Consider the following 103,711-nt stretch of genomic DNA (forward strand, 5'->3'; position numbering starts at 1 on the left):
TGCGCACTTTGTCTTTGGGATCCGTGGAGGCCGGCCGCCAGGAATTCACTTGGGATGGCAAGGACGACCAAGGCAAAGCGGTGCCTAACGGAATCTACACCTTTTCGGTGGAGGCCACGAACACGTCTGGGGAATCCATGGCCGCGCAGCCTTTGGTCAGGGGTGAGGTTTTCGGACTCGTCATGGAACAAGGGGTCAATTACGTGGTCTTGGAACACAGTGGAGGACTCCGCGTGCCGGTCAGCTTCATCACCACCATAGAAACAGCGCCGAATTCCGGGGAAACGACCCCAGAGGCGGCCACGTAAAACATGGGGGACAATTCCGTCGCTTTTTCGACGAAATCAACCATTGATTCATAAGGAGGTCTATCATGGGAATCAGTCAAGCCATGAATATCGGCGTCAGCGGGCTCAACGCCAGCGCCACTGCCTTGACGGTAGTGAGCGACAACATCGCCAACGTGAACACCACGGCCTTCAAGAGCAACAGCGTGCGCTTTGGGGATTTGGTGGCCGGGTACTACTCCACCCTGTCCCAGGACTCGGACCGTGAAGGGTCGGGCACGGCCATCATGGGCATCGTCACGGAATTTGCGCAGGGTCCTCTTATCAGCACCACGCGCTGGTCGGATGTAGCCATCAACGGCGAGGGGTTTTTCAGCGTTCAGGTACCGGGAACGACCAATGTGTATTACACGCGGGACGGCAGTTTTCACATGGACAAAGACGGGTATCTGGTCAATGAATTGGGCTATCGCGTGCTCAACCGGGACGGCAACGCCATCAAGGTAGACAATCCCAGCGACCCACGGTTCAGCAACTACTACGTGGATAGCAACGGGCAAATCTGGGGCACGCCCACCGACCCCGCTCAGGCTGTCATTTATGCAGCCAACGCCAATCAATCACCCAAGGCTTATGGAAGCGTTTATATTAAGGATCCCGTTAACAGCGACATCACCATCACGCTGAACGACGGAACGGAACTGGTCCTCACCGTTGGAGAGGACGAAACATTTCATGTGCAATTCAACACCGATACGGACGGCGACGGTGAGATGGACGCCTTTCAGGGTGCGATTAATCTTTCGGAATTTTCCTTGACCGAAACCGATTTGGACGGGGACGGCACACCGGACCTTGACGGCATCAGTCCCGATGCCGAACCAGGTTATTACACTATCACGGAAGTAGAGTCGACCCTTGCCAGCGGCGACTCCTGGTCCGAAGATAATTGGATGGCCACCTCCAACGACCCTCAGCCCGTCCTTGACGCGCAACTGCGCGTGTCCACCTTCGCCAACAACAACGGGCTGATCCGCCAAGGCAATAACCTCTTCACCCAAGGACCCGAGTCCAAGTTTCCCATTCACGGTACGGCCAACGACGGGATTCGCGGCAACATTTTCAGTTCCACCATTGAAGGATCAAACGTGGACATCGCCAAGGAAATGGTGAACATGATCACCTATCAGGCCAGTTACAACGCCAATTCCAAAACTATCACCACCTCCGCCGAACTCTTGAACACCGCCGTCAACATGGTGCGTTAGTCAATGGGGTCACATCTTGATTTATGCCATAATAGTCCCGATCACACGTGCTCGGACAGGTTGCCATGAACCTGTCCGAGAAGGCTTTTTTGTGTGGGATTTCTTGAGAACGCCAACAGGAAGCCCCCGATCGGGCGGCGTAGGCGCCGCCTAGGTCCATCTCTAGCCCTCGCCCCTCCAACCAAGCGCCTTGTATGCCAGGTGCCGCGGCCAAAGCACACCCGTTCGCAGAAAATAAGCCGCCACGCCTAAGGTGTTCCGTGGCAGGGTTCTCAAGGGACGCCAAAAGCGGGGCCTGTCGAAGACGCTTCCATCAGATCGTCAAAATTCCGACATTTGTGAGCAAGTTGCGGCGCGAATCGTAGGCGCCGCAGGGATTTAGGGCCTCGGGGTTCTTTGTACGTTCTGGCGTGCTGCTTGCTAGAGAAGGGAGTGTCGCAGCTTGGAGGCTGTACAGTCAAGGACTGCGTGCTTTAGGGTTTAAAAGATGAACAGCCAGTGAGAGGTCGCCGAATGGACATTGCAACCCTTGTGGGGATCGTCTCCGCCTTCGCTTTGGTTCTCTCCGCCATCATTATGGGCGGGGGATTGGGCATGTTCATTAACATTCCATCGATGCTGATCGTCGTGGGCGGCACCATTGGAGCAACTATGGTCAACTATCCGCTGCGGGACGTGCTCAGTGTCATCAAAGTGGTCAAGAATGTCTTTTTTACCAAGGTTTGGAGCACGCAGGAAGTGGTGGACCGCTTCGTGGAATTTGCCAACAAGTCCCGTCGTGAAGGCATTTTAGCCCTCGAATCGGAAGTTCCGAGCCTTACAGATCCCTTTCTGGTCAAAGGTTTGCAGCTCACTATTGACGGTATGGAGCCCGAGGCCATTCGGGACATTTTAGAAACGGAGATCGAGTATTTGGAAGAGCGGCACAAGTCGGGGGCAGAAATTTTGACGACCATGGCCACTTTCTTTCCGGCCATGGGCATGATCGGGACCCTCATCGGTCTTGTGCAAATGCTTAGGACCATGAGTGATCCAAGCACCATCGGGCCTTCCATGGCCGTGGCTCTGTTGACGACGTTCTACGGCGCTGTGGCCGCCAACTTGGTGTGTCTTCCTATGGCAGGAAAGCTCAAGAAGCGAAGCCAAGAGGAAGCCCTGGTGAAAGAGATGATCATCAGTGGCATTGTCAGTGTGGCCAATGGGGAAAACCCCAGAGTGATCGAACAAAAACTGCACTCTTTTGTGCCTCCCTCTGCGCGAAAGAGTCGTTTTGAGTGATGAGCCGATACCAAGGAGTGAACACCATGGCGTCTAAGAAAAAGGAAGCCGAACAGAAAAATCGGTCGACGGAATCCTCTCCAAAGAAGAAATCGCCTCTCATCAAGATTCTTGTTTTGGTCGTAGGGCTCGGTGTCTTGGGCGGGGCTGGGTTTTTCGCCTATACGAAATTTTTCGCCAAGGGTGACGCACCGGAGGTAGCTCACGCAAAGCCGGCACTCATGAAACCGGTGGTGAAGGATATGGAGACGTTTTTAGTCAATTTAGCGGATCCGGGCGGAGAACGCTACCTCAAAGTGACCATGCAGCTGAGCCTCAACAATGAAGCCGTATCCCGAGAAATCGACACCCGCATCGGGGAACTTCGCGACACCATTTTGATGCTTCTCTCAAGCAAGGAATACGATGATATTTCCAGTCTTTCTGGAAAACTCGCCCTGAAAAGGACCTTGATAAACAATCTGAACCGCATCCTCCAGCAAGGCACGGTGCAGGACATTTACTTTACCGAGTTTCTGGTGCAGTAGCGGCGGAACGGGGCCATGGAGCAAATCCTAACTCAAGACGAAGTGGATGCCCTGCTCAAGGGGCTGAGCGATGGCGAGATCGAGGCGGAAACGGCGGCGGTGCCGGACGACGATCAGAGCGGCATACGGCCGTACGATCTCACGAGTCAGGACCGCATCATTCGCGGCCGCATGCCGACCCTGGAAATCATCAACGACCGGTTCGCGCGCGCCCATCGGATTACGCTTTCCGGAGCCCTGCGCAAGGTGGTAGATATAACGGTAACCCAAAAGGAGATGATTAAATTTGGAGATTTCACGCGAACCCTTCCTGTGCCCACCAGCCTTCATGTGCTCAAGATGGAACCCTTTCGTGGGCATGTGCTACTCGTTGTGGAAAGTCGGCTAATTTTCAATTTGGTGGATTGCTTTTTCGGCGGTTCGGGCCGCAGCAGCTTCAAAATTGAAGGGCGCGATTTCACGTCCATTGAAAATCGCGTCATCAACAAAGTGGTCCGCATGGCCCTCAAGGATTTGGAACAGGCATGGAATCCGGTAACACCGGTGTCTTTTAAGTTTGTGCGTTCAGAGGTCAACCCTCAGTTCGCCACCATCGTGCCGCCCACCGAACTGGTGATTGTGGTCCACTACGAACTGGAAATGGACACGCTCATGGGTAAGATCATCTTGTGCTTGCCCTATTCGACCATCGAACCCATTCGATCCCAGCTGTCGGCCAGCTATCAAAGCGATCAGCTGGAGGTGGACTATTCCTGGACGCGGCGCTTCATTCGAAGGCTTCGAGAAATCCCTGTGCAGCTCTGCGTGCATCTGGGGTGCACGGAAATCAAAGGACAAGACCTTTTACGATTGGAAAAAGGCGACATCATTATTTTGGACCAGGATGTCAACCACCCTTTGACGGTCAGCGTGGAAAAAGTGCCAAAATACAAAGCCTATGCCGGCGTGCACAAGGGCAATCACGCCGTGAAAATCGTCGATTTCGTCACGTCAACGTACGAGTAATGGTTCGAACAAGGGAGTGCTCTAATGGCCGAGACCAACGTCGTCAAAGAATCTCCTCAGCTGGATCCCATGGACGCTCCACGGGTGTCCGCGCCGTCTGCGGGGGCGAGAGACCCCGAGGACGTGGGAAACGGAGAGGCCGCTCTCAAAAAAGACATTCGAGATCTGGAATTCATTCTGGACCTGCCCTTGGAAGTTTCCGTGGAATTGGGTCGAGCGAAAATGCTCATTCATGACCTTCTGCAACTGGGGCAAGGGTCCGTGGTGGAATTGAACAAGTTTGCCGGAGAACCCTTGGAAATTCTGGTCAACAACCGATTGGTGGCCCGGGGGGAAGCGGTGGTCGTCAACGAAAAGTTCGGCGTGCGCATAACGGACATTGTCAGCCCCATGGAGCGGGTCAAACAGCTTGGGTAATTCCATGGACTTTCCACTCCAGATCCTGAAAACCGTCGGGGCCCTCGTCCTGGTTCTCGGTCTGCTCTGGGGCGCCACTTTTGCCCTACGGCGCTGGGGACGCCCCCTTCTCAAGGGATCGGGCAAAGGATGGATTCACATTCTGGAACGCCGATACCTGGGGCCGAAACATTCCCTGGTTCTTGTGCGCATCGCAGACGAAACCCTCCTTCTTGGCATGTCCCCTCACGGACTCAATTACCTCACCACCATAGGTTTTGAAAACTCGCCGCACGAAGGCGACGTGACGACCAAGGACGACAACCCATGAGGCACAGGAAAGCTTTCTTGATGCTATTTCTTGTTGCCATCGTCTGGATGGCGACCGTTGGGTGTCCTCAGTGGGCCTGGAGTGCCGATTTTACCCTGCCGGCTTTTCGGCTGCATTGGGATGAGCCTTCGGCGCCGGACCAAGTTTCCAATGTGCTCAAGATCGTCTTTGCGCTCACCGTGGTCTCCATTGCACCATCCATTCTCCTCTTGATGACGTGTTTTACGCGCCTTGCGGTGGTCTTGTCCTTTTTGCGGACGGCTTTGGGCACGCAGCAGGCTCCGCCAAATCAAGTCATTGTGGGTCTGGCGCTTTTCTTGACCTTTTCTATCATGTGGCCCGTGTGGCAGGAAATTCATCGGGAAGCCGTGATCCCTTTGCAAAATCAGGCCATCGACGGAGACACCTTTGTGCAAAGGGCCGTCGCCCCTCTTAAAGCCTTCATGATGAAACAAACACGCCTCAAGGACTTAAAACTCTTCGTGTCCTTGACCCAACAAGAAAAACCCCAAGACCCAAATGATGTGCCCCTGGCGGCGGTGGTGCCCGCCTTCGTCATCAGCGAACTGAAAACGGCCTTTCAGATTGGCTTTTTGCTTTACATTCCTTTCCTGGTTTTAGACTTGGTGGTGGCCAGCGTCCTTCTTTCCATGGGCATGATGATGCTTCCTCCGGTCATGATTTCCCTGCCCTTTAAACTCATGCTGTTTGTGTTGGTGGACGGCTGGAATCTTTTGATCGGTTCCTTGGTCAAAAGTTTTTACTGAAGGACTTGTGCCCATGACTCAAGAATTCGTCATCGGTCTCGCTCGCCAAGCCTTGGAAACCATGTTGTTGGTGAGTTTGCCCGTTTTGCTTACCAGTCTGGTGGTGGGTGTTGTCATCAGTTTGTTCCAGGCCGTCACGCAGATTCAAGAGATGACCCTGACGTTTGTGCCCAAAATCGTCATCACCTTTCTGTCCCTGCTCGTTTTCGGGGCGTGGATGACCGGCCGCATGCTGTCCTTCACCCGCATGCTTTTGGAAAATATACCCTATTGGATTCGATAAAAGGCAAAAAACATCGAGACAGGCCCATGAAGCTTTATGATTTCTCTTTCCATTAACCTCTTGCAGATTCGCATTTTCCTGAGTGTTCTCCTGCGCTTCAGTCTGGTCTTGTTTCTTCTGCCCGTCTTTCGCACACATCAAGTGCCCACATCGGTCAAGGCCTGGTCCGTGTGGGCTCTGTCCCTGATGGCCACGCCCTTCATCGCTCCTTTTGTGCCTCCGCTTCCTTTAGAACCTCTGGCGCTTGTTGGTATGATCTTCAGCGAACTCATCTATGCCACCTTCTTTGCCCTTTCCATGAACATCATCTTCGGCGCTTATCACATGGCGGGACAAGTCATGTCCTTTCAAATGGGGTTGGGCGTGGCGGAGGTGATCGACCCGCAAACGGGGATCCGAGACGTCCTGCTCAGTCAGTGGCTGCAGATTCTGGCCACGCTCTTTTTCTTCGCCATCGATGGGCATCTGGTGGTCGTTCGCACCTTTATGGAAAGCTTTCGGGCCGTGCCCGTGGGAAGTTTTCTTCCCACCCCCAACATTCTTCAGTCCGTGCTACTTCTCTCAGGTCGCCTTTTTGTCATTGCCTTGAAAATCGCCGCCCCTATCATGGCCGCCCAGCTTGTGCTGCAAGCCGGCTTCGCCGTGGTGACCAAATTTTCACCCCAGATTCACATCCTTATGGTGAGCTTTCCCATCACTATAGGGGTTGGCATTCTCTTTGCCCTCCTTTCCCTTTCGGAATGGGCCGGCTTCACGGCAAACACCCTGACCGAACTGCTCAAGTTCTTTCGCGCCGTGGGGCTGCCCTGAAAACGTCGATGTATTGACATCGAGCGCGTCAAAACTCCTCCCTGTCCTCATGGCGAGGCAAAGGCATGGCAGGAGCCCAAGAAAGAACGGAAAAGCCCACGGGAAAGCGCCTGGCGGAAGCCCGGCGCAAGGGCAACGTGCCGAAAAGCCAGGAACTGACGGCCCTAACGGTGCTCGGTGCGGGAAGCCTAATGGCCTTTTTGCAAGTCAAAGCCTTGCCGGAGCATTTTCGAGGACTGTTGGGCAGGCTGTGGGAGCATGGGCTTTGGGGATCGAGCGACTTGAGCGCGAACGGTTCCTTGGTGGCCTGGATTTTTTTCACGTTTTTTCGCATGACGGGTCCCGTGTTCTTTTCGGTGCTGGTTGCGTCGGTGGCCGTGCATTTTGTCCAATTCAAGGGTTTTTTGTTTGCACCCGAAGCCCTGAAACCCAAACTTTCCAAACTGAATCCTCTAAACGGCTTCAAGCGATTTTTTCAGCTGCGCATGGTGGTCGAAACCGCCAAGTCGTTTTTCAAGATTCTTGTGGTGGGCAGTATGCTCTACTCGGTCATGGGGAGCGAGCAACTCTCATTCGGCGCCCTGGTGCACGTGGATCCCGTGGACATGGGGCGCGAGACAGGGCGAATTCTTTCCCGGTTCTTGTGGAAAGCCGGCGCGTTTCTTGGGGTCCTGGCGCTGTTGGATTTCTTGTATCAGCGTTGGCAGTACACCAAGGACCTCATGATGACCAAGCAGGAGGTCAAAGAAGAGTTCAAACAGGCCGAAGGAAACCCGCAAATCAAGTCTCGCATTCGATCCATTCAAAGAACCCTGGCGCGGCAACGCATGATGTCCATGGTGCCCACGGCCACAGTGGTGGTCACCAACCCGACCCACTACGCCGTTGCCCTTTTTTATCAGGAAGGACTGCAAGCTCCAAAGGTCGTCGCCAAGGGTATGAATCTTATTGCCCATACCATCGTTCGCCTTGCCCGTGAACACGGCGTTCCGGTGGTTCAGAATCCGCCTCTGGCACGCGCCTTGTATCACCAAGTGAAGCTGGATCAGGTCATTCCGGAAACCCTGTACCGGGCTGTGGCCAAAGTTCTGGCGTATGTCTATCAGCAGCGTCGCCCCACATCATAGGATGGAAGAAGGATGCCCAACACCACGTCGTCCGCCCTATCCCGTGTGCGATGGAATTTAAAAACTTTCAGTGATGCCGATGCCATTTTAGGCATTGGGGTTACGGCCGTTTTGGCGGTCATGCTTTTGCCCGTGCCCAGCCGTGTTCTCGATGTCCTCTTGGCCACCAACATCTCCTTTGGCATTCTGATCTTGCTCACCACCATTTACACAGCACGCCCCCTGGATTTCGGCATCTTTCCCTCGCTGCTGCTCATCACCACCTTGTTTCGCCTGGCTCTCAACGTGGCCAGCACCCGCCTTATTCTTCTCAAAGGCGACCAAGGAACCGACGCGGCCGGCCACATCATTCAAGCCTTTGGGCAGTTCGTGGTCGGAGGCAACTACGTCATCGGGCTCGTCATCTTTGTCATTCTGGTCATCGTGAATTTCATCGTGATCACCAAAGGCACGGAGCGCATTTCGGAGGTCGCAGCTCGATTTACTCTGGATGCCATGCCTGGAAAGCAGATGAGCATCGACGCGGATCTCAATGCGGGGCTCATTGACGAAAAGAAAGCGCGAGAACGGCGCCTGGAAATCATGAGGGAAGCGGACTTTTACGGAAGCATGGACGGCGCCAGTAAGTTTGTTCGCGGCGATGCCTTGGCCGGTATTTTGATTACCTTGATCAACATTCTCGGCGGGTTTGCCATCGGCGTGGTGCAGCGCGACCTGGAACTGGCGGAGGCGCTCAAGATTTATACCCTTCTGACCGTGGGTGACGGGCTGGTGTCCCAGATCCCTGCCTTGATCATTTCCACGGCAGCGGGCGTGCTGGTGAGTCGCGCCGAATTGGATCAGGGCATGGGTGAAGCCTTTAAGAGTCAGCTGGCTATGAGTCCCAAACCTCTCGGAATCACCGGAGCCATGCTGTGCGCCTTGGCCTTGGTCCCCGGTTTTCCTTTTGTGCCTTTGGTCCTCGTGGGTGGAGGTCTTTTGGGTTTGTCCTATCAAAAGGCACAACAGCGCCAGGCCAAAGCCCGCCAGGCCCAGCAGGTGGAAGCGGAAAAGAAAAAGGAGGACAAGACCGCCTCGGCCCTGCCACCCCCTCTTGACCTTCTGGAACTGGAGGTGGGCTACGGACTGATTCCTCTGGTGGACGGTGAACACCCATCCGACCTTCTCGGCCGCATTCGCTCCATTCGTCAGCAACTGGCCCTAGAATACGGGATCGTGGTGCCGTCTCTGCATGTGCGGGACAATCTGCAGCTCAAACCTTCCGAATACCGCCTTTTGCTCAAAGGAAACCCCATCGCTCGCGCCGAACTCATGTTGGGCCATCATCTGGCGTTACCTACATCCGACCGTCAGCTATCCGTGGACGGCATTCCAACCAAAGACCCAGCCTTTGGCCTGCCGGCCCTTTGGGTGCCTGATCGAAACAAGGAAGAGGCGGTGCGCGCAGGCTACACGCTCGTCGACCTTTCCACCGTGGTGGCCACCCATTTGACGGAACTGTTCAAGAAACACGCCCATGAGTTTCTCACCCGTCAAACCGTGCAAAAGCTCCTGGACATGCTGGCCCAGTCCCAGCCCAAGCTCGTTGAGGAATTGACCCCCAATCCCCTGCCCCTGGGCGTGATTCAGAAAGTGCTTCAGAACCTGGTTCGGGAAAGAGTCTCCATTCGCGACCTGCAGACCATCTGTGAAACCCTTGCCGACCATGGGCCGATGACCAAGGATCCCGACATTCTCACCGAATACGTGCGCCAGGCTTTGGCTCGCACCATCACTCGACCTTATGAAAAAGAGGACGGAAAACTCTATGTCCTGACCGTGCATCCACAACTGGAAGAAAAGCTAGCGCAGAGCGTGCAAAAAACCGAGCACGGATCCTATCTGGCCATCGACCCTGAACTGCTAAACAAGATCATTCAGTCTACCACCACGGAAGTGCAACGGATCGCCAATGCCGGCCATCACCCCGTAATTCTGACCTCTCCCATGGTGCGCCGACACCTCAAGAAGATTTTGGAACGCTTCTTGCCTGAAGTGGTGGTGATCAGCCACAGCGAATTGAGCAATCTGTCGGAGATTCAGTCCATCGGCATGATTCGAGGCGCCCATGCAGGTTAAAACCTTTGTTGCTCCAACCATGCAAGAGGCCTTGGATCTGGTCCGCAAAGATCTGGGATCCGATGCCATCCTTTTGGGTAACCGAAAGGTCAAGGATACGGACGGCAAGCCGTGTATCGAGATCACCGCTGCCGTGGATCGGGCCAGCCCGGGAACGGACAAGGAACCGCCCCTTTTGAGAGAACACACCGCGGCACACCCTCAAGACCCCGTTCTGCAAGAACAGTTGGAAGACATTCGGGCACTGCTATCCCTGCTCCTTTCGGGCAAGGACACCTTTATGCGCCTTCAAAGCCATGAGGCGGTCGCCGAACTCTTTCAGCACCTTCTGATTCGAGGACTTAACGAAAAAACCGCCTTTGCCATCCTTCAAAACATTCTTTCCCGCTTTGCCAACGAGACGCCTTCCAAAAGTCAACTTTTGGACGCTTTCTCCCGTCAGGTTGCTGACAGAGTGCGTGTCGTGGATCCCTTTGCCGGGGTGGAGGAAGGGCTTCAGGGCGCGACCATGTATGTTTTTCTCGGACCCACGGGCGTCGGCAAAACCACGACGTTGGCCAAGGTGGCGGCGTATCTCAAGGTGAAGCGCAAGCTCTCCATCGGGCTCATTTCCTTGGACACGTACCGCATTGGGGCCTTGGATCAGCTGAAGACCTATGCGGACATCCTGGATGTACCCCTCAAGGTAGCTCACACCCGCCTGGATTTGGTTTCGGCCCGAGAGGCTCTGAAGGAAAACCCGGTGGTGCTCGTGGACACCACCGGACGCAATTACCTCAATGGTCGCGCCATAGAGCATCTTCAGGGCATTTTTCGTGATCTGGAGGGCCTGTATCCTTTTTTGGTCTTGAGTGCCACCGCCAAGGATGAGGACGTGCGGCACGTGATGCAGCGGTTTCGGCCGTTGGCTCCGCAGAGTCTCATTTTCACCAAGATTGATGAAACATTAACTCCGGGAACCATTGTTAACCCGCTGCTGCGTTTTCCGTACCCCGTGTCCTACTTGGGTGTGGGCCAAAGAGTTCCCGAGGACTTGGTGAGAGCAACGCACGAGCGCATGGTGGGTTTCTTTTTTCCGCGCGGCCAGTGGAAAAGTTGAGGAGAAAGGGAGGTTATGGATCAAGCTCTTGGACTTCGCAAGAAAACCTCATCTCGTGATCCATGGAACGACACTCGCCCTTTGAATGCCCCGTTTGAGAAGACCGTGGTGCGAACCCTTTCGGTGAGCAGCGGCAAAGGGGGTGTGGGCAAGAGCAATGTGGTGGTGAACCTGGCTGTGGCTTTGGATCGGTTGGGCCGGCGCGTGATGATTTTGGACGCCGATTTGGGTTTGGCCAACGTGGACGTCCTCTTGGGACTCACCCCCACCTACAACATCAGCCATGTCTTGGACGGCACGCATCGCCTGGACGACGTGCTCGTCTCGGGCCCCGGAAACATTCGCATCATGCCAGCCAGCTCTGGCGTGCAGCACCTCACTCAGCTCACGCAGGAACAGAAAATTCTTTTCGTGGATCTTCTCGACGATCTGGAAACCGATGTGGACATTCTTCTCATCGATACCGGCGCGGGCATTGCAGATACGGTGCTATATTTCAATATGGCGGCTCAAGAAAAAATCGTGGTGGTGACTCCCGAGCCCACGTCTCTCACGGACGCCTATGCCTTTATCAAGGTCATGTTCACGCGGCATGGCGAACGCTCCTTTCGCATCCTCACCAACGCCGTGGCAGACGAAAAGGAAGGTCGTGCCGTCTTTCGTAAGCTCAGCCGCGTCGCCGATCATTTTCTTGACGGAATCTCCTTGGACTACCTGGGGTGGATTCCTCGGGATCCCAGTGTCCCCGAGGCGGTACGACAACAGAAAGCGCTCTTGGAGGTTTTTCCCGGAGCTCCCGCATCTCGCGCCTTCATGGATATTGCGGGGCGCCTTAACCGCGAAGCCCCAACAATGCCCAAGGGAACCATACAATTCTTTTGGAAGCGACTTTTGAAGGTGTAAGAGCCGGAGATTATCATGACTCCTATTTCCTCACCGATCCCCTCACCGCACGCCGAGCGGGCCGACGGCGTGCCGCAAGGATGTGCCTGTCGAGACGAGGCCATGATCCGATACTACCCCCTCGTGCGCCACATGGCCTATCGCCTGGCGGCTCGGCTTCCAAGCACCATCAGCATAGACGATCTGTGCGCTGCAGGCGTGATCGGCCTCATGGACGCCATAGAGAAATATGACCCCAACCATTCCGTCTCCTTTGATAATTACGCCAAGATTCGCATCCGCGGGGCCATGTTGGACGAAATTCGTGCCATGGACTGGATTCCGCGATCGCTGCGCCAGAAGGCCTCGGGGCTGGAAAAAGTGTGCGCCGCTCTGGAAAAAAAACTGGGCCGCTTTCCGGAAGATGAAGAAATCGCCAAGGAAATTGGTCTGGACCTTGAGGCGTACTTTGAGCTGCTGGACAGCCTGAAGGGGATCTCCTTCATTCCCGAGGATCTCAACGAGTACATTCAGGAAAACCGAGAAGCGGCCCATCTGGCCACAGACCCTGACGAAATTTTTCGGCGCGTTCACAAAAGCGAACTGCAGCGCCTTCTGGCCCAGTGCATTGAAACCCTGAGCGAAAAGGAAAAACTGGTTCTCTCCCTGTATTACTTTGAGGATCTGACGATGAAAGAAGTGGGCGCCATCATGGGGTACACAGAATCGCGTATTTCACAGATTCATACCAAAGCGGTGCTCAAGCTGCGCCTGCGGCTGGCCAAATATCTCAGTACGGACGATCTCCCTGACGGGGTCTTTTCTCTGAGGAAGCACGAAACCGAATCCAATAGTCGACGCAGGACAAAGAAAAAATAGCAAAGGAGTCCTTCATGGGGGACGTGCACGCAAGACCCTCGCCCGCACCTAAAACAAAAAGCCGCTCCACAGGGCAAGATAACGTCTTTTTGGTGCAAGACACCAACATCGATTTGGCCACTCTCTTTTCCAATATCGACAAGAAACCGGCCGAGCAGGAAGAGTCTACCCCCTCCCCGAGCTTTTCCAGCCCTAAGGTTCAGCCCCCTGAGGCAAATGAGGTCTCGGCGCCCGTTGAAGAAAAAGCTGCCCCAAACAAGGCTCTGCGGAAGCGCGTGGCCGTCATTGGAACCCTAATGAGCCTTGGCATCATGGCGGCCGGCGCCGCGCTCGTCCCCAGAATCCTTGAGCAGGCGCCGCCACAACCTGTTCCGAAAAACTCGGCGGTGGTGCGGCAGGCCATTGCCGTACCAAAGGCCGTCGAACACCTTGAGGTCTTTTTCATGGCCCAATCCAAAGAAAAGGCAGAGCTCCTGTGCATGAACCTGGCCGTGCACGCCAACCGGCCCAACGCCGAAGCCATCTTGTCCGAACTGGGGGTGGCTGTGCGGGACGCCGTATACAACTTTCTGTCGCAGCAGCGCCCGGAAAAGAACGTCCGACGCTTCTGGTCCCCCATCGTGGAAAAAAAACTTCTTGCGGAATTGCAGCAGCGGTTTCCTCAGGCAGGTATAGTTACCGTGGAATTGGAAGACATTCAGCGAATCTAAACTCTTCGACCATTCAAGGCATGGTTTATGTGGACTTGGCTGCAACACAGCGACTGGAACACCCTTGTGCAGCTGCTCTTGGACGCGATCCTTTTGTTCGTGGTTTTGAATCTGCTGCGGCATCGACGGCCCCAAAGCCCTCGATCATCTTTGCCACACGGTCAGGTGATCGAATCCTTTGAACGCATTCTTGCCGAAACCAAAACCTTGAGCGAGGAATTCGATCGAAACCTTCGAGAGCGCGGTCGGTTGATTCAAAACGTACTGGAAGCCTTAGACGCTAAGCTGTCGGAGGCTCGAGCCATTCTGAAAAAGCTCAGTGAGCTCGAAGGCGCCGTCCCTCCGTCGGCTTCCACCCCCAAACCCGATTCGTCCTCCAAGACTGGGATAGAAAAGATTCTTCAGCTTGCCAAAGCAGGCCAGTCCCCGCAAGAGATTGCAGCCCGCGTCCATCGCCCCCTTGGCGAAGTGGAACTAATTCTCGGTCTTCACAAACTGCAACAAAAAAATTCCCATTAACTGCCCATCGCACGTCAAAAACCTCGAAAGCGGGGCAAAGCCCAAAGCCCCAACCGGCAAATGCGACCCTCTGGGCGCATTGAGAGCATTGTGCCGAACGGCACTTCTTTAGCTGGGTTCGAAAAAGCCCAGGCCAAAGCCGTTCCCAAGCCGCTGCCTATCCTCACCCACCAAGACGCACTCGAAAGCTGCGGTGAAAACCGCAAGACTTTGTCTTACGCAAGGCCGTCCCCTACATCGGCCGCTGCCCGCATGACCGCAAACTTTTTCGATCCACGACGACGATCGCGGACCAAAAAGCGCACCGACTTGGCACCTGGGTTGCTAATTCCGTTCCGTGAAAGGAGGATAAAGCCCATGCGACTCAGTCCCTACACATCGGTTCTTGGAGCGATTCAGCAGGAAAAACGCATGGAGGTCATCGCCAATAATTTGGCAAACGGGGCCACACCAGGCTATCGCAGGGTGGGGACGAAATTTACAAATTTTATGGAACTTGAAACCTACATGCACACAACTCAAGGACCCGTGCGTCGCACGGGTAATCCCTTGGACGTGGCCATCAACGGTCAAGGCTATTTTCGTATCCAAACGGATCGAGGGGAACGCTACACACGCGCCGGAAATTTCACGATTGACGCCCAAGGCCGTTTGGTCACTCCGGAAGGTTGGCCCGTTCTAGGCCAAGGTGGCATCATTCAGCTGGAAAGTTCGAATGTGCGTATCGACTCCTCGGGTCAAGTCTTTGACGGGGACAATGCAGTGGACACCCTGGACGTGGTGGACTTCGGGGCGAATGTGCGCCTGGTGCACGATGAACGGAATCTGCTCATGCCCTCGGATCCCAATGCCTTTCCCATGCCGGCGCAGAACTACACGCTAGAACAGGGGGCCTTGGAAGGGGCAAATTTTTCCGCCGTCCAGGAAATGACATCCATGATTGAGACCTTGCGCATTTTTGAAGCATGTCAAAAGGTCATGAAGATTTCTCACGATCAAGACCAACAATTGATCAACCAGTTGGCCAAATCCTAAAGGAGGAAAACTGAGCCATGATGCGAAGTCTCTGGACGGCCGCAACGGGCATGGACGCGCAGCAACTGAACATGGACGTGGTGGCTCATAATCTGGCCAACGCCAACACCACGGCCTTTAAGAAGAGCCGCGCAAACTTTGAGGACCTCATGTACCAGAACGTGATTCCTCCCGGTGCGGAAACGGGAGCCGCCGGAACAATCCCAACCGGCATTCAAATTGGCATGGGCGTCAAGACCGCCTCGGTTCAAAAGATCTTCACCCAGGGAAATTTTACCGAAACGGGAAATCAGTTGGACCTGGCCATTGAGGGCAAGGGGTTCTTTAAGGTGCTTCGAGGGGCGGAAGAGGTCTATACGCGGGCTGGCACCTTCAAGCTGGATGCGGAGGGTTACCTGGTGGATGCGGAAGGAAACCGACTGCAACCGGAGGTGAGCATTCCTCGTGAGGCGGTGACCGTCAACATAGATCCTCAGGGAACTCTCAGCGCCTTTGATCAAAACGGCACACTGCTCGCCTCGGCCAATCTCACCCTGTATGACTTCCCCAACCCGGCAGGATTGCTGAGTCTGGGAAAAAACTATTTTGCGCCTTCAGATGCGTCGGGGGAAGCCGTGGAAGGGCAGCCGGGCACGGAAGGCTATGGCACCTTGCTTCAAGGTTTTCTGGAAAGCGCCAACATCAATGTGGTGGAAGAAATGGTGAACATGATCGCCGGCCAAAGAGCCTACGAAGCCAATTCCAAAGTCATTCGCACGGCGGATGAAATGCTTCGCATCGCCAACAGCGTGGCCTCCTAGGGGGCGTAAGATGAAACGGTGGGTGGCATGAGAGATGGAGGCGCCATGAAAGGTTTCGTGTTGGCCCTTGTGCTCTTTGGAAGTCTCTTCGGCGGATTCACGGCGGAGAGCATGGCGGAACAGGCCGCTTCGAGCATGTCTTCAACCCCGGAGCCTTCGGTCATCCAGGTCCGCTCCATTGTGGAAACCTCCGAGGAAACCCTTACGCTGTACGATCTTTTGGACAATGCCCACGCCTTGCCCCCTTTATGGATTCAAAAATTTCAGAGCATTTCTTTGGGACCAAGCCCCTCGTTGGGCTCGGAAAAGGCGGTGCGGACCGACCACCTGGCCCCATATCTCAAGAAAGTGCTCACATCTTTGGGTGTCCAAACGGACACGGTTTACTTCTCCATTCCCGAAAGGATCGTGTTGCGCAGAAAAGCAGCCGTTCTGGAAGCCGAATTCATCGAGAACCTTTACCGCGCCTACATTGACGACCATGCGCCGTGGAACGCTTCAGAGATGGAAATTCGCGACATCGTCATTTCGGGTCTAGCCTCGATTCCCGATGGGCATGTGACCCATGAGATCGAAGCGCCACAGAATACGTCCTTTGTTGGCGTTGTGCCTGTGACCATGCACTTCTTCGTGGACGGGCAAAAGGTTCGGAGTCTCCGCGTGGCCGGAAAAGTTCTCGTGCGCCGCACGGTCCTTCATGCGAGTCAGAATTTACGCCGTCATACAATCCTTGAACCGGAACACGTGGAATTGCGGGAGATCACGGTAAGCGAACCGGGAAAAATCTACGCGACCCGCTTGGAGGATGTGGTGGGCAAGAGGGTTGTTCGCCCTGTACGCGCTGGGCAACCTCTCGAGATGGCATTTTTGGCTAAGCCCTTGTGTGTCACTTCCGGAAAACCCGTCACGATTCTCTACCAAGAAGGTCCCTTGAAACTTTCCGCCAGAGGAGAATCCAAGGACAATGGAGCTCAAGGGGATTGGATTCGTGTGGTGAACCTAGCTTCAAAAAAGATCCTGAAGGTGCAAGTGCTGGATGAAGACACCGTCCTTTTGAAACCGTGATCCACCAAGGTCCTTATGAAAGCACAGCGAGAAGAACTATGAAACCAAGACGTCATAGACGCCCGACAAAGTGGGCCATGCTGGGCTTGTGGGCTTGGCTGTGGATCGGAACCGTGGGAATGTGGGGATGCGCCACTCAGCACACCACCGCGGGCCGTGCGCTGGAAGCATCGCCCCCATCGGCGCTTTCCTCTCCCGCCCCGCAACAAGAATGGGGGTTCCCTTCCACGGACCCCTCGCAGCCCAAGCCTGTGCCCACAGGATCCTTGTGGAGCGCCCGTCAGGAATCGTTGTTTCGAGACATCAAGGCCCATCGTGTAGGGGATATTGTGACCATTATGGTCAGCGAACAGTCCAAAGCTTCTAAACAGGCCTCCACGTCAACGAGTCGGCGAAGCGCATGGAACGGGGCAGGGAATTTTATGGGACTGAGCACGCCTTCCAAGACGATCCTAGAGCCGGTGAACAAAACCGGGTATGGGCTGAGCTTTGACAGCGCCTTTACCGGAAAAGGCAGCACAACAAAGGCGGATTCCATGACGGCGTACATGACGGCCACGGTCACGGAAATTCTTCCCAACGGCAATCTTGTCATTCGCGGATCCCGATGGACCAAGGTCAACGACGAACTGCAACAGATCGTGCTCGAAGGGGTGGTGCGCCCCATGGACATCACGCGAGACAACACGGTGCTGTCACAAAACATTGCCGAAGCCAAAATCTTTTTTGTGGGAAAAGGACCCGTAAGCCGTCATCAAAAGCCCAGTCTATTTGGTCAGCTTCTGGACCTGATCTTGCCTTTTTAACCAGGAGGCCTTTTTCGTGATGAAAAGATGGTGCGGGGTTGCAGTCATTCTGGGATGCCTGCTTGTGAGCCTCGTTGACAACGTTCACGGCGTACGGATCAAGGACGTGGCTCGATTCATGGGGGTTCGTTCCAATGCCCTGGTGGGCTACGGACTGGTCATCGGTTTGAACGGCACGGGAGATAACAACAAAACCCAGTTCACCACCAGCACGCTGGCCAATTTTCTCGATCGCATGGGCATTCACGTGGACCCAAACAGTGTCCAGGTCAAGAACGTGGCGGCCGTCATGGTGACGGCCAAACTTCCCCCTTTTGCCCGCATCGGAACCAAGCTTGATGTCCAGGTGTCCTCCATTGGCGATGCCAAGAGCCTGGAAGGGGGCACCCTGCTCATGACCACCCTGCAAGGTCCCGACGGCCGGGTGTACGCCGTGGCCCAGGGCCCGGTTTCCACAGGCGGATTTTCCACGTCTGGAGCCAGCGGCAGTTCGGTGCAAAAAAACCATCCCACCGTAGGTTTGATCTCTCAAGGAGCCATAGTAGAACGGGAATTCCCGGTAAGCCTTGACGACTTGGACCGACTGGATCTGGTTTTGAACACACCGGATTTTTCCACGGCGGATCAGACAGCGCGCGCCATCAACCTGGCGTTGGGTGGACCCTACGCTCGCGCCGTGGACGGGGCCACCATTCAAGTCGCCGTCCCGGCATCTTATCGATCGGACGTGGTGGGTCTCATCTCCCAGGTGGAAGCTTTGGAGGTCAATCCCGATACCGCCGCCAAAGTCGTTATCAACGAACGCACGGGCACCATCGTGCTTGGTGAACATGTGCGCATCTCGCCGGTGGCCGTCGCCCATGGCAACCTTACCGTGCAGATCAGCGAGCAGCCCACCGTTTCTCAGCCCTTGCCCTTCAGTCAGGGCCAAACCGTGGTCACGCCCCAGTCCACCGTGCAGGTTCAAGAAGGCAAGGGGTCCATCAACGTGGTGGGCGGCGGGACCACCATCGGGGAAGTCATCAAAGGTTTGAACGCCATCGGGGCTACACCGCGCGATATCATCACCATTCTTCAGGCCATCAAAGCCGCAGGAGCCCTTCATGCCGAACTCGAAATCATCTAGAAAAAATAAATCCGGCGGAGATGAAGGACCTGCCGCCGAAGGTTGGCTCACAACTTACTGTGACCTTTGTACGCTGCTGCTGACCTTTTTCGTCCTGCTTCTCAGCATGTCCGTTTTGGACAACATACGCCAAAAACAAGCCCTCAATTCCCTCGTGGGCGCCTTTGGTTTCCTGCCCGGAGGACGCACGGCCATCGGTAAACCCACAGGCATGGACATTAGTGAGTTTGAAGCCCCAATGGAAACCAAAGCCCTCGACTTCGACGTGTTACGAGAAGTGACTATGAAAAACGAACTGGACAAGGAAGTCGAAATCATCAAGAAGGACGAGACCCTCACCATCGTCCTTCATCAAAAAATCCTCTTTGAACCCGGCTCCTTCGATCTCAAACCCGCAGCCCGCACTTATCTGTCGCAGCTCGTGCCCTATCTTGCCAAGGATTCTCGGGAAATCGAAATCGGCGGACATACAGACCGCTTCGAAAAAATTGAGGATCCCAGCTGGGAAAAGTCATCCTGGATGATTTCCACAAAGCGGGCCATGGCCGTTTATCGCTTCCTGTTGTCGCAAGGATTGGAGCCCAAACGCGTCAGTGCCCACGGGTTCAGTTACGAAAAACCCTTGGTGGACGGCATTCAATACCCCCATCTTCGACATCGGAACTCAAGAGTGGAAATCGTTCTAACCTACAGCCGTCATCTGCCGGCAAGCCTGCTTCACGAAGACCCCACACCCAGTCCCTATTTCAATTACAAGAACTTCTTCTTCCGGTTGTTCCCTATGCCGGAAAAGAGTTCACAACCCCAGAACAGACCACCTACGGTTGCCACGCAGAAAACCAAAGAGCGCGGGTAAAAAGGGGCGATGAGCATGGCGAAAAAAAAGAAAAAAACGGAAGACGAGGGAGGCGGTGCCACGTGGATGGTGACCTTTTCGGATCTGTCCACCCTGCTTCTCACCTTCTTCGTTCTGCTTCTGAGCATGTCGTCTTTAAATGAGAAAGCCATTCGAAGCACCTTTCAAAATTTCGACAAAACCAGCGGGATTCTCTTTTTCAAAGAAATGCAAAAAATCCGTAAGAGTCCCGACATGGTCATCCAAGACCTCATCAAGAGCCTTAAAAGCGTCTACATTGCAGATGTCCGGCGACTCGACGAGGTATCCAAAACACCATGGAAAAAAGATTTTAAACTGGTCGTCTCGTCCGGAAATGCCTTGTTGGTGAAGAAAAGGTGGAATCCTGGGGACTTTTCGTTCATCTTTGGGGATCAGCTGCTTTTCGAAAGCGGCAGTGCCGAACTGAAACCCAGTGCCTATCCCATCCTCGACAAATTTGCTCGTTTTCTGAACGAAGCGTCGTACACGGCGTACGTGGACGGCCACACCGACAATGTCCCCATAAACAGTCCAGAATTTTCGTCCAACGAGGAGCTGGCCCTGGCCCGAGGCTACGCGGTGCTGAACTATCTGAGCACTCATGGACAGGTCCCCTCCACCAAATTGGCTTTGGCCGGCTATGGTGAGACCCAGCCCTTGGCGGGCAATGACACCCCGGAAGGGCGCCAATTGAACCGTCGCGTGGAAATCATTTTTGAAAAAATCAAGTGAAGGAGCGTCCATGACATCGATCCGGTCCATCGACGAAACACAGCCCAGCGCGGCGCATGAAAGCTTCAACAAGCAAAAGGAAAGGCTTCAGCAGGCCTGCATGGATTTTGAGAGCCTGCTCACCGCGCAACTGGTCAAGTCCATGCGCGCTTCGGTATTTCGAGATGAAGAACCGGATCACGCCATGGGAATCTACGAATCCATGCTGGACGAAGGGCTGGCGCGGGTGTGGAGTCACCAGAAATCCCTTGGAATCGCTCAGTGGTTGTATCAGTCCCTGGAACCCCTTGTGCCAACTAATGATAAATAGCCTCGAGCTCACCAAATTTACTGAAGGCTTTTAATGATTATGCCGATAAATGGGAATGAGACGGTCCGCAATCGAGGGGGCCAAAGCCCCCTGTGGAGGCAGATTCATGACACCAAGCGCGAAAGGTCAACCGCTGAGTCCCGAAACGGTAAGGGACGCGGCGCAACGTCTGCTTGAACTGGTGCAGCAGGAAACGCAGATTCTGGCTCAAAAGGACTACAGCGCTTTGTGGGAGCTATTTCCTGAAAAAGAGAGGCTAGCTCACCGCCTCGTGGACGCCCTTCGCCTTCAGAGCCGGGAAGCCCAGACGTCTGGTCACGCCGTGGAAGCCGCAACCAATGATCACTCGGTGCGGGATACGCTTCGGCGCATCGAAGCCATTAACGAAGCCAACGGCCGCTATATGGCGGAACTGCTTACGATCCACCAGGAACTCCTTTCCCTGCTGGTACCTCAGACCTACGACCATGGGGCGCACAAAGCCCTTCCCGCCATCAAGGGATGTGGCCTCGAGACGGAGGCATAGACATGGCCGGATTGAACGCCGCCCTGGAAATCGCTAAGAACGCCCTCTTCAACGCACAGGTGCAGATTCAAACCACGTCCCATAATGTGGCCAATGCCGAAAACCCTGCCTATGCCCGCCAGAAAGCGCCAACAGTGACGCAGGGGGCCATTCTGGGACGTGCAGGGTGGATCGGGGCGGGAGCGCGGCTGGATCGCATCGTGCAGCAAAGAGATTTCTTTCTGGAGGGACGGTACCTAAGCGCCTCCTCGCAAAGCGCTTATTACGAAACCCTGAAGCGCATGGCGAGCGCCGTGGAAACTTACCTTTCCGACGATGGAGAGACCGGCATCAACGCCGCCTTGAACGAGTTCTGGAACGCCTGGAACGCTCTGGCCCAAAACCCTGAAGGCTCCGCCGAAAAGGCTTTGGTTTTCGAATGCGGAGAAAACCTTTGCAGCAACCTTCATCAAAAAGCGTCTCAGATTCAACAAAGCCAAAAAAGCCTCCTGACAGAACTACAGGACAACCTGAGCGCCATCAACGAGCTGCTTGAAAAGATTCGAAATTTGAATCATCAGATTCAGCGTTCGGAAACCCCCACGTTCATGGCCAACGACCTTAGAGACCAACGCTTTCAGGTCTTGCAGGAACTTTCCACCTACCTGCATTTCACCACGGCGGAGGCTTCCGGAGGCATGCTGAACCTTTTCCTGGAAGACGGAACGCCTCTGGTTCTTTTTCAGGAGTATGCGGCGAAACTCACCTGGACGGGTGACGCGTCATCTTTTGAGGTGACCGTCCAGGATTCGGGCAAGGTGGTCGTCCGATTCAACGCCGCCGACAATGAGGTGCAAGACGGTTTGCAGGGATCCACCGGAGCCCTGGTCGCGGCCATGGGCGATGTGGATTCCTGGAAGGACGCTCTGGATCAATTCGCCGCCGCTCTCGTCACAAGCTTTCGGGATCTTTACGATGATATCCTTGGAACGCCCACATCCTATTTTTTTGATCCCGCCTACACCACGGCAGCTACGATTCAATTGACGGACGATCCGCTGCCGTCGCCATCCAACGCGCTGGCGCGCTCGGTTCTCTTGCTGCAAACCCAAAGCCTGGACGACCTCGACGGTTTGAGCCTCTCCGAGCATCTCAGCCAGCTCAGCCAGGACGTGGGACTGACCGTGACTACGGCGTCTTCGCAAAGCGTCCTCTACGATGCCATGACCCAGCAGTTGGATGCCCAACGGCAAAACATCTCCGGCGTTTCCCTGGACGAGGAAATGGTGGAACTTATCAAACACCAACAGCTCTACCAAGCGGCCGCAAAGATCGTTCAACAAACCGCGGAAATGATTCAAACGGCTATTCAAATGGTTTGATGAAAGGCAAAGGCCATGCGCGTGACCCTGCCCTTGATGTATGGCACAACAACTCGAGACATCCTGAACAAACAGGATAGAATCAGCCGCCTCGGCCGAGACATTGCCAGCGGTGTCCGCCTCCATAACCCGCATGATGACCCAGCAGCATGGGCTCAATCCCTGGATTTGCAGCAGACCCTTCAGCGCATGGAAAGGTACCAAAACAACCTGAACTTTGCGGCCAACATGCTTTCCGTGGCCGACAGCGGACTGAACCACATGCATGACCTTTTAGTCCGAGCCACGGAAATCGGCATGGCCGCCAACACGCCCAATTCCGCAGAAGAAAAAGAGGCCTTCGTGGAAGAGCTGGATCAGATTCTTCAGGAGCTGGCCGAAACCGTTTCGGCCACCGCGAACGGTCAAAGCGTTTTTGCGGGAAAGCCTGTCTGGAACGAGACTGGTGGGCAGTGGGAGTGGGAAGCGGCACGGCCTGACGAAGACCCTCTTCAGGTGGCTCTGGACGATGCAGGCCAAACCATGACGGTTTCCACAGATCTTTCCGAACTCATTCCCAAGGCTATGAACACCATCGAAGCCTTGAAAACCCATATCGATCATGAGGACGCCGCGGGCATGCGCGCGGCCTTGCAGGATCTGAGCGACGCCATGGAACAGCTTCGAGGCTTTTCCTCCACGGTGGGGACTCGCCTGACAAGCATCCAACGCCGCCAGGACACCCTCGCCATCCTCACCGCGCACCGCCAAGAACATCTCTCTGAACTTCGGGACACCGATCTTCTCGACGCCATCAGTTCCCTTCAGACCCACCAGATCGCCCTGGAAGCTGCGCTCAAGTCCTCCCTCGTGCTCAAGGACCTGAGCCTCGTACGCTACCTTTAATCGCGGGGTCACATCTTGATTTATGCCCATGATCCTACATTGCTGGTCTGAGAAACTGCCGGCGGCTTGTCCGAGAAGGTGTCTCGGACATCCACCCTACACCCAGAGGTCAACCGCCCGGTATGATGACCCCGCAGTGACCGAACCAGCCCCAAGCGTGGGATTTGGTTAGCAAAAGGGGGTGCGAGATGGAAGAAGCAGATGTCGCTGCCAGACGAAGTGCAGCGGTTTAAAAGGATCTTTACCCGTCGGTATGTGCACCGGGTGAAAATTTCGCCTGCCCTGATGCCCCTTATCTCGTGCCTGCCTTTTGGGCACGCCCATCGATACCGAGGCGCCGCATAGAGGCAGTCCCCCGTGCCTGCCCTTATGGCCCCCGCGCCTGCCGTAATCATGGGCAGCCACACGGGCTGTCCCTACTTGGTCGGGCTGACAAGCCAAGACCAGCGTGATCACAATAACCAAATTTTGGTCTTGATTCCCAGGGGCCATCACACACGTAAAAGCAAAAACCCAAACGGCCATTAAACTATGGACAACTGCGTCGACAGGCCTGACCTTTTGGTCCGTTCTTGAAATCGAAAAATCACCCTGAAGGGGTTTGCTTTAAGTCTCGCCGCTCCCTGAGCCGCCTCGCCATGGCGACGGGAACTTTAAACATAAACCCTCGAACCCCCTTGATCGGGGATTCGAGGGTTAATGGTCGACAGATCACTCTGATGTCAATATGTTGACAATGTCATGGGGCCGGGATTCGTCAAACTCATGACGATCTCGGCTCGTGCCTCATATGATTTCGTCGAGCATGCGGGCAGCCACTTTTTGAGGGTCCACGGTGTAAGTGCCATCCTGAATTTGTCGGCGCAGGGCTTCGAGCTTATCCAGGTGCAGATCGTCACGGTCCATGCGGACTCGACTTCGAGTCATTTCCAGGGCTTCTTGAGAAAACGCCACGCGGTCTTCGACGGTTTCGGTTTCGGCGGTCTTGGATTCAGGAGTGGGCTGCGCTTCGGGCCGCACCGTACGGTTTTCTAAAACCTGGTTCATATGGGCCATGTAGGTGGCTACTTTTTTGACATCCATTGCTCCATCCTTCACGGGGTTAAGGGCAAAGAGTTTACGGAGGTGAGCGGGCCTATTCTGACATGGGGGAAATGTCGAAAGGCCCTTCATAGGCTTGTTTTTTCAGGACCTGGCTGGTCACGCGATCACGAATCAGGCGCCGCCTTGCTTCTTCCGAGATGGTGACCTTTTCCTCGGCAGGCCTTTCAGTCTTTTCCCCACCGGCAAAGGTAGCAGCCAGTCGAGACTTCTGCAACTGACGGGTATAAGTTCGAAGCACGCTCTGCACGTGATAGTCGGTGACCTTCATGACCTGCTTCCTCCTTCGTTTTTCTATATCGGAAGGTTTTGCCCAAAGCTTGAGAAAAAATTGCCGCCGGCCATCGCCATGGGTGGCAAGACACCCACAGTAGGTATTAAGATTTTCGGAACATGGCATGGTCTATGCTCTTGTGGTGGTTGATTGCACAGGGATGGGTCAGGCCCATCAACACTCCCAGGAGGTTGGTTCAAAGCCATGACGTCCGCGATGACACAGCCCAGGGCCACGACTTATTGTCCCAAGTGCGCTCACTTTGCCATGACGTGGGATCCTCGCACCCCCTACGCCTGTCGCGCCTGGGGTATTCGAACGCGGGAACATCCAAGTTTGGCCGTGTGTGCGTCATCGGGATACCCCTGTCAGCTTTTTCGAGAAAAATCAAGGACCGGCGCCCTTTCTTAAGGGGCGAATTAAATCTTTACCACGCGATGATGGAGTCGACCATGCCCGCTATGACTGGTTCTGAAGGCAACGGATCAGCCCCGCAACGCATCGAAGCCTTGCGGGAACAGGTTCAGCGCATTCGAAGCCAGAAAAACGATCTCATGAAGGAGATCGTCGATCTTCAGCATCAAAACCAGCACATGTCGGAGATGTTCAAACGCTCTCTGCTCCTTTTCATATCCATGCTCAAGCCACTAGTGGACATCAAGACCGCGGAAGCTCTTGATACGCTCAAGGAACGACTCGTCTCCAACCCAGACTGGAACTCCCTTGAGCGCGACATTCAACAGATCAAGACACGGTCGCTGCGCGAAGCGTGCGAAGCCGTTCATTCAGGGGATGGCGGAGGATCTCATACCCCGGTGATCAACGCCACGCCCACGACACCTCCTCTGCCGGACTTTCTCACGGCGCACCGCTTGGTCTTGGACTCCCTGCGCGGCGATTTTGGGGATGCTTATCGGAAAAAGTGGGAAACCGTCTCCGGTTTCTTGGACGGATGTCAATCCTTTACGGATCTACTTGCGGGAAGCCGTCAATTGGCGGATCTTGCGCGACATTTTCACGAATCCTTCATGGTGGAAAGGTCGCGCGTCGCCAGGTTCTTTTCCGAAATCGGACAAGATCTGGTTGAAATGGAAACCATGCTGCACGTCACGGTGCGCCACAGCCGGGAAGCCAGAGAAGCCAACGAGGCGTTCACCACCACTCTGGACGGGCAGATGCAGGAAATGCGGGATTCGGTCACCTTAACGCGAACACTGGAAGAACTCAAAAGCGTCGTGGAATTGAAGCTGGCAACCATTAAGAAGTTTCTCAAGGAAAAGCGAGAACAAGACGAAGCGCTGCACCGGGAAGCAGGGCAAAATACGGAGGCCATGCAACAGGCTCTCAAGAAAATGAAACACGAAGTCTCCACGATGCAGGAACGAACTCGCATGCTGGAACAGCAAGTCCTTCGGGATCCTTTGACGGGCATTCACAACCGCAGGGCTTTCGACACACGCTTTGAAGAAGAGTTCCACCGGTTTCAGCGCTACGGGCAGGTCTTTTCTCTGTTGGTGATCGATGTGGATCGTTTCAAGCACGTCAACGATGTCTATGGGCACACCACCGGAGACCAATGCCTCAAGGAGATCACGAGGCGGATGGCCGGGACTTTGAGAAAATCGGACTTTCTTGCTCGTTACGGTGGCGAAGAATTTGTTGTACTTCTCCCGGGAATTCCCAAGGAAAGGGCGTTGAATGTTGCAGAAAAACTGAGGAGCTGCGTGGAAAAAACTCGGTTTCTTTACCAAGGAAAGCGGATTCCTCTGACCATCAGCGTCGGAGTGGCCCAAACGCAGCCAAACGATGACGCACCCCAACGCCTCTTTGAACGCGCCGATGCGGCCCTGTACGCCGCAAAAAAGCAAGGGCGAAACCGGGTGGTCATGACCGACGGCACTTCCGACGGACAGGCTCCCTGAGATCAAGGCCCCTGGACCTAGCAAATGCGGGCTTCGCCCATGGCAACCACGGGGCGTCTTACGGGCGCGCCGCCCGGCGTTCAAGCGGCCCTGACAGACTCCGTGAACGGTAACATAACCCGCAGGAGCGAGCCGCATAGGGTGGTTACTTTATCGCACCTTGCGGCGCTCCTATCGGTGAAAACAAATGGGTACGCCACATAATCTTGCGAAACGGCGCACGATGCGCCTTGCGTGGCGCTCCTACACGTGAAACAAATCGGCACAAACAACGTTTCAGAGGAGCACTTACGCTGCGGAACTCCATCGTGTGCTGAAGCACTTTTGCAAGCGTAGAACCCCTCGGCGCCCAACGCCGCTTGAGGAAGCGGCCCATGAGCCGAGGCCTCTAGAAGCCAAATTCGGCGAGAAGGGCGTCCACGTCGCTTTGGGAGTGGAGCGCATCTTCCAATTTTTCGTGTGCGGGGCCGTAGAGTTCTTCTTTGCCCTTTTGTGTTTTGTCCACCTTCACGCCAAACTTGGTTATGAGCTGCACCAGTTTGGCTTCCAAGTCCTCCAAAAGGGCTATGATCTTCATGATGATTTGGCCCGTTAGATCCTGGTAGTCTTGGGCGGTTAAGATGCGGATCAAGTCCTCATGGCTTTTTTGCGTGGACTGCAACAGTTCACGCACCAGGTTCACCGCCTCATTCAATTTCTTTTGAGCATTTTCGCCGAGGGGCTGGAGCCCTGTGAGCATCTCTTGGATGGTTTTCAGCCGCCCTTGATCCTGTTCGTTTCTTTTTTGCAAGGATTCCACGTGGTCCAGGGTCGTGTTGGCCGCCGATTCCGTAAGCTTGATGATGTGTTCCAGCCGATTGCCAGAATCGGGAATCTTTTCTTCCACCATTTCTCGAAGGGACGGATCCATGGTGCGCACAAAGTCCCGAAGCGAATTGTGAAGCGCTCGTGCGATGCCCCCGATTTCCTTATACAGACCGGGATGGCGGTTTTCGGAAAGGGTAATCAATATTTGTTCCGCCATCTCAATATCCCCCTCGGTCAGAGCCTGCATGAAGTCCTTAATGCTTTCGAGGAGGGTCCCAACGGCTTCATTATGCTCGGGTACCTTAAGGCGCAGGTCCTCCAGGCTGTCTGTCGGATTGAGCATCCTCTGGATCCGGTGCAAGACTTCGGGCGTCAGGGTCAACTGGATATGGGCCACAGGCACCGATCCCCCGCTGGATTCCAGGGTGATGGATCCCTGTAAGCGTTGGCAGAAGTCTTCGATGGCACCGAGACCCGGATCCATCTGCTGTGAATCCTGGGCCGTTTCACAAGAGGGGACTCCCACCAACTTGTCGATGATGGCCGCCTCGTCGAGTTCCGCCTCGCCGCCTTCTTCCACGTCTTCGCAAGTGGCGTCCGTAGCCGTCTCAGAGGCCTTGGCGTTTTCCAGGATGGAAACCACCTCTGCAGGATCGATGTCCACGGCTTCGGCGCGGTAAGCGTGGCGCACCTGTTCCCTCAAGGCGTTCAGGGCAAACTGAAACACCGCCGCCGCTTCCTCGGTGGCTTCGCCGTTGCCGCACAGCCTTGCTTCCAGATGTGTTTCCAAGACCTCACCGGCTTTGGCCAGCCCTTCCATACCCAACATGGCCGCCGTGCTGCTGAGAGTCTTCAAGGCCTCAGCACAGCGGTTCCATGGAGGAGTGGGCTCTGTAGTTTCTGTGATGATGCTGACCGCATCTTCCATGAGCTGCAGCAGATCACGCCACTCTTCTTTGCCGATCATCATATCCATGCTGTCCACCTTCTTCGTAACCGCTGACAATGCCCTTCACATCCAAGATCAAGGCCACTTTACCATCTCCAAGAATGGCCCCGCCGGAAAGCCCTCGCACATGCCGCAGTCCCGCCCCGAGACTTTTGATGACCACCTCTTGACGTCCGATGATCTCATCCGCCAACAGGCAATATGACTTCTGGTCTTCACTGACCACAAGAATCAAGCCCTCCCAGGGGTTGCGAAACCTCGGCTCCACGCCCAGCATGTCGTGAAGCCGAATGAGTGGCATGAGCTGATGGCGCACCTTGATCATTTCCCCGGATCCGTGCACGGTCATGTAGGATTCTCGAGACGGCCTCAGGGATTCCCGCAAGGCGACCGTGGGAACCACATAACGCTCCGGTCCTACGCTAATCACCATGCCGTCGATGATGGCCATGGTAAGAGGCAGTTTCAGTTCAAAGCGGGTACCCTGACCCTGCACACTGCTTACTTCCAGTTTGCCCCGCAGGTCTTCGACGCTGCGGCGCACCACATCCATGCCCACGCCTCGGCCGGACACATCCGTAATTTCGTCTTTGGTGGAAAAACCCGGATGAAAGATCAGCTCAAACAGGGCCCGTTCTTCCAAGTTGTCGTCCGGTCCAATGAGGCCGCGTTCCACGGCTTTGGCGCGGATCTTGGCTGCGTTCAACCCTCGGCCGTCATCGCGCAGTTCAATGATAATATTGCCGCCCTTTTGCTCGGCACTGAGGTAAATGGTACCACAGGGGTCCTTGCCCATGGCCTTTCGTTCTTCCGGCGTTTCCAGACCGTGGTCGATGGCGTTGCGGATCATGTGAACCAGCGGTTCATAGATCTCTTCCACCATGTTGCGATCTATTTCCGTGTCTTCCCCGTGCATTTCCAAGCGCACATCCTTTCCGGACTTTTTGGACAGATCCCGCACCAGGCGAATGAGCTTTTGAAAGGTGCTTTTGATGGGCACCATGCGCAGGGACATGGAAATGCGCTGCAGTTCCGCCGTGATACGCCTCAGTTGCACGGAATCCTTCTGAAACTTCTGGTCCTTGATGGACTGCACCTCCGGGTTTTGCAGCACCATGGATTGGGCGATAACCAATTCGCCCACCATGTCCACCAAGTTATCCAGTTTGGCCGTGTCCACGCGAACCGAAGCGGTGCTCTCTTTGAAATGGCGCTGTTCTCGAAGGGCCGTGGCCACCTCCTGAGGGCTCAGGTTTCCTTCGTCCACGAGCACCTCGCCGATTTTCATGCCCCTTTCCTTGGCCGCTTCCGCAGCCTTTTCGACCTCCACAGGTTCCACAAGGCCTTTTTGGACGAGAATCTCCCCCACTTTGGGAGGTTCCGCAGACCTTTGGCTCCCCACGGGCTGCTGCGGATCGAAGTTTCTCAGGCTCTTGAGAAAGCTCGCCACAAGTTCGGAAGACAGCGACGCTTCGCTGTCCCCCAGAGCTGCTTCCAGTTCCTTGAGCAGCACCTTAAGTATGTCCACGGCACGCAACACCACATCGATGACCGCGTCGGTCACCTCGATGGCCCCCGAGCGCGCCTCATCCAAAATATTTTCCACTTCGTGGCTCAATTGATGGATGGCCTGCAGATTGAGAAAACCGGCCACGCCTTTGATACTGTGAAAGGGGCGAAACACGGCGTTAATGGCTTCTTTGTCGGAAGGGTCCGCCTCCAAGGACATGATGTTGAGCTCGATGGAAGCGAGATGTTCCTTCGCTTCTTCAATAAAATCCTTGATAAGCTCCGCGTCCTCCAGTGGAACGTGTTCCTTTGGCGGTGTGTGTTCGCCAACCTCGTCGGAATCATTCTCGAGGGCCGCGGTGCCTAGCGAGGCGTCGGCTGGAGGTTCTTCCGCCGCCGTGTTGTTTTCGGTGGAAAAGTCCGGACCATTGCCTGTAAAATTCTTCAGAGCGGCCTGAATCTTGTGCCAATCCGACTCGGGGTCCGCCGATTCCTCGAGGATGATGCCTCGAAAGAGCCGTTTGACCATCTCAAGGTCGTGTTTCCAGACCTGTGGCGTGTCCTCATGGTTCTCAATGGTTTCAATCACATTGAGACATTCTCCAATGCCCATCAAGTCATCCGGTCCCGCCACGACGCCGTCCGCAAGGCGCCGCACCAAGGTCTTTAGGGTTTCCGAAGACGCACTTTCCACGGTCATCGTCGGCACCTCGGTTAGTTTTGAGGAAGAATTTTTGCCAGTTTTTCCGCCATGACGGCTGCCGTGAACGGTTTGACGATGTAGTTGCTCACTTTAGCCTTCACGGCTTCCACCACGTTTTCCTTCTGCGCTTCCGCCGTGACCATGAGAAAGGGTAGGTCTTTGGTCTTTTCATTCGCTCGAACCCACTTGAGCAGTTCAAGGCCGTTCATCTTAGGCATGTTCCAGTCGGAGACGATGAGATCGATCTCTTGGGATTCGAGAATCTTGACCGCTGCCGCACCGTTTTCTGCCTCAACAATGTCTTTAAAATCCAGCTCCCGAAGAATATTTTTGACGATGCGACGCATGGTGGCGAAGTCATCCACAACCAAAACTTTCATATCCTTGTAAGCCACGACCAAACTCCTTTATTCCGTCCATGAACATTTGCGCGTTTCCGAGGCACGGCCCAGGGCACACGCTTTCAAGGGTTCATACTGGCCCGCCGCTCGCGCCGCGGCTCCACATGGCCCTCTGCGTCAGATTTCTAAGAAGCCGCGCTCTGAGCCAATGCCCCTCTGTCTTCCAAAGCCTTAAAGATGGCCACGGGGATGGCGTCCAGAGGCACCACCGTTTCCGCGGCCCCCAGTCGAATGGCTTCCTTGGGCATGCCGAACACCACGCAGCTCGATTCGTCCTGAGCGATGGTTCGGGCACCGCTTTGGCGCATTTGCAAAAGGCCTTTGGCGCCGTCACGCCCCATGCCCGTCATGATGACGCCCACGGCATTGGCCCCGGCATAACGGGCCACAGAATGGAAAAGCACATCCACTGACGGCCTCTGATGACAGACCATAGGGCCGTCTTTCACTTCCACATAATAGCGCGCCCCGCTTCTTTTGAGCACCATGTGTTCATTGCCCGGGGCAATAAGCGCCAAGCCGGGGCGGACTGAATCCCCGTTCTGCGCTTCCTTGACTTGAATAGCACAACACCCATCAAGACGCTTGGCAAAAGCCGTGGTGAACTTGGGCGGCATGTGCTGCACAATGACGATGCCAGGGCTGTTGGGTGGCATTTCCATGAGCACGGCTTTCAAGGCTTCCGTGCCGCCCGTGGATGCGCCCATGGCGATGACCTTATGCGTGGTCTGGGAGAGCGCCACGGCACCGGGGCGAACCCGACGTGTCTCTTCATCCCGACGTTCCTGCCGGCGCCTGGCCACATAGCTTCGAGCCCTGGCCGCCGCCCGAATTTTCTCCACAAGCTGCACGCTCATGTCCCCGACCGAATAGGACCCTCCGGGCTTGGCCAAGACCTCCACCGCTCCACTTTCCAAAGCTTCCAGGGCCATTTCGCTGTTCTTGGGGGTCAGGGAACTGACAATGATGGTCGGCGTCGGATGGTATTTCATCAGTTTTCGTAAAAAGGTTAGGCCGTCCATGCGCGGCATTTCCACATCCAAGGTGATGACATCGGGACTGAGCCGCGCAATCTTATCCCGGGCCACGTAGGGGTCCGGGGCGGTGCCCACCACGTGGATGTCTGCATACTTGCTCAGTTCCTGCGTAAAAATCTTTCGAACAATGGCCGAGTCGTCAACGATCAGAACGCGTATCGGTTCCATAAAGTCCCTCATCCTTGTCTGCAGGAAGCTTGGCCCACAAAGGATCCCTCAAAAACCATGGTCAGAGCACTGCTGGGATGGGACGCTTTGCCCTGTTTTTTTTGGGCCGAGGGAAGGCCTAACCGCCAGTTCTCCGGACCAAGAAGCACCACACAGCTACCAGCCACCATGTTGGCCAATTCCTGCATGGCATCGCGCACCTCGTCATCGTTCAGGTTTTCGGAATCCACGCCCAGCATGTTGGCCGCCAGTTCCCGAGCAAACCCGTCCACAAAGCTCAGGGTCAGGCTCGTAGGAGGCCCTTGCGCCACGGGGCTCATTTCAATGGACACCTCCCAACCTTCAAAAACCTCTTCGGAAGGTTCACCCTGAAAACCCACGTCCGTAAAGTACATGGTTTCTAAGACTTCAGAAATCGCAGCCTTCATCACTTTCCGCCAGTTCCCATCCATCGTGCACCCCTAAAAGTTGGATCACCAAGGCTCGAAACTCTTCTGGCTGAAAGGGCTTGGAAAGGTAAGCCCGAGCCCCCAAAGCCATGGCCTCATTAAGCCGCTTCTCATTGCGCTCCGTTGTCACCAACACCACCGGAACATCCTGTAGATCTGCTAGGGTTCCTAGATGGCGCAGAAACTCAATGCCATCCATCACCGGCATGTGAATGTCGCTCAAAATGAGATCCACCCAATGGTCTTGTAACTGGTCCAATGCTTCCTGACCATTGCTGGCCTCGATGATTTCCCCGATGTCCAATCCACTGATTTTGAGTACTTTTTTGATCACATGCCGCATGGACTTGGAATCGTCGACGATCATGACGTTGTAAGCCATTGCCGTCCATCCTTCACCACTTATAGTTCAAATTCTCCGAGCCCCGACACTTTGAGAAGCACTCGGCCTGTACCCATTTCCAAACGCACGGTTCGATTCACGTTGCCCCCCACATGCTCGGCGGCAATCAGCACATTGTTCTTCCAAAAGATCTTGCGAAGCATCATGTAGTTGCGTTTTCCGATGTTAAAAACGCCGTCTTCATCCAAAATCTGAGCTCCCCCTACCACCTTAACAATCAAACTTCTCTTGGTGGCACCGTACTTGTAAGTTTCCTTGAAAAGCATGGGAACACCCGTATCCGCAAACATGGCCGGTTTGGACTTCGCCTTGACGGGATCGGTGCTGGATTCGGGAAGCATGTAGTGAAGCATGCCGCCCACACCCACTTTGGGGTCATAGAGGACCACCGCAATGCACGATCCCAAGGAATAGGTGATGATCACATCGTTTGGATCACGACTTACGGCCATATCTGCTACACCGACAATCACACGGTTCATGGGCTCTCTCTCAGCGTTCGCACGTTGTAACGTCACAACCCTTTAGATCTTTTTGTACACAGCAGGTTTGATGTACTTTAAAGGGTGACGCAAACCCGTTAAACTTTCTGAATGTCCAACAAAAAAATATCCCCCCTCGTGCAAATAAGCCGACATCTTTTGGATAAGACTCTCCTGGGTTTTTTTATCGAAATAAATCATCACATTGCGGCAAAAGATCACATCAAAGGGCCCGGAAAAGGGAAAGGGATCCATAAGGTTAAGCCGTCGAAAGGCAATGATCTCTTTCAACTCGTTGCACACCCGATAGCTCTTTGGCGAAGCCCCGTCCCGGATGGGTTCAAAGAAACGCTGTCGCAAGGCCGCCGGCACATTGGCCAACTTGGTTTTTTCATATATGCCCGCCATCGCGGTCTGCAAGACACGGGTGGAAATGTCGGTGGCCAAAAGCCGAAAATCCCATCGTGATCCCCCCCCCAGGAAGGCTAGCACGGTCATGGCGATGCTGTACGGCTCCTCGCCCGTCGAACACCCGGCGCTCCAGATCCGAATCCGAAAAGTGCCGTTTTTTCGGTTTCTTTCCACAATTTCCGGCAGAGCTATCTTTTCGAGAAATTCAAAGTGCTTGGGTTCTCGAAAAAAGTAGGTGAGGTTGGTGGACACGGCGTCAAAGAATTTGACGTATTCGTCACGGCCCGCTTCCGAGAGAATAAAATCCAGATATTGCCGCGGTGTGGCAATGCCCGTGGCGCGCAGCCTCTTAGCCAGTCGAGCCTCCAAGAGTGACTTCTTCCCGTCGTGCAGATGAATTCCTGCTTCCTGGTACACCAAGGTGCTGAATTTCTGGAAAAGGCTTTGAGTGAGTCGTTGCATCAGCCAGTCCTCACTTCACGATGGTCCTGTTGTGTGGCAGAATTTAAGTTTCGAAAAGCTGTTCGCGAAACACGAGTCGTGGCTTCGGAAGCTTTTTCGAATGTGCCTGCTTACCGTCCTTCAACCATCATCCGCCATACTTAAGCATCGAGGACCCAACATGTTCGCAACGTCGGTGGGTTTCCGCGAGCACGGCGTCAAGGCTTACAAGCTTCGCGGACACCCTCACGGCACTTTGTCGAAGTGCCCCTTCTCTTACTCTTAGACTCCATGAAGTCATCCCCTCGAGCAAAAACAGCGCTCTCGCGGTTTGCATCTTGAGGGAAGGTTGGGGGTCGTCCCTTTGAAAACATGGACCCGAAAATCGCCCTTGTCGGCCGAAGCGTTCTTCCAGCCCGTTATGGCCCAGGCTGCACAACACCTCGCCTTGGCGCCGGCGACCCTCACCCTAACGTTCCATCGCCCCTGTGCGCCGCTGCGACTCAACGACTCCGTCCATGACACGGCACGGCCGCGCTCTATCGCAATTCGAAAGCGCCGTGATCGTCTCGGCGTTGCCGTCATTGCATTGATCGGAATTTTGAGAGATCGACTTAAGGAAAAAATTCGAAAAAATGATCTATCGCTGGGGACGACTCGGGTGTTGATCGGTCTGTGAAGGCAAGGCAGGGGAGAAGCCCGGCATGGGCCACGGCCGTTCCACTTCGATGGTCAAACGGCGAAGCATTTCCCATGAGGCAGCCTCTTTGCGTTCTTCCACAACGCGCTGATCCAAGGCGCCAGGCCCTCCGTGGGGCTCCGTACGAAGGATCACCTCATCGTCCGTCTCCACCTTTTCGGCAAAAGACGCGGTGGGATTCAGTACCCCATGGACAGACACGCCATGGTGCCACACCCACAGGGCCTGCCCCAAGACGACAGCACTCCATACCCATCGGGGAACCCTCACACGTAATCCCCCCGGTGCCACTTGATCGATTCCACATACGCCAGCACGCGGGCTTCCTGAGCCATTTGGCGCACTGGATGATCATCTTGCAGCGTTTCCGTGCACTGCAAAATCTCTTCGGCCGCTTGACCCAGATTGGTCAGCATTTGACCCATGGCCCGAAGATCTCTGGAACCCCCCAAGCCATTGGAACACATGGCGGCAAGTCGCTCCAGGGCTTCCCCCATGGCCTGCATTGCAGGCGACGCCGTCCAGGCGTCAATGGTGGGGGCTTCCGTCACGGCAATGCCGTCACCTTTTGAAGGGCCCGCTGCCGCAACCGCTGAGCTTTGCGCGAACCCGTTCACCTCTTGATGAAGCAGATCGCCAAAGGATGCGGCAACGGTCTTACCTCCCGGTCTCTTTTGCGCCTCCCAAAGGACGCCTTCCAGTCGAGGATCGCTTTCAACTTTCATGGACGATCACCTCACAGGATTATGTCTACTTTTAACCTCGTAAGGAGCAAGTCGCGTGCCAAGGAAAAGGGCGTTGCTTGAAACGCCTCGACAGAAGACATTGTCCACGACGGTGCGCCGTCGAGAACGCACAGTGATTGAAAGAAACGGCCTCCGCTCACCCCCATGCACCTTGACTCACGCTCACAAAAATAGCCAATGGGATGGGCTCTGAAAGTTTTTCCGGTATGATATGAAAAAAATTCCCTATCTGGGAAGGAAAACTTGGGCCATCGTGCCACCTGTTTCGCGGGGCATCAGAGACACCGTGGCACCGTAGGGCCGAAGAAGCCTGGAAGCTAGGGTTAGGCCGAGGCCGAGGTGTGAAAAGATTTTATCCGCTTTGCGCACCTCGTCGGGCCATCCCGTCACAAAGGGCTCAAACAGTTCTTCCGGGCCTCGATCTTGAGGCAGCCCGCAGCCGGTGTCCTCGAAGCGGATCACCACGTGGTGTTCGGTCACCTCGGTCGATAAGATCAAAATCTTTTCCGTGGATGCTCTCATGGACAGCAGGGCGTTTTCCATAAGATGTTCCAAGGCCGGCACCAAATGCCTGCCTCGAATGCGCAGCAACGGGACCTTGGGTGCAGGCCGCATCTCCATCGTCACGTGGTGTTTGCAAAAAAGATCCGCCCGATAAATGCACTGCAGCTTTTCCAGAATGAGATTCACTTCCACTTCCGATTCATTGACTTCGATCTCGTGAATGACCATGAAATCCTTAAGCATTTCAGAAAAAAGGCGCACCTGGTCAAGGGTCCTCTGGATTCTTCCTTTTTGCGCATCGCACAAGGGCCGAAGAGCTTCCGCAAGGGGACCGGTGTGAACCAACAGGTGTGAGTCGATTTTGGCGTGATGGCGGTCCATGAGTTCCAACAGCATGGAAATGTTTTGCAGCGGACCGTTAATATTGTGAATCAAGCCGCGCAGCAGACGTCCCATGTGCGCCGGGCGGTCCAGTTCGGCCAACGCATCCACAGGACATTCGGTTCCAGCAGCAGTTTTGAGCGGCCCCATGTGCTATTCCTTGATGACCCCGTCTTTGTGGCACGGATCGGCATGGAGGGGGCCCGTATCCTTCACCCTATCCTTGGACGCCGCTTCCGAACCCCGATGTTCCTTTTCTTTTCTTTGCATGTGAAACACCAGGCGAATAATGGCCTGGCGGTCCACTTCATCGATTTCCACAAACCGAACGCCCACATGGTTGGCCTTCAGATTCGATTTTTCCGAAGAAGGCTCCACCCAACAGATTTTACCCACGGCGTAAATGGGACGAGGGTCGCCCACTTGAGGCATCAGGCACAGTTCCAGGTGGGCTCCCACGGGATGAAGGCTGAGCGTGGCAAAGGAGAGACCACCGCCACTGATGTCCACCACTTGGCCTTGATAGGCGTAGGCAGGCTTGCGGGCACCCTGGCGTTCCAAATAGCCGAGAATTCGGTCCACCTTGGATTCCAGCTTGCCCAACGATTCCAGAATGGCGGAAACGACGGGATCATCCACAATCCCCTCCCTATCTATGGCAGGCTCTTTGTGCTCGCCAAATCCAAGAAAGAAGGGAGGGCTCGAGCCCGGCGGCAGCTCGTTATACAACACGGTCAACTCAGGAATGCGTACCCGCAAGTACTCTCTGTTGTTCATGGCGTCCCCGCGAAACCTTTTTGGCAAAGCTGGAAAGAAAGGCATCCACCACGTTGGGATCAAACTGTTTGTTGCGATTGTTGACCAATTCGGCCACGGCTTTTTCTACGGGCAACGAATCTCGGTAAGCTCGCTTGGACGTCATGGCGTCAAAGGCATCCGCCACCGCCACAATCCGTGCCAGCAAAGGGATATTTTCGCCCGCCAGCCCGTCCGGGTACCCCAACCCGTCCCATCGCTCATGATGGTGGCGAATGATCGCCCTTTCTTCGGCGCCCAGCCCAAGATCCTTGATGATACTTTCTCCTATCACCGGATGCCTCTTGACCACCTCGTACTCCTCCCGCGTCAGAGCCCCCGGTTTGTTCAAGATCTCATCCGGCATGCCGATCTTGCCGATATCATGCAAGTATCCGACAGTATTAAGTATTTCAATGTACGTTTCGCCAACGCACATTTCTCGAGCCAGTTCCACCGCGATCTGCGTGACCCGCTCCGAATGCTTGCCCGTGTAAGGATCCTTGGCTTCCAAAGCGTTCACCAAAGATCGTAGAATGCCGTAAAAGTTGCTGATGAGGCTCTCATAGAGAGCCATATTTTCCACGGCAAGAGCTGCCTTTTTGACAAGGAAATCCAACAAGGCTTCCTCGTCACGGCCCGTAGACTTTTCCGGGCCTTCATGTAAGAGGACCAAGAATCCAAACAGTTCCCCTCGAATCCAAAGAGGCCAGAGGCTGCAGGATGCGTTGAGAATACCGGCCATGGAAAAGGACACGGACGATTCGGAAAAAGGCTTCGACAAGGCCCCAACACGGTTCGTCTCGTGCTTTGAACCGTTGGAACTTCCGTTCTGCGAAAGTGCCGAAAAAGCGCTGACGATGGACCTGAGCGCAGCACGAACGGGGCGCTTTTCCTGCGCCAAGAGGTGACGCAGCGTCATGTCGGAGACGGGAAGAATCTTTGGCAGATGCCCGTTGGAAAGGCCTTTGTGGGCCATGAGGACAATGCGTTGGTGATCGGGCAGGTAGATAAAAAAACCCACTCTTTTTCCAGGTACCACCGAAGCTGCCAGATCGGCGATGGCCGTGTACAGGTCGTCACTGGACCGCGTCTCATCGATCGCTCGAGAAATGTGAAACAGCTTGTCATTGAATCGTATTTTCTTTTGCAGTTCCTTGTTGACCACCTTCAGCTGTTCCTGGGCCTGGCACTCTAGTTTCAAGCTCACATTTTCAAGCAGAAGGGCTCTTTCCTTGACGACGCGTTCCATGGCCAGGGCCAAATCCTGAAGCGTAAACGGTTTGGTCAGAAAGTCCGATGCGCCAAGCCGCATGGCCCCAATGGTGGCGTCCATGGTCGGATAACCACTCATCATAATCACGGGAAGCGTTCGATCCCTTTCCTTTAAGCGCCCAAGAACATTGACGCCGTCCATGTCGGGGAGTTTGAGATCGATAAAAGCACAGTCGAACTTTTGGTGCTCAAAAGCCCGCAGAGCCTCCGAGGCTCGAGAACACACCAGCACCTTCTCGTGGCCCAACTGCAGCAAATAATCCCGCAGGATTTCGCCCAAAAGCTGGTCGTCTTCCACGATCAGAATATTCATCGAATTTCATCCACTTGGCGAAGAATATGCCTCTTGAGTCGCTCGAACTCGGCGTCATCCACAATGCGTTCTCGGCGCAATTCCTTGAGGCGCTCCAGGTCCGTAAGGACTTGGGCCATGGGATCCTTTGGTCCTTCGAGGGCATTGAGGGGCAGAGGTTGTCCGGAAACCAGGAGCATGGAAGATCGCCCCGTGAAGCCGCTGGATGCCGCGCCCTCGGCCGCATCGTCGCCGTTTTCCTCGTTCCGCCCTGCCTTTCGCGCCTCATTTTCCAAGGCCTGCAGACGCAGGTAGGCCTTTTCCAATTCCTGCAAAAGTGCCAGGCGCTCCCGAAGCATTCTCACCCTATCGATGGCGTTTCGCGTGGAAACCGCCACTTCGTCAATGCGAAAGGGTTTTTGAATGTAGTCATAAGCTCCGCTGCGAATGGCTTCTACGGCCGATTCCAAGCTGCCATACCCGGTAATGATCAGGGCCAGAATGTCGGGATAAAGCTGGCGAGCTCGTTTGAGGAGCGTCAATCCGTCGATGCCAGGCATGTTGAGGTCCGTGATGAGAATGTCGAAGCGGGAGCGTTCCAGCAGCGCTACCGCCTCTTCGCCACTGGCCGCCAAAGAAAGTTCCGTGTCCTCTTCAGCAATGGCGTCTCTGAGTACGTCACGGTACACTTCATCGTCATCGACAATCAAAATTTTGACTGGCCGTTTTTCCACGTCTCATCCTCAATGCCAACTCATTCACCCCATCGCCGTCCCACACTGGGGCCCTCACACCTTGCCGTTTAGCAAGACCCCTGTCAACTCCTCCAGCTTTTCCCTCAACCTGAGCATCTCCTCGGGGGGGATCTGCCGAATGATCTCCCCGGTGTCCTTGTCCAGAACGCGCACCACCAAGTCCCCCGTCTTATCACGGATTTCAAAACTTAACCGAATGCTGTGCTGGAGCAAATACTGCTGCACATCCTCGACCACATTCTGAACATCTTTTAAGTTAACAAGATTCATGCCGGAATTGGAAGCCTCCTCGTCCGGGCGCCGCATGGCGGACTGAGACGTTTCTTTGGAAGCTTCCACCGGGGCAATAATCGTCTGCGGCTTCCACTGCGGGTCCTCTCGAACCCACATGTCCGCCGACACCGCCGTCAATTGATTCACTTTGACGTCCATCTCTTTACCCTCCTGGCTCATTTGAGGCATCCCGCCCCGCTCTTCCATCCATGTTAGCGCCCTTAAGAAAGGACGCTAGCTGCCATGCCATGTGCCGAGCCACCTGACGGTGGTCCGCCGCCCCTGGGCCGGAGACCACGTGCCACAACAATTCCACATCGGTCGATGGAAAAGATCGACCCGTCTGCACCACTTCCCACAGGGTCACGAGTTTGTGAGCGTCCACAAGACGAACGGTGATGACCAGCACCGTGGGAAGCGCCCCCGACCCCACGTGGATTTGCTCGACGGTTCCTGTGAGCACCAATCCGCAGGCGTCCGGCATCTCCTTCAGGCCAAAGCTCGCTTCCATGCCGGGTTCTTGGGGTTCCATGATCAGAGGCGACGAAAACACGCCCTCTCGGGCCAGTACTTGCCGGTACGCGGAGGCCAGCGGCATGCCCACGCTTTCCATTCCCGCAGGGCTCTGAAACGGAAGGATGCACAGGCGCCTGTGCGCGTAAGGATCATAGGGCCGCCAGGAAATGACATCCAAAGGGGCTAGCTGGACCGGACTGGACCTTTGAAAGTCAGGTCCCGTCGCGCATCCGGCAGCGCACGCAACGAACACCAGCCCCACAAGGCTCCATGAGGCTTTCCAACGAAGACCGAAAAAGACAAAAAGCTTCATGGCACCGGTCCTTGTCGCAGGCACACCGGCAGGTGCACCGCGCATCCTCCCATTTGCGTATTGACGATTCCAATGGTTTAATCGGAAGAAAAGGGGCAACACATGAGGAATTTCTGCAGGGGAAGACCTTGAAAGCGGTCACAGGAACCATGGCTCATGAAGCAAAACGCGCCATGATCTCCAAAAGCTTCTGATAACTCAACGGCTTGGAACACACAAAGTCCACACCACGATCCTTCAAATCCTCGTCTTCATACTGCGATCCCCAACCGCTCACCAAAATGACCGGAACCTTCGGTTGATGCTTCTTAGCACAAGCTGCAACCTCCCAGCCGTTGACATCGGGCATGCCAAGGTCCGTAAGCACCAGATCAAAGGGTTGCGCCACCAACATTTCAAGGGCCCTGCGCGGATCGTGCAGCGCTGTGACAGTATGGCCCATGAGCCGAAGCATATCCCCCAGGAGTTCCAAAACCTCACGATCGTCATCCACCACGAGCAACCGCTTTCTCATGGATTGAACCGGACCGGCCTTTGGGATCGCTGGCCGACAGGCCTGGGTTCGAGCCGCCGGTAATCTAAGAGTAACGGTCGTGCCCTTGCCGGGAGCGCTTCGCACGCCCAGGTGCCCTGACCAGCGTTGGATCAAACCTGCGCACACACTGAGCCCCAAACCCGAGTTGCACGCACCTTTGGTGGTGAAAAACGGGTCAAAAATTCTCTTTTGTGTCGGCTCATCCATACCCACTCCGGTATCCGTCACTTCTAGAACAACCTGATCCTCCTCCTCATAGGAGCGAAAGCGCAAAACACCCCCGTGCGGCATGGCATCAATGGCATTGAAGACCAAATTCGTCAGCACTTCACGAAAATCGGCAGCGTTAATGGCCGCGCACGCGTTCGACGACAATTCTTTGACAATTTCCACCCGGCGCCCTTGTTTTTCCAGGGCGTTTTTCCAGCGCGGCCGAGTGAGTTCCAAAACATCGTGAACCGCCTCATGGATCAGTGTCTTTTCTTCACTCTTTGAAACGCCGCTGTCTTTTCCCGTAAAAACCTGAAGGCGCCGCACCACATGGGCGCCGTCGAGCACCGCCTTTTCGATATTCTGAAGGCGGCGCCGAACCTGAGGATCCGCCTTCGAAAGTTCCTTATGCAGCAGTTGCGTGTTGCCGAGAATAGTCATGAGAATGTTGTTAAAATCGTGCGCCACACCACCGGCCATGGTTCCCAGGGACGCCAATTTTTCCGTGCGAAGAAGCTGCTGAGAATACGCCTTTTTTTCGGTAATGTCTTCCATAATCAGAAGAAAGTTCGCGCCGTGTTCCAAGGGCGGATCCAATGATGCCAAGGTCACGCTCACGGAAAAACGCCGCCCTTGCCCGTCGACGGCCGTTGTGTCCGCTTCCCGAGCGCTCCCTGCACTTTGCGCTCTGAAAACAAGCCGCCGCAAGACTTCGCAATCCTCAAACAAGGATTCGGCCTTGGCTTCAGCAGTGCCGCTCAGCCACGAATCTAAAACATCGTTGGCCATCACGAACCGCGCCTGGGCATCCAAGACGCCGAGGCCATAAGGACTCAACCGAAACACCTCGAATAGAACCTTTCGCGCCAGGTCGGAATCCACCGGCAGGGTTCGCGGCATGGATTTTAAAGGCTTCATGTTCCGGGTGCCGCCCCTTGATGGGTCTGCAATGGGTATGTGACCTTGGGGCAGGTCCTTTTGAACGTGAGCCGACGGAGAACCACTGGCTCCAGTCTCTCCCGTGAAAAGCGACGGAACGCGCTGGTCAACCTCAAATTCTCCCATGACCCCTCACGATGCCTTTGGGTTGTTTCGCGCCCAAAATTCCCCCTTTAAACGTATCGTCCAAATGAGGGCCGAGCCTTAAGAAAAAAACCATAAAGCCAGTAGTATTTTTCACCTAACCTGAGCGATTTACGCGCAAAAAAATCCCACCTAATGGGCTAATTACATGGTATAATGAGCTTGTTTTGAAACATCACATACCTCGCAACTGTAACCCAAAAGGTGGGAGGTTCATAATGGGACGTACCACAACCGCGACAAAAAGCAAAGCAAGAATTGAAGGCGTTGAGGTGACCGACGATACGCTCACAGGCCGCGGTGGTTTGAGTCTGTTTGTTCGCTATCTTCGCAACATCAAGATTTTTCGGCAGATCGATACTTTCTTTGGCTCCATGCGTCGCAGCCGCAAGGGGCAGCCCATCACCGAGATTTTCAAGCAGCTGCTGTGTTTTTTTATGGACGGCACGAGCCGGCACCTGGTCTACTTCGATACCCTGACCAAGGACACGGGCTATGCCGCGGTCATCGAGTGTGAGCCAGGTCGCATGCTTTCCTCCCACGCCGTCAAACGGTTCTTCTGCTCTTTTTGGTGGCCGCGCATTTACTTGTTCCGCCACCTTTTGCAGCGGTTGTTCTTGTGGCGTCTTAAGCTGCAAGAGCCCGATCTGATTGTTTTGGGCATTGACACGATGGTCATGGACAACGACGAGGCCCGTGTACGCCATGGGGTCAAGCCCACCTACAAGCGTGTCAGAGGATTTCAGCCGCTGCAGATGACGTGGCAAAACCACGTGATCGATGCGGTCTTTCGTCGCGGAGATGCCCACAGCAACAACGGCAATACGGTGGAGCAGATGGTACGCCATGTGGTGGCCAGGATCCGCAAGCACTATCGAGCCGACGTGGCCATCATTGTTCGCATGGACAGCGGTTTTTTTGACCAGAAGCTCTTCGAGGCTTTTGAAGATTTGAGCATTGGCTACATCTGTGGCGGCAAGCTCTATGGGCCGATCAAGGAATTTGTGGCCCAAAGCCAGAGGAACCAGGCCGCCTGGGGCCTCTACAAGCAAGGGAGCCAGGTCTGGCAATACCTGGAGCTTGGCACAAGGTGCGGTCAGTGGAAGTCGTTTCGTCGAGCGCTGTTTTGCCGTCCGCTGTATCAAGATGCCCAGATGCTGTTGCCTTTTGCCCGGCCCGACACGGTGGTGGTCACCAACCTGGGTATGGGACAGGCCATCGATAAGGTGCTCACCAAGGCTGGACATGGTCAATGGCTTCAAGGGCAAGGGATCATCGCAGCTTACCACGGCCGGGGCAGTGAGGAGCTGGTGCATCGAGCGCTGAAGGATTTCGGCTTCGAACAGCTGCCTTTCAAGCGCTTTGCCCCCAATGCCGCCTTCTACTACACGATGCTGGTGGCCTTTTTTCTCTACGAGAGCTTCAAGCACGACGTCTGCGCACCGGTGGTCGAGCCCGTTTGCTATGCCAACACGCTGCGCCGTAGGGTGATGGACATCGCCGCCAAGATCGTGCGTCACGGCCGCCGTGTGGTGCTGAAAGTGACGGCGGCAACCTTTGAGGCCCTCCATTTCGACAGGCTTTGGCAAAAAAGCGGGGCGCCGCCCAGATATTGCTGGGGGTAAGGGAAGTCCAGCACCGAAGAAATCACCTACAAGTGGAGAGGTGTCTCCAAAATCGCGTAAATTTGACGATATACTAAACATCAGGGCTCTTTCACGAAAAAATTTCACTGTCAGTACCTGAAAGATGGCCATCGGAGTGGCAGAATCGACGCTTCGAAGGTCAAGGAAACGATCGCCGGCTCTTTCTTGCGCCAGAATCGCTCAATTTAGGTTTCATATGCCATCATAAACAGGATCTTACAATGAAAAAATGGTCACAATGTGATGACGCTTTTCATGTGTCTTGTATCGGCACACGTTTTGCCCTACACTTCGCCGTGATCGGTGGGCTTAACGGAAGAGGGCCCCTCTTTGTCTAAGACTTTGAACGCTGATGGGGAGATGACCATGCATTTCAAGACAGCCTGGGCGATTTTTATCACAAGCGTATCCGCGTTTCTCGTCTTTGGATCCCCTGGGCCCGAGGCCTCCTCGGCCGTGTCCTGCCCCGACATCGCCGTGGTTCAAGAAAGGCTCTCTAACGCTTTTCAAGGGCGAAATGTTACGGCTAAAGCCATTGAACCGTCGCCTGTTTCGGGTCTTTGCCAGGTTCATGTGAGGGTGAACGAAAAAAGTCAGATCCTTTACACGGATCCTTCCGGCCGCTATCTCATTTTGGGACAAATCCTTGACGCTCAGGAAAAGAAAAACCTGACGCGAGCCCGTCTGGAGGAATTCAATCGACTGACGGCACAGGACAAAGAGGCCTTAGACGATCTGGTGGCCTTTACACTGGGACCCGCCACAGCGCCCCACACGGTCTATTTCGTCACGGATCCTCAGTGCCCCTATTGCAAGCGAGCCGAAACCACTCTGGAAGCCATGGCCTCGGAAGGTGTACTTCAAGTGCGCTATGTGCTCTATCCCCTGCCTATGCACCCGGGAGCCCGCGAATCCTGCATCGCGCTTGTCTGTGATAAGAAAGGGCATGACGATTTCAAGAAAAACTACAAATCGGACAATCAGTGTCCGGAAGGAACGAACAAGATCGATGCCACCATGAAGTTCATGCAAGCCCATGGCATCAATGGAACGCCCACCTACATTTTTTCCGACGGCACTTTTCGTTCGGGCGTGATGGATCGTTCAGCCCTGGAAAACAAATTGAAAGCCCAATAGACCCTTTGTGTCCTTTTGACAATGAGCCCTCTCCACCACTTCAGACGAGAACGCCTCGCCATCGCCTTCGGGCTTATGACGGTCGTGGCCCTCGGGTTTTGGGTGCGGTTCGCTCCCTACGGCGCCTGGAAACAGCATCCGGAACGGTGTTTCGTGCAGGGGGATCCCCTTCCCACCACCTTTGACGCCCCCTACTACATGCGCCTGGCTCGGGATGTGGTGGAAGGCACCTATGCGCGTCAGGACCTTCAGCGCGCCGTGCCAGACGGGGTGAATCGACCTTGGCCGGCCCCGCTTCTAAGTCTGCTCACGGCAGGCATACATCAGCTCAGCGGGGTTTCCATACCCTGGATCGCTCTGGTGCTCCCGCCGATTCTGGGGGCTCTTTTGGCCCTATGCCTTTACGTACCCGCACGCGCGCTCATGGGCCCTTTGGGTGCCGTGATCGCATGCGCCGCCTTGGTTTTCTCTCCTTTCGTGGTGCACCGCACCAACCTGGGCCGTTTTGATACGGACAGTCTTAACGTGGGACTGCCCTTGCTGGCCATCGGCTGTCTTATGGCCTGGGTCCAGGCACGGCGTCGCGCGCCTCTGTGGTTCGCGGCCGCCGTGGGGTCGGTTGTGCTTCACGCTTGGTGGTGGGATCAGAGTCCTCAAACGCCGTTTCTCCTGGCCGCTATTCCCATGGGCACAGCCCTTGCCATGCGCTTTCGGTCCGGGGATCGTCAATCCTTATGGGTTGCTGTGGCCCTACTTATGGCTTGTGCCGGCGCGGTTTTTCTCCTGAAGGGAGCCACCCCATTTTGGCAGGCGGCTGAGCGGGCCTGGGGACAGCTCACGTACATGCTGGTCAAGCAAGCCCCGGCAGATTTTCCCAACATCGGCCTATCCATAAGTGAGCAGGTGCGACCGACCTTTGAGGAAGTGGGCCGCAGTGTGGCCGGCCATTCAGTGGTTTTGGGCATCGCAGCCATCGGCCTTCTTTGGCTTTTGATTCGTCAGCCAAGAGCTCTTTTCTTTTTTGCCCCCTTCCTCGTTCTGGGCTTCGGTGGCGTTTTCTTTGCGCAGCGCCTTGCCATCTTCACTGCACCTCTGGTTGGCCTTGGCCTGGGCACTCTCGTGGATCGATTGCAGCACCAACTGGGTTCTTTTCGGCTCGCCCGCGTTGCTTTTGCCGGGCCTTTGGTCGTGGGCGCTGTGATGCTCCTTCCGGCCTTTGTCAAGGTAGCGCAGACCGTGCGGTGGCCCTCGGAAAGTGCGCCGGTGGTGCAGGGCATGGTGGAAGCGTCCCGGCGCACCCCGAAAAATGCCGTGCTCTGGGCCTGGTGGGACCACGGCTACCACATTCAGTATTGGGGGCGCCGTGGCACGCTGGCCGACGGTGAAATCCACGGCGGCGACCTGGTGGTGCCTTTGGCCATTCCCCTGGTAAGCTCCGATGATAATTTTGCTGCGGATTTTATGATCTTTTTCAGCACTCGAGGCTTAGCAGGCATGCATGCCTTTTTCCAGGCCAACAACCTCAATGCGGCCCAAGGCCTTGCGGCGCTGAAAACGATGCTCTCGGCAGGGCCCGACCGGTGTGAAGCGAAGGCTCAGGAACTGGGGCTTCAGCGCATTCCTCAAGAAGACTCATGGCGTGCGTTTTTCTTTCCCGACCCGCCGCGCCCCGTGTATCTCTTCCTGGACCAGCTGCTTTTGAAAACAGCTTACTGGTGGTACTGGTTTGGCACCTGGAATCCGGCCACAAGAGACGGCGTGCATCCTGCCTATCGCCCGCTCTACCCCGTCGCCGTGTGGTCCGATGGACCAAACCGACAACCTCGCACCGCTGGGGTGCATCTTCAGCGAGGTGAGCTCCATCTGGGCGATCGCATCATCCCCTTGGGGACTCTGGGCCTCATCGGCCCGAACGGCACACGAACGCTCTTTCGTTATCGCTTTGAAGGCGGGCCGCATTTGGATGTGCATCGAGCCGCCGGCTTTGGCGTGCTCATGAAAGGGGCGCCCATTGCGGAATCCCTCTTTCACCGTCTGTTTTTTGTCAATGCCCCGCCATCCAGCGGCCGCTTTCGCCGCATTGCGCATCGCCCCTTCGTGTACCAACTTTGGGAGGTTCTTCCGGCTTCGCTCGAAGGAACACGCCCCAAGCCCAAACGGCCTTCACCCTGAAACGAAAACTCCAACGCCAGCCAGGGAAAACCACGGAAAAAACTCCTCGGTCATTCCCCGAAGACCTGGAGCTGCACCCCAAGGATTCCCTGTCCGCGTCGGCAAGGACATTTGCCGCATGCAGGCTGCCTTGAACCCTCGGCTTCCGCAAATTTCGCCCACCCCGTCGGATGCGCGCAAGCTCATTCCTGCGATGCCAACGTGGACAACATGCACGGTTTTACCAGGTGTTTTGCGGGAACGCCGCATGGCACCATCCCTTCCATTTCTCGAACCGTACGCTCGTCAAAAGCTTTTATCGCGGCGCGCGGCGCTTCTCCTTGATTTGATCTTATTTCTCCAGAAAGCGGTGCCAGGAGCCCTTGACTTTCTTGGTGACGAACCGCGTACCCAGCGCCGTTTCGTTGTTGAAAACCCCATCGCCCACGATTTGCACGCGTGCCCCCCCATCTCTGGAGATTACGCGGGCATAAAGGTGCTCATCCTCCACGAAAAGGCCCGTGACATTGCCTTCCGTTTCCGCCACGAGCACGGGATCGACAAGGGTGTTCAGGGCCGAAAGATCCACCGCATAGACCTTTCCACCTTTGTTCGCTTTGTCTTGAAGCGGGGAACACGGATCGTCGGTGTCGCTCACCGCCGTGCCGAAATAAACCCTGCCGGCGGCCGCCACGGCTTCCGCCCAGATGCGATGCCCTGAAGGAAGGGCCCAGACCCATTCGGCATCGCTTTCGGCCTTCATGCCCTGCGATGAACAGGGCAGACCCTCAGGAGTCCTGAGCGTGTCTTCGGTCCAATCCATGCGACACACGTCGTCAAAGACGTAGAACCTATATCCCGTAGGGGTGTTGGGGCTGTCGGCTCGCGCCGGGTCATCTCCCGTGCCAAACATGACCTTCACATGTGCTTCGGCAATGCTTCCGTCCGCCTTGTATCGATGCGCAAGATACACCACGGGCGCCGCATACACCGATGCCGAAACCTTAACGAAAAGGCTCACGTGAATCCGTGCCGCATCCCACGGCATTTGCCCATGATCGGGAAAGTCTACACGAATCACATGCCCATTGTTGTCCGCCACATAAGCCCGATCCACATAACCGTTGCCGTCCGTGTCCACCAACGCCGGGCTTCCACTGAGAAGACTTCCCCTGGTGGATTCCCCGAAGTCCAAGCTTACCTTTCGAATAGGCTTTCCCCGTGCCGCATCGAGCAGAAACAGCGACGGTGGCTCCAACGGTCCCGTTTGCCCTGAATTCACAAAAACGGCCCACAGGGGTGAGCCGGCATCGTTCAATCGTCCAACTCGAGCCATGGCGGGAGCCCCCCGGCTTCGAAAGAGGATGGGGTCGGTGTATTCCCAGAGAAAGGCTGGGTTGTCCGGATCCGTCACATCGAGGGCAAAAACGGATTCGCCGCCCACTCCTTGGGCCGAGACGAGCACCGTCTTAAAAGTCACCCCCGTCTGCGTCCGCACGGCCACGTCCTGCACACAGGGCGACGCATTCACCGACGGTGGCAAAATCCAAGGCTGCGGTTTGAGAAGCGAGGAAAGTCTGGATAAGGCACTCGGCGGAATGAAGGCCCAAAGTTCCGCACCGTCTCCGTAATCGTGGGCCTCAAAGTAGCCGCGATTTTCTTTCACGATTGTGCTGGGATCGTCCCCATGCCGATACCTTCCGGCATGAAAGGCGTGCACCATGCCGCCTTGGCTTCCTACGTACGCCACGGTTTTTCGCTGCGCCACCGCTTTCGATTGGCGCCACGCATCATAGGCATCCCTTTCCTCATCCACAGTCTGGGTGCCGAAATACCAAGGAGGAAGGCATGGAGGGCCAACCACGGCCGGTGTGCTATGATCGATCCCGTCCAAAGGCCACGCCCTTTTCTGGGTGGCGTTGTCAAAACCCAGGATCCTTCGAATCACAGCTTGTCGATCTTCCTGGTCATAGTGACCATCGCCGTTGAGGTCCCAGGTAAATCCCACCCCGTGAACCTTCGAGTCGTCCAGTCCCAAAAGGAGAGCCGTGGTTGTCTCTGCGGAAAAGGGTCGAAGAACCGGCGAAGAAGCCGCGCGAGCATACTCGGCGATCACGGCACAGCCTTCGCACGGAGCATGGGTGAACTCGAGGGTGTACTCTCCACTGGACCGGTTGAAGGTTCCGATGCCGTCTCCTGCCAGAATCCCGTTGCCTGTGTCTCTCAACATCAGGGGAAGTCCTGCCGATGAAACGGCCCGAAAGACCAAAGATCCGGAAAGCACGTTGGCGGCATTCACAACCCCGCTAAAATGTCGCGACGTGCCGTCGGGCACCGTTATTTTTTCCTGAACGGAAACAGCGTCAAAAAGAGCCATGAGGACCCTTCGCGCTTCGGTCTTCAGGGACCGCTCGGCCAGAGCTTGCCCCGCGTCCCAGAGGGGTTGAAACAGCGGCGTCGAAGGATGCGCCGGATCGTAGATGAGATAGGCGTGAAGGTGGCCACGAAAGGAATCGAGCCTGCCCTGAGGATCGGGAGTCATTTCGAGTCCGGAGGAATAGAGGACATTGCCCAGCACCACCGGGTCGGATCGAGAAAATTCCCCTTGATTGGACGCCGTGTAGTCCACCCGCACATCCACAATTTGTGGCGGGTCGCATCGCGTGTTCACCGTCTCCAGAATCGCCTTCCATTTCAGGGCCTGGCCCGATCGTCCCAGGCCGAGCACATCCAGATGTGCTCTTCGCGTCTTGGAACCATCCGCGTTGTCTATAATGTCGTCCCATCGATTAATGGGAATCCATGAGGTCCCGTTGTCCACGCTAATGGCATAGCGAACGTCGGCATGAGACAGTTCGCCGGAATCCAGCACGAAACCACTTTTTAACCCCTCGCAAGGCGCCCTGCGGTCTGTGACCTCAAAATCCACAGACGTTATGAAGGAATGTGTTTCCCATAGTCGAGCGCTGCTGAGGTCCTGGGAAACCACTCGGCCCGCGGCTTTGATGGTCACGGCAAACACAAGATCGTTGTGATCGGTATCGCCGCCACCGACATCATCTTCCCATCCCATCAACCGAACGCCGGGAACATCAGGGGTCGATGCCGTCACCACGTGGGAAAATTTTTTACCCGTCTGCAGCGATAAGGACACTTCCTGGTCCGGATCAAAGACAAGGCCCAGAACCTCTCGAAGTCGCTGCAGAGCTCGCTCGGAAAGCCATCCGGAAACAGGAGTACATGAGCCATCTTCCATGGCCGGCTGAGCCAATTGGAACTTTCGGCGCCCTGTGTCATCGGCAAAATCTGTGGTGCAAGGTTCCAGGCCTTCGTAGACGTCGCGATTCCACGAAGCCTTGCTGACATAGGCGTCTTCGAAGCGCCCTTTCGGGACAAGAAAAAATACGATTTCTTGCCCTTCGCCAATAATCCCAAGGCTTTTGGTCATGTCGCGAGGGGTCAAATGCCCATCACCGTCAGGAACAAAGGCCAGTCCCGTGCCGTCATCGACCACCGCCAAAGCTTCTTCCGACGTGGCAAAATCCACAGCGCTCAAAGCCGCGTCGGGAAAAGAGCGCAGGCAGCCTTCACCGTGGGGTTTGTTCAAAATGCCGTTTTGGTCCTCGTCATCAAGACAGGTCCAAATATAGGTGAAAGTTTCGTTGTCGTAAGAGGCGGGGTTCGTAAAATCGATGGCTCGCACAAAGGTTTTTCGGTCCAGGGTGCCGTCGCCTCGCACGTATCCTTTCTTTTCCGCTACGGATTTCAGGAAATATCCCAAATGATGCCCTGAGGCCTCGATGCCGACGTCGACCAACGTCACCCGCACTTCCTGATCCATGGCTGTGACAAGGCCCGAGAATGGGTCGTCCCCCGTCCCCACGCGCAGCGTGAGATGACCGCTTTGGGGGTCCAGGACCACGGATGAATCCAGCACACTGAAGTGATCCCTTTGCCACGATCCTTCGTAATGCACGGATCGAGACGGTTCGCACACGTCGGCCCCTGCAGGAAAAGACCTGAAAATCACCCAGCCCACGGTCATCGCTAAAATCAATGGCAGGAAGCAAACCCGCCTCGCGTCTTTTCCCCCATGACCCCAATCCAAGGCCGTGTTCATTTCATGGACGATTCCCTGCCCTTGGTTCATGGACTCAGCGCACGAGGGCCAAACTCTGACCCGTAGGCCTCACCGCATGGCTGTCCTTCATGTTCACATGGCTGGGCACCGTGCCCAACCCCTCCTGCGCATAGGAAAAGGCTTCCGACGGTTCGGCCGCGGCCTCCACCACCACTTCCGTTTCCTGCTGCGTTTCGGCGGGTCCAAAGCCGACGCTGCGCAGCACCAGCTGCACATTATCTCCGGACAGATCTTCAAAGGCTCCGTCTTTTCGATCTTCAGGAAGGCGCGCAAACACCTTGAATCGATGATCCCAGCCCAAATTGAGTTTCACTTCATCGTAAAGATCGCTTCGGCTGTGTTGGCCCGTATAGGGCACGGCATTGAAGAAGAGGAAATCCCAGTCGGGAAGGGAAGCACTTCCCGTGCGTTGGCGCTGCAGGTTCACGGGGTCTGTGGCAAACCATCGAGCCAGCCTTTCCTGCGCCACGGCAAGGCCCGATTCGGCGTTTCGAAACGCCGTTTCGGCCGCTCTGAGGTTGCCCGCCATGCGCATTTCCATGGCCTGATCCAGGGCGAGGCCCACGGCGAGAGCGGCCAGCGCCGCAATGATAACCAGAACTACCGTGAGCGCCATGCCTTCGCAGCGCCGAGGAATCATTGGACACCTCGTGGGATCGGTCGCCTTCATAAAAGATCAATCCTGCTCGAGGCCCCAAGAACGGCCACACGTTTGTAGGAAGACTTAGGGAGCTCGAGACTGCGCTTTGTCATTCTTTCCCAGCCCTTTCTTTTCACACCTGCGTCGTTCGGCGTGTCACAAAAGCCCATTCCCCAGGGAATATGGCTGTCTTACCCACCTTCACGAAGACCCGCATTCCCAAAGAACGCACCTCGCCACGTCAACACCATCCGCACACCCTGGCCCCAGCCTGTTTGACGACCTCTGGTCGGATAAGAGCACGCGTGAGAGACCTTTCGAAGCAACAGCGTCAACGCCGTCCATGTGTCACCTTAGACAAAGCGGCTCGTCCCGGATCGTGATGTGAGCGGAGGACCACAGGCTCTTCCTTCCAGGAAAACGTCGTGGAGAGACACCGCCCCCCTAAGAACTCATGGTTCTCCTTTTCCAAGACTTGGCTGGACCCGTAATACTTTGCCAAGGTTATCATCCTTGGACAATGACCCGCCCATTTTTCCAAGACACCTTACGGCCGATAGTAGATTTGTTCCAACATCACATGCGGAACGGAGGCATGGTCAAAGTCACACGTGGACTCAGACGGGGCCGGCATGCGCGGCTCCCTCCAGCAGACCATCACCCGCACCGTGAAAAGATTCGGCCCCGGAACGCCTCTTTGCACCTCCCATCGCCGGGAAAAAACAATCCCAGAACCCATCACCGTGGCCCGTTCCACGAACCCGGTATCGGCAATGGGTTCCGCATCGATTTTCAAAGGCCCTTCACCCGTGGCCGACAGTTGTTCCAAAAAATCCGAGGCCACATTCAAGGCCAAAGAAGCCAAACGGGCATGGGCTCTCGTGCGCACGCCAAGGGCCTGCAGGCTGAAAAAGGATACAAAAACCACAGCCGTCACCACGAGGGCCACCAGCACTTCCACCAAGGTAAACCCGCGCAACCCTCTTTGTCCGCTTCGTTCACGGAGTGGCATTGCGAATCCCAATGGTCTTGACCATATAAAAGCGGCGGTAGCCGTCGGCGGTAACCGTGGCGTTGCGATCCGCAAAGGCGTAGAGGGTCGTATCCACGTAGCCTTTAAAGAATCTTTTTGTTCGCGCCAGGAGATGACAGCGTACGGCCCGCACGCGTTCCCAATCCTTCACACCACTTCCCGGGGCCGTTTGCGGCATGGCATCGGATGAAACCCAGGCATCTACGTCGCCGTTGGGCACAGGGCTGGTGTTCACCCCAAATTCCACTTGAAAATCCTCCACATTTTCGGCAAGGGTCCGAGACCGTGAAAAAACATAGCGACCCGTCGCGTCGGGGCCGCCTTCCAACCACTGAAATTCTCCCTTTCGGTTTACCCGAAAGAATCCCGCCTTGACCGGGTGCAAGTGCGAAGTTTCGGCCCGAAAACCCGTTCCGGGAAGGCCGCACTCCGATTCGTGGAGGCAGTCCGATCCGCCGTCATCACATCGCAGACAGCACGTCATATTGCCGGGCTCGAGACCGCCGCAGTCGTGCTCCAGCATGACTTCGGTGCCGCTTAAAGTCACGGAAGTCGCTTGAAAAAGAGCGCTGTGGCGGCAATCCGTCAGGAAAACGATTTGTCCTTTTTTGAGGCCCCTCGTGTCCTTATTCTTCACCAGGCGAAGGAAATCCCGGGGAAGGTTTTGATCTTGGCTGAGACGCCCATGAAAGGCAGGGTCGATGAAACTGTATCCCAGAATATCTGTCCCTTCTTGGGTTTGTCCGTCGGGAAAAGGGTCTGAACTCTCCGTGATGTTATTGAATCCCATGAGAGGATGGGTATGGAAAAGGCTTTTCGAATCCTTGAGTGTTCTCTTGACCCCGCGAGTCCCGGTGGAAACGGCTTGAGAAGCCACGCATCGCCAATAGCCGGCCTGTTGTAGAACCTGGGCGGCGGTGTTCAGGGCGATCCGCACGTTTTGCTGCAATTCAAGTATCTGCTGCTCCTGAGCAAAAAGTCTTTGGTGCGCTGAAAAACCGGCGTAAGTGCAGGCAACCACCACCACGGTTACCGCCACGGCGACCAAAAGTTCCACAAGGCTCGTGCCCTCGCTTCGTTCTCGAAACTTCACGGCGCACTCCTAAGTTTTCCGACTTTGGGAGGTCGCCACCGGTTTGCTTCACGTCGAGAGAATCCCTCGTAGAAGCAGCAGCTGTCCTCGAAAGGAGGCTCGCTCAGCCACGCGGCTCATCGATCTTCCCACGCCGTGCCACCCGTCGGGTAATAGCGCACGTAGGCTCGGCCGCTGTTGTTGAGCACAATGGCATAGGTTCCCACCTCGGGATGTTTCGGCACATGGATGTAGACGGATCCTGTGGAGGAGGTGCCGTCGGGGTTGAAATTGATGCGGTTTCCGGAAAAGCTCACCCCGTCTTCAGGAATCGATCCCCCGTCGCGAGGTGCTCCGACGGAAGGGCCTCCAGCAGACGCCGGGACCGCCCCCAGCGTGGGGCGGTTTCCGCTCGATCCCGGAGGGTTCACAAGAGCTTGTGAGATAAGCACCCTATCTTTCCCCTCGTTCAAAGAAGGGGACGATTCCCGTGAATCCATGGACACCCACAGCACCACACTCGCCATAATGCCGTCGTCGTCCGCATCAAAGTCCAGGTAGGTGTTCTTGTTGGTTCTCACGGCTTCCAGGCGGGCCCTTTGTATGAGGGTGCGGAGTGTGGAAACGGCCGATTTTAGGCGATAGGACGCACTATGAATGTGAACGGAAATGAGGGTCAGCAGAAGAGCCATGAGGCCGAGCACGACCATGAGTTCCACCAGGGTCATGGCCCGATCCCACCGTGCCGCGCCACATCCCATGCCACCCATGGCCCCTTCTCCAGATCATTTTCCGGCAAAAACCCAATGAAACAAAGACCACCCCAAAGCCTTGGGAGTGTCAACGACCGGTGTGGTTTCGTTGTCCGAGATGTGGAGTTTGTCACCAAGATCGGAGCGCACGGCTTCAATACGGTACCGCTGCCCGTCCGGTGATGTTTTTAGGCTCAGCGTGTATTTGCCTTGGCTCGGATTTTCAAAGGAAGGAAGCCGATTCAACGTACCCGCATACCGATTGTGGTCGGCCCAAAAGGCTTCCATTTCCATGCGCGCCCGCAACAGGGCCTCCACCGCCTGCGCCTGCTCAGAACGCCTCACCGAATGGATATAGGCCGGCACGGCCACCCCCGCCAAGATGGCCAGAATCGCCACGGTGACCATGAGTTCCACCAGCGTGAAGCCTTCGTGTGGACGAAACTGCCCGCACGGCGCTTCCATGGGCCGCACCCAGAGCACGCCTTTCGTCCCGCATTTGACGATGGAACGGTGACGGCGACCTTCCCTGGCCTCCATGGTGCCCTCGGTATGGGAACAATGTCTGTTGGAGTGGATTTTTTTTATAGCACGGAAAACGGCAAACGCCAAAGCCTTTTCCCTTTCCAAGGATTGCCTCAAAATTTTTGTTTATGTTCGACACAAAATCTGCCGATAAAAGAAAAGAAGTGATGTGCTAACGCTTTGACGCTCCCCGGGACGGGGGAGGTCCGCGGTGTCTTTTCATGCGGAGCAACCTCGATCCGGTGGAGGTACCGACTCAGGCTCTGACCGTTCTAAGCTATGGGGGTACACTTATGGCGAAAAAACACTTTTTAGCCGCCTTGACCGTCTTTCTTATGTTTTGGTCTCCCGCCCAGGCCTATACTCCTTCGTGCGACCCTCCTCCCTTTGTTTCCGCCGGCGCCAATCCCATGGTCATGATGGTCATGGAAAGGGACCACAAGCTGTATTACGAAGCCTATAACGACGCGCAGGATCTGGATGGTGATGGAAAACTCGATGTGGGTTATAAACATTCCATCGATTATTATGGATATTTTGATGCATACAAGTGTTATGAATACGATAAAACAGGCCAGGATCGATTCGTTCCTACGCGTTACACGGAAGATAAATACTGTGGCGGACCCGATGAATGGAGCGGCAATTTCCTTAACTGGCTTTCCATGTCCCGCATGGATGTGTTGCGGCGTGTCCTTTATGGCGGGCACCGGTCCCGCGATGATTCCAATGAAACGGTTCTCGAAGGGGCCTACATTCCTCAAGATGCCCACAGTTGGGGCAAAGAATACGCCGGAAGCGATACTCGAGACTTGACCCCCTTTGATGCTCCTTCCGACGGGAAACGCCACTTGTTTTGTGTCACCAGCACAGAGAAAGGAGAGCCCCATATAATTCGCGTGGCTAAGAACGACACACACCGAATCTGGGATTGGGCCAGCACGGAGCGCGCCGTCTGCAGCGGCCCGAAAACTACTTGCAGCCCGGAAACTCCATCCAAATATCGGCGCGGACCTGTCGGAACCCGAAGCGACATTGAGGACTACATTGTTCGCGTGCAGGTTTGCAGCAAGGACTGGGATAAGGGGCAGGAAAGAAATTATTGCAAACTTTACCCCGGCGGTGGAACCACACCTAAGCCCGTTGGTCTTCTTCAAAAGTACGGTGAAGGCGACGGATCCAAGATGTGTTCCAAGAGCTACAAGCCATGCCAAGCCGATAAAGACTGTAAATCTAATGAGGGACTCTGTGTCTTTCGAAGCCCCCTGTACATGGGATTGTTGACAGGTTCTTACAGAAAAAACCTCAGCGGCGGAGTCCTCAGGAAAAATGTCTGGACTGTCATGGACGAAATCAACCCGGAGACCGGCATTTTTCAGAGTTCCGAAAACGTGCAGGGAAACATCATTCTTACGCTGGACCGCATGCGCCCCGTTGGATTTCAATATCATGTTAGTGATAAAGATCCAGACCTGAACTTTTCTTACAAAGCCGAAGACGGAAATGGAGGGTATTGCGGCTGGATCACTGACCGCGCCCTAGAGGAAGGTGAGTGCCGCATGTGGGGAAATCCCGTGGGAGAAATGATGTACGAGGCTCTGCGGTTCCTTGCAGGAAAAGGGGAACCGACTTCCGCCTTCGATTATGAAGAGCAGAACGATGCCGGTCTCAATCTTTCCAAGCCCGACTGGTATATCAAAAAAGGGAATGACAAGTTCTATCCTTTTGACCTCTTTCCCGAATGTTCCAAGCCCAATCTTCTCGTTTTGAGCGACATCAACCCCAGCTACGATTCCGATCAGCTTCCCGGCACTCGCTTCGGAAGCTTTTCCGATAACAAGACCCTTGAAGACCTTGATGTGGGTAAGCTCGCCGACACCATCGGAGAGCATGAAAAAATTAAAAGCGGGACATTTTTTATAGGTGACAATGGCACAACCACAAATTTTATCTGCTCTGCGAAAAGCTTGGCCAACCTCAGTTCCGCGAGGGGGTTGTGCCCTGAAGAACCCACCAAACAGGGAAGCTTTTATTCAGCGGCCGTCGCTTACTACGGCAAGGAATTCATCACGGCCAAAGAGGGCATACCCGAAGTCAACACCTATGTCGTAGCCATGTCCTCACCGATTCCCGACATTCGAGTAAAAGTGGGCAACGGTTTCGTTCACCTGGTTCCCGCAGGAAAAAGCGTCAGCGGAGACTATGACGTAAAGACCGCCTGTGCAGACAAGTGTGAATTAAAAACCGACGGGGACCGAGGCCTAACAATTGATTCTTGCCACGCCGACGCTTACTGCCCCTCCAACCAAATCGTGGATTTTTATGTCGATAACATCAACTACGACAACGAGTCCAACGTAACCTATGCAAAATTTCGAGTTAATTTCGAGGATGTTGAGCAAGGCGCCGATCACGACATGGATGCCATTGTTCTTTATGAGGTGGAACCCATCGGATCGAACAAGGTCAAAGTCACCCTGACTTCCGAATATGCTGCTGGTAGCATCGATCAAGTTCTTGGTTTTGTTATTTCCGGAACCACCGCCGACGGCTTGTATCTTCCGGTTAAAGACAAGGATGTACCCGATTCAGCTGATAATGATACTCCAGACGTCGTAGCCAACATGCCCCTTACCTGGTCCAAAACCTTTACGGTTTCCGGAAGCCCAGCACAAACGCTTAAAAATCCGCTTTGGTATGCCGCCAAATGGGGCGGCTTTGACGATATCAACGGGAACCAGATCCCCGACCTTGACATCGAATGGGACAAAGACGGCGACGGTACACCGGATAACTACTTTTTCGTCGCCAACCCCTTGGAACTTGAGAAAAAGCTTGAAAAAGCTATGCTGGACATTCTGACCAAAGCCGGGAGCGCCGGCGCCGTGGCCACGGTAACGCAAGAAGTTCTGGGCCAGGACTTGGTCCTTCGGGGGGCCTTTACGGCCTACGAAGACAACCCCAATCTCTACGCATGGAAAGGTCATCTAGAAGCGTATTGGCCTTATGAAGGTTGCCAGGATTTTACGGACAATGCCACATGCAATCAATACTCGGGTTGCGAGTGGTATTTAGGCAATTGCCGTGGAACCTTATACAGTTTTCAGAAATCCCAGAACAAAGGAAAGTTCTGTTCTGATTCGGGTTTCCTGGATGGACACTGTTGGGATGCCGGAAAGGAAATGACGCTGGATACAAACCCGCGACGTATTTTCACCATGATCAAGGGGACTATGACAGAACTTGACAGCGAACATCTTGATAATGATACTGCCAATGCGTTGGATAACACCATCGATTTTAACAATGACAACAAGACCACCATCGATGATGCGAAAGAACTGGTCCGCTGGCTCCGGGGCGAGTGGAAGGAGTCATGGACCAATGTCGCTCGAGACCGCAAAGGGTGGTGTCTTGGAGACATCGTTTATTCAACGCCTGTGGTTGTCGGCCCGCCATCCATCAGCTCAGTGGACCCCCACATCGCGGGTGACTGTTCCTGCTCCTGCAACGACGACAACTGTACCAAACGTTGTTTCTACTGCTTTCGCCAAAAGCACGCCACTCGCAAAAAAGTCGCCTATGTGGGAGCCAACGACGGGATGGTCCATGCCTTCGTCGTCGGAGTGTGGGACAACGAAACATCCACATGGGTTTATGATCCCGACGATGCCAAGGGAGCCGAGATCGGAAAGGAACTTTGGGCCTATGTGCCGAGCAATCTGCTTGCTGAAGTGAAGAACCTGGCGAAACCGGATTATGGACATCCGTCATCATGCGCCCATCGGACCATGGTGGATCTCTCTCCCATAGCCTGGGATGTCTACATTGATCATGATAACGACACAAGTCGTGAATGGCGAACCGTTCTGCTTGGGGGGGAACGAGGCGGCGGTGATGTGTACTTTGCCTTGGATGTCACCGACCCCGATGATCCCAAGGTTCTTTGGGAGTATTCGGTGTTGAGGAATCTTGTGGTGGATGCATCAACGGGCGACATGCCTTTCCTGGACAATGCCACTTACGCCCAAGTTGCCGCCATGCCCGTCTCTTGGACGGTGCCCTATGTGGGCTATTTGGAAATTCCCAACGGCGTTTGCTTCTCGGCCAAGCCTAGGGTCGAACCACTGCAATCGGGAACACCCAACCATGCTTCTTCATGCCTAGGTTCCGAAGAACTTAGCGGCTGGTATGCTTTTGTCGGAGCAACTCCGCACATCTTCAAACCAGAGGAGGATTTTCCGGCTTCCCTCGACGACAACGAAACGATGACTCTTATGAGGCCTCAACTCGTGGCCATTGATATAGAGAAAGGCGTGAACATTTTCCAGGAGCTTTGGCCCAAAATCCTCGAAAAATGGCCCAGCGAATGGCCAGAGGTCACCTTGAAACCGGGATCGAACACCATTCCCTACGCCCTGGGAGACCCGGTCGCCCTTGATCTGTGGAATGACCAAGGACAAGTCGCCAAAGACGGCAAAGTGGATTATCTGGCCTTTGGCGATCTCAACGGAAATTTTTACACGCTTAAATTCAATTTATACGCCACCAACCCGGGCGTTCAGATGACCGTCCGAAAAACAAAGACCGCGCCAACGGGTGTAAATTCGTACCGCTCCGGGCGCCAACCCGTCACCGTCATGCCCGTGGCCACTCTGGATCCCTACAAGAATCTATGGCTATATTTTGGAACAGGAAAGTTCGACAACGTGGTTGGAGGACTGGATGATCGCACAGACACTGCCCCCATGGCCTTCTACGCCATTCGTGACAATGCCACGCAACCTACAACTTTCGAGGGAGGCTTTTCTTACGGCGGATTGAATGTGTCTGCCCAGTTCCTCTGTTCTTCTTCCAACTTCAACGACAACTGCACATGGGTAAAAAGTGATGGCACTGCGGACTGCTGCGAAAGTTTATGCCTTGGGGCATGCTGGACATGCATCGAGGATTTAAAGATCCCGGGGGAACGGGTTGTGGATTCCGCCCTGGTCGCCGGAGGCGTGGTCTTCTTTACGACCTTTGTCCCCAAGGATGATCCGTGTGCGGCGGGTGGTGACGCGTACCTTTACGCTGTGGATTACATGTGCCGACCTATGAACTTCGATCCTTTCGCGAACTCAGGATTTACGCGAGATGATAACAAAACACCTGATCAATTGCAGGACGGTGAGTACACGCCCCTGGTTGTTGAGGGGAAGGGTGAAGCCTATGTCTTGAAACTGGGCGAAGGTATGCCCAGCCGCCCTGTGATGGACTCGTCGGGACAATACCTCTTCATTCAGACCAGTAACGGAGAAATTCACCGACTCCGAGTGAATATTCCGCCGCCTGTAGAAAAGAGCGGCTGGAAGCAGAGGCAATAATCAAGAAGATAAACAACGCAGCGGGAACGGACCTGCCCACTCTTTTGCACAAACATCACCACTTCCAACTGGGCAGGTCCGCCTTTTTCATCGGGAAGATCTTCTTCACGCTGTCCTTGGGCGAGGTAATAATATCCTCGAAATTTACTCATATCCCAACCCAGAACAGACCGCGCATCTAAGAAAGTTCATCGCGGCGTCAAGGTTCGGGACGCTTTGGTTTGGTTGTCGACCGGCTGATCCGCCTGATGGATATTTCGCCGCCTGTGTAATGACCTGTAATGACCCCTAGGAATCAAGACCAAAATTTGCGTTATTGTCAACGAGGTGGTCTCGGCTTGTCTGTCCACATCAAAAGCACTGAGTGGTGACTCTTCAGCCTTCGCTCCAGGCCTTGACAACCGGCTTTGGGCCTGAAGCGTGGAAGGCGGTTTTGGCGGTTGCACTGAGGAAAAGGCGTTGGGATTTAGCCTTTGTCCTTTTTCCAGTATACCAGGCCCAAAGCCGGCAAGCCCTTCGGCATGCCAAGGCCGTTGCGCTCCGGCCAATGCCTTCCCTGGGGCGGTTCCCTAAGGAAAAAGCGATAGAGCCACCGCGTTCGTCTCGGCAACTAAGCGGCGAGTTTATGACGATACTCAACCGGGCTCAGGTATCCCAACTCTTGGTGCGGCCTCTCGGTGTTGTATTCTCGGATCCAGCCCTCGATGATCGCCTTGGCCTCATCAAAGGACGAAAACAGGTTAAGCCAGATACACTCCTCTTTGAGCGTTCTCATGAACCGTTCGATCATTCCGTTTTGCTGGGGACTGTAGGGAGTGATGTATTCAGGGCGCAGACCCCAAGCACGCAGCAGTTTGACCGGCGAATGACCGCATCCTCCAAAGCCCCTTTTCGCCACCCTGGCGTTTTGTCGCCGGCTGATGCGATAACCCACAATCTCCCGGTTCCCACAGTCGATCACCGCAACCACATGACACCACCCGGAATCCGAGCAGAAAAAGTGGGTCATAATCCGTTGCCCACCGCTCATGGGGACCTTCTGCCACCGAGGGTTTCTTTTGAACACGAGGCCGCATGCCTCGACGACGTTGAGACAGGGTCCAACCATTGCGCTGCATGATTCGCTGGGTCTTTTTCTTGTTGACATTCAAGCCCATAAGCCGACAAAGCTCGAAAGTGATCCTACGATAGCCATAGCGGGGATAACGCTGGATAAGCTGATAGATGGCTTGTTCCACCTGCCGATCAACCCCCGCCGGCTTGCGCCTTCGAGGTTTGTCGTTAACCGTCGACCAACAAACTCCCACCCACTCAGCAACCTCGCCCAAACTCACTTTATGGCCCTGGGCTTCTAGCTCCGTTTTCAATCGTAAAACGAGCTCTCTTCCTCGCTGAGGATAGTCTCGGCTTTTTTTAAAACCTCGATCTGCAGCACCCGATCACCCATCTTTTCACAGTGCCACTTCAGCTCCTTCTGCTCAACCGCTTCCACGGATTTCGGATTGACCTTGAGGGCCTGCGTCCCGAAGGCAATGAAGGTATCGCTCCATTGGTGGATCTCGCTCTGTTGGACATCGTGCTCGCGAGCCACATCCACGATGGTTTGTGGCCCTTGACAATGTACCGCACGATCTCCTTTTGTCGCTCAGCGTCCATCTCTGCACTCGAACGGGCTTAACCACTCTTTCTTCTACCTCGTACCTTCTTTTGCTAACCAAATCTACAGCTTATTGCTAGTCCAGATCAGTGCGGGGTCACTATAAGGGAGAGGTACTACTATCCTCGAAATTTACTGGTGTCCCAACCAAGAGCCAGGTTAGCATCCACGAAAGTTCATCGTGGCGTCAAGGTACGGGACGCTTTGGTTTGGTTGTCGACCTGCTGAGCCGCCTGATGGATATTTCGCCGCCTGTAGAAAAGAGCGGCTGAAAGCAAAGGCAATAATCACTAAGAGAAAAAAGTCAGCGGGAACGGACCTGCCCAATCTTTTGAACTAACATCACCACCTCCGACCGGGCAGGTCCGCCTTTTTGATCGGGAAGATCTTCTTCACCCTGTCCTTGGGCGAGGTAATAATATCCTCGAAACTTTGTCATGTCCCAACCCGGAACAGGTTTGGCATCCAAGAATATTATTCTCGGTGTCAAGTTTCGGGACGCCTTGGTTTGGTTGTCGACCGGCTGATCCGCCTTCATGTAGGAAACAACACTTTCTGATGGCGTCACGTCTTGATTTTTATTCAGGTTCTTAAGAATTTTTTCGTTGGACTCCCTCTGAAGGCAGTACCAACTCAGTTGTAGGGCTCCTTCGGCCAGATTGAATACGGCTTCGCGACGCTCCACGGACTTTGTCATGCGGTGCGTGGATCCACTTTGCACCACGAGCCATACACCAAGAATGCTCAGCAAGGCAACCGCCGAAAGGGCCAACACCATGGCCATGCCCTGATCGTTTTTCAAAATTGAACCGATGGCCGGTTTGAGCTTTCCCTTTTCGACCTTGACACGCGCAGGTGCCCGATTCATGGTTATTTGTCCTTGGTTGTGTTTCGGGGATGGATGAGCACGGTATGCACCGTGTAGCGATAGCCGCATTCTTCGGGTGCCGTCCCCGCCGCTCGGTTCTCCACGGCCGGCCGGCAAGATCCCGCAAGGTTCTTGTCTTTGGTCGGGCTTCGCAAAACCACGCTCAAGCGAATCAGACGAATGCGGCGCGGCTCAAAAGGGCTTCGTTCGCATAAATTGGCACCGACACCTTCGTCGCTACAGCCTGCCTCTCCATACCAATGGCCGTCATCATCCTGATAGGCCACCTGAAGATCCACCACATTTTCCGCGATGGGAAGGAGTGCTCCCTTAGATCTTCGGTCACTTCGACGCAACACGAAGGTCTCCTTGGCTCCCGAAGGATGGCAGGCCGTTCCACTATCCACGCAATAATATATGGCAGGGGTGACCAGCGTGCCCTTTAGGCTACTGGCCAGGGTCAAAGTGGTATCGGTAACGTTATCTACCGATGCCGTCTTGTTGTCCAAGCCCGTCGCATCACTAATGATAAAGAAATCGGTTCCATTATCTGATGAAAAATCTGTCTCGTTATCTCCGTTGATGTCCATGACTTCTTGGGCGTATGAAGACGGCTGCCATGGATCTTCAAGCTCCACCTTCGTCCCCGTAATGGAGCTCACTTTAAGGCAACCGGGACATGGTGAAGCTTCAACAAGTCGATCGGCATGGATCAAGGGATCAATGAGATCCACGTCGTTGAGAAAAATCTCATCAGGCGAAGATGCACCCCCATCTCTTATAAGAAAGGCCATGTTCGGATCGGCGGCCCAACCGGCTTCCATGAGGTCCCTCTGAAGAACCCGAAGAACATCGATTGCATCTTGCATGACTTCCTTTTCCGACCGATCGCGCACATAATTTCTGTGTTGTGATGAGAAAACCCCCGTGACCGCCGCCAAAACCAAAGCCGTCACAGCCAACGCCACCATGAGCTCCACCAGAGTCATGGCCCGGCTCCAGCCCATGGCGTTACGCCGCCAATGAAAACTTTGCCGGCCGCAACGAATTTCCACACGCCCTCGACTAAGGAACCACAATCGTCTGAAGCACCACCTGACCTTGTCCACCTCTTTGCTCCGCCCACCGAACCGAAACGGTGACATTTCTCCTCCAGGCATGCGTCGGATCGGACGTCACGCTTGTCGTCCTTGTATAGAGGATGTTGTCTCTCGTCACCGTCTCCGTGCCGTTTGGATCATACGTCTTGTCGTCGACGTCTATGGCTTGCCGATAAGCCTCCAGCGCCTCATTGGCAAGAAGAAGCGCGGTGGCTTCCCTCTTGGACTTCATGTTCACATGTCGGGATGTCCAGTGGAATCCCCACAAGGACATGAGAGCAACACCTAAAACCATGAGGGACACTAGAACTTCCACCAAGGTAAAGCCCGAAGCCTCACCGCGGCTTTTCCCCATCCGTCGTCTTGTGCGCTCTCCAAACCTATTCCACATGTTCCACATGAACCCACCCCATGGCATTGATGGAAACCCTGGCCTGCGCTCCAGACGTTCCGATAAACGTCACCTCTCCACCTTCTCCGTTTGCTAAACGACCGTCACTTCTAAACGCAAGGCAGGTGTCATTATTCGAATTTTTCGGCAACGAGCTCCCGAGGCTCAAGGATACCCTTGAGGACAGCTCCACAGTTCGAAGCCGAGGCTCGTTGGGCTCTTCCAGACAGTTTCCATCGCTTGGTTCCGTTTGGTTGTCGTCGCCGTCGTCATCACGAAAGAGGCGGTAACCCCGACCATCGGGCGAGAAAATTACAGAGTGCACCGCTCCCTTTTCGTAGGCGAGGGCTTTGGCTTCCTGAATCACCGTCTCCAACCGACGGGCCGATGTGCGCACGTCTTCATAACTCGTGACGCCCGCCAATCCCCATCCCACGAACTTGAGAAGCAGCGCCACAATGGCCACCGTGACCATCAATTCCACCAAAGTGAACCCTGACCGATCGCCAAAGCCTTTCATTGCTGTGCACCCTTCACACGGACAAATCTGTTTTTTACGGCCTAGAAACCGAAATATCGAAACGGTAGCGCGCGATGTTTCCCGCGGAATCCACTCCCTCAACCGTGACTTGGAAAACGTTGGCGCTCAGGTTCGAATCGGGCCGCCATCGAAGCGTCTTCGTCGCAGTGTCCAAAATCATGCCTTCAGGTGCCTCGACGAGTCGCAGGGCCACGGCATCCTTTTCGGGATCCTCCGTCTGCAAAACTGCCACATACTCTCCGTCATCCGTCGATTCCCTGGCGATGCCGATGATCGGCGGGGCGTTCTCGACGAAGACAGACGCAGAGAGGAGCTGGCGCTTTTCGCCCTGGCCTGGGAACTCGGCAGTGGCCGTCACCCAGTCCCCATAATGAAGCGAACTTTGCAAAACTGTTCCGGTCTCTTCCTTATCTTGGCCGTTAACGTTCCAGTGAATAAGGACATCGTTCTCGTCAGGGTTTGCCCCCTCCACTGTGACGAGGACCCGAAGCGTGTCCCCCGTGACAGGACGGGAGGGATCGAATTGGATCGACACAAGCCGTGCTTCTGGCGCGCCGGCCTGTTGCCGATCATTCAAGGTGCCTGGAGTGAGGCTCGTGGCCTGCGGAGCGTTCTTGTTCGTCCGGTGCGACGACTCATCAAGGCTTGTCTTGTGTTGGGGTTCTTTGTCACCCGAAAAGGAACACGAAAATATCCATGCCAGCCCGAGAAACCCTACACCGGCTATGATCAAGCTTTTGAGCTTCCGGCCCTTCATGGATCGCCTCAATCAAAGATCCACTTGAAAACGGAAAAGGATATGGCCTCTGGATGCAGCACTTGAGGCGTCGCATCCGGTGTGGCTGCGGTGACGGAAAGTTGGATTATATCCGTGGGAGCATACGCGTAGACCTTCTTGGATGCTTTCGCCCGGAAAGTGCTTCCTCCCGCATTCTCCACCTTGACCTTGTAGCCGCTGGCCGTGAGGTGTGACGTCCCGGCCGAGCAGTCGTTTCCAAAAGAGGGCAGACAGCTGATGGTTCCGGCGTAGCGACCGTGATCGTCCCAGAAAATTTCCTGGTCCATCTTGACATTCATCAACGCCATAATGGCTTCGCTTTGCCGAGCACGATTGACGTAGTTCACGTACGCGGGCACCGCCACAGCCCCCAGAATGGCCAAAATGGCCACCGTCACCATGAGTTCCACCAGCGTAAAGCCTTCAAGCCCCTTCTTCGTGCCGGAGGCAAAGGCCAGAAACCTCGAATTCAAAAGAAGCCGGGTCATTCCATGGCGCTTATTTCGATGACTCGTCACTGCCTGCTCCTGTCATTCCGTCCCTCTTCGGGCGGACGTCCTCGGGGTGCCTCCATGCCGACGGTGGCCCAACGGAGCGCCGATCTCCTCCATCTCGTAATTCGGCACAAACCGAAAAATTCTTTAGCGAAATGCTCAAATCAAAATGACCAGAAAAAGCTCAAGGAACCGGCCCGGGTAGAGATGAGGTCACGGATCAGAAAAAACCTTTATGGACGAGCCCCCATATTCACCTCCAAAGCCGCATGACGTACGGGAGCTTTTGGCAAAGATATGGCCATGATCTGTGTCCGAAGCTGCGCCATGAGGTGCTCCAGAACCTGCCGCTTGGGATAGCCGGGGTAAAGCTCCAGGGTCTGCTGAAACGCAGCCAGGCTGTTTTCCAAATTTCCCGCCTTCTGTTCAAAAAAGCCGAGGGCGATCCACGCCTTGGCTGACATGGGGTCCATCTCCACAGCTTGGCGCGCTTTGGCCACCGCCTCTTGCACACGCCCCGCCTCAAAGGCATACCAGCCTTGTAAGAGGGGCACATCCGGATTGTACGGGCGGCACATCGCCGCCACATGAAGAAGCTTTAAACCAATCGTTTCAAAGCCCTTGAAAAAATTCTGCTTCTGCAGCCAATAGGCAAGGCCTGTGGCCATATCGGCAAATGCCGTTGGACGCCATAGATACTTCCGGTATCCCCAGCGAGCCGCCTGGGTTCGATTCCGGTCCTCGGCCAAGGCGATGCGCCGCTGCACCTCTTGGGCAACAGGGCTTGAGGGATCGAGCCCCGCGAAGATTTGTGCACCATCCCAATCGCGCATCTCATAAAGTTTACGGGCAAGCCATGCCGCAGGCTCAATATCGCCAGGATCGACCATGCCATCCCCGTCAATGTCGACTTGCCTTTCGGCCACGTCCCGAAGCAGTCGATGCATGGACGAATAGATCATGGCCGCATCGGTTCGTAGCCTCGGAAATTCGGCCATCACCTCAAGGGCTCTTTGCAATGAGCTAAAGGCTTCTCCATATTTTCCAGCTTTCCTTTGCAATTCGGCCATGATGAAAAGAAAATTGGGCAACGCCGAAGCATCAAAAGCTTTTGGCGTCATGGCTAGAAGCCTCTCGCCCTCCTCCAACGCTTTCGCCTCATCCCCAAGGTGCACGTAAGCGAGCACAATGGCCGTTGAGGCCACGATGTGCTCCTCAAAATGGTCCCTTCCTAGTTCAACGGCTCGACGTGCCGCCTCTATGGCTTCCGCATATCGACCCGATCGGTTCAAAGCATAAGCCAAATTGGCATGGGCCCGCGGGTGATGGGGTGCCTTGCGAACCGCATCCGCATTGATATTGATGGCGCTCTCCCAGTCTTCGTTTCTTATAAACGTTATCAACGTCAGCACCGAGCACACCACCGCGACGGCGCTCCACGCCATCTTCCTGCGCTCTTGGACCGTCCATCTCAGACCACATTTTGAGCAGAGTCGTCTTAGGGCTTCAAAGGCGGCAAGAATCAGCCCGACGGACGGCAGATACATGCGGTGATCAAACATCAGCTCCAAAGGGACCACCGTCGATTCAATCACGAGATTCAAGAAAAACCACAGGATTCCAAAGCCTATGAGAGGCTGCCTCGGTAATGCCCAAACCGCCCACGTTAAAAGCCCGCCGATGGTGGCAATGCTCAATGCCGTGGTGGGCGGCGTGAAAAACGAACGGGAAAGCTCCACGTCATGCTCAAGAGATAAAGCTCCTGGATGAGGAACAAGAATCGCAAAAAGGTAGCGCATGACAACCCGAGCTTCCGTCAGCACCCGTTCTTTCATGGTAAAGTGGCGTATCGCATAACCTTTAGCACAGTAGTCAAGCAGCGAATGGGCCACAAAAAACAAGATCGCCCCAATAAACAAAATCCCCAAAAGGCCCCATGGTTTCCTAAGGCCTTGCCAAAGGCGCGCGGGGAATTTCTGCCACCACTCCGGCCGGAAAAAGGCAACCTCCACCAGGGCGACAACAACCGGTAGCATGGCCGAATTTTCTTTGGACAGAAGGGCCCCCAACGAAAAAAGCGCCGCCATAGCCCACCATAGAACGGCTCTAGCTCGACGGTGATCCAACCGTAAACGCCCCTCCACATAAGCCGCCACCGCCGCCATGAAAAAGAGAGCCTGCAGGGACGCCATTCTCTGCACCAGATAGGTTACGGCACCGGTCTGCACAGGATTAAGTGCCCAAAGGGCCGCTACGGCGGCGGCAACGAAAAACTTGCCTTCGCGCTCCACAATGGCCAAACGAGGCGTGCTCATCAGGCACCAAAGCATCCACAAGCACGTAAGCCAACACAGCACATGGATAACGTTGTTCGTCACATGGTAGGCCACGACGCTTCCCTGACCCCACCAATAATCGAAGGCAAATGTGACCATGGGTAGGAAACGGAAGGTGCCAAACTGCGTTTTTTTTAATTGATTAAAGCTCTCGTGATTAAATTCCTGGACGTGGGTCACAGGGTTTCTCACGAAGGAGTGCATATCGTCTAAGACGAAAGGAGATCGATATGTATGTGAATAGGCGGTAACTATAAGGAAAAAAGAGATTAATAATACACCGAGATAACTTTTCATGCTTAATAAGGACCCAACTTTATACTTATGCTGGATCCCTGAGCTATCCTGATAATGGGTTCGCCGTGAGCACATAGGACACCCGTGAGCGAGGAGCCCAGAAAAAAGGGTCCTCGCTCAAGCATTCATTCTATTCGGCCAGTCCAAGCTCTTTGGCGAGACCGCCCTCAAACTTCCATCGCAGTTTGCCACCCTCTTCTTGGGCTACAATGTTAAACGTCTTGGGACTCAAGCCCTTTAGCGGTGCACACGTGCCGGCGGTGGCGTCGTTTACAATACCGATAGCCAGATTATTCAAGTCACTCCCTGCGGGCACAACCGTAAAGCACGTCGTATCGGCGTCCATTTGCATATCCTCAAGATCGCTATCGGTGGGAAATTTTTGCTGCACACTGTAATAGGTGCTGATGCTGGTTTCGATGGCGTGAACGCCGGGAATGACAAGGCTCGTGAGCCGCGCTTTCTTGACATACCTTTGATAAAAGGGGACGGCCACGGCGGCCAGGATACCGATAATGGCCACCACAATCATGAGTTCCACCAGGGTAAAGCCTTTGCTTTCCTTCATTTTGATCAACATGTTTTTCCTCCTTTTTGTGACCTTAGCGCTTTAGCACTTGTGGACCCGACTTCAACGGTCGAGCTCGGGTTTCTTCTCACGGCCTAATCCCCCGCCGCTCCGTGCGTCTTTCCCTCCTTTCTTCGGCATTCTTGGGGATGAACCATTCCTTATGGTCATCGGAAACCCGTGCCCCAAACTTGAGCAATCCCTGTGCCACGGCTTGGAAAAAATTTTTACGTGTGGGACATCAAGGGCTTAAGCGCACGTGGGCTCCCTCACCAGAATTGGGGGTCCCTCGAGAAGTGACAAAAATTGTCACTTGCAAGACAGAGTTTGTCACGATTCAAGAATTGGCTACGAGGTGCCGATATAGATGACGACGTGACCTTTTTGTTGAATCGTGAAGGATTTGATGTCATTAAAGAAAGGGGCAATGCGAAAGCAAAGGACACAAGGTTCGCGCTTTTCCGGGCTTGGCCTCAAAGGGCGCGCCGATTTTGGAGGGAGGCTGGATATGGTGACGAAGTCGATGCCTGCGGTTTTGTTCTTTCTGGTTTTTTTTGCCTTGGGCTCGGCGGCCGCGGCCTCGACAGACAGATCCTTGAAGCCGCCTTTGCCGAAGGAATCCGCGGCGGGCACACCTTCTGAGCTTTCAGCAGAGGCCGAAATCAGCCCCGAACAGGCCATCATGCTTCGCCGCGAAATGCTTTCGGCCGTGCAGAGTGATGCGTTTCGTTATCGGCCCCTAGGCCTTGTGGACCCTTTCGTTCCCTTCATCAAGCCGGAAACCACCGTCACCGAAACGTATCCCGAAACAGAAAAAGAACCATCACCTGTTTTCAAGGCAGGGTTCCCTCTGACCCCGTTGCAGAAAATGAGCTTGGGCGAAATCGAGCGAGGACTTAAGGCGATTCTTTGGGGGGAGATGGGATCCCGAGCCCTCATCGAAGACGCCGCCGGTAAGGGCTACATCGTGCGCGAAGGAACCCCCGTCACCCCCGACGGCCTCGTGGAACGCATTCATAAGGACGCTGTGGTCATCCGCCAATACGTGTGGAACGCCAAGAAAAAGCAGTGGGTGTCGGATTTTGTCACGGTGCAGCTCAAAAAAGAACAAGACAAGTGATGGTTCAAGGGCACGGTCATGCACCTCCCAACTTGTCCGTGAACAGCCAGGGCGGCACCCCGGGCAAGAATGGTGACCCAACCCCAAGGAGACCAGCCTCCAGGCGTGGAGGGGGTGACCGTGTGAAAGGGCCGCCATGACAAGCGCCGCGTGTTAAAAGCTTTATGGGTGGGACCACGGCGGCTTTTCGCCGCGAAGAAGGCTCACCCCAAGTAGGGCCGCTCCCACCGTGACGGCCATGTCGGCCACGTTGAAAGCCGGCCAGTGATAGGGGCCGATATAAAAATCCAGAAAATCCACCACATTTCCAAAACGCACACGGTCCACCAAATTACCCAAAGCGCCGCCGGCAATGAGGCTTAGAGCCACGCGCTTGACTCTTTCTTCGGGACGACTTTCCCGATAGAGAAAGAAAATCACGGCCAACGCCACCACCGTCAGTGCAGCGAGAACCGGCACGCGCCATGGGTTTTCGGTTCCCGCAAAGATGCTGAAGGCCACCCCGGTGTTTCGAACGTGGACCAGGTTAAAGAAACCGGGAATGATTTTTTTTTGGCTGTAGAGCGGCATGGCGTGAAGCACCCATGCCTTTGTGGCTTGATCCAGAGCCAAGATAAGCAGACCCACAGCGCCGAAAAGGAAAAATTTTCGAGCCTGGGTGCGGGATAATGTGGATGTGGAGGTTTTTTCTGTGAGCGTGGATGGCATTCGGTGTTTCCCAGAATGATGCATGGGGCAAGTCATCGTGGCCCATGACGTCTCATGGCTCTCATAGGTATCTAAACGGCGGCGTGCGCCGCCCCCACAAAAAAGGTCATGGAAGGCATGTGCGGTCTTCGCCATGGAACTTCGGGAAGGCAGATCCTCCCATTGTTTAAGGATCGCGGAAACGCAATCCCATCGGCTGCTTCAGGACTTCGGTTGCGTCAGGACCGCGGGAATGCGTTCCCTCCCAGCTGACTTCGAGGGCTGGTTTCGATTTTGCCCACATCTCTTACTGTGGGGTGTGCAGCACGTCGTGGCATCGAGCGCAGATCGTGGGGTGGTCCGCAAAGGTTCCCACGGTGTTGGAAAGCACCCAGCAGCGTTCGCATTTTTGTCCTGAAGCCGGTTCCACCAGCACTTTGCAGCCGGAAACCTCCTGGCCGTCCATGGCTTCGACCTGGCCGTCCAAGTTCTCCAGCCGCACTTCGGAAACGATAAAAACCGTTCGCAACAGTTCCGCATCCTGGGCAAAGTCGGGCTGCCACGCTTCAGGCAGGTGCAAGCGCACGCGAGCATCCAAAGAATGGCCGATGGTCTTGGCCTGACGGGCCGCTTCCAGGGCACGGCTCACATCGGCGCGTAAGCGAAGAATTCGCTCCCACCTGGCCTCCAGAGCCTCATCCACAAGGGCTTCTTCCACTTCTGGAAACGCTTCCAAATGCACAGATTCGGCGTGATGCCCGGGAAGATGGGCCCAGGCTTCTTCGGCCGTAAAAGACAAGATGGGCGCCATGAGTTTCAACAAACTCGTGAGAATGCGATACAGGGCCGTCTGGGCCGATCGGCGTTCCACGCTGTCGGGAGGCGCCGTGTAGAGGCGATCCTTGAGAATGTCCAGGTAAAAAGCGCTGAGATCCACCGTGCAGTAGTTGTGCACGGCATGGTAGACGCGATGAAATTCAAAACGGTCGTAGGCGCGCCGCACCTTGCCCACGAGCTTTTGCAGCATGTGCAGCGCGTAGCGATCCAATTCCTGCATGGCAGTCACGCTCACGCCATGCCGCGCCGGATCAAAATCATGCAAATTCCCCAGCAGGAACCTCCAGGTGTTTCGAATACGTCGGTATGTTTCGCTCAGGCGCTGCAGAATATCCTGAGAAATGCGAATATCGTCCCGATAATCTTCGGCGGAAACCCACAGGCGCAAAATTTCTGCGCCGAATTTATTGATGATTTCACCAGGGACAATCACGTTGCCCAAGGACTTGGACATCTTGTAGCCTTGGCCGTCCACCACGAACCCATGGGTCAAGACGGCCTTGTAGGGCGCTCGATCCCGCGTGCCCACCGAGGCCAAAAGTGAGGAATGAAACCAACCGCGGTGCTGGTCACTTCCTTCCAGATAAAGATCGGCGGGGGACCGAAGATACGGGCGCCGTTCTAAAACCGCCGCATGGGACACGCCGGAATCAAACCACACATCCAGAATATCCATCTCCTTGTCAAAGTCCTTGCCGCCGCAGCCCGCACACACGGCTCCATCGGGAAGAAGGTCCTCAACGCTTCTTTCAAACCAGCCGTCCGCCCCTTCCTTTTCAAAGAGGGCCGTGACCTTGTCAAAAACTTCGGGCGTAGCCAAAACCTCACCGCACTGCCGGCACGTGAAGACTGTGATGGGCACTCCCCAGGACCGCTGCCGAGAAATGCACCAGTCGGGCCGGTTTTCGATCATCTGGTAGATTCGGTCTCTGCCCCAGGACGGAACCCACTGCACCTGGTCGATGGCCTGAAGCGCCTTCTTTCGAAGATCATTGCGTTCCATGGAAATGAACCACTGCTCCGTGGCTCGAAAGATGACCGGCTTCTTGCACCGCCAACAATGGGGATAACTGTGGGATACGGTCGTTTCCAGAACCAGCGCGCCCCGTTCCTTGAGCTTGGCGTTCACGGCCGCATTGGCGTCAAAGACGAACTGTCCCCCAAAAAAGGGCACCTCGGCCGTAAAGCATCCGTCATCGTCCACGGGCGAGTACACATCGAGGCCGTAGGCCAGCGCCGTGTCATAGTCTTCTCGGCCGTGTCCCGGGGCCGTATGCACGCAGCCTGTTCCCGCATCCAGGGTCACGTGGGAGCCCAGCACCAGTCGTGACGCTCGATCCAAAAAGGGGTGCCGACACTGAAGCCCTTCCAGTTCGCGGCTGGATAATTCTCGAATCTTTTCGTAGTCTTCAATGCCAAAGGTCTTCATGCATTGTTCGACCAAGCCTTCGGCAAGAATCCATACTTCGTCGCCCACGCGCACCGCCGCATAGGTGAAATCGGGATGCAGGGCTATGGCCAGATTGGCCGGAAGGGTCCAGGGCGTGGTGGTCCAGATGATCACGTGGACGGGAATATCCCGAAAGTCTGCCAAAGCCCGTCGACTCTCGTCGCTCAAGGGAAACTTGACGTAAATGGACGGCGACTCATGGTCGTGGTATTCTACTTCCGCTTCCGCCAAAGCCGTGCGGCAGCTGCAGCACCAGTAGATGGGCTTCTTGCTTCGAACGACGCTTCCCCGTTCAAAAAACCGCCCCAGTTCTCGAGCGATGGTCGCTTCATAATCGAACGACATGGTGAGGTACGGGTTGTCCCATTCGCCCAGGACGCCAAGGCGCTTGAATTCCTGGCGTTGAATGTCGATGAACTTTTCCGCGTAGGCGCGGCAATACCGCCGAATTTCGACTTGGGTCATGGCCTTCTTTCTGGGCCCCAGCTCCTTGTCCACCTGATGCTCGATGGGAAGGCCGTGACAGTCCCAGCCGGGAACATATATGGCGTCGAAACCGCTCATCTGACGGCTTTTGACGATCATGTCTTTGAGGATCTTATTCAGCGCCGTGCCCAGGTGAATGTGGCCGTTGGCGTACGGCGGGCCGTCGTGAAGGATAAACGGGGGCCTGCCGACGGAAACCTGGCGAAGCTTACCGTATAGGTCCATGCGGTCCCATCGGGCGAGCAGTTCAGGTTCGCGCTGAGCAAGGTTCGCTTTCATGGGAAAATCGGTCTTTGGTAGATTGAGCGTCGTCTTGTAATCCATCCCCTTCTCTTCACCCCCCTTACCGCGCCTCTGTTTGCAAGGGAAGAGGCCCTTCGGTACAATGAGGCCGTTTTCTGAAATCCCGACCCGGAAGAATCTCAACTTGTAGCACAGCCCCAATCCAAGTCAAGGCTCCGTTACACCTCAAAACGGCATGACCACCCGTCCATAAAAAAGCCTCCCCCGCCTGGGGGAGGCTTTTGAATTCGCTGTGCGGCGTCTTGGGACGGCGCTCTTGAGGACACCCCTTTTAGTACATGCCGCCCATGCCGCCGCCCATACCGGCGCCCGGCATTTCCGCCTTTTCTTCCTTGGGCAGTTCCGCCACCATGCATTCCGTGGTCAGCATGAGCGAAGCGACGCTGGCCGCGTTTTGCAGCGCGGAGCGGGTCACTTTGGTGGGATCGATGACACCGGCTTCAAAAAGATCGCAGAATTCGCCGGTTTCCGCATTGAAGCCAAAAGCCCCTTCGCCGGCCTTGATCTTTTGCACGATAACGGATCCTTCTTCCCCGGCATTGTTTGCAATCTGACGGGCCGGTTCTTCCAGAGCGCGGCGCACGATGTTGACGCCCTGCTGTTCTTCGCCTTCCAGCTTGAGCTCTTCCAAGGCTTTCAGGCAGCGCAGATAGGCCACCCCACCGCCCGGGACGATGCCTTCTTCGACGGCCGCTCGAGTGGCGTTCAGAGCGTCTTCCACGCGGGCCTTCTTTTCCTTCATTTCCGTTTCGGTGGCCGCGCCGACACTGATCACGGCCACGCCGCCCACGAGCTTGGCCAGCCGTTCCTGCAGCTTTTCGCGATCGTAGTCGCTGGTGGTCTCTTCAATCTGGGTGCGAATCTGGCGCACACGGCCTTCCAGAGCCTTGCGATCCCCGGCGCCGTCGACAATGGTCGTGTTGTCTTTGTCCACACGCACCGTCTTGGCACTGCCCAGATCCTTCAGGCTCACGTTTTCCAGCTTGATGCCCTTTTCTTCACTGATGACCTGGCCGCCCGTCAAAATGGCGATGTCTTCCAGCATGGCCTTGCGCCGATCGCCAAAACCGGGCGCCTTCACGGCACAGACCTGCAGGGTGCCGCGCAGTTTGTTCACCACGAGCGTAGCCAGCGCTTCACCTTCCACATCTTCGGCAATGATCAAAAGAGGCCGACCCATCTTGGCAATCTGTTCCAAAATGGGCAAGAGATCCTTCATGTTACTGATTTTCTTTTCATGGACCAAAATAAGGGGCTCATTGAGGACCACTTCCATCTTTTCCGGGTCGGTGATAAAGTACGGGGAAATGTAGCCGCGGTCAAACTGCATGCCTTCCACCACTTCCAACGTGGTTTCCATGCCTTTGGCTTCTTCCACCGTGATGACCCCTTCCTTGCCCACTTTGTTCATGGCTTCGGCAATGATGTTGCCGATGGTCGGGTCGTTGTTGGCGGAAATGGTGCCCACCTGAGCGATTTCCTTCTGGTCCTTGGTGGGTTTGCTGATCTTTTTCAGCTCATCCACCACCACCTTGACGGCCTTTTCGATGCCGCGTTTCAGGGCCATAGGGTTGGCGCCGGCCGTCACCAGCTTGGACCCTTCAAAATAGATGGACTGCGCCAAAATGGTGGCCGTGGTGGTGCCGTCCCCGGCCACGTCGCTGGTCTTGCTGGCCACTTCCTTGACCATCTGCGCGCCCATGTTTTCGAACTTGTCGGCTAGCTCGATTTCCTTGGCCACCGTGACCCCATCCTTGGTCACCGTGGGACCGCCAAAGGCCTTTTCGATGACCACATTGCGTCCCTTGGGACCCAGGGTCACCTTGACGGCATCCGCCAGCGAATTGACACCCTTGAGCAGGGCTTCTCGAGCCTTGGTATTGTAAACGAGTTGTTTTGCCATCCGAGGAGTCCTCCTTATCTTTTGGCGTTACTTTTCAATGATGGCCAAAATGTCGTCTTCGCGCATGATGAGCAGATCTTCGCCTTCCACCTTCACATCGGTGCCGGCATACTTGCTGAAAAGCACACGGTCCCCCGCCTTCACGTCCAAGGGGCGACGGGAACCGTCTTCCATGAGCTTGCCGTTGCCGACGGCAACAACTTCACCCTGAATGGGCTTTTCCTTGGCCGTGTCGGGAATGATGATGCCACCGGCCGTCCTTTCTTCTTCCTCGATCCTCTTGATGACCACACGATCGTTGAGCGGTCGAAGCTTCATGGAACCATCTCCTTTCCTTATAGAATCAGGGTTTTTTTGAACGATCACACCGAGTCCCTATTAGCACTCATCGAAAACGAGTGCTATATAATCACGGATACCGGTCTTGGCAAGAGGAAAAATTAGGCTTGCGGGAAAAACAGGCGAACGCACATGGGAAAGGCGGCCGATGAACCCACTTCGATGTGGCCGTTGGCCTCTTCCACCAACCGGCAAACGAGGCTCAGCCCCAAACCCAAGTGGCCTTCCTTGGTGGTGAAAAGTGGCTCGAACATCTTCTTGGCCACGTCGCCGGAAACACCTGGGCCGCTATCGGCTACTTTCACCAACACGCCCGAACGGCCATCGTCTCCGGTATGGGGTCGTGCGCCGATATGTACAAGGCCTCCGTTCGGCAGGGCTTCCGCGGCGTTGGCCACCAGGTGCCAGAGGATCTGAAAGAGGTAGCGAGGCACAAGTGTCACTTTCAGGTCATCTGGAACGTCCACATGGACGTGATGCCGACCGCTCAGATGTTTGCTGATGGTCAGAGCGTCCAGGACGTGGCGCACCGTTTCACCGACGGCCACGGGTTCGGGCTTTTCCGACGCTTTGCCTTCTCGAGCAATCCATAGAAAGCGGCTCACCAGCAAGTTCAACCGGTCGATTTCTCGAACCAAAATATCCTGAAGGCGCCGCGAAGTCTCGTCTTCCTGCGGTTGTGCGGCCATCATCTGGGCCACGCCGCTGACGGCCGCCAAAGGATTTTTGATGTCATGCACGATTTCCCCGGCCATCTTACCGGCAAAAGCGAGTTGTTCCAAACGCCGCATGCGTTCTTGCAGAGCCTTGATGTGGGTCTGGTCCTGAAACACAATGATTCGGTCTTGGGCTTGGGGGGTGGTTTTCAAAGGCGAGATCGTGACCACAAAGGACCTTTTTTCTCCTGCTGCACTCTCCTGCACGATTTCCAACACATGAGAAGCCTCGAAAGAAAGCCCTTCCCGCCCTTCGATCGCATTCAAACGGCCGGTAGGCCGCCTCTTTGAAAGCTGTGGGCGCGCTGCACGGTTCGATGCCGCTTCGCGGCGTGGTCCGCTTAAAGAATTGCTTTGAGCAGGGCCATAAGATCGTTCCTGAACACGGACCTCCCCGGAGAACAATCTTTGGGCCCCAGCCTCAGACAACGGCCCATCACACGATGAATCCTCTTCGCCCCACGGGGTCGCTTCTTTGGGCTGAAAACCTTCCGGCATCTGGAGTCCCAGTGCGGGAAACACGCATTCAAGGGGTTGTCCTTCCAGAGTGCGAGCGTCCGTTTGCAAAAGGTTTAGCGCCGCTCGATTGGCATAGGTGATGATGCCGTGCGCATCCGTGGTCATGAGTCCGGCACCTAGGCTTTCCACCAATTGCCGGTAAAAGGATTCCAGACGTTCCATGTCCCGGCTCTTCTGGGCAGAAAGCCGCGCCCATTTTTGAAGTTCCGTCGCCAAATACCCACTGATAAACGCCACGAGAAAGAACGCCGCGGTCATGACCACCAAGGTATAAAAATACACTTCGCTGGAATCAGACGCCGCTGTTCGGCCCATGAATGGCAAAGGGTTCACCCATCGAAAGTACTGCAGGTCGAGTAGGGCTCCGTAGGCAATGGTTGAAGCCGCGGCCACCAGCAGGCTTCCTCGGCGTTGAAACAAGACCGCCGCCGCCATGATCACGGCCATGAAAAGGAAAGGAAAGGGACTGGTCACGCCTCCGGTGAGGTAAATAAGGAAGGTGACGGCCAGAATGTCAAAGGCAAATTGGCCCGCCGCGAAAAGTCCGTGGCGACGCACCATGGGCAGGACACAGGCGCTCAAAAGGGTGACCGAAAAAAGCACGGCCGCATAGGCGTAAAGCGGGTTCAGGACCGGTTCGGAAATGTCCTGAGACAAGCGAAGCTGAAAAAGGAAAGTCACCGCCAAAAGAAAGACGGCGGCCAGAAGCCGCAGCACAAGGTGCATGTGCACCTTGCGTTGAAAGGCAGCACCTTCTTCGGCACCCCATGGAGCGCTCGAAGCCTTCGTCATGGTGGGACTCTTTTTTCTTGAAATCACGTGCCTCGAGAAACCACGTCCGCCAACTGAAAAATGGGCATGTACATGGCCACCAAAAGCCCGCCGATGGTGACCCCCAGAAAGACGATGAGCATGGGTTCCAGAAGAGATGTCAAGGCTTCCACGGTGGCGTCCACTTCTTCATCATAGAAGTCGGCCACCTTGGACAGCATGCTGTCCAGAGCCCCCGTGGCTTCACCAACGGAAACCATGTGGACGACCATGGGAGGGAAGATGCCGCTCTCCGCAAGGGGTTCCGAAAGGGTTCGGCCTTGAGACACGGCCTGCTTGGCCTCTCGAATGGCCTTTTCGATCACAGCATTGCCGGCCGTTGCCGCCACCAGTTCCATGCTTTCCAGGATGGGTACCCCGCTTCCGAGCATGGTTCCCAAGGTGCGGGTCACACGAGCCAGAGCGACCTTCTTGATGAGAAGGCCGAAGACGGGGACCTTAAGAAAGAGGCGGTCGGTAACATCTCGTCCGCGCCGCGTTTTGCGAAAGCGCGCAAAAAGAACGCCGAGCACGACCAGGCCAAGGATCATCCAATGGAAGTAATTTTTGGCGAAATCGCTCACGTTCATGACCACCAGGGTCAAGGCAGGCAAGCTGACGCCGGCATCTCGAAAGAGGCCGGCAAAGACGGGAATGACGTAAACGAGAATGACGGCAATAACGATGACGGCAATGGCCACCACGATGGCCGGATACGTCATGGCGCCTCGAACCTTCTTCTTCAGTGAGGCGACCTTTTCCAGGTAGGCGGCAAGGCGGGTCAGGGTCACATCCAAAATGCCACCCGCTTCCCCCGCCGCCACCAGGTTCACAAAAAGTTGGTCGAAAACTTTGGGGTGCTTACGCAAGGCTTCGGAAAAGGTAGCTCCCTCTTCCACGTCCTTTTTGAGCGCACGAAGGACTTTCCGAAAAGCCTTGTTTTCCGTTTGATCCCGAAGAATTTCCAAACATTGAATGATGGGCAGACCGGCATCGATCATGGTGGAAAACTGACGCGTAAAAAGCACCAAGTCCTTTTCTTTCACCTTTTCCTGAAGAACGGGAATGTATTCCAAAAGATCTTTGGGTTTGGGCTTGAGAGCCTTAAGCGAAAGGCCCTGGCGCTCCAATAGTTGGCGGGCAATGGTGAGATTATCTGCTTCTATTTCTCCTCGCACCTTCTGCCCTTTGCGGTTGATTCCTTTGTAGATGAATTCCGGCATGTTAGACTCCCTTAATCCCTTACCGTCGCTCGAAGCACTTCTTCCACCGAAGTGATGCCTTGCTTGAGCTTGTTAATGGCGCTTTGGCGCAGTGTGAGCATGCCCAGTCGAATGGCTTCCCGCTTGATTTCCGAAGCCGAGGCTCCCACCAGCACCAGATCTCGAATCTCATCCGTCATGGGCATGACCTCATAGAGGGCGATGCGGCCCCGATACCCCGTATTGGAACAGGCCGGGCAGCCTCGACCGCGATAGCACGTAAAAGTTCCCACATCCTCTTGCCGCACTCCGAGATCCACCAGGGTTTCCAAAGGTAAGTCTTCCGCAATGCGACATTCGGGGCACACGCGGCGAGCCAGCCGCTGAGCCAATACTAGGTTGACCGCGGACGCCACCAAAAAGGGTTCGATGCCCATGTTGAGCAACCGGTTCACGGTGCTGGGAGCATCATTGGTGTGCAGCGTGCTCAACACCAAGTGCCCCGTCAGGGCCGCCTTGATGGCGGTTTCGGCCGTTTCGAAATCCCGAATCTCGCCCACCATGATGATGTCCGGGTCCTGACGCAGAAAAGAGCGCAAGGCCGCCGCAAAGGTGAGCCCAATGGCCTCATGGACCTGCACTTGATTAATGCCGGGTAGGCTGAATTCCACCGGGTCTTCTGCCGTGGAAATGTTGTGGCTGATCTTGTTCAATTCAGAAAGGGCGCTGTAAAGTGTGGTCGTTTTTCCGCTGCCCGTCGGGCCGGTGACCAAAACCATGCCGTATGGCCGGTAGATGGCCTCCCGAAACAGATCCAGCTGCTTAGGTTCAAAACCCAGTTTGGTCATGTCCAACTGCAAATTGGACTTATCCAGGAGGCGCAGCACCACCTTTTCTCCAAAAAGGGTCGGCAGCACGGAAACGCGAAATTCCATCTCGCCGCTCTTGCTCTTGAGCTTGATGCGGCCATCTTGCGGAAGCCTGCGTTCCGCGATATCCAAGCGGCTCATGATCTTGAGTCGGGAGATGATGGCGTTGCGAAGCTGGTAAGGCGGCCGCATGACTTCGTAAAGCACCCCGTCGATGCGGTAACGCACCCTCATGACCTTTTCGTAACATTCCACGTGAATATCGCTGGCCTTTTTGCGAATGGCGTCCAGGAGAATGAGATTAACCAGCTTGACCACCGGCGCTTCTCCGGCCGCATTTTCCAAATGCACCAGGTCGATTTCCGGGGACTCCTCCATCACCTCTGCGTCCGCTTCTTCGCGGATCATGCCCATGACGGCTTCGAGATTCTCTTCTGTTCCGGCCGCCTGCACCGATTCCAAGGCCTTCTTAATCAGGCTTTCCGGAGCCACATGGACTCGAATGTTCTTTTGCGTGATAAAGCGAAGGTCGTCGATGGCGAAAAGGTTGCCCGGGTCGGATACGGCCACATGCAGGGTGCTTCCAACGACCCCCAGAGGAAAGACATGGTACTTCTGCATGACCTGAGGAGAAACGATCTCCAGGGCTTGCTTGGAAGCAGTCAGGCGAGCCGGATTGACCATGGGAACACGAAACTGCTTGGCCAGAAACTCGCTCAGAATCTTTTCGTCGATCACACCCTGCCGAATGAGAATGGTTCCCAACCGATCCCCGTTGCGGCTCTGCTCTTGCAAAGCACGCTCCAGGTCCTTTGGCGCAATCAGTCCGGCATCCAGCAACAATTGGCCGATTTTGCTTCTCTTCAAGGAAGGCCGATCTAAGCCTTTTTCCTGTGTACCCATCCCCGTCATCATAGGTGCTCGGCTACCCGCTCCTCAAGCTGTTCTTCATCCACAAGTCTCTTTCAGAACATCGCCTTTTTGCCCAAAAACTTTAACCCCTTTTTTCATCGCCGCCTCGAGGCCATTTTTTCAATGGGAAAAAAGATAGAAAAACAAATTAGTTACACATCTTTTCGGGCCAGAAAACATTTTTCTTTTGATGCAAAAAACGGTGTGTATTTGGCTTGACAGCCGGAATTTCGTGAGTACTATGACGCCGATTTTTTGGGGCAAACCATAAGAAAACGCGGAGGTGATCGCCATGATTTGTCAAACGGTGAAGGCGGGTTTGGACTGCGCCTTCATGACCAAGACCGGCTGCGGGTACAATGGGGGCTCTTGCCATCAGGTGGTGGAACAGTGCGAAGGATGCCAGCGGGTCGTTGAGGTCCCGGCGGGGCGTTTCTGTGCCAGTTATCCCAATCCCCACATCAAGTGGAAGACGGGGCACTGCAACTTTGCAACCCATGTCAAGGCGCCCGTGACCTCACAGCAGGCAAAGATCAACCCCTTGAAGGCTTCCAAGCGGGCGTCCAAATCCAAGTAAGTCGCACCATCCTTCAGGATGGCACAGAGAGCCGCCCTCATGCTTACGATGCCTGAGCTTCGGCTCTCTTTTTTTATCTTCTCTCGCCTTGACGAGGCGTCCGCCTCGTTTCCCTAAAACCTCTTCCGAATGATTCCCATTGACTTGCTTCTTCCATGTCGTTATGTGAAAAACTCTTTCGGCAGCGTCCTGAAGCGTGTCCGAGAATTCATGAGAAATTCGGGCGCGGCCGCTTCGTGATTGTTGTCATGCAAAAAACAGCCTTTCATGTCCATGATTTTCTAACGTAGGGTTCAAGGAAAGGTTCGCGACGTCGTGGCAGCACAAATTCTTACCGGAAACCAAACAGCAGCCTTGGCAGCAAAATTGTGCCGAGTTCAGGTGGTCGCCGCCTATCCCATCACGCCCCAGTCCAAGATTCCCGAGGTGCTTTCCGAGTATGTGGAAAGGGGCGAGCTGCAGGCGGAATTCGTTCGCGTGGAAAGTGAACATTCCGCCATGGGGGTCTGTATTTCCGCCTCCCTCGTGGGCGCCCGCGCCTTTACCGCAACGGCCGCCAATGGACTGGCCTACATGCATGAACAGCTTCACTGGGCCGCGGGAGCGCGCGTGCCCATTGTCATGCCGGTCACCAACAGAGGACTGGGCGCCCCATGGACCATTTTGAACGACATGCAGGACAGCATCGCTCAAAGGGACACGGGCTGGATGCAGCTTTATTGCCAGAACAATCAGGAAATCCTCGACCAAATTATCCTCGGCTACAAGGTTGCGGAACGGCTCCTCGTGCCGGTGATGGTCTGTTTTGACGGATTTCGCCTCTCCCACACCATGATGCCTGTGGATGTGCCCGACCAAGAGGCCGTGGATGCCTTTCTGCCGCCTTTTACCCCACCATATCAGTTGGATCCCGAACGGCCAATCAACATCAATCCGGTGGTCATGACGGATCCCCTTCCGGGGTCTGACGGCCGCCTACACCCAGGGTACATGGGCATTCGTCGACGCCTTCAAGAGGCCTTGGAGTCGGCTGTGGACGTCATAGCGGAAGAGGGTCGAATCTTTGGGGAGCGCTTCGGCCGAAGCTACGAGCACCCCATCATTGAATACCAATTGGACGATGCCGAGATCGTTTTTGTCACCATGGGTTCTTTGGGCAGTGAGGCTTCTGAGGCCTGTGATCTTCTGCGGGAACAGGGCATCAGGGCGGGTGTGGCCAGCCTTCGTGTCTTTCGACCGTTTCCCAAGCAGGCCGTTCGGGATTCTCTTTGCCGGGCACCACGGCTGGCTGTGGTGGAAAAAGCGATCAGTTACGGCCTGGAAGGCGCTTTGGCGACGGAAATCAAGGCGGCGCTCTACGGTTTGAACGACAGGCAGCCCATCGTCGCCAATTACATCGTCGGTCTTGGAGGCAAGGACGTCAAACCGTCAGACCTTTGCGACATCGCGCGCCAGGCCTTGACGTTCGGCCGCCATGAGGACGCACCATCCCATGCCATTTGGTTTTCCAATGAAATTTAACGAACAAGGACGGATTATGCCCACCGCATTGATGGATCTTCCCGAAAAAGAATACATTCTGCCCGGCACACGAACCTGCGCCGGATGCGGCCTTCCCATCGCCTACCGCCACATCCTCAAGGCCTTGGGTCCCAAGACCATTGTGACCCTGCCGGCCTGTTGCCTCACCATTTTGCACGGCATGTACCCCAAGACGCCGGTGCTCGTGAATGCCGTCAACAACGTCTTTGGGGGGACCGCCGCTTCGGCTTCTGGACTAGCCGCCGGCCTGAAAGCTTTGGGCAAAGACGACTATGTGGTCCTGGCCATGGCTGGAGACGGGGGCACGTTCGACATGGGCATTCAAGCGCTCAGCGGCGCCGCAGAACGCCAAACCAACTTTATCTACGTCTGCTACGACAATGAAGCCTACATGAACACGGGTGTGCAGCGTTCCAGTGCCACGCCGTCCGGAGCCATCACGACGACGACTCCGGTGCGCCCCAAGGAACAGCCGAAAAAAGATTTCATTCAAATCATGGAAGCCCATCACCCGGCATACCTGGCCACCACGTGCTCGTCCTACCCCATGGACCTCTATGACAAATTTTCCAAGGCTCGCCACATTCAGGGAACGCGCTTCATTCACCTGACCGTCCCCTGCCCTGCGGGCTGGGGCTTTCCCACGCGGGAAACCATCAAAATTGGTCGACTGGCCGTCGAAACCGGCGTGATCGTCCTCTACGAAGTGGAAAACGGTGTGTTTCGCCTCACGGGAAAGAGCCTGAGTTTGGCCAAGACACGACGCAAACGCCCCGTGGAAGATTACCTTAAGAGGCAGGCGCGCTTTAAGAAAATGACGCCCGAACAGATGGAGGCGTTTCAGAAAGAGGTGGATGCGCGATGGGAAACCCTTCTCGCTCGGGCCGGTTTCTAGCAGCCCGGACGAGAACGCCCATCTTGCATCCTCCACCAGCCATCCATCATCCCCACTAAAGGGAGAAAACACAGCGACCGCGCGGTTAAAGACACCAGCCTGTGCGGGGGTGGCGGTTTTAAGCCTGCTCGGAAGGCCTCGAGCCATGAGTCCGAAAAGGCCGTGTGTGGGCGAGGCGCACGTCGCAAAAACCCACGCCGGCATCTTTTTTCCCTTTCCCTCAACACCCCCTTGACTTTCCTGCCGTCATCGATGTTTTGTAGTGAAAGAGTAGAAAATTGGTCCGATTGGAAGTGGATCATGAAATTTGTGAAAAATTGTCGTGCGGATGCCACGAAGGATGTGGCGGAAGCTCCGGTAGGTCTGCCCATGAAAAAACGACATTGTTCCAATTTGGGAGCGGAGTCTCCGGCCTTGGCCATTAAGAACTATGAAGAGGGTCACGCGGATTCAGAGGCCGACATCGCTCGGCCTGCGGCTTCTCGCCCGAATGACGGCTTCCGTTGCGACACGGAAACGCCCAGCCCGGTCTCGGTCTGCATGGAGTGCGACAACGATTCGGGCTGCGAATGGCCGGCGGTAGGGAGTCAACAAACACCGTGACAACGAAGCGATCGGCAGACAGCTTACCCCGAGTGGTGTCTTTGGCCGTGAGCCGAAAAAAGGGCACACGCAAGATCTGCGTACCAGAGGTTGTTTTGGTCGCCGAGAAAGGTATTGCTGGGGATGCCCATGCAGGTCCCGGCGATCGGCAGGTCAGTTTTCTTGCTTCGGAGAGCATTCAAAGGCTCTGCGCGCAAGGCCTACAGGTGGACTTTGGCGATTTTGCCGAAAACATAGCCACCGAGGGTGTGGACTGGCTCTCCGTGCCCATAGGGACCCGCTTTGCGCTGGGCAAGGAAGCGGTGGTCGAGGTCCGTCGCATCGGCAAGGAATGCCATGGGAAGTGCGCCATTTTCTACCAGGCGGGCAATTGCATCATGCCCCGAGAAGGGGTGTTTGCCCGCGTCATTCAAGGTGGGCGCGTTCGGGTAGGCGATGTGATTCGCCGCGTGGATGCGTGAATGCAGCTGCATTGAAGCACCCTTAATCCAAAAAAACAAAAGGGGGAGGCAAAAACCATGAAGCCTTTCGGCCCCATTTCCAGCCGCCAGCAAGCACTCAAGACGGCCGAGTTCATTTGGTCTCGGCCACAAGATCCCCTGCTGCGCTCTCTTCCCCTTGATGAGGTTCGGTTCCTCGAAGGAGGTGCCGTGGAAATTGCCGGCGAGCTGTACCCGGCCCATCGCGCGGTGAGAGCCCTTGCCGACCACATCTGGGAACATCGCCGCCTTTGGCGGGACGCCGCCAAGAGGGCCATTTTGGGGGATGAGGTTATTGACTGCGGGTGCTGAAGGTGAACCTACACGCAGGGACCGTCATGCCGATTTACCAAGGGGTTCCGGCAGACTTTTTCGGCTGTCTCTTGTCAAAGATTCTTCAGATCGATTAAGCCCGTTCGAGAAGCAGATTGGCCACGGCGACGGACGCCGGTGCTTGACCTTCACCGTGGGCCGATTTTGTGAAATGAGGCGCAGTACCCTTACTCGGCGCCGCCAAGGGCTGGTTTATCGGGGGGCTGAATAGAGGCCTTTTCGTGAAGCGGGGCCTTCGGCCGTCCCAACAGAACCGCCTCTGGCCGTCCGCAGGCGCGCCGACCAGCACGCAAGCCGGTCTTTCGGAACACGGCCGTGCGGCCGGCTTCAAACCCAACGCATGAGGATACTTCCCCAGGTAAATCCCGCCCCAAAGGCGGACATGACGAGGTAGTCGCCCTTCTCCAAAAGGTTTTTTTCGACGACGGCTTCGTACAGGCACAGGGGAATGGTGGCGCCGGTGGTGTTGGCGAAGCGATCAATGTTGATGATGACCCGATCCATGTCGAGCCCCATGCGGTTGGCGCAGGCTTCGATGATGCGCAAATTGGCCTGATGGGGAATGAAGACCTTGACGTCTTTTCCGGAAAGGCCGTTGCGTTCAAGGATTTTGACGGACACATTCGCCATCTCTGTGACGGCGAACTTAAAGACCTTTTTCCCTTCTTGGTACACATAGTGCTCTCGAGCTCTGACCGTTTCTTCACTGGCGGGACGACGGCTTCCCCCTGCTTTCATGTGCAGATGGGGTTCTCCGACGCCGTCGATCCTTTGAATAAAATCTAAAACCCCATAGCCCTCTTCATCACAGGGTTCCAGGAGCACCGCACCGGCGGCGTCGCCAAACAGGACACAGGTGTTTCGATCCGTATAATCGATGATGCTGCTCATGACATCGGCGCCGATGGCCAGGACTTTGTCGTACCGGCCCGACTCGATCATCTGCACCCCTGTCGTCATGGAAAAAATGAAGCCCGAGCAGCCCGCGGAAAGGTCAAATCCCCACGCCTTGTCTGCCCCAATGGCCCGTTGCACCAAACAGGCCGTGGAGGGAAAGAACATGTCGGGCGTGACGGTCCCTACGATGATCGCATCCACCTCGGCGGCCGAAACCCCGGCGCGATCCAAGCACTCCCGGGCAGCTCGAGCGGCCATGTAGGAACACCCTAAGCCGGGTTCCAGGATACGCCGTTCCCGAATGCCCGTTCGCGTCACGATCCATTCATCGGTGGTGTCCACCATTTTTTCCAAATCTTCGTTGGTCAGTTTCCGTTCGGGAAGAAAGCGTCCCACGGAACGGATCCGCACCCGACGTCGGCTCATGGCTCATCCTTTCACATCACGCCTTTGTAGTATCCCCCGTCGATGTGGATGGACGCTCCCGTGATGTACCCGGCGTGTTCCGACGCGAGAAAGGCCACGAGGGCCGCAAATTCTTCGGGAGTACCCAAACGACCCATGGGAATGGTGGCACGCCATCGATCGATGACCGCCTCCGGCGTGGTTCCTTCCTTTTGGGCTGTCACCACGGCCAGGCTACGCACCCTCTCGGTGAGTGTGTAGCCGGGACAGACGTTGTTCACCGTGATGTTGTAGGGGGCCAATTCGTTGGATAAGGTTTTGGCCAAGCCCACCACCCCGGATCGAATGGTGTTGGAGAGAATCAGGCCGTCAATGGGCTGTTTGACCGAAACCGAGGTCATGTTGATAATGCGGCCCCAACGCTTCTCCATCATGACCGGCACGGCTTCCCGTGTCATGACGATGGTGCTCAGGAGATTTAAGCGAAACCCGAAATGCCACAAATCCTCATCGATTTCGAGAAAGCTCTTGGCAGGCGGCCCCCCGGCATTGTTAACCAAAATATCCACGGTGCCGAAATGGTCAAGGCCCTGGCGAATAAAGTGACGAGCCTGTTCGGAAACGGTCACGTCGGCTGGAATCCCGATGACCTCGCTTCCCGTTGCCGCCGTAATCTCTTCCACCGCCTTAGGAAGTTCAGGATCGTCTAACCCGCAAATGGCCACTTTGGCCCCTTCCCGGCACAATGCCATGGCCACAGCCTTTCCCAATCCCTGACTGGCTCCAGCCACAAAAGCCACCTTGCCATTAAGCCCCAGATCCATAAGCCCTCCTTTGCTTGAACTCCACGGCTGTCTTCGGCTCACCAACACCCCGTATGCAACCGAAGCATGGCCGGAGTATAGCCGCCGATTTTCTGGTAGATGAAAAAAGGGGGCATCACTTGAAGTTCCTGCCCGCTGCCCTTGCCACATTCCATATGCACAAGCTTCGCCGGCGCGTCGTGGTGCGAATGGATGAGGGTCAGCCGCTTTGGGCGCAGTCCGGCTTGCATGGAGGCCATCACCAAATCGTCCAGCCGAGATGCCGGATAAATCACGGCCAAACGTCCTCCTTTTCGTAGAAGGTAGGATGCAGACTGCAACATATCCTGCACCGCGCCGCATATCTCGTGCCGAGCCATCGCCTTTTGGAGGTTCGGATTCATTCTTCCCGAACGAAGCCGGCGATAGGGAGGATTGGAGACCACAAGGTCAAATCCTTCCGGTGGAAAAACCTCTTGCACGTCCTTCCAGTCCATGCACAGAATACGCACGCGGTCGGCCAATCCGTTAATTTCCGCGTTTTTCACGGCCAAGGCCGCCAAATGTTTCTGAATTTCCACACCCACCCATTGCGATCCAGCCTGCCGCATCGCTAAGGCCAACAGCACCACGCCGCACCCTGTTCCCAATTCCATGATGCGATCCGTGGCCCTAACGCGGGTTAGCCCTGCCAGGAGCACCGCATCAATGGAAAACCGATAGCCCCGCCGGTCCTGGTAAAGGGACAAATTCCCCTGAAAGAGGCGGTCACAGGTGACGGCATCCCCGTCGTTCACACCTCCATCAAGGTTCACCTCTCCTCGGGCAACCAACATAGAACCAGGCATGATCACGACCTCACACCCATCTCCAGAACGGGCCGCCATGAGCGGACGCGAAAGCGGGAAGCGGCGCATCTTGGCGGTTCATGAAGACGACGCGCCGACCGTCTCTGCCGGATCCATGGAATGCATGACAAGACCGCTGAACACTTTCGGATAAAAATACGTGGCCTTGTGCGGCATAATCAAGCCGGCTCGCGCCACATCCCTAACCTGGTCCACTCGCGTTGGATTGACGAAAAAGCCCATGGCCGCCTCTCCGGCGGCAATGGCGGCCAGAGCCTCGTCGCAATCATGGCAGAAGCAAATGTTTTCCGCATCGGACAAATACGCCTCATCCAGGCCCAAAAGGCCTCGCAGCACGAGATGATCCACGATCACCACATCCAGGTCACGCAACACCTCGGGAAAGCCTCTGTTCGCGAGAAAAGACCGAGCGGCGTTCCTATCCACGTGAAGCACCCAATAGGCATCGCCGCCATGGTACACGAATCCGATGGCCGTCTCCTTCAGGGCACGGAAAGATGCCAAACGCTCCAGCCACGCTGCCCGTCCTGCATCACTCATGGGATAAGACAACACCTTAAAAAACGGTTCGCCCTCGGCGATGACCTTTGACGCCCTGCGCACCTCCAGGCGAGGCAACAACCGGTGGGTGGGCAGCACCACAAGACCGTCGTCTTCCATGGGACAAAAGTAGGTGAGCACATAATGAAAAGGCGCGGTGTGCGGAGCGTCGCGATGTTTTTCCATCATGAGGCGACGATAATTGAGGGCGGTTTCATACCGATGATGGCCGTCGGCAATGAAAATGTCCTTATCCGCCATGAGGCTTTGAAGATGCTGCACCTCTTCGGCATGCTTCATGCGATAAAGGCGGTGTAGGCAACCCCGAAAATCTTGACATTGCACCAAGGCTTCCCCGCTTTGGTGCGCTTCCAGAAGCTCCCGCACGCGCCCATCGGCATCGCTAAACAACACGAAAATGGGACTGAAATGCACGTGGCACTGCATCAAAAGGGCCAGCCGTTCGTCTTTGACCTTTTGAAACGTGCGTTCGTGAGGCCGCACGCATCCTTGCCCGAATTCTTCGAGGCGAAGCAGACCAAAGAACCCTTGACGAACCTTGCGAGCCCCCTGAAACGGGTATTCAAGGGCATAGGGGAAAAAGGCCGGCTGTGATTCGCGCACAAGGATGCCTTCCCGGCACCACTGATGAAGATATTGGGAAGCACGCGTGTGCGCGTTGTTCTGAGGTGTATCCTCATCCGTTGTCTTTCCTCGTTCGAGACGAATCATGTGATAAGGATGCATGGCATAAAAGGCATCTTGTTCCGCAGGACTGATGATGTCGTACGGGGGTGCCATCACGCGACCAAGATCCCCCACGCGGTCGAGGTTGTAACGAAGCGCGCGAAAAGGAGCTACGACGGCCATGAATACATTGCCTTTCTTGAAAGAGAAAGAGGTTCTCGGTGCCCCGCCTTTCGGTGAAACACCGTTCCAAGTAAGCAAGCTCTGACAACGCCTCCGTATCACACGAGCGCCTCGTAAGCAAGAAGGCCCTGCACACCCTCACTCTCCGGACAGCCCACGAAAATCGTAGCCAGAAAAGGGCAATCCCATAAAATCCATCACCCAGCGGGCGAGATCGAGCCAGTGCATGGAAAATTCCACCACAGCATGATCACTGGAAGCGATGACACTCTCGGACCGCGGAAAATGTTTTTCCGGAACAGGCACAGCCATCGCTTCCCCGGCGAGGCCGTGCTTCTGAAGAGATTCCCTGTATCGAGCGGCCAGTTCACCGCTTTGACTCATGGGCGCATCAAAGAGAAAGTGCACTTCCACGGGGGGAAAAGCTTGAAGGAACGAAAGAATCGCCTTCAGGGCAACCTCGGTGACTTCGGATAGGCGATAGCTTCGAGAGAGGCCCGCCACATCGCGCAAAGCGCCGTCATTGGCCAAGACCATGGGCCTTTGGAGAAAAAGGCTTTCCACCGTGATGTGCACATTATGGGCGTCCACCCACAAAGGGTAGCGACGCCACCGAGTGCCGCGCACCCTTTTGGCCAGCCGATGCAACGCACGACTTTGTGAAAACACACCTCGGCGAAGGAGATCTCGGTCGGTGCGCACCAAGGCAAAGCGATCCCCGACCCACTGCAGAGCGGCTTCGCGCGGGTAGCCTCGGTCTTGAAACCAAAGAAAGTCGCGGGCCGCCTGGTAAATTTTTTCACCAGAAGCCGCTTGCTGGCACGAAGGCATGGTCAACATCTGGTCAGAGAGGTTATTCGAGAATAGGGTAATTGACGCCAATGGCATAAATCAAGATTTGACTCCATGGCGTCAGGATGCGTGCTTGGGAAGGGAGCGCACCATGGCGGTTCAGGGTTCAAAGGGACCGGCAGGTGGCGGCCCCTTGTTTTAAGAAATGGATTTTCGACGGTCTAGCTTTTGGAAGCGGCTCTCTCTTGGGCTTTGCGCATTTCTTCCGCTCGCAATTCCTTTCGCAAAATCTTGCCCACCATGGTCTTCGGCAGCGACTCTCGAATCTCTACAGCTCTCGGCACCTTATAGGCAGCCAGCTTGGATTTGCAAAACTGAATGATTTCCTCTTCCGTCACCGTCTCCCCTGGTTTGGGAACGATAAAGGCCTTCACCGTTTCTCCCCGGTACGGGTCGGGCACGCCCACCGCCACTGCATCCAAAACCTTGGGATGCGTGTAGAGCACCTCGTCAATCTCCCGAGGATAAATGTTGTAGCCTCCGGCAATAATCATGTCCTTTTTGCGATCCACAATATAAAAGTAACCGTCCTCGTCCATCGTGGCCACGTCTCCGGTGTACAACCAACCATCGCGCAGCGTCGACGCCGTCTCTTCGGGCATGTTCCAATAGCCAAGCATCACCTGAGGGCCTTTGACGGCCAGCTCGCCGGGTTGGCCCACAGGAGCCTCGCTCACACCGTCTTCCAGGCTGATGATTCGCGCATCTGTGCTTGAAACGGGAATGCCGATGGATCCCGGTTTTCTCGTTCCGCTGATTGGATTGACATGCGTGACGGGACTTGCCTCGGAGAGCCCATAGCCTTCCACGATAATGCAGCCGGTCATGTCTTCAAATTTCTTCAGCACCTCCACCGGCATGGGCGCGGAACCCGTGATGCAGAATCGAATGGAGGACAAATCGTAGTCCTTGACCTTGGAATGATTGACCAAAGCCACGTATATGGTGGGCACGCCCGGAAACAAGGTCGGCTTGCTTTTGTGCAAAAGCTTGATAAATTCATCGACATCAAACTTGGGAACCACAATGGTGGCACAGCCACCGTACAGAGAGAAGTTCATGCAGACCGTCATGCCGAAAACGTGAAAGAAGGGCAATATGGCCACCAGCCTCTCCCGACCCCATCGAAAATCAGGGAACCACGCGGCCACTTGCAGCACATTGGCCAAAATGTTGCGATGGCTCAACATGACGCCCTTAGACACGCCCGTGGTTCCTCCGGTGTACTGCAACAGGGCCAGGTCATCCAGGGTAGCGGCGCAGGAATCCGTGAGCGGCGAATGCTTAGCTAGAAGCTGAGAAAAATTCACGATGCGGCGTCCATCGTAAGGGACGGCCATGAACAAGTTCTGTTTCTTGGCCTTGATGGGATACAGAAACCTGAAAAGGAAGGGCAAATATTCTCGAAGGCTGGTCACCACCACCGTACGAATTTTGGTAGAGGCCAAGACCTTTTCCACCTTGGGAAAGAGATGGTCCAAGACAAAGAGCACCTCGGCTCCGGAATCTTGCCACTGGTGCTCCATTTCCCTTTCCACATACATGGGATTGGTCATCACCCCCACGCCACCCACCCACAGGGTCGCGTAATAAGCGATCATAGTCTGAGGGCAGTTGGGAAGCATGATGGCCACCCGTGTCCCTTTGCCTACGCCCATGTCCTTGAGCGCCGCAGCCAGACGCAGCACCTGATCCCAAAACTGCCTGTAGCTCAACTTGGCGCCGAAGAACTCCGTGGCCGTATTTACGGCATATTTTTCCGCCGTTCGAGACACCAGGACCGGAAGCGGCCAATTGGGAAACTCGATCTCTTGAGGCACCTTGCTGTTATAATGTCTAAGCCATGGGCGATCCATGCACGTCCTCCTCCACATCCCCTTCCGTTATTCTCCGACGCACCCCTACCTTTCCCCGAGTGGCTTTCCCCTTCCCACTCACTCCAAGGCCCCGAGGACATACCTTGACAGGGCCTGGCGGCCCGTCCTCCGCCGTGAGCCCTTGCCGTTGAATTCTCAGCCCGGCGTTTGACCGCGACCCGCGCCGCACTCGCACGCCGAGCCCACTTTCACTAACACGTGCTTTTCATCTTGCGGACTTCTTCCGTAAAGGCCGGAATAAATTTAAACAGATCCTCCACAATGCCGTAATCGGCCTTGGTGAAAATGGGGGCTTCCGGATCCTTATTCACCGCCACGATGTACTTGGAAGATCCCATGCCCGCCAGGTGCTGAATCGCCCCGGAAATGCCCACGGCGATGTACAGATTCGGGTTGACCACCTTGCCCGTTTGGCCCACTTGATCGGAATGGGGCCGCCAGCCCGCATCCACGGCCGCTCGCGACGCGCCCACCGCGGCGCCCAGTTCCTTGGCCAGCTGTTCCAAAATGGCGAAGTTTTCCGCAGCCTTCATGCCCCGGCCACCCGAAACAATGATTTCCGCCTCCGTCAGTTCCACTTTGCCCGTGGTATCCAGTTCCACGCCCAGAGCTTGCGACCGAGCCTCCGGGAGATCAACGGGCACCTTTTCCACCTGAGCCTGTCGCGTGGCGTCCGCCGCCTGGCAATCCATGACATTGGGTCGGCAGGAAATCATGGGCAAAGCTCCATCGGCCCATTCGCACCAGGCCAAGCACTTGCCGGCAAAAATGGGGCGTTTGGCCTTGATAACGCCACCGTCACACACCACCTGAATGCAGTCCTGCGCCAATCCGGTCTGTAGCCTCGCCGCCAGCCGGGCGCTGAGGTCCTTGCCGTCCACCGAAGCCGGCAAGAACACCGCGGCAGGCTGCCATTGCTCGATGAGGGAGGCCACCACCGGCACGTACAGTTCCGGCACATAATTTTCCAGCGCCGCGTCGTCCGCCACAAACACCTTGTCCACGCCGTAATAGCCCAATTCCACCGCCTTTTCGCCCACGCCACATCCCACGGCAATGCCGTAAAGGGGCAGATTCAACGCATCGGCCACCTTGCGCGCTTCACTGGCTACTTCAAACGACACGCGGCGAAAATTCCCCGCACGAAACTCCGCAATGGATACCACACAGTCGGCCATTTCTTATCTCCTTACGCTCCCATGGCGTTGATCATCTCGTCTTTCGTGATCCCCTTGCCTTAAATCACCTTGGCCTCTTCATGCAGCGCCTTGACCAAAGCCGCCGCTTTGCCTTCCGTGTCCAGTCCGTCGTCAATGATACGGCCGGGCTTGCGCTCAGGAGGCATTTCCAGAGACACTATGCGAATCTTGGCGGCCTGCGCGCCACATTCGTCGGCACTCAGCCCCAGGTCGGCAAGCTTTTTCATTTCCAAAGGTTTCTTCTTGGCCTTCATGATGCCGGGAAGAGACGCATAGCGCGGGTTCCACACGGCATGAGACCCACCCATGGTCACCAAGGCGGGAAGGCTGGCCTGCAGCGTCACCTTGCCACCCTCGATGGGCCGTTCAATGGTCACGGTCGAACCGTCGGATTCCAGGGACACCGCCAAACCCAGATGGGGCCACCCCAAAAGCTCCGCCACCATGGGCCCTCTTTGCGCCAAGTCGTAATCCACGGCACGGGATCCACACAAAACAATGTCAGGCTCCAGCCCTTGCACCGCGGCCGCCAGAGCTCGAGCGACGCCCAAGCTGTCGCTGCCTTCCAGAGCCTCGTCGTCCAAGAGAACACCCTTGTCGGCGCCCATGGCCAGGGCGGTACGAACGGATTCCACCACGCGCTGCGGCCCCCAGCTGACGATGGTCACCGTGCCGCCATGCTTTTCCTTGAGGCGAAGCGCCGCTTCCACGGCAAATTCGTCATAAGGATTGATGATCCACTTGAGATCCTGTGTGACGATGGATTGCCCGTCCGGCGCGATTCGAATGACCGATTCCGTGTCCGGCGTTTGCTTGAGAAGCACCACAATGTTCACGACCTGTCCTCCTTTTCCAATGTCACGAGCTGCTTCACCCTCCACGATGTCGCCCATCATTTGGCGCGGGCGAAACGCCTAAAGCCTTCATCACCATGCCAAGCGGCCATGAGAAGCGTGCCCAAGGAAACCCTCATGGCTTATTTCGTCGAAGCGCAGAAGCATGGCCCTTTTGCACCACCCGTTTCCTCAGCGTCTTTTGCCCTCAACGTTCACCGGCCTTAGAGGCCACTGTCCCCGGTACCCATTGGAGCGCAGGCGCACGCGTTATGGCTTCTTTGGGCGCGGGCCGAGGACCCGCGCTCCAGGCACCCTCTTTCTTTATCCCCAAAAGCCCACCTTTCTCGGGAAATGCCCCCCGCGCGGAGCCCAAAAAATCCCTGAAGCACCACCGTCGCGCACCTTACACGAAGTCTTTGGCAAAAGCCAAGCAAAAAATGAATGATACTTCATTCATGTGCGCCGGCTGCTCTCTCTTCGCCATGATGGCGTTTGAGGTAAACCATCAAGACGGAAAGGGCCGCCGGCGTCATGCCGGGAAGGCGCGAGACCTGGCCCAGGTTTTCGGGACGCACAGCGATGAGTTTTTGTCGCACTTCGTTGGAAAGCCCCGGAATGCCTTCATAGGAAAAATCTTCAGGAATGCGCACCCTTTCCACATTTCGAAATTTGTTGATCTCCTTTTGTTGCCGCTGTAGGTAGCCTTCGTACTTGCACTCCACTTCCACCTGTTCTCGAACGCGCTCCGGAAGGGGTTCGAAAGGCGGCGCCAGGTGGGCCACATCGTCGTAGGTTAGTTCCGGTCGTTTGAGCAGCCGGTCTAAGGTCAAGGGTTCTTCCAGGAGCGCGCTGCCCTTGGCGGCAAGGTAGGCATTGACTTCGGCGGAAGGAAAAAGGCGGTGGCTTCGCAGCCGTTTCAGCTCTGCTTCGATGGCCCGCTTTCGCTCCACGAGTTCTTTGTAGGTGTCGCGGCTGTGCAGACCCAGCTGGTAACCCAGTTCCAGAAGCCGAAGATCCGCGTTGTCTTCTCGAAGCCACAACCTGTATTCGGCTCTTGAGGTAAACATGCGATAGGGTTCATTAGTGCCCCGGGTCACCAGGTCATCCACCATGACCCCCATATAGGCTTGGGAGCGGTCCAGGACAAAAGGAGGGCGCCCTTGGGCTCTGAGGGCCGCGTTGATCCCCGCCCACAAGCCTTGTGCCGCCGCTTCTTCATAGCCGGATGTGCCGTTGATTTGACCGGCCATGAAGAGTCCGGCCACCTTTTTGGTTTCCAGGGTGCGTTTGAGTTGGGTCGGCTGCACGAAGTCGTATTCAATGGCATAGGCCGGCCTCATGATTTCCGCTTCTTCCAGGCCGGAAATGCTTCGAACGAGGGTCAGCTGGATGTCATAGGGCAGGGAATTACCCGTACCGCTGGCATAGATTTCTTCCGTATCCAACCCCTCCGGCTCCAGAATGATCTGGTGCTCTTCCTTGTGAGGAAATTTCATGACCTTGTCTTCCAAAGACGGGCAGTAGCGGGCAGACACTCCCTTGATGGTGCCGTTGTACAACGGAGAAAGATGAATGTGGCGACGGACAATCTCATGGGTACGAGGGTGCGTGTGGCCCACGTGACAGGACACTTGCGGCAAGGCAATGCGGTCGGTAAAAAGGGAAAAGGGTCGAGGATCCGAGTCTCCGAGTTGTTCTCGAAAACGGCTGAAATCAATGGATCGCCGATGCAGCCGCGCCGGCGTACCCGTTTTCATGCGCCCCATCTGGAATCCCAGGTCTTTGAGCTGATCGGCTAGCGCGATCGACGGCAATTCCCAGGCTCGGCCGGCGGGAATGTGCGCCGTGCCAATGTGAATGAGGCCGTGAAGAAAGGTGCCGGTGGCCAGCACCACACATCGAGCGCCATAAAAGACACCCAATTGGTCCACCACGCCGACGACGGTCGACCCTTCTACCACAAGGGATTCCACTAGGGCTTGTTTGAGCTCCAGGTTGGCTGTTTTCTCAATTTCGTGCTTCATGGCCGTGCGATAGCGCACCTTGTCGTTTTGCGTGCGTGTGCCGCGAACGGCGGGACCTTTTTTGGTGTTCAGTCGTCGAAACTGAATGGCAGTGTGATCGGTCACCCTGGCCATGACGCCTCCGAGGGCGTCCACTTCCTTGACCAAATGCCCTTTGCCGATTCCCCCTACGGAGGGCGAACACGGCATGTGGGCCACGGTGTCCAAATAGAGGCTCAGAAGAAGAGTGCGGCACCCCATGCGGGCGGCGGCGATGGCGGCTTCACATCCCGCATGGCCGGCCCCGACTACAATCACATCATAGGTCAAACTCATGCTGGTCTATCCTTCCCAACTCCTATATACTTCATGCGTCCCGCAATTTGTCACGAGAAATGGAGGACCTTTTTCGGCCCATGGTCACCGGTACCAAGCCCTATCGGGACTACAACAGCTACCTGCGAAACCTTTTTCAGTGCCGAGTGCACAAGATCAGCCTGGACGCCGGACTGACCTGCCCCAATCGCGACGGTACCCTCGGAACCTCCGGCTGCATCTACTGCAATCCTCGAGGTTCGGGAACCGGCGCTTATTCCAAGGGGCTTTCCATTCAGGACCAGATTCGAGACGCCAAATCTTATCTCGCCGCACGATACAAGGCCAAGAAATTTTTGGCCTATTTTCAGTCGTTCACCAACACGTACGCCCCTCTGGAAAAGCTTCGCCAAATTTACAGTGAGGCCTTGAGCGATCCTGACGTGGTGGGCCTGAGCATCGGCACACGGCCTGATTGTGTGCCGAACGCCGTCTTAGACTATCTGCAATCCCTTTCGCAAAGGTACCTGATCTGGCTGGAATACGGTCTGCAGTCGGCTCATGACGCTACGCTGCGACGCATCCACCGGGGCCACAATGTAACTCAGTTCGTGGACGCCGTGGAAAGAACCCGGGCGCGAAACCTTCCCGTTTGCGTCCACGTCATTTTAGGACTTCCTGAAGAAACCCTGGACCAGATGATCGCCACCGCTAAGTTTCTCAGCCGTTTGGACATTCAAGGGGTCAAAATTCATGTTCTTTATGTGGTGCGCGGCACCGCATTGGAAAGGCTGTATCGGGAGGGGCACTATCGATGTCTGACGAGGGAGGAATACGTTGAAGCCTGCGCGGCCTTTTTGGCCCATTTGCCTTCCCATGTGATCGTGCAGCGGGTGACGGGAGATCCCCATCCCAAAGAGCTGGTGGCGCCGTCATGGACCCTGGAGAAACAGAAAAACCTTCAGGCTCTCCTGGCCCACATGGACCGAAAAGGTCTCTTTCAAGGAAAGTTCTGTACCCTGCCGCAGGCCACGTCTTTTCCCCTGCCGGTTTAAGGCTTCTACCGCCCGGCCCAGGCTACCTGAATTTTTGGCACCTCTTCTCACCCCTCATGGCGCCTTTAAAAAAGCCCTTCTCAAAGAAGACTTTGCAGGAGCGGCGCAAGTCGCCATACCACGCTCGGCCATCCAGCGCTCAGGAGCTCGCCTCAAAGGAACCCCTCTTGCGCTGCCCAAGGAACGGAAAGCCCCTCCACTATAAAGCTGCATTCCAGGGGCGGCCTTCGGCGTCCGCCTTGCCATGGACAGGGAGGACAGGGTGCCTGTGATGGGCCCAATACCCGTGGGCGTCTCTCCAAGACTCGTTCACACCACCCTTCTGTTCGGTTCGACTCAGCATAAGGGAAAGGACACACTCAAGAGCAATTCCTTTTCCCCTTTGCGCTGCAGGCGCACAAGGCAGCGATGGCGGTGAAGAATCATCTTGGCCAGTGGAAGATCCAGCAGACGCGACTCATCCATGCGACTGGTAAAGGGATAAAAGAAATGTTCTATATCGTCGTCAGAAACATGCAGACCGCAGGCCTGGACTTCAAAGAGCACGGCGTTGGACCCCGAGACGGATGAAATCTTGAGCGTGCCACCATCTTCAGGGCAATAGCTCAAGAAAGCTTTCAGCAGAACATGCAAGGATTTCTTCATTAGTTCCTGGTCCAGCATGAGGTGCGGAAGATCCGGTTGAAGCCGGACTTCGAGCCGCACAGCCTGGGCTTGAAGGGTGGGTGTGAGGTCCTTGAGGACTTGGGTAACCAGAGCGTTGAAATCGCACCGCACGGGAACAATCACCACCGGTTTCAAGTATTCTTGAATTCTCTTGAGAATGCTCTCCAGACGAGCCATTTCTTTCAATATGATCTGCACCTTTTGTCGATGAGGGCTATCCACGGGCAAGCGACCCAGAAGACGGCGCGCAAACCCTCCCGCCACGGCGATAGGATTGCGAATCTCATGGGCAAGGCGGGCGGAAATTTCACTGAGCGTCCGCAATTCCTCCGTTTGAATGATTTGTTGTTGCAGGGCGTGACGTTCGGTCACATCCATCAAGAAGCCGTCCACCATCTGGACTTTGCCTTCCATGTCCAGAGCGGGCAAAGCGTGGTCCAGGACATAGATGGGCTGACCGTTGCGATGCTGCACACGGTATTCTTCTCGAAATTCGAGACCTTCCCTTAGGCACTGATCCATAAGAGGCCAAATGCGGTCACGGTCCTCAAGCCAGACCTTTTCCTTCCAGAACCTGGGTCTTTCCAAGATTTCCGCCTGGGACATACCCAAGAGGTCTTCCACAAAGCGGTTGACGAAAACCATGGTGCCGTCCTTGTCGAGACGGTACACCACCAACGGAACCCGTTCCACCAAGGTGCGGTATTTTTCTTCCGATTCTCGAAGTTCTCGCGTGCGCGCCTGAACCTTTTCTTCCAGTGTGGCCGCATACAATTTGATCTGTTCCCGAGACATTTCCAGAGACCCTAGCATTTCATCCAGCGCATCGGCCAGGGTACCCAGTTCTCCAGATGGTCGCATATCCAAGGGCCGGGCAGCACGGCCCATGGCGATTTCTCGAGCAAAGGCAATCATGCGGTCGATGGGTCGAGTAAAGAAAAGGGCAATGACATAGATGGCTCCCACCGAAAGAATCATGCCGACCAAGCCCAGCCCAAGCATCCAGCGGCGGTAGCGGACTGTAAGGGCCACGGCGTCGGAGCGGTCCACGCCCACTTCCACCAACGTGGCCGGTTCTCCTCGATAGTTGGGCACGGCATGAATGAGGAAAGCGTAAGGACGATTCCCCACCTTAAGGTGAATATATTGGGGAACGGCAGAGCGAAACACGGAGGCGTAGATACTTGGAGGCCGGTCAAAGGTCTCGGCCAACGTCGATCCCACCACCTGGAGCGCTTTGCCCTCAGGGCGCCCTTCATGCAGGGATAGAATGCTCACATCCGCATCCCCGTGAAGGCGCATGGGCTCCAGGATCTTTTCACCGAGCGAAAACCCCACCTCCAAAAGCCCAACCAGCTGCTCTTGCCAATAGACGGGCACAACCCCGCGAATACCATACCCCGTCGCCCCCCATTCCAACCCATAGACTTCCCGCTCATCCCTGAGGACATCCTGAATCTGCTTTCGCTGCAACCAGAGTTCATCGCCGAATTGATAGAGCCGATGCAAGCGAAGGAACGAGCGCCCCGGAGGCACTTCAAAGTGAAACTGGTAAATGCCGTAATGGCGCCGCATGAATTCATAGGCGGGATAGCACAACTGAAGCAGCCGCATGCGGTCTCGGTCGGCCAAGGCTTTGGCGATTTCCGGGTTTCGAGCAAAGCCGGAAGCCAAGGACACAGCCCACTGGCCCCGCAGTTCCAGGGTGTGCAGAAAGGTGTTGTAGAAGCTTTCAAGCCGTTGGTGTTCTTGGCGCTGAATGAGGGTGTTTTGGCTCAAAATGGCGAGCCAAACCAGGGAGCAGGTCCCGAAAAAAGCGAGGACGATAAAGGGCACGATGAGCCGATAACGCAGAGGCAAGCTTCTCAAGCGTTCCAAAGCCCAGAATCCTCTGTTCGTGTTCCCGAAGTCGACCGTTTTCCAATCACATTCTTTTCTGGGTCGTGCCAAGGCATCGGCGCAGGGCGCAAGTCCGTGCGGGCACGAAACGCCCCGCTCGCCTCCCTTGTGCCGACGCCTTTGAACAGGCTCAGAGAGTCTTTTCAGAATCCTTCCTGGATTCCATAAAGGCACAGGCTTGAGCGAGCCGCCTGATGACCGCCTCCTTACCTAAAATATCCATAATTTCAAAAAGCCCTGGGCTCGCCGTCACTCCCGTCAGAGCCACGCGCACGGGCTGAGCGATTTTTCCCAGCTTGACGCCCATTTCTTCGGCTAATTCTCTGAAAATCTTCTCCACGGACTCTTCGGTAAAACGATCCAGAACCTGCAGGCGTTCCATCAAAAGCCGTAAAGGCCGAATCATGTCTGGGGTGAGAAATTTTCGCGCCGCTTGGTCGTCGTAGGTCACATGATCCACCAGGTAAAAACGTAGCCCTTCGGCCAATTCCTTGAGGGTGCGCGATCGCGGTTGCAGGGTTGCCGCAGCCCGTTCGAGAAACGTGGCGTCTTTTTCTGGCAAGGACATCTCTCGAAGAAACGGCTGGATCAAGCTTTGAAGCTCTTCTGGGCTTTTCTTCCGAAGGTAATGAGCGTTCAGCCACAGAAGCTTTTCCATGTCGAAAACACTCGCCGATGAGCCCACATGGTCCAGCTCGAATTTTTCGACCAGTTCCTCTCGGCTGAAAATTTCCTGATCCCCATAGGACCACCCAAGGCGCACCAGGTAGTTGACCAGGGCTTCCGGCAAGAACCCCATTTCTTTGTAAGCCATGACTGAGGTGGCACCGTGGCGCTTGGAAAGGCGCGTGCGATCCTGGCCGAGGATCATCGGCACATGGGCAAATCGAGGCAACGGGGCGCCCAGAGCCTGGTAGAGCAGAATCTGGCGCGGCGTGTTGTTCACATGGTCGTCGCCGCGGATCACATGGGTGATGCCCATGGAGACATCATCCACCACCACGGCGAAGTTGTAGGTGGGCATGCCGTCACTTCGAAAAAGAACCAGATCGTCCAGTTCCGCGTTGTCAAATTCAATGGGCCCCTTGATCACGTCGTTAAGGACCGTTGTGCCGACCTGAGGACAGCGAAAGCGGACCACGCGACCAGGCCCGGGTCCCAAACCTCTTTCTCGGCATCGACCGTCATACTTAGGTTTCCTGCCTGCTTTAAGGGCTTCCTGGCGACGCCGTTGCACGTCTTCAGCCGAACAGTCGCAATAGTAGGCGTGCCCTGTGTCCAAAAGCTTTTGTAGGTATTCTCGGTA

At 55.5% G+C, this 103,711-nt stretch carries 94 protein-coding genes and 2 pseudogenes (1 of these 96 cut by a window edge); 41 read left to right on the forward strand and 55 right to left on the reverse strand.

Features of this window, described 5'->3' with window-relative positions; genetic code table 11:
• From EDC27_RS05350 to EDC27_RS05485, 28 genes and pseudogenes are all read left to right on the forward strand, one after another.
• Positions 1-308: the 3' end of a flagellar hook assembly protein FlgD gene (locus EDC27_RS05350; RefSeq protein WP_123289562.1), read on the forward strand. The gene continues 409 nt to the left of window position 1, outside the view; the window shows 308 of its 717 coding nt (coding positions 410-717); its start codon lies beyond the left edge, outside the window; its stop codon occupies positions 306-308.
• Positions 309-373: 65 nt separating this feature from the next.
• Positions 374-1,555 carry a flagellar hook-basal body complex protein gene (locus EDC27_RS05355; protein ID WP_123289563.1) on the forward strand — a complete coding sequence of 394 codons (1,182 nt, stop codon included), beginning with the start codon at positions 374-376 and terminating at the stop codon, positions 1,553-1,555.
• A gap of 513 nt (positions 1,556-2,068) precedes the next feature.
• Entirely contained in the window at positions 2,069-2,833 is a 765-nt protein-coding gene (locus EDC27_RS05360) for a flagellar motor protein (RefSeq protein ID WP_123289564.1), read from the forward strand.
• Positions 2,834-2,859: 26 nt separating this feature from the next.
• A complete protein-coding gene (locus EDC27_RS05365; RefSeq protein ID WP_170161613.1) occupies positions 2,860-3,360 on the forward strand; it encodes a flagellar basal body-associated FliL family protein in 501 nt (166 codons plus the stop codon).
• A 15-nt stretch (positions 3,361-3,375) separates the two neighbouring features.
• Entirely contained in the window at positions 3,376-4,365 is a 990-nt protein-coding gene (gene fliM / locus EDC27_RS05370; protein ID WP_123289566.1) for a flagellar motor switch protein FliM, read from the forward strand.
• Positions 4,366-4,524: 159 nt separating this feature from the next.
• A pseudogene (gene fliN, locus EDC27_RS05375) lies at positions 4,525-4,782 on the forward strand (flagellar motor switch protein FliN); the annotation flags it as partial.
• 4 nt (positions 4,783-4,786) lie between these two features.
• The gene (fliO, locus tag EDC27_RS05380; RefSeq protein WP_123289568.1) at positions 4,787-5,092 is read left to right on the forward strand and encodes a flagellar biosynthetic protein FliO; all 306 of its coding nucleotides are present in this window, start codon (positions 4,787-4,789) and stop codon (positions 5,090-5,092) included.
• On the forward strand, positions 5,089-5,859 hold the full coding sequence (fliP, locus tag EDC27_RS05385) for a flagellar type III secretion system pore protein FliP (RefSeq protein WP_123289569.1): 771 nt from the start codon (positions 5,089-5,091) through the stop codon (positions 5,857-5,859). Before fliO ends, fliP begins: the two co-directional genes overlap by 4 nt.
• 13 nt (positions 5,860-5,872) lie before the next feature.
• Positions 5,873-6,142 (forward strand): flagellar biosynthesis protein FliQ, encoded by a 270-nt coding sequence (fliQ, locus tag EDC27_RS05390; protein ID WP_123289570.1) that lies wholly within the window; start codon positions 5,873-5,875, stop codon positions 6,140-6,142.
• A gap of 36 nt (positions 6,143-6,178) precedes the next feature.
• Complete coding sequence (fliR, locus tag EDC27_RS05395; RefSeq protein ID WP_123289571.1) at positions 6,179-6,952, forward strand: flagellar biosynthetic protein FliR; 774 nt, start codon at positions 6,179-6,181, stop codon at positions 6,950-6,952.
• A gap of 65 nt (positions 6,953-7,017) precedes the next feature.
• Positions 7,018-8,079 carry a flagellar biosynthesis protein FlhB gene (flhB, locus tag EDC27_RS05400; RefSeq protein WP_123289572.1) on the forward strand — a complete coding sequence of 354 codons (1,062 nt, stop codon included), beginning with the start codon at positions 7,018-7,020 and terminating at the stop codon, positions 8,077-8,079.
• Between the two features lie 12 nt (positions 8,080-8,091).
• Complete coding sequence (gene flhA, locus EDC27_RS05405) at positions 8,092-10,197, forward strand: flagellar biosynthesis protein FlhA (RefSeq protein ID WP_123289573.1); 2,106 nt, start codon at positions 8,092-8,094, stop codon at positions 10,195-10,197.
• Positions 10,187-11,296 carry a flagellar biosynthesis protein FlhF gene (gene flhF / locus EDC27_RS05410; protein WP_123289574.1) on the forward strand — a complete coding sequence of 370 codons (1,110 nt, stop codon included), beginning with the start codon at positions 10,187-10,189 and terminating at the stop codon, positions 11,294-11,296. The genes flhA and flhF overlap by 11 nt, the downstream gene beginning before the upstream one ends.
• A gap of 15 nt (positions 11,297-11,311) precedes the next feature.
• Entirely contained in the window at positions 11,312-12,199 is an 888-nt protein-coding gene (locus EDC27_RS05415; protein ID WP_123289575.1) for a MinD/ParA family protein, read from the forward strand.
• Positions 12,200-12,214: 15 nt separating this feature from the next.
• Complete coding sequence (locus EDC27_RS05420; RefSeq protein WP_123289576.1) at positions 12,215-13,057, forward strand: FliA/WhiG family RNA polymerase sigma factor; 843 nt, start codon at positions 12,215-12,217, stop codon at positions 13,055-13,057.
• A 14-nt stretch (positions 13,058-13,071) separates the two neighbouring features.
• Complete coding sequence (locus EDC27_RS05425) at positions 13,072-13,767, forward strand: hypothetical protein (protein ID WP_123289577.1); 696 nt, start codon at positions 13,072-13,074, stop codon at positions 13,765-13,767.
• Between the two features lie 27 nt (positions 13,768-13,794).
• Entirely contained in the window at positions 13,795-14,286 is a 492-nt protein-coding gene (locus EDC27_RS05430; RefSeq protein ID WP_123289578.1) for a hypothetical protein, read from the forward strand.
• A 357-nt stretch (positions 14,287-14,643) separates the two neighbouring features.
• Entirely contained in the window at positions 14,644-15,321 is a 678-nt protein-coding gene (locus EDC27_RS05435; RefSeq protein WP_170161614.1) for a flagellar hook-basal body protein, read from the forward strand.
• 17 nt (positions 15,322-15,338) lie between these two features.
• Positions 15,339-16,121: a flagellar basal-body rod protein FlgG gene (gene flgG, locus EDC27_RS05440; protein ID WP_123289580.1), complete on the forward strand. Its 783-nt coding sequence runs from the start codon at positions 15,339-15,341 to the stop codon at positions 16,119-16,121.
• Between the two features lie 45 nt (positions 16,122-16,166).
• Positions 16,167-17,186 (forward strand): flagellar basal body P-ring formation chaperone FlgA, encoded by a 1,020-nt coding sequence (flgA, locus tag EDC27_RS05445; protein ID WP_170161615.1) that lies wholly within the window; start codon positions 16,167-16,169, stop codon positions 17,184-17,186.
• Between the two features lie 77 nt (positions 17,187-17,263).
• Positions 17,264-17,992 carry a flagellar basal body L-ring protein FlgH gene (locus tag EDC27_RS05450; RefSeq protein WP_170161616.1) on the forward strand — a complete coding sequence of 243 codons (729 nt, stop codon included), beginning with the start codon at positions 17,264-17,266 and terminating at the stop codon, positions 17,990-17,992.
• 19 nt (positions 17,993-18,011) lie between these two features.
• A complete protein-coding gene (locus tag EDC27_RS05455; protein WP_123289583.1) occupies positions 18,012-19,118 on the forward strand; it encodes a flagellar basal body P-ring protein FlgI in 1,107 nt (368 codons plus the stop codon).
• Positions 19,096-19,974 (forward strand): OmpA/MotB family protein, encoded by an 879-nt coding sequence (locus EDC27_RS05460; RefSeq protein ID WP_123289584.1) that lies wholly within the window; start codon positions 19,096-19,098, stop codon positions 19,972-19,974. The genes EDC27_RS05455 and EDC27_RS05460 overlap by 23 nt, the downstream gene beginning before the upstream one ends.
• 15 nt (positions 19,975-19,989) lie before the next feature.
• Positions 19,990-20,727 (forward strand): OmpA/MotB family protein, encoded by a 738-nt coding sequence (locus EDC27_RS05465; protein ID WP_170161617.1) that lies wholly within the window; start codon positions 19,990-19,992, stop codon positions 20,725-20,727.
• Between the two features lie 10 nt (positions 20,728-20,737).
• Positions 20,738-21,037: a rod-binding protein gene (locus tag EDC27_RS05470; RefSeq protein WP_123289586.1), complete on the forward strand. Its 300-nt coding sequence runs from the start codon at positions 20,738-20,740 to the stop codon at positions 21,035-21,037.
• Positions 21,038-21,143: 106 nt separating this feature from the next.
• Positions 21,144-21,563: a flagellar export chaperone FlgN gene (locus tag EDC27_RS05475; RefSeq protein ID WP_170161618.1), complete on the forward strand. Its 420-nt coding sequence runs from the start codon at positions 21,144-21,146 to the stop codon at positions 21,561-21,563.
• A gap of 2 nt (positions 21,564-21,565) precedes the next feature.
• Complete coding sequence (gene flgK, locus EDC27_RS05480; RefSeq protein ID WP_170161619.1) at positions 21,566-22,924, forward strand: flagellar hook-associated protein FlgK; 1,359 nt, start codon at positions 21,566-21,568, stop codon at positions 22,922-22,924.
• Between the two features lie 15 nt (positions 22,925-22,939).
• Positions 22,940-23,809 (forward strand): flagellin N-terminal helical domain-containing protein, encoded by an 870-nt coding sequence (locus EDC27_RS05485; RefSeq protein WP_123289589.1) that lies wholly within the window; start codon positions 22,940-22,942, stop codon positions 23,807-23,809.
• 786 nt (positions 23,810-24,595) lie between these two features.
• Here EDC27_RS05485 and flgM read toward each other — a convergent pair.
• Both flgM and EDC27_RS15760 read right to left on the reverse strand, forming a co-directional pair.
• A complete protein-coding gene (gene flgM / locus EDC27_RS05495) occupies positions 24,596-24,892 on the reverse strand; it encodes a flagellar biosynthesis anti-sigma factor FlgM (protein WP_170161620.1) in 297 nt (98 codons plus the stop codon).
• A gap of 52 nt (positions 24,893-24,944) precedes the next feature.
• Positions 24,945-25,181 carry a DVU0524 family FlgM-associated protein gene (locus EDC27_RS15760; protein ID WP_148045686.1) on the reverse strand — a complete coding sequence of 79 codons (237 nt, stop codon included), beginning with the start codon at positions 25,179-25,181 and terminating at the stop codon, positions 24,945-24,947.
• Between the two features lie 455 nt (positions 25,182-25,636).
• Between EDC27_RS15760 and EDC27_RS05510 the strand changes: the two genes are divergently transcribed.
• Positions 25,637-27,106 carry a GGDEF domain-containing protein gene (locus tag EDC27_RS05510; RefSeq protein WP_170161621.1) on the forward strand — a complete coding sequence of 490 codons (1,470 nt, stop codon included), beginning with the start codon at positions 25,637-25,639 and terminating at the stop codon, positions 27,104-27,106.
• A 388-nt stretch (positions 27,107-27,494) separates the two neighbouring features.
• On the opposite strand, the gene EDC27_RS05515 is transcribed toward EDC27_RS05510, so the two are convergent.
• The 17 genes from EDC27_RS05515 to EDC27_RS05595 all read right to left on the reverse strand — a co-directional run bounded on the left by EDC27_RS05515 (position 27,495) and on the right by EDC27_RS05595 (position 43,079).
• Positions 27,495-28,889 carry a protein phosphatase CheZ gene (locus tag EDC27_RS05515; RefSeq protein WP_123289595.1) on the reverse strand — a complete coding sequence of 465 codons (1,395 nt, stop codon included), beginning with the start codon at positions 28,887-28,889 and terminating at the stop codon, positions 27,495-27,497.
• Complete coding sequence (locus EDC27_RS05520) at positions 28,855-31,071, reverse strand: chemotaxis protein CheA (protein ID WP_123289596.1); 2,217 nt, start codon at positions 31,069-31,071, stop codon at positions 28,855-28,857. Before EDC27_RS05520 ends, EDC27_RS05515 begins: the two co-directional genes overlap by 35 nt.
• A gap of 14 nt (positions 31,072-31,085) precedes the next feature.
• On the reverse strand, positions 31,086-31,454 hold the full coding sequence (locus EDC27_RS05525; protein ID WP_123289691.1) for a response regulator: 369 nt from the start codon (positions 31,452-31,454) through the stop codon (positions 31,086-31,088).
• Between the two features lie 146 nt (positions 31,455-31,600).
• A complete protein-coding gene (locus EDC27_RS05530) occupies positions 31,601-32,680 on the reverse strand; it encodes a protein-glutamate methylesterase/protein-glutamine glutaminase (protein WP_123289597.1) in 1,080 nt (359 codons plus the stop codon).
• Between the two features lie 8 nt (positions 32,681-32,688).
• The gene (locus tag EDC27_RS05535; protein WP_170161622.1) at positions 32,689-33,108 is read right to left on the reverse strand and encodes a chemotaxis protein CheX; all 420 of its coding nucleotides are present in this window, start codon (positions 33,106-33,108) and stop codon (positions 32,689-32,691) included.
• Positions 33,089-33,511 carry a response regulator gene (locus EDC27_RS05540; protein ID WP_123289599.1) on the reverse strand — a complete coding sequence of 141 codons (423 nt, stop codon included), beginning with the start codon at positions 33,509-33,511 and terminating at the stop codon, positions 33,089-33,091. The genes EDC27_RS05535 and EDC27_RS05540 overlap by 20 nt, the downstream gene beginning before the upstream one ends.
• Positions 33,512-33,531: 20 nt before the next feature.
• Complete coding sequence (locus EDC27_RS05545) at positions 33,532-34,014, reverse strand: chemotaxis protein CheD (protein WP_123289600.1); 483 nt, start codon at positions 34,012-34,014, stop codon at positions 33,532-33,534.
• Between the two features lie 42 nt (positions 34,015-34,056).
• Positions 34,057-34,887 (reverse strand): CheR family methyltransferase, encoded by an 831-nt coding sequence (locus EDC27_RS05550; protein WP_123289601.1) that lies wholly within the window; start codon positions 34,885-34,887, stop codon positions 34,057-34,059.
• A 619-nt stretch (positions 34,888-35,506) separates the two neighbouring features.
• Positions 35,507-35,800, reverse strand: coding sequence for a hypothetical protein (locus EDC27_RS05555; RefSeq protein WP_123289602.1), 294 nt, complete (start codon positions 35,798-35,800; stop codon positions 35,507-35,509).
• 32 nt (positions 35,801-35,832) lie between these two features.
• Positions 35,833-36,291, reverse strand: coding sequence for a hypothetical protein (locus tag EDC27_RS05560; RefSeq protein WP_123289603.1), 459 nt, complete (start codon positions 36,289-36,291; stop codon positions 35,833-35,835).
• A gap of 246 nt (positions 36,292-36,537) precedes the next feature.
• Positions 36,538-37,347, reverse strand: coding sequence for a sensor histidine kinase (locus tag EDC27_RS05565; RefSeq protein WP_123289604.1), 810 nt, complete (start codon positions 37,345-37,347; stop codon positions 36,538-36,540).
• A 3-nt stretch (positions 37,348-37,350) separates the two neighbouring features.
• Positions 37,351-37,974: a PilZ domain-containing protein gene (locus EDC27_RS05570; protein ID WP_170161623.1), complete on the reverse strand. Its 624-nt coding sequence runs from the start codon at positions 37,972-37,974 to the stop codon at positions 37,351-37,353.
• Positions 37,937-39,580, reverse strand: a complete 1,644-nt coding sequence (locus tag EDC27_RS05575) for an HD domain-containing phosphohydrolase (protein ID WP_123289606.1) — start codon at positions 39,578-39,580, stop codon at positions 37,937-37,939. The genes EDC27_RS05570 and EDC27_RS05575 overlap by 38 nt, the downstream gene beginning before the upstream one ends.
• Positions 39,577-40,293, reverse strand: coding sequence for a response regulator (locus EDC27_RS05580; RefSeq protein ID WP_123289607.1), 717 nt, complete (start codon positions 40,291-40,293; stop codon positions 39,577-39,579). The genes EDC27_RS05575 and EDC27_RS05580 overlap by 4 nt, the downstream gene beginning before the upstream one ends.
• A gap of 54 nt (positions 40,294-40,347) precedes the next feature.
• Positions 40,348-40,746 (reverse strand): flagellar protein FlaG, encoded by a 399-nt coding sequence (locus tag EDC27_RS05585; protein WP_170161624.1) that lies wholly within the window; start codon positions 40,744-40,746, stop codon positions 40,348-40,350.
• Positions 40,747-40,750: 4 nt separating this feature from the next.
• On the reverse strand, positions 40,751-41,416 hold the full coding sequence (locus EDC27_RS05590; protein ID WP_123289609.1) for a hypothetical protein: 666 nt from the start codon (positions 41,414-41,416) through the stop codon (positions 40,751-40,753).
• Between the two features lie 154 nt (positions 41,417-41,570).
• Complete coding sequence (locus tag EDC27_RS05595) at positions 41,571-43,079, reverse strand: hybrid sensor histidine kinase/response regulator (protein ID WP_170161625.1); 1,509 nt, start codon at positions 43,077-43,079, stop codon at positions 41,571-41,573.
• A 383-nt stretch (positions 43,080-43,462) separates the two neighbouring features.
• Here EDC27_RS05595 and EDC27_RS05600 point away from each other — a divergent pair, with 383 nt between their 5' ends.
• The 3 genes from EDC27_RS05600 to EDC27_RS05610 all read left to right on the forward strand — a co-directional run bounded on the left by EDC27_RS05600 (position 43,463) and on the right by EDC27_RS05610 (position 48,199).
• On the forward strand, positions 43,463-44,869 hold the full coding sequence (locus EDC27_RS05600) for an IS1380 family transposase (protein WP_123289611.1): 1,407 nt from the start codon (positions 43,463-43,465) through the stop codon (positions 44,867-44,869).
• 387 nt (positions 44,870-45,256) lie between these two features.
• Positions 45,257-46,027 (forward strand): DsbC family protein, encoded by a 771-nt coding sequence (locus tag EDC27_RS05605; protein WP_170161626.1) that lies wholly within the window; start codon positions 45,257-45,259, stop codon positions 46,025-46,027.
• A 75-nt stretch (positions 46,028-46,102) separates the two neighbouring features.
• The gene (locus EDC27_RS05610; RefSeq protein ID WP_170161627.1) at positions 46,103-48,199 is read left to right on the forward strand and encodes an STT3 domain-containing protein; all 2,097 of its coding nucleotides are present in this window, start codon (positions 46,103-46,105) and stop codon (positions 48,197-48,199) included.
• Between the two features lie 331 nt (positions 48,200-48,530).
• On the opposite strand, the gene EDC27_RS05615 is transcribed toward EDC27_RS05610, so the two are convergent.
• The 6 genes from EDC27_RS05615 to EDC27_RS05640 all read right to left on the reverse strand — a co-directional run bounded on the left by EDC27_RS05615 (position 48,531) and on the right by EDC27_RS05640 (position 56,356).
• Positions 48,531-52,223, reverse strand: coding sequence for a PilC/PilY family type IV pilus protein (locus tag EDC27_RS05615; protein WP_170161628.1), 3,693 nt, complete (start codon positions 52,221-52,223; stop codon positions 48,531-48,533).
• Between the two features lie 109 nt (positions 52,224-52,332).
• Positions 52,333-52,959, reverse strand: a complete 627-nt coding sequence (locus EDC27_RS05620; protein ID WP_123289615.1) for a pilus assembly PilX family protein — start codon at positions 52,957-52,959, stop codon at positions 52,333-52,335.
• 547 nt (positions 52,960-53,506) lie between these two features.
• The gene (locus tag EDC27_RS05625) at positions 53,507-53,971 is read right to left on the reverse strand and encodes a prepilin-type N-terminal cleavage/methylation domain-containing protein (RefSeq protein ID WP_123289616.1); all 465 of its coding nucleotides are present in this window, start codon (positions 53,969-53,971) and stop codon (positions 53,507-53,509) included.
• A complete protein-coding gene (locus EDC27_RS05630; RefSeq protein WP_123289617.1) occupies positions 53,958-55,085 on the reverse strand; it encodes a PilW family protein in 1,128 nt (375 codons plus the stop codon). The genes EDC27_RS05625 and EDC27_RS05630 overlap by 14 nt, the downstream gene beginning before the upstream one ends.
• A gap of 116 nt (positions 55,086-55,201) precedes the next feature.
• Entirely contained in the window at positions 55,202-55,834 is a 633-nt protein-coding gene (locus tag EDC27_RS05635; RefSeq protein WP_123289618.1) for a GspH/FimT family pseudopilin, read from the reverse strand.
• A 15-nt stretch (positions 55,835-55,849) separates the two neighbouring features.
• On the reverse strand, positions 55,850-56,356 hold the full coding sequence (locus EDC27_RS05640) for a type IV pilin protein (protein WP_123289619.1): 507 nt from the start codon (positions 56,354-56,356) through the stop codon (positions 55,850-55,852).
• 206 nt (positions 56,357-56,562) lie between these two features.
• On the opposite strand from EDC27_RS05640, the gene EDC27_RS05645 reads away from it, so the two are divergent.
• Positions 56,563-61,707, forward strand: a complete 5,145-nt coding sequence (locus tag EDC27_RS05645; protein ID WP_123289620.1) for a pilus assembly protein — start codon at positions 56,563-56,565, stop codon at positions 61,705-61,707.
• 610 nt (positions 61,708-62,317) lie between these two features.
• Here the strand turns inward: EDC27_RS05645 and EDC27_RS16705 are convergent.
• The 12 genes and pseudogenes from EDC27_RS16705 to EDC27_RS15765 all read right to left on the reverse strand — a co-directional run bounded on the left by EDC27_RS16705 (position 62,318) and on the right by EDC27_RS15765 (position 71,421).
• Positions 62,318-62,737: an integrase core domain-containing protein gene (locus tag EDC27_RS16705; protein WP_281273113.1), complete on the reverse strand. Its 420-nt coding sequence runs from the start codon at positions 62,735-62,737 to the stop codon at positions 62,318-62,320.
• A 61-nt stretch (positions 62,738-62,798) separates the two neighbouring features.
• A pseudogene (locus EDC27_RS17010) lies at positions 62,799-63,041 on the reverse strand (IS3 family transposase); the annotation flags it as partial.
• 29 nt (positions 63,042-63,070) lie between these two features.
• The gene (locus EDC27_RS05660; RefSeq protein ID WP_123289622.1) at positions 63,071-63,304 is read right to left on the reverse strand and encodes a hypothetical protein; all 234 of its coding nucleotides are present in this window, start codon (positions 63,302-63,304) and stop codon (positions 63,071-63,073) included.
• Between the two features lie 364 nt (positions 63,305-63,668).
• On the reverse strand, positions 63,669-64,232 hold the full coding sequence (locus tag EDC27_RS05665) for a hypothetical protein (protein ID WP_123289623.1): 564 nt from the start codon (positions 64,230-64,232) through the stop codon (positions 63,669-63,671).
• Between the two features lie 2 nt (positions 64,233-64,234).
• Positions 64,235-65,221, reverse strand: coding sequence for a hypothetical protein (locus EDC27_RS05670; RefSeq protein ID WP_170161630.1), 987 nt, complete (start codon positions 65,219-65,221; stop codon positions 64,235-64,237).
• Between the two features lie 76 nt (positions 65,222-65,297).
• A complete protein-coding gene (locus EDC27_RS05675) occupies positions 65,298-65,687 on the reverse strand; it encodes a type IV pilus modification PilV family protein (RefSeq protein ID WP_170161631.1) in 390 nt (129 codons plus the stop codon).
• Positions 65,688-65,712: 25 nt separating this feature from the next.
• Positions 65,713-66,243, reverse strand: a complete 531-nt coding sequence (locus EDC27_RS05680; protein WP_123289626.1) for a GspH/FimT family pseudopilin — start codon at positions 66,241-66,243, stop codon at positions 65,713-65,715.
• Between the two features lie 34 nt (positions 66,244-66,277).
• Positions 66,278-66,841 (reverse strand): putative Ig domain-containing protein, encoded by a 564-nt coding sequence (locus tag EDC27_RS05685; protein ID WP_148045687.1) that lies wholly within the window; start codon positions 66,839-66,841, stop codon positions 66,278-66,280.
• A gap of 188 nt (positions 66,842-67,029) precedes the next feature.
• Positions 67,030-67,560 carry a type IV pilin protein gene (locus tag EDC27_RS16710; RefSeq protein ID WP_148045688.1) on the reverse strand — a complete coding sequence of 177 codons (531 nt, stop codon included), beginning with the start codon at positions 67,558-67,560 and terminating at the stop codon, positions 67,030-67,032.
• 209 nt (positions 67,561-67,769) lie between these two features.
• A complete protein-coding gene (locus EDC27_RS05695; RefSeq protein ID WP_170161632.1) occupies positions 67,770-69,926 on the reverse strand; it encodes a tetratricopeptide repeat protein in 2,157 nt (718 codons plus the stop codon).
• Between the two features lie 373 nt (positions 69,927-70,299).
• Positions 70,300-70,749 carry a type IV pilin protein gene (locus EDC27_RS16715; protein WP_281273114.1) on the reverse strand — a complete coding sequence of 150 codons (450 nt, stop codon included), beginning with the start codon at positions 70,747-70,749 and terminating at the stop codon, positions 70,300-70,302.
• Between the two features lie 336 nt (positions 70,750-71,085).
• Positions 71,086-71,421: a hypothetical protein gene (locus EDC27_RS15765; RefSeq protein ID WP_148045689.1), complete on the reverse strand. Its 336-nt coding sequence runs from the start codon at positions 71,419-71,421 to the stop codon at positions 71,086-71,088.
• On the opposite strand from EDC27_RS15765, the gene EDC27_RS15770 reads away from it, so the two are divergent.
• Positions 71,420-71,857 carry a hypothetical protein gene (locus EDC27_RS15770; protein WP_148045690.1) on the forward strand — a complete coding sequence of 146 codons (438 nt, stop codon included), beginning with the start codon at positions 71,420-71,422 and terminating at the stop codon, positions 71,855-71,857. The genes EDC27_RS15765 and EDC27_RS15770 overlap by 2 nt on opposite strands.
• A gap of 162 nt (positions 71,858-72,019) precedes the next feature.
• On the opposite strand, the gene lspA is transcribed toward EDC27_RS15770, so the two are convergent.
• The 7 genes from lspA to pilB form a co-directional block, all read right to left on the reverse strand.
• Positions 72,020-72,565, reverse strand: a complete 546-nt coding sequence (gene lspA, locus EDC27_RS05710) for a signal peptidase II (RefSeq protein WP_123289631.1) — start codon at positions 72,563-72,565, stop codon at positions 72,020-72,022.
• A 286-nt stretch (positions 72,566-72,851) separates the two neighbouring features.
• Positions 72,852-75,641 carry an isoleucine--tRNA ligase gene (gene ileS, locus EDC27_RS05715; protein ID WP_123289632.1) on the reverse strand — a complete coding sequence of 930 codons (2,790 nt, stop codon included), beginning with the start codon at positions 75,639-75,641 and terminating at the stop codon, positions 72,852-72,854.
• A 250-nt stretch (positions 75,642-75,891) separates the two neighbouring features.
• Positions 75,892-77,523, reverse strand: a complete 1,632-nt coding sequence (groL, locus tag EDC27_RS05720; RefSeq protein WP_123289633.1) for a chaperonin GroEL — start codon at positions 77,521-77,523, stop codon at positions 75,892-75,894.
• A 27-nt stretch (positions 77,524-77,550) separates the two neighbouring features.
• Positions 77,551-77,841: a co-chaperone GroES gene (gene groES / locus EDC27_RS05725; RefSeq protein ID WP_123289634.1), complete on the reverse strand. Its 291-nt coding sequence runs from the start codon at positions 77,839-77,841 to the stop codon at positions 77,551-77,553.
• Positions 77,842-77,963: 122 nt separating this feature from the next.
• A complete protein-coding gene (locus EDC27_RS05730; protein ID WP_123289635.1) occupies positions 77,964-79,889 on the reverse strand; it encodes a two-component system sensor histidine kinase NtrB in 1,926 nt (641 codons plus the stop codon).
• Between the two features lie 23 nt (positions 79,890-79,912).
• Entirely contained in the window at positions 79,913-81,130 is a 1,218-nt protein-coding gene (locus tag EDC27_RS05735; RefSeq protein ID WP_123289636.1) for a type II secretion system F family protein, read from the reverse strand.
• 11 nt (positions 81,131-81,141) lie between these two features.
• Positions 81,142-82,845 (reverse strand): type IV-A pilus assembly ATPase PilB, encoded by a 1,704-nt coding sequence (gene pilB, locus EDC27_RS05740; RefSeq protein WP_123289694.1) that lies wholly within the window; start codon positions 82,843-82,845, stop codon positions 81,142-81,144.
• Positions 82,846-83,182: 337 nt separating this feature from the next.
• Here pilB and EDC27_RS05745 point away from each other — a divergent pair, with 337 nt between their 5' ends.
• From EDC27_RS05745 to EDC27_RS05765, 6 genes are all read left to right on the forward strand, one after another.
• Entirely contained in the window at positions 83,183-83,467 is a 285-nt protein-coding gene (locus EDC27_RS05745) for a PxxKW family cysteine-rich protein (RefSeq protein ID WP_123289695.1), read from the forward strand.
• A gap of 315 nt (positions 83,468-83,782) precedes the next feature.
• Positions 83,783-84,988: a transketolase C-terminal domain-containing protein gene (locus EDC27_RS05750; protein WP_123289637.1), complete on the forward strand. Its 1,206-nt coding sequence runs from the start codon at positions 83,783-83,785 to the stop codon at positions 84,986-84,988.
• A gap of 16 nt (positions 84,989-85,004) precedes the next feature.
• Complete coding sequence (locus EDC27_RS05755) at positions 85,005-85,904, forward strand: thiamine pyrophosphate-dependent enzyme (protein WP_245994282.1); 900 nt, start codon at positions 85,005-85,007, stop codon at positions 85,902-85,904.
• A gap of 300 nt (positions 85,905-86,204) precedes the next feature.
• Positions 86,205-86,507: an iron-sulfur cluster assembly scaffold protein gene (locus EDC27_RS15775; RefSeq protein WP_148045691.1), complete on the forward strand. Its 303-nt coding sequence runs from the start codon at positions 86,205-86,207 to the stop codon at positions 86,505-86,507.
• Complete coding sequence (locus EDC27_RS05760) at positions 86,504-86,968, forward strand: MOSC domain-containing protein (RefSeq protein ID WP_211334780.1); 465 nt, start codon at positions 86,504-86,506, stop codon at positions 86,966-86,968. Before EDC27_RS15775 ends, EDC27_RS05760 begins: the two co-directional genes overlap by 4 nt.
• A 57-nt stretch (positions 86,969-87,025) precedes the next feature.
• Positions 87,026-87,298 carry a hypothetical protein gene (locus EDC27_RS05765; RefSeq protein WP_123289639.1) on the forward strand — a complete coding sequence of 91 codons (273 nt, stop codon included), beginning with the start codon at positions 87,026-87,028 and terminating at the stop codon, positions 87,296-87,298.
• Between the two features lie 348 nt (positions 87,299-87,646).
• Here EDC27_RS05765 and EDC27_RS05770 read toward each other — a convergent pair whose 3' ends face one another.
• From EDC27_RS05770 to mnmG, 9 genes are all read right to left on the reverse strand, one after another.
• Positions 87,647-88,642: a beta-ketoacyl-ACP synthase III gene (locus EDC27_RS05770; protein WP_123289640.1), complete on the reverse strand. Its 996-nt coding sequence runs from the start codon at positions 88,640-88,642 to the stop codon at positions 87,647-87,649.
• An 11-nt stretch (positions 88,643-88,653) separates the two neighbouring features.
• Positions 88,654-89,445 carry an SDR family oxidoreductase gene (locus tag EDC27_RS05775; RefSeq protein ID WP_123289641.1) on the reverse strand — a complete coding sequence of 264 codons (792 nt, stop codon included), beginning with the start codon at positions 89,443-89,445 and terminating at the stop codon, positions 88,654-88,656.
• A 38-nt stretch (positions 89,446-89,483) separates the two neighbouring features.
• Positions 89,484-90,239, reverse strand: a complete 756-nt coding sequence (locus EDC27_RS05780; RefSeq protein ID WP_170161633.1) for a tRNA1(Val) (adenine(37)-N6)-methyltransferase — start codon at positions 90,237-90,239, stop codon at positions 89,484-89,486.
• A 111-nt stretch (positions 90,240-90,350) separates the two neighbouring features.
• Positions 90,351-91,703: a DUF1015 domain-containing protein gene (locus EDC27_RS05785; protein WP_123289643.1), complete on the reverse strand. Its 1,353-nt coding sequence runs from the start codon at positions 91,701-91,703 to the stop codon at positions 90,351-90,353.
• Positions 91,704-91,841: 138 nt separating this feature from the next.
• A complete protein-coding gene (locus EDC27_RS05790; protein ID WP_170161634.1) occupies positions 91,842-92,534 on the reverse strand; it encodes a DUF434 domain-containing protein in 693 nt (230 codons plus the stop codon).
• Positions 92,535-92,716: 182 nt separating this feature from the next.
• Entirely contained in the window at positions 92,717-94,411 is a 1,695-nt protein-coding gene (locus EDC27_RS05795; RefSeq protein WP_123289645.1) for a long-chain-fatty-acid--CoA ligase, read from the reverse strand.
• 212 nt (positions 94,412-94,623) lie between these two features.
• On the reverse strand, positions 94,624-95,610 hold the full coding sequence (locus EDC27_RS05800) for an electron transfer flavoprotein subunit alpha/FixB family protein (RefSeq protein ID WP_123289646.1): 987 nt from the start codon (positions 95,608-95,610) through the stop codon (positions 94,624-94,626).
• Between the two features lie 59 nt (positions 95,611-95,669).
• Positions 95,670-96,467, reverse strand: a complete 798-nt coding sequence (locus EDC27_RS05805) for an electron transfer flavoprotein subunit beta/FixA family protein (RefSeq protein WP_123289697.1) — start codon at positions 96,465-96,467, stop codon at positions 95,670-95,672.
• 449 nt (positions 96,468-96,916) lie between these two features.
• Positions 96,917-98,806 (reverse strand): tRNA uridine-5-carboxymethylaminomethyl(34) synthesis enzyme MnmG, encoded by a 1,890-nt coding sequence (gene mnmG, locus EDC27_RS05810; protein ID WP_123289647.1) that lies wholly within the window; start codon positions 98,804-98,806, stop codon positions 96,917-96,919.
• A gap of 80 nt (positions 98,807-98,886) precedes the next feature.
• Here mnmG and EDC27_RS05815 point away from each other — a divergent pair, with 80 nt between their 5' ends.
• Entirely contained in the window at positions 98,887-99,840 is a 954-nt protein-coding gene (locus EDC27_RS05815) for a TIGR01212 family radical SAM protein (protein WP_123289698.1), read from the forward strand.
• Positions 99,841-100,176: 336 nt separating this feature from the next.
• On the opposite strand, the gene EDC27_RS05820 is transcribed toward EDC27_RS05815, so the two are convergent.
• Complete coding sequence (locus EDC27_RS05820; protein ID WP_170161635.1) at positions 100,177-102,384, reverse strand: cache domain-containing protein; 2,208 nt, start codon at positions 102,382-102,384, stop codon at positions 100,177-100,179.
• Between the two features lie 151 nt (positions 102,385-102,535).
• Positions 102,536-103,711, reverse strand: a 1,176-nt coding sequence (gene gltX / locus EDC27_RS05825) for a glutamate--tRNA ligase (protein WP_123289649.1), incomplete at its 5' end; no start/stop codon positions are given.

Origin of the sequence: Desulfosoma caldarium, from assembly GCF_003751385.1 — a bacterium.
In the GTDB taxonomy this organism is placed as follows: Bacteria; Desulfobacterota; Syntrophobacteria; order Syntrophobacterales; family DSM-9756; genus Desulfosoma; species Desulfosoma caldarium.

What these genes read in the sequence shown, in the direction of transcription:
- EDC27_RS05595 (WP_170161625.1), bottom strand. Translation starts at nt 43,079, where the DNA reads ATGAAGCCTTTAAAATCCATGCCGCGAACCCTGCCGGTGGATTCCGAC.
- EDC27_RS05545 (WP_123289600.1), bottom strand. Translation starts at nt 34,014, where the DNA reads ATGAACCGTGTGATTGTCGGTGTAGCAGATATGGCCGTAAGTCGTGAT.
- EDC27_RS05565 (WP_123289604.1), bottom strand. Translation starts at nt 37,347, where the DNA reads ATGGGGCCGCTCAAAACTGCTGCTGGAACCGAATGTCCTGTGGATGCG.
- EDC27_RS05415 (WP_123289575.1), top strand. Translation starts at nt 11,312, where the DNA reads ATGGATCAAGCTCTTGGACTTCGCAAGAAAACCTCATCTCGTGATCCA.
- EDC27_RS05745 (WP_123289695.1), top strand. Translation starts at nt 83,183, where the DNA reads ATGATTTGTCAAACGGTGAAGGCGGGTTTGGACTGCGCCTTCATGACC.
- flgA (WP_170161615.1), top strand. Translation starts at nt 16,167, where the DNA reads ATGAAAGGTTTCGTGTTGGCCCTTGTGCTCTTTGGAAGTCTCTTCGGC.
- EDC27_RS05600 (WP_123289611.1), top strand. Translation starts at nt 43,463, where the DNA reads ATGGGACGTACCACAACCGCGACAAAAAGCAAAGCAAGAATTGAAGGC.
- groES (WP_123289634.1), bottom strand. Translation starts at nt 77,841, where the DNA reads ATGAAGCTTCGACCGCTCAACGATCGTGTGGTCATCAAGAGGATCGAG.
- mnmG (WP_123289647.1), bottom strand. Translation starts at nt 98,806, where the DNA reads ATGAGTTTGACCTATGATGTGATTGTAGTCGGGGCCGGCCATGCGGGA.
- EDC27_RS05790 (WP_170161634.1), bottom strand. Translation starts at nt 92,534, where the DNA reads ATGCCTTCGTGCCAGCAAGCGGCTTCTGGTGAAAAAATTTACCAGGCG.
- EDC27_RS05355 (WP_123289563.1), top strand. Translation starts at nt 374, where the DNA reads ATGGGAATCAGTCAAGCCATGAATATCGGCGTCAGCGGGCTCAACGCC.
- EDC27_RS05510 (WP_170161621.1), top strand. Translation starts at nt 25,637, where the DNA reads ATGCCCGCTATGACTGGTTCTGAAGGCAACGGATCAGCCCCGCAACGC.
- groL (WP_123289633.1), bottom strand. Translation starts at nt 77,523, where the DNA reads ATGGCAAAACAACTCGTTTACAATACCAAGGCTCGAGAAGCCCTGCTC.
- fliM (WP_123289566.1), top strand. Translation starts at nt 3,376, where the DNA reads ATGGAGCAAATCCTAACTCAAGACGAAGTGGATGCCCTGCTCAAGGGG.
- EDC27_RS05430 (WP_123289578.1), top strand. Translation starts at nt 13,795, where the DNA reads ATGTGGACTTGGCTGCAACACAGCGACTGGAACACCCTTGTGCAGCTG.
- EDC27_RS05515 (WP_123289595.1), bottom strand. Translation starts at nt 28,889, where the DNA reads ATGGATATGATGATCGGCAAAGAAGAGTGGCGTGATCTGCTGCAGCTC.
- flhB (WP_123289572.1), top strand. Translation starts at nt 7,018, where the DNA reads ATGGCAGGAGCCCAAGAAAGAACGGAAAAGCCCACGGGAAAGCGCCTG.
- EDC27_RS15770 (WP_148045690.1), top strand. Translation starts at nt 71,420, where the DNA reads ATGCTTCGCCGCGAAATGCTTTCGGCCGTGCAGAGTGATGCGTTTCGT.
- EDC27_RS05535 (WP_170161622.1), bottom strand. Translation starts at nt 33,108, where the DNA reads ATGAAGGCTGCGATTTCTGAAGTCTTAGAAACCATGTACTTTACGGAC.
- EDC27_RS05765 (WP_123289639.1), top strand. Translation starts at nt 87,026, where the DNA reads ATGAAGCCTTTCGGCCCCATTTCCAGCCGCCAGCAAGCACTCAAGACG.
- EDC27_RS05635 (WP_123289618.1), bottom strand. Translation starts at nt 55,834, where the DNA reads ATGGGTGGCATGGGATGTGGCGCGGCACGGTGGGATCGGGCCATGACC.
- flgK (WP_170161619.1), top strand. Translation starts at nt 21,566, where the DNA reads ATGGCCGGATTGAACGCCGCCCTGGAAATCGCTAAGAACGCCCTCTTC.
- EDC27_RS05590 (WP_123289609.1), bottom strand. Translation starts at nt 41,416, where the DNA reads ATGAAGCTTTTTGTCTTTTTCGGTCTTCGTTGGAAAGCCTCATGGAGC.
- EDC27_RS05560 (WP_123289603.1), bottom strand. Translation starts at nt 36,291, where the DNA reads ATGAAAGTTGAAAGCGATCCTCGACTGGAAGGCGTCCTTTGGGAGGCG.
- fliO (WP_123289568.1), top strand. Translation starts at nt 4,787, where the DNA reads ATGGACTTTCCACTCCAGATCCTGAAAACCGTCGGGGCCCTCGTCCTG.
- EDC27_RS05645 (WP_123289620.1), top strand. Translation starts at nt 56,563, where the DNA reads ATGCGGAGCAACCTCGATCCGGTGGAGGTACCGACTCAGGCTCTGACC.
- flgM (WP_170161620.1), bottom strand. Translation starts at nt 24,892, where the DNA reads ATGGATGTCAAAAAAGTAGCCACCTACATGGCCCATATGAACCAGGTT.
- EDC27_RS05435 (WP_170161614.1), top strand. Translation starts at nt 14,644, where the DNA reads ATGCGACTCAGTCCCTACACATCGGTTCTTGGAGCGATTCAGCAGGAA.
- EDC27_RS05770 (WP_123289640.1), bottom strand. Translation starts at nt 88,642, where the DNA reads ATGAGCCGACGTCGGGTGCGGATCCGTTCCGTGGGACGCTTTCTTCCC.
- EDC27_RS05680 (WP_123289626.1), bottom strand. Translation starts at nt 66,243, where the DNA reads ATGAAAGGCTTTGGCGATCGGTCAGGGTTCACTTTGGTGGAATTGATG.
- EDC27_RS05540 (WP_123289599.1), bottom strand. Translation starts at nt 33,511, where the DNA reads ATGGCTTACAACGTCATGATCGTCGACGATTCCAAGTCCATGCGGCAT.
- EDC27_RS05675 (WP_170161631.1), bottom strand. Translation starts at nt 65,687, where the DNA reads ATGGGGAAAAGCCGCGGTGAGGCTTCGGGCTTTACCTTGGTGGAAGTT.
- EDC27_RS05610 (WP_170161627.1), top strand. Translation starts at nt 46,103, where the DNA reads ATGACGGTCGTGGCCCTCGGGTTTTGGGTGCGGTTCGCTCCCTACGGC.
- EDC27_RS05795 (WP_123289645.1), bottom strand. Translation starts at nt 94,411, where the DNA reads ATGGATCGCCCATGGCTTAGACATTATAACAGCAAGGTGCCTCAAGAG.
- EDC27_RS05605 (WP_170161626.1), top strand. Translation starts at nt 45,257, where the DNA reads ATGCATTTCAAGACAGCCTGGGCGATTTTTATCACAAGCGTATCCGCG.
- EDC27_RS05800 (WP_123289646.1), bottom strand. Translation starts at nt 95,610, where the DNA reads ATGGCCGACTGTGTGGTATCCATTGCGGAGTTTCGTGCGGGGAATTTT.
- EDC27_RS16715 (WP_281273114.1), bottom strand. Translation starts at nt 70,749, where the DNA reads ATGTTGATCAAAATGAAGGAAAGCAAAGGCTTTACCCTGGTGGAACTC.
- lspA (WP_123289631.1), bottom strand. Translation starts at nt 72,565, where the DNA reads ATGCCATCCACGCTCACAGAAAAAACCTCCACATCCACATTATCCCGC.
- EDC27_RS05520 (WP_123289596.1), bottom strand. Translation starts at nt 31,071, where the DNA reads ATGACCGTGGAAAGTGCGTCTTCGGAAACCCTAAAGACCTTGGTGCGG.
- EDC27_RS05360 (WP_123289564.1), top strand. Translation starts at nt 2,069, where the DNA reads ATGGACATTGCAACCCTTGTGGGGATCGTCTCCGCCTTCGCTTTGGTT.
- EDC27_RS05475 (WP_170161618.1), top strand. Translation starts at nt 21,144, where the DNA reads ATGACACCAAGCGCGAAAGGTCAACCGCTGAGTCCCGAAACGGTAAGG.
- EDC27_RS05570 (WP_170161623.1), bottom strand. Translation starts at nt 37,974, where the DNA reads ATGAACAACAGAGAGTACTTGCGGGTACGCATTCCTGAGTTGACCGTG.
- EDC27_RS05460 (WP_123289584.1), top strand. Translation starts at nt 19,096, where the DNA reads ATGCCGAACTCGAAATCATCTAGAAAAAATAAATCCGGCGGAGATGAA.
- EDC27_RS05640 (WP_123289619.1), bottom strand. Translation starts at nt 56,356, where the DNA reads ATGGAGGCCAGGGAAGGTCGCCGTCACCGTTCCATCGTCAAATGCGGG.
- EDC27_RS16705 (WP_281273113.1), bottom strand. Translation starts at nt 62,737, where the DNA reads ATGAGCGGTGGGCAACGGATTATGACCCACTTTTTCTGCTCGGATTCC.
- EDC27_RS05585 (WP_170161624.1), bottom strand. Translation starts at nt 40,746, where the DNA reads ATGGACGTCAAAGTGAATCAATTGACGGCGGTGTCGGCGGACATGTGG.
- EDC27_RS05775 (WP_123289641.1), bottom strand. Translation starts at nt 89,445, where the DNA reads ATGGATCTGGGGCTTAATGGCAAGGTGGCTTTTGTGGCTGGAGCCAGT.
- EDC27_RS05470 (WP_123289586.1), top strand. Translation starts at nt 20,738, where the DNA reads ATGACATCGATCCGGTCCATCGACGAAACACAGCCCAGCGCGGCGCAT.
- EDC27_RS05615 (WP_170161628.1), bottom strand. Translation starts at nt 52,223, where the DNA reads ATGACCGTGGGCTGGGTGATTTTCAGGTCTTTTCCTGCAGGGGCCGAC.
- EDC27_RS05465 (WP_170161617.1), top strand. Translation starts at nt 19,990, where the DNA reads ATGGCGAAAAAAAAGAAAAAAACGGAAGACGAGGGAGGCGGTGCCACG.
- EDC27_RS15775 (WP_148045691.1), top strand. Translation starts at nt 86,205, where the DNA reads ATGAAATTTGTGAAAAATTGTCGTGCGGATGCCACGAAGGATGTGGCG.
- ileS (WP_123289632.1), bottom strand. Translation starts at nt 75,641, where the DNA reads ATGGATTACAAGACGACGCTCAATCTACCAAAGACCGATTTTCCCATG.
- EDC27_RS15765 (WP_148045689.1), bottom strand. Translation starts at nt 71,421, where the DNA reads ATGATGGCCTGTTCGGGGCTGATTTCGGCCTCTGCTGAAAGCTCAGAA.
- EDC27_RS05620 (WP_123289615.1), bottom strand. Translation starts at nt 52,959, where the DNA reads ATGATTCCTCGGCGCTGCGAAGGCATGGCGCTCACGGTAGTTCTGGTT.
- EDC27_RS05665 (WP_123289623.1), bottom strand. Translation starts at nt 64,232, where the DNA reads ATGAATCGGGCACCTGCGCGTGTCAAGGTCGAAAAGGGAAAGCTCAAA.
- EDC27_RS05670 (WP_170161630.1), bottom strand. Translation starts at nt 65,221, where the DNA reads ATGACTCTGGTGGAGCTCATGGTGGCGTTGGCTGTGACGGCTTTGGTT.
- EDC27_RS05575 (WP_123289606.1), bottom strand. Translation starts at nt 39,580, where the DNA reads ATGAATATTCTGATCGTGGAAGACGACCAGCTTTTGGGCGAAATCCTG.
- EDC27_RS05625 (WP_123289616.1), bottom strand. Translation starts at nt 53,971, where the DNA reads ATGCCACTCCGTGAACGAAGCGGACAAAGAGGGTTGCGCGGGTTTACC.
- fliR (WP_123289571.1), top strand. Translation starts at nt 6,179, where the DNA reads ATGATTTCTCTTTCCATTAACCTCTTGCAGATTCGCATTTTCCTGAGT.
- flgG (WP_123289580.1), top strand. Translation starts at nt 15,339, where the DNA reads ATGATGCGAAGTCTCTGGACGGCCGCAACGGGCATGGACGCGCAGCAA.
- EDC27_RS05550 (WP_123289601.1), bottom strand. Translation starts at nt 34,887, where the DNA reads ATGCAACGACTCACTCAAAGCCTTTTCCAGAAATTCAGCACCTTGGTG.
- fliP (WP_123289569.1), top strand. Translation starts at nt 5,089, where the DNA reads ATGAGGCACAGGAAAGCTTTCTTGATGCTATTTCTTGTTGCCATCGTC.
- EDC27_RS05735 (WP_123289636.1), bottom strand. Translation starts at nt 81,130, where the DNA reads ATGCCGGAATTCATCTACAAAGGAATCAACCGCAAAGGGCAGAAGGTG.
- EDC27_RS05815 (WP_123289698.1), top strand. Translation starts at nt 98,887, where the DNA reads ATGGTCACCGGTACCAAGCCCTATCGGGACTACAACAGCTACCTGCGA.
- EDC27_RS05425 (WP_123289577.1), top strand. Translation starts at nt 13,072, where the DNA reads ATGGGGGACGTGCACGCAAGACCCTCGCCCGCACCTAAAACAAAAAGC.
- fliQ (WP_123289570.1), top strand. Translation starts at nt 5,873, where the DNA reads ATGACTCAAGAATTCGTCATCGGTCTCGCTCGCCAAGCCTTGGAAACC.
- EDC27_RS05730 (WP_123289635.1), bottom strand. Translation starts at nt 79,889, where the DNA reads ATGACGAAGGCTTCGAGCGCTCCATGGGGTGCCGAAGAAGGTGCTGCC.
- EDC27_RS05450 (WP_170161616.1), top strand. Translation starts at nt 17,264, where the DNA reads ATGCTGGGCTTGTGGGCTTGGCTGTGGATCGGAACCGTGGGAATGTGG.
- EDC27_RS05420 (WP_123289576.1), top strand. Translation starts at nt 12,215, where the DNA reads ATGACTCCTATTTCCTCACCGATCCCCTCACCGCACGCCGAGCGGGCC.
- EDC27_RS05530 (WP_123289597.1), bottom strand. Translation starts at nt 32,680, where the DNA reads ATGGAACCGATACGCGTTCTGATCGTTGACGACTCGGCCATTGTTCGA.
- EDC27_RS15760 (WP_148045686.1), bottom strand. Translation starts at nt 25,181, where the DNA reads ATGAAGGTCACCGACTATCACGTGCAGAGCGTGCTTCGAACTTATACC.
- flhF (WP_123289574.1), top strand. Translation starts at nt 10,187, where the DNA reads ATGCAGGTTAAAACCTTTGTTGCTCCAACCATGCAAGAGGCCTTGGAT.
- EDC27_RS05785 (WP_123289643.1), bottom strand. Translation starts at nt 91,703, where the DNA reads ATGGCCGTCGTAGCTCCTTTTCGCGCGCTTCGTTACAACCTCGACCGC.
- EDC27_RS05525 (WP_123289691.1), bottom strand. Translation starts at nt 31,454, where the DNA reads ATGAAAGTTTTGGTTGTGGATGACTTCGCCACCATGCGTCGCATCGTC.
- EDC27_RS05485 (WP_123289589.1), top strand. Translation starts at nt 22,940, where the DNA reads ATGCGCGTGACCCTGCCCTTGATGTATGGCACAACAACTCGAGACATC.
- flhA (WP_123289573.1), top strand. Translation starts at nt 8,092, where the DNA reads ATGCCCAACACCACGTCGTCCGCCCTATCCCGTGTGCGATGGAATTTA.
- EDC27_RS05455 (WP_123289583.1), top strand. Translation starts at nt 18,012, where the DNA reads ATGAAAAGATGGTGCGGGGTTGCAGTCATTCTGGGATGCCTGCTTGTG.
- EDC27_RS05755 (WP_245994282.1), top strand. Translation starts at nt 85,005, where the DNA reads ATGCCCACCGCATTGATGGATCTTCCCGAAAAAGAATACATTCTGCCC.
- EDC27_RS05365 (WP_170161613.1), top strand. Translation starts at nt 2,860, where the DNA reads ATGGCGTCTAAGAAAAAGGAAGCCGAACAGAAAAATCGGTCGACGGAA.